This is a genomic window from Anaerofustis stercorihominis (assembly GCF_005844425.1).
GTDB lineage: Bacteria > Bacillota > Clostridia > Eubacteriales > Anaerofustaceae > Anaerofustis > Anaerofustis butyriciformans.
On the sequence record NZ_SPHL01000001.1, the window covers coordinates 1 to 114,784 of the forward strand.

The window sequence follows — 114,784 nt, forward strand, 5'->3', positions numbered from 1 at the left end:
ATTTAAGCTGGGGTGTTTTTAAAAAAGTAATAATAGATAATAATGAAGACAGTAAATTTAAAACATATTTTGAAGATATGATAAAGAATTCGGGTTATGAGTTCGATAATTATGAATTTATGTTTTATACGATATTAGAACTCGTTAATTCAACATGTCACAATGTAATTTTATATAATGAACCTGTATACCTTGATGTATTAAAGAAATATTTATATAAAGATATAAAATCTATAATAGATAATCATATAATTAAAAAAGACCTTTAGGGTCTTTTTTATATAGATAAGTTGTTGACTACTTATTTAAAAACATATATAATTTAAAATAAGTTTTTTTATTTGGAATATCAAATAAAAGTAAAGATCAAACGAGGTAATATATGAATAAAAATAAAGATGTAGTTATTAAACTCGAACACATTAATAAGAAATTTGGAGAAAAAGAAGCATTAAAAGACGTTACTTTTAATGTAAAAAAAGGAGAAATTCTCGGTTTTCTCGGACCTTCGGGAGCAGGTAAAACAACTTTAATAAAAATTCTTACAGGACAAATAACATCGGATCTTGGTATAGCCGAAGTTTTTGGAAAAGAATGTATAAAACTTCAAAACGAAGATTATGAAAAAATAGGTATGGTTCTTGATGACAGTGGTGTATACGAAAGACTTACATGTTTTGATAATATACTTCTTTTTGCTGATATTTATGGTATGTCAAGACAAGATGTTCATGATATTTTTGATAAAGTAGATCTTGCTGACGATAAATGGGAAAAAGCGGGAAATTTGTCAAAAGGTATGAGACAAAGACTTGTAATAGCAAGAGCAATTTTACATAGACCGGAATTGCTTTTTTTGGATGAACCTACAAGCGGTCTTGATCCTTTGACTTCTCAAAAAATACATAATTTATTGTTTGAGCTTAGAGAAAAAGGAACGACAATATTTTTAACTACGCATAATATGGAAGAAGCTACGAAATTATGCGATCACGTTGCTCTTCTTAACGAAGGTGTAATTGTAGAATACGGAGTTCCCGATGAACTTTGCAGAAAATATAATGATAGAAACGAAGTTACAATGTTATTAAAATCAGGCGAAGAAGTTATTTATCAAAATAATAGTGAATATGCAGATAAAATAGCTAATCACTTTAGAAATAATGAAGTTGTTTCAATTCATTCATCAGAACCAACTTTGGAAACTGTATTTATTTCACTTACGGGAAGGAAGTTAATATAATGAATAAAACTAAGAGCAAAAATAATTCGTTTAGAAAAATAAAAGCCATATTTATAAAAGAATTTAAGGATGCATTTAAAAGTAATAAAATAGTATTTATGTTTTTACTTTTCCCTGTTTTTACGTATTTTTTGGCATTTGTAATGAAAGGTAATGCAGGATCAAATCCTTTAATATTTTTAATGATGCATATATCTATGGTTCCTGTTATGGTTACGGCTGCATTAATTGCGGAAGAGAAGGATAAAAATACTTTAAAAGTTCTTATTTTATCAAACGTAAGACCTATGCAGTATTTGATTGGTGTGGGAAGCTTTGTTTTTATTATAAATATAATTACTTCTTGTTTATTTTTACCTTTATTACATTTACAACTTGTTTTTATACCTAAATTTTTGATTGTAATTTCAATAGGTATGCTTTGTTCTACCATATTGGGGGCAATTGTTGGTATGATAGTTAAAGGAGGAGCAAATATAGCCGCAGCTACTCTTCCTGTTTCAATTGTATTTGCGATTTTTCCTTTATTAGCATCAGGTTCTGGAAATCCCTTTTTGGCAATGGTGGCAGAATTGTTATACAGCGGCCAGCTTATAACTATAATATTTGACGTAGCAAACAATTTTACTTTTATAAGGTTGTTAATAATGATATTAAATGCAATATTCTTCTTAATTGTATTTACTTTGGTATATAACAATAAAAAATTATCAGATTAAAAAAAGCACTTTAAAGTGCTTTTTTTATACTATATTGTCTATTTTAAAATTAATTATTTTTTTTAAATCTTCTATATTTACTTCTACTTGATATCCAACTTTTCCTGCAGAAAATATTATTGTTTCAAAATCTTTTGCTGTTTCATTTATAACAGTTGTAAAAAACTTTTTCATACCAATAGGAGAACATCCACCGTGTATATACCATGTTAAAGGCAGAAGTTCTTTTTCTTTAATCATTGATATTGATTTTTCACTAACGCTTTTTGCGGCTTTTTTAAGATTTAATTCTTTATTTACAGGTATTACAAAAACATAATGCTCCTTGCTCTTTCCTACTGTAACAAGTGTTTTAAAGACTTGATTTTCATTTTGGTTTAAAGATTTTGCAACATCGTTTCCGCTTAAACCTTGATTAGGATCATATGAATAACTTTTATAGTTAATTTTTTTTTGAGATAAAATTCTCATTACATTTGTTTTTTCACTCATAATTTACCTCTTTTATATAAATTAATAAGTATATTATAATGAAAATTTTTATATATTAAAGATAAAATTAAATATTTATATGCTTTACAACATTTATATTTTATGTTATAGTGTATATACACGAAAGGAAATTTTTATGAAAAGTAAAGGATGTTATTGTATTAATTTTAGAAGGGCTGCAAATAGCATAACAAAATATTATGATGATTATTTAAAAGAAAGTTCTCTTACTTTAAATCAGTTTTCTTTAATAAAGAATATTTTAAAAATACAGCCGGCTTCAATAAGTGATATAGCATCTAAGGTAAGACTAGAAAGGACAACAGTTGTAAGGAATTTAAAAACTTTGTTTAAGGAGGGGCTTATAGAAGATATTTCAAAAGAAAACGAGAGAAATAAAAAAGTTATAGTTACCAAAAAAGGAAAAGAAGTTTTGGATATTGCCATACCTTTATGGCAGGAGGCTCAAGAAAATATTGAAAAAATTTTAGGAATGGATAATTATAAAAAGTCTCTTGAAATTTTTAAAGTAATCGAAAATTTATAAATATAATATAAAGGAGATAAAAAAATGTTTTACGAAGAAAAACAAATGGAAGAAAAAGCTTTAATGGAAACTGCTGCAAAAATGTGTGCTGCTGCAAGAACAGCTCCAAAAGCAAAAGGGGTTGATAATATTATCACATTGGTTCTTACAGGAAGTGAAAAAAATGCTCTTGCAGACAAAATGGATGAAGTTTATCTTAGAGAGTTTGGTGAAACTGAAGGACATTATGTAAGAGATGCGAAAAATTTAAGAGCATCAGGTGCAGTTGTTTTAATAGGAGTAAAGAAAGCCTATACAGGTCTTGACCATTGTTCATTCTGTGGTTTTAAAAACTGTGAAGAAAATAAAAATCATGGAGGAAGATGTGCTTTTAATACTATAGACCTTGGTATAGCTATTGGTTCTGCAGTTTCTGTTGCTGCTGATAACAGAGTTGACAGCAGAGTAATGTTTTCTATAGGTAAAGTATTTGAAGAAATGGATTATATAAAAGAAAAAGATATATTATGGCAAGGTATTCCAATCAGTATAAGCGGTAAGAGTCCTTACTTCGACAGAGTAAAGAAAAAATAAAAAGACAATGTATATTGTCTTTTTTTATTGTTTCGATTTTCTTAACCAATATTGATAGAGAAAATATTTTATTTTATAATATCTTATGTATTAATGGAAGGTTTATTTATGAAGAAAAAATGTGATGAAAATATAATAAAGGAGTTTAAGGATTATAAGAATGTTCTTTCTGCTTTAGGGGATCAAACAAGGCAGGCTATAATAATTTATATGATGATAAATTGTGATGGCAATGGTTTTAGAGTAGGGGAATTATCTGATAAAGTATCTGTTTCAAGAACATCTATATCACATCATTTAAAAATATTAAAAGAGAATAAAATTGTTGATATGAGAAAAGAAGGAACGAAAAATTATTATTATATAAATAAAGAAAGCAGTAGCTTAAAAACCTTAATTAACTTATTTAAAGATTTGGAAGAATATATTAAATAAAGGAGATAAATATGAAAAAAGTAAACAATATATATTTTAGTCCTACATTTTCTACAAAAAAAGTCGTAGAAACAGTTGGAAATACCATAAGTGATAATACTTTTAATTTAGATTTATCAAAAAAAGACGAAGATTATTCAAAGTATGAATTTAATGAAAATGAAATTTGTGTAGTTGGAGTTCCATCTTTTGGAGGAAGAGTTCCTTCAACTGCAAGTGAGAGAATAAGTAAATTAAAGGCAAATAATACTCCTTGCATAATAATTACTACTTATGGAAACAGAGCTTATGAAGATACTTTAATAGAACTTAAAGATATTCTAAGTAGTGAAGGATTTAAAGTTTTTGCCGCAATGTCTATTGTATGTGAACATTCAATAATGAATGAATTTGCAAAAGGCAGACCTGATGAAAATGATGTAAATGAAATAAAAGATTATGCTATAAAAATAAAAGAAAAAATTGAAAGTAACAATTTTGAAGAAATTGAAGTACCTGGTAATAATCCTTATAAAAAATATGGTGCTATTCCAATGGTTCCAAAAGCAGATAAGAACTGTATAAAATGCGGTAAGTGTGCAGATGAATGTCCTGTTGGTGCAATTGATTTTAATGAACCTGATAAAACAGATAAAGATAAATGTATTTCTTGTATGAGATGTATAAAAGTATGCGACTATAATGCAAGAAGTTTAAATAAAGTTATGTTAATGGCTGCAAGAAAAAAACTAAAAAAAGCATGTGAAGGCAGAAAGGAAAACGAACTTTTCATATAATAATGGATAATAAAAAAAGATGTAAGTGGGTAGATTTAAAAAGCGAAATTTATATAGCTTATCATGATAATGAATGGGGTGTTCCTGTTTATGATGATAGAAAACTTTTTGAAATGCTTATTTTAGAGTCTTTTCAAGCCGGTCTTTCATGGATAACAATACTTAAAAAAAGAGAAGCATTTAAAAAAGCATATGATAATTTTGATTATAATAAAGTTATAAATTATGATGAAGATAAAATAAATGAACTTTTAGAAAATAAAGATATAATAAGAAATAAAAACAAAATAAAATCATCAATATCAAATGCAAAAATATTTGTAAAAATACAGGAAGAATACGGGAGTTTTTCTAATTATATATGGTCTTTTACAAATGGAGAAATAATAAAAAATAAAGATGATAATTTTAATACAACAAGTCCTCTTTCAGATAAAGTTTCAATGGATTTAAAGAAAAGAGGAATGAAGTATGTCGGAAGTACTATTATTTATTCATATCTTCAAGCTATTGGAATAATAAACGACCATGAAATAGATTGTTTTAAATATAAAGGTTAAGAAAGTTATTCTTTCTTAACCTTTTTTTCTATACATTCTAAATCATAAATACTTGGAGAATAAATAATATTTCCCATATAATCAAATCTTGAACCGTGACATGGACAGTCCCATGTTTTTTCATCAGGATTCCACGAAAGTTCGCAGTTTAAATGAGGACATTTGCTTGGAACTATATAACAGTTTCCTTCTTCGTCTTTATATACTCCTACTTTTTCTCCTTTATATTCTACTATTCCTCCATGACCTAAAGGAAGAGCTTGTAAGGTAGTATCCGGAATATTTAAAAATTCTTTTCCTATTCCTTTTATTGAATAAGGACCTTCTTTAATTATAGATTTTTTTATTCCTTTTGTATCAAATCTTTCGGGAGAAAATATACTGTCTTTATAATCAAACCCTTTAAGTATCATATCACTTATTATATTTGCAGCAACCATTGAAGATGTCATACCCCATTTATTAAATCCGGTAATTACATAAATATCTTTAAATGCTTTTGAAAATAAACCTATATAAGGTACTTTGTCAATTGTCATACAATCTTCACTTGCATAATGCCCTATTTCTTCAAAGCCTGGATATAATTTTTTTATTTCTTCTCTTAGATTTTGATATTTTTCTCCTTTTTTGTTTTCCCCGCTTCTGTGTTTTTCTCCTCCAAACAATAATATATCGTCGTAACCTCTAAAAGAGTATCCTTTTTCATCCACATTTAAATATATATCTTTTAATTTTTTTGTATTTTTTAAAATTAAAAAGTATGAAAGTTCTTGGTGCATTCTTAAAAAATAATATCCCGGAACATTTAAAAAAGGAAAAGAACATGCAAATATTATTTTATTTGCTTTTATTTTGTATCCGCTGTCTGTAAAAAGAGTTTTTCTTTTAGCTTTTACTTCTTCTATAAAAGTATTTTCGTATATTGTAAGGTCTTTTAATATGTGTTTTATAAATTTAAATGGATTGAATTTTCCTTGATTTTTATATTTTATTGCTCCTTTGAATTTTAAAGGAAGAGAGCTTTCTTCTATATACTCGCAGTCAATATCGCATTTTAAAAGAGCATTATATTCTTTTATTAATTTGTTTTCATCTTCTTTTGTATATAAATAAGCATTGCATTTTTCAAAATCGCATTCTATATTTTCTTCTTTTATTATATTCTCATATTCTTCTATTGCTTTTTTATTTAAATATGCATATTCTCTTGCTTTTTCAGTGCCAAAGTTGCTTATTAGTTCTTCATATATAAGTGAATGCGCAAGAGTAATTTTTCCCGTTGTATAAGCCGTAGTTTTTTGGCATATTCTGTCTTTTTCAAAAATAACTGCTTTTATTCCTTGTTTTTTTAACTTATAAGCAGTAAGAATTCCTGATATTCCTCCCCCTATTATTGCAACATCTACATTTATGTTTTTATTTAATTCTTCATACATCGGTAAGTTAACGGTGTTTTCCCATAATGAATTCATAATAATACCTCTAAATCTATTTTTTATATATTATTGACAATTATAGGAAATATATAAGGTCGAAAAATAAAAAATAAGAAAAGCTGTTTTACAATTTAAGATTTATAATAAAATAATGAAAAATTTATATATAAAATTTTAATTATATATACAAAAACATATTAAAAATTAATATAATATAATAACCCAATAAATATCGAAAGGATTTAAAATGCAGGAAGAAAAACTTGTTTCATATATGTTGGATTTGGGGGAAATGCTTTTGACTTCTGGAGCTGAAGTTAGTAGGGTAGAGGATACTTTAAACAGAATAGGAAAAGCTTATTTATTACAAAAAGTAGATATTTTTACAATAACTTCTACTATTATTCTGACTGTTAAATTTTCAGATAGTAATATAATTACTCAAACAAGAAGAATAAAAAAATATGAAACAAACCTTGAGCAAGTTGAATATGTAAATCAGTTATCAAGAGATATATGTGTAAAAACATTAAGCATTAATGATTTAAAAAAAGAAATAGATAAAATAAGGAATACTAATAAATACAATAAAAAACTTATATTTCTTTCTTATGTTTTTGTCTCAGGCGCTTTTTCAGTATTTTTCGGTGGAAGTTTAATGGATAGTATTGCTTCCATGATAACCGGAGGGGTAATGTATTTTACGGTAAATGCATTAAATAAACTTAATATAAATAATTTTGTAACCAGCCTTCTTTCTTCACTAATAACCGCTCTTTGTGCTGTTGTTTTAAACAGTATAGGTATAGGTGAAAATATAGATAAGATTATTATAGGAAATATTATGCTTCTTATTCCCGGTCTTACTCTTACATCTTCATTAAGAGATATGATAAACGGGGATATTATTTCCGGTCTTCTTGGAGTTTTGGAATCAATTTTAAAGGCAATAGCTATTGCAATGGGTTTTGCTTTTATATTAATTCCTATAGGAGGTTAAAATGTTACAAGGTATTATACAGATAATTATGGCGGTTATAGGTTCTCTTGGTTTTGCGATTTTATTTAACATAAAAAGAGATAAACTTTCTATTATAGGTATTGGTTCTGCCATAGGCTGGATTTGTTATTTGTTTTTCTTTAGTTTTAACGCAAATAAAGTTATAACTCTTTTTATAACAACAACCATACTCTCTTTATTTTCGGAAATTTTAGCAAGAAAAATAAAAACTCCCGTTATTGTTCTTTTGGTTCCAATACTTATACCTTTAATTCCCGGAGGAGATTTATACTATACTATGTATAATCTGGTAACGGGCAATATGGATAAATTTATATATTATTTTTCTCTTGTAATGAAAGAAGCTGCGGCTATATCTTTTGGAATAATCATTATTACGTCAATAATGCAGATATTTACAAAATTTCAACGATATAAATTAAAATAAAAAATCATGCTTATGCATGATTTTTTTATATTTGTCTTGGTATTTTTTTTGTTTTAAATATTAAAATCAACGTTATAATAAAAGTCGTTATTTCAGCAAAAGGAACAGCCATCCACATTCCGTTTAAATCAAAGAATAAAGGAAGAATTTTTAAAAACAGTATTAAAAGTATAAAGGATCTAAGAGATGTTATAACCGCTGAGTATTGACCTTTTGCATAGGAAGTAAGTCTTACTGCCGTAAAAATACTAAGTCCCGAGAAAAAGTATCCTATGGAATATATTCTCATTCCCATTACACCTAAGTTGTATACATTTGTTCCTTTTGTTGCAAAAAATGATACTGCCAAAGGAGCAAATATAAAAGATATTATATATAAAACACTTGGTATAATGCTAAAAAATCTATATGAATATTTTTCCAGTTTAATAAGTACGTCTTTATTTTTATTTCCATAATTATAACCAAGAAGCGGAGATATACCCATTGAATATCCGGTATAAATACCAAGGAAAATAAATTGTACGTACATTATTATAGAAACAGCAGCAACACCGTCATCTCCTGCATATGTAAGAGCTGTTTTATTAAAAACAACAGTTGTAATTGCTATTGCAAGCTGATTTATAAATTCAGAAGAACCATTTATAATGCAAGGAGGTAGAAAGTTTAATTTTATTTTTTCTATTTTAAATTTTATATTATTACTATATTTTATAAAATAAATTATTCCCAAAATCATTGAAAGGATAAGTCCAAGTATTGTTGCTATTCCTGCCCCAAAAATTCCAAGTGACATTTTACCTACAAATATATAATCGAGAATAATATTTAAAACACCTCCCGATGCCGAAACTATAAAACTTATTTTTGGGTTTCCGTCAATTCTTATAAAATAAACAAAAATTTCTTTAAGCATAATGGCTATTGTTCCAAACAGCCAAATTTTTATATATATCTTACAGTAATCTAACGTTATACTTGTTGCACCGAGAAAAACTAATATATCCGATAAATAAAGAAGTATTACCCAGGAAATAATAATTCCTATTATTAAGCTTGAAACAATACAAAATTGAAACATTTGATTTGCTTTTGTTTTGTCGTTTTTTCCAAGATATATAGAAGAAAGAGAACTTCCTCCTACCGCAAACATCATTGCAATTCCGGTTAATAAATTAACTATTGGATATACTATGTTTATTGCAGCAAGTGCATTTGTTCCTACATATTGTGAAACGTATATACCGTCTACTATTGTATATAAAGTAGTAAATAAAGCAGTAAGATATGTTGGTATTATAAATTTTAAAACCTTATAGAAATTTATATTTTTTATATCCTTAAACATTAAAATATTTTTCATTTTTCCACCTCGAAGTAAATTATAAAGTTTAAACATAGTTTAAGGTCAATGGTTTTTATGATAAAATATATTAAAACTTTTAGGAGAATAAAAATGAAAGATGTTTTTTCAATAGGAGATATATCTAAATTTTTTAATATTCCAACTTCAACACTTAGATTTTGGGAAAAGAAGGGGTTATTGTCTCCAAGAAAAGAAGATAATAATTACAGGGAATATTCCCTTCCTGATTTAATGAAAATATCCGATATTGTTTTTTATAAAAATTTGGGAATTCCTTTAAAAGATATTTTAAATTTAAAAAATAAAAATATTATAGAACAAGAGTTTTTTTGCAGTGAACATTTAAAAGAACTTGAAAGTCAAAAAGCATTGATTAATAGACAAATACAAAGATTAAAACAACATCAAAAAGCTTTAAATATAATAAATGAACTTAAGGATAAGGATTATATAATTGCTGATATAGATACTGAATGTATTGTATCCTTTGAACTTACACAAAAAGAAAAAATAAAAATGTATATAAAAAATCCATATTTATATTCCAGAGTTCAACATTCAAATGCTACCGATAAAGAACAAAGGGGAATAACCGTAATAAAGCCGAAAAATAATAATGATATTATATGGCAGAAAAATAACGATAAATATGCCGTTTGTTTGATGAAAGAAGAAGTAGTAAAAGATTATCCAAATAACCTTAATAGTCTTTTATCAAAAGTACAGAAAAAATACGAAACAGGGTATATTATAAGCAGATTTTTAACTTCTGCAAGGGAAGAAAATAAAATATATGATTTTTATAAAACTTATATTGAAATAAAAAAAGAGATTGATTAATCTCTTTTTTATTTATTTAGAAGATAGTTTGCCGTATTTTCATCTGTTATTAATTTATTAACATATCCGCTTTTAACTGCAAGATAAATTGCGAACATTTTGCTTTCTCCACCTGCAACAGCTATTTTGTAAGGTACTTTTTTATAAACATCACTGCTTATTCCTATAATTCTGTCAAGTATATCTAAAGCTCCTTCGTTACCGTCTCTATCTAAGAATATTGAAGAAACAATATCGCAGCATATATCTCTTTGTTTTAATTCTTTTAAATCTTCATCTTTAAAGTATCCTGATTTATGTATTGTTGCATTGTCGTCTGCAGGATTACCAAGAGATGTTATAACGCAGTCTAATTTTTTATACATATCGAATACTTCTTTTATTGAACCTTCATTTATTATTATGTCTTTGAATTTTTTATTGTCTACTATGGAAGGCGCAAGAAGCACCATTGCTTTACTGCCGAATACTTCACCTATTTTTGCGGTAATTTGATTTGAATGACGGTCTATTGATACATTCCCATATCCTCCAAGAAGAGAAACAAAAGTTTTTTCAGGGTATTTTATGTCACTTTCAATATTAATATGACTTAAAGTGTTTCCCCAGCCTATACCTATATTATTATATTTTCTTACCATATCTTTTAACTCTTCACCGGCACCGTCTGCAAGAGAACGAGTTAATTTTTTACTGTCTTTAAAATATGGAACAACTTTAAAGTCTACATTAGGATATTTATTTTTTAATGCTTCCTCCAAATCGTTTAAAGGAGTAAATTCTTTTATTTTTATTTCGACTATTCCTTCATCTATACATCTTTTAAGTGCTCTTGATATTCCTATTCTTGAAATACCCATGCTGTCCCCTATTTGCTTTTGGGTCATGCCGTCAAGATAGTACATTTTTGCTATTTTTGAAAGGGTATTATTATCTAACATTTTTTTCTCCTAAAATTATAAAAGTGGTTGACATATAAAATCTTTTATTATATAATACGGTTGAAATTGAACATATGAGCATTTAAAGTGTTCATATGAACAAATAAATATTAACATATCAATTAAGTGATGTCAATAAAATATAAATATTTTTAAGTTTCTTAGGAGGAAAAAAAATGCAAGGTAAAATGAAAGCTGGCAGACTTCATGCTATCAACGACATAAGATGTGACGAAGTGGATATTCCACAAATAAAAGATGACGAAGTATTACTTAGAGTATACTGTGCAGGTATATGTGGTTCTGACTTAGGTAGAGTTTTCTCAACAGGTACATATCACTTCCCTACAACACTAGGTCATGAATTCGGTGGTGAAATAGTTGAAATCGGTAAAGGTGTAAAAGACCTTGACTTAAGAGAAGAATTAAAAGTAGGTCAAAGAGTTGACGTAAACCCTATGACAGGATGCGGAAAATGTAAAGACTGCTTAAATGGTAATATAAATTTATGTGATACATACGGCTACACAGGTTCAAGAAGTGACGGTGGTTTTGGTCAATACGTTGCAGTAAAAGCTACACAATGTTATGTATGTCCTGATGACTTTAGTTGGGATATGATTTGCCAAATCGACCCTGCTGTTATTTCATTACACGGTGCTTTAAGAGCCGGTATCAAAGTTAACGATGCAGTTGTAGTATTCGGTACAGGTCCTGTTGGATACTATATGGTACAATGGGCAAACATCTGCGGAGCAAGAATGGTAATCGCAGTTGACATTAAAGATGAAAAACTTGATTTAATTAAGAAAGTAGGCGCTACTTATACAATTAACTCATTAAATATGACAAATGAAGAAGTTGTTGCAAAAATTAAAGAATATACTGGTGAAGATGGTCCTGAAGTATGTATAGAAGCAGCAGGTTCTCCTATAACATTTAACCAAGCATTACAATGCTTAAAGAAACACGGTACATTTACATGTATAGGTACTCCACACGGAGATGTAAATGTTCTTGATAAATCTTATGATAAATGTATTTTAAGAAAAGAACTTACAATAAAAGGTTCTTGGTGCTATAACTTTACACCTGAATATGAAGAATTCTGTGCAACAATAGATGCTGCTAAGAAAGGTTTACTTGACTTAACATCAATTATTTCTCATAGATTTAAAGTTGATGATGTAAAAGATGCATTTGAATTAATTGAAAGAAAAGAATTCTTTAACAAAATCGTAATTACACAAGATGGTTACGAACCTGGAAAATAGTTTTTAATTAAAATAAAATATAAATAAAATTTAAGGAGAAAATTAATATGTTAACAAAATACGAATTAGCAAGAGCAAATGACCACTCTTTATTAAAACCACAATTAACTTATGATGAAGTAAGAAAAGGAATCCAATTCGCAAAAGAATGGAAATGTAGAACTGTATGTGTTACTCCATCAAGAGTAAAAATGGCTTATGATATTCTAAAAGGTTCTGAAACAGCAGTATGTGCATGTGTTGGTTTCCCAAACGGTGCAGAACTTACAGAATCAAAAGTTGCTGATACTCAAAGAGTATACAACATGGGTGCAACAGAAGTTGATATCGTACTTAACGTTTCAGCTTTAAAATCAGGTGATTATGATACAGTATTTAACGATGTTCATGCAGTAGTAAATGCTTCTCCTGCTAATATCAAAGTTATCTTAGAAAACTGCTTATTAACAAAAGATGAAATCGCAAAAGCTTCAAGAATTTGTTCTGATGCTGGTGCTGGATTTGTTAAAACATCTACAGGTTTCTCATCAGGTGGTGCTACACTTGAAGATATCGCAATCATGAAAGCAAATATCGATACAACAAGAGTTCAAATTAAAGCTGCCGGCGGTATTTCAACAGTTGCTGATGCTGAAGCATTCTTAAAAGCTGGTTGTTCAAGACTTGGTATTTCAAGAACACAAGCTATGTTTGATGAAATTGACGCAGCAAGCAAATAATAACTTACATTTTTCCTAATATATAAAAAAAGAAGAGAATATTTTCTCTTCTTTTTTTATAATATATCATTTATAGCAGTTTTTATGTCTTGTTTTAATAATATTGCTCTATTTTGTATTTGTAATGGAATATTATCATCTTGGTTATTAATTGAACAATAAAATGAATTTTTATTGTTAAAGGTCATTTGCCAAAACGGATATTTTATAATTGATGGTGTATTGTATCCAACACCGAGTTCTAAAAATAAAATTTTTTTATCTTTATTTTTATTTAGAAAATTTTCATATCTTTTATATGCTTTATTCCAACCTTCATCTTCAACAAAAGTATCATCTTGTCTTAAATTCATTGTTAAAGGTTTATTACAGTATGGACATTTGGGAATTAAATATGAAGGTATTTTCATATCTTTCTGCTCTTTAACCATTTTTATTACTTGCTCTTTATTGTCAAATGTTTCATTATGACAAGGTGTAGAGCATTGAAACAAACCATAATCACCTTGTGTATAAAATAGTCTGGTTTTATCAATTCCCGCTTTTTGAAATAAATGGTCTACATTTGTTGTAATCACAAAATAATCTTTATCTTTTAAGATTTTTAAAAGATTACTATACGTTTCATTATCATTATCTTTATATCTATTAATAAATATATATCTGCTCCAAAAAGCCCAGTATTCTTCTAGTGTATCAAATGGATAAAAGCCGCCTGAGTACATATCCTGTATGCCGTATTTTTTATGAAAATCAGAAAAATATTTAAAAAATCTTTCTTTTGAATAAGTAAAACCTGCTGATGAAGAAAGTCCTGCTCCTGCTCCTACCAGTATAATATCAAAATTATTTATTTTTTCTTTTACAATTTTAATTAAATCATAGTAGTTTTTTGTATATTTCATAGTCTTTTGATTTGAAAACATCAAATATCACCTCAATTGTTGATTTTGTTTCATCTAAATATTTAATAACTGTATCAACGGCAATCTTAGCTGCTATATCATTTGGAAAATGAAATTCTCCTGTTGATATACAACAAAATGCAATAGATTTTAATTTATATTTGTCAGCAAGTTTTAGACATGAAGTGTAACATGATTTAAGAGTTTCAATGTCACTATTTTTAAGTATATTATCTATATAAGGTCCAACCGTATGTATTATATATTTACATGGTAAATTATATGCTTTTGTTATTTTTGCTTTTCCTGTCGGTTCTTCGCTTTGTTGTATATTCATGATTTTACTGCATTCTAGTCTTAATTGAATTCCTGCTTTTGAGTGAATGGTATTATCTATGCATTTATGACATGGTATAAAACATCCAAGAAGTGAAGAATTGGCTGCATTTACTATTGCGTCAACTTCTAGTTTAGTTATATCTTCTTTTATTAAATATATATTTTTCTTTAAAGGTTTTAAATTTGTTATATTAATTATTTCTTGTTTTTTTAATTCTTCATTTAGATATTCATCTTGAATTTTTAAAAATTCTTTTGCTATATTTTTTGCAGGACGAATATTCATTAGAGAGCGAAGTAGGATTTTTTGTTCATCTTCATATCTTGGTATTTTAATATTTTTATAATCTTCTTTTTCGTTTAATAAATAGTTAATTAAATATTTTCTTCTATCATTTTGATTCATTTTTTCCTCCTTTATATATAATAAATAATTAATATAAAAAAATAAAGTAGGCACTTTTTTGTAATATGGTTACTTTTTAGAAACTAATATCATTATTTAAATAAAAAAAAAGTTTAAAAACTTGCTTGATATTGCTATTTTTTAATTTTTTGTTTTTTCTAAGATATTTTAATTTTCGATTTTATCATTAAATATAATAATTAATTTCTCTTATTCGTTTTGCTTTAATAACTTACAATGACTTCATAAAATTTTCTATATCTAATCATATTAAGTTATATATAATGTCGTTATTATACCTGTTATTATTCAGTTTTATATTAAAAAATATTTATATTAAAAAATAAATGTATAACATTGTTTTCATCAGATGTATTTGGAGTATTGATATTTTTATCTTTTTCTTCTTTAGTATTGTTGTTATCACTTGTATTTGTATATGCTGTTGTTTCAATAACAGTATCTATTGGTATTATTTCTGAGTAAAATCCGTTATATTCAAGTTGTACTGTGAGATTGAAGCTTCCTTTAGTTCCTTTAACATTATCTTTTGTTCCTTCTTTTGCAGAAGTAAAGTCTAATATTGTTACGTTTACTTTCATCCCATTAGGTAAAACAGGTTTTATTTGGTTTTCCACCCATGTTTTTGCTTGTTGTTTTGTTTTAACTTCTGATATTGATGTCGTTTTTAATTCATCCATTTCCATAATTTTCATTAATGTAGGATTTAATAAATTAAGAGCTTCGTCTTGGTCTTTAACGAATTGTAATTCATCAATTTTTCCCGCAATCATATCGGTTATTAACTCATGTCCATATGCATTTGGATGGAAATCAAGGTTTAAATTTAATGGAGCTTCGAAGCTTGCATTGCATGGATTTTCATTAGCATCATTAAATCTTTCATATACATCTGCAACCGCAAATGTTGAAGAGCTTGTATTTACTTTCTTAATAACTTGATTTAATTGTTGTACTCCTTGTTCAAAAGTTGTATTTATTAATTCCAATGTGGTTGCCATGGCAGTTCCTTGTCCTTGTTGAGGAAGGAATTTATATGGATTATACTGTGTTGTAATAATTATCCATGCATCAGGATTATTTGTTTCAATATAAGAGATTATATCATTTAAGTTATCTTTAAAATTAGAAAGGGCGGTTTTTGCTTGTGGTGAATCCATGAACGTACTAATTTTTCCTGCTGCAAATAAAATTATAGTTAAATTTCCATTATTAAGCTCTTCTTTTATATAATCTCCGTTATATGAAGTTGCATTTTCAGAGTTATATTCTTCTGCCAAAAAATCATACAAGGCATTCATTAAGTCATTTCCGCCTATTGTAAGTGTTATTACATCGGCATCTTCGATATCTGATTTTAATGAATTACTGTTTAGTTTATCAAGCAGGCTTTGGCTTGTTTCGCCATTGTCTGCCTTGTTTGTTAAGTTGTATCCGTATTTGTCTGTAATCTGATCAACGAAGCCGTTTTGTGACAAACCGTATCCTGTTGATATGCTGTCTCCAAGTGCAAGGTAGTTCTTTTCGCCTGCCGCTTTTATTTCATTAGGTATAAATGAAATTACAAGGAAGAAAGCAAGGGAAAAAGATAATATTTTTTTTATTAAGCTGTTTTTCATGTATGTTTCTCCTTTAATTGAAAATGATGATTTTATGTTGATAATATTATATCTTAAATGAAAACTTTACACATCCTCCGTTTTTAAACAAAAATGGGGGATAAAAAAGATTATTTTTTATTATTTATAAATATACTTTTTCTTTATATTTTTATGGCTTGCTTATATTATTTTATTATTAGCTATTATTTGTTTTACTTTGATTTTAATTTTATTTAATTATTAATATCATTTTCATTTACATAAATTTTTGTATGTTTAATGTAATTAATATTTTTTGTTTTTTCATCCTTTTTTATTAATTTTTTATAATGTTACTTTTATTAAAAATATGGCTATATTACCCATTTTTATGCGAAAATGTAGGATATGAAAAATCCTATTTTTTTGGTATAATTTATTAAAAGATATACATTATTTTTTAATTTAGAATAATATTTTTAATATATGTTTTATAGGTATTTTTTGAACACTGATTATAAAACATTTATCCTATTAAAAAAGTATAGGAGGATATTTATATGAATAAATTTTCTAAGAGGTTAATTGCATTATTGGTTACATTTTCTTTGGTACTATCCATGATGGCGAACTTTAATAACTCTGTTGTGTTCGCTTCTTCTATGGAAAATAATAAAATCGAAACAGACATAGATAATAATAATCAGACATCAAATAATGGTAATGTGTCTATTGTGAAGAATTCTGATAATTCTTCTAACGTAAATATTAATGCTTATTCTGATACAAAATATTCTTCTGAAATAACGAATGTAGAGGTTGATATTTCTAATAAAACCATGATCATAGAGTGGTATGGTCAGGCAAGTAAAGTTGTTATTGAGTTTTATGATGAAGAATTTGACGGTGAAAATGATGCGGCTTCTCATTTGATTTCAAGGAAGACACAAGATGTTACATCTTCTGCGACAGAGATTGTAAAGACTAATGTTTCATATGAAAATGACAGTTCTATTCCTATGTATTTTATATTAAAAATTTATATGCTTGATGAAAAAGGGAACGTTGCTTCTTATGATTTTCTTTCTAATTCATATACTAAAGATATTTATGAACTTAGGAACATGACCGCAGAGGATTATAAAGACGAGGGAGATCGTTTAATTGATGTTGATAAGGTTGCAAGCGATGATGAAGAACTAAAAGATAATGATACTTTTATGGTTCTTAAGGATGATGTTATTTTAATAAAAGAAGAAAGTGCTTCTGAAGAAGGAACTGATAGTTTACAGGTTAATATTGTTCCTACAAATGATGAAAACTCTCTTATGTTTTCCCTTGGAAATGTTGATTCTAAACTTGCTGATGAGTTAAATAATATAGAGGGAAAAACTCCTGTTTTTGTAATTGATAAATCATCTGAATCTTCTGGTGTAAAAACTAATTTTTATATGCTTAACATAAATAGTGCGCAAATGGATGATGCAAACGGTGCAATTATTTATGGGGAAAATTTGAATGCAAACACAGATGAGGGAGAAGTCGAATATTCTAATTTACAAACTATATTTGAAGCTTATAAAGGACATACTGAAAAAGAGTATTCAACTTCCTTTTCTTTACCTCTTGGTGCTTATGGAACAATAAGTGCAAAACCACAAGGGAAAATAACCTTTGAATTATGTATTGATTTTGGTAAAAGTAATATATGCGCAATTTCCTTTGAAAATGACTTGCATTGCAAAGATACTGAAGTTGACATAGATTCACCTTCTGTGTTCTTTGATATTCCTGTTCTTCAAGTTCCAATAGGCATGCCTGGAGTAATAGAATTTGATATTGGCATTAATGCCAGAATTTCAGGAAGTGCAACAGGCGGTGTAAGATTTGATTATGATTTAAATTCAGGTTTTGAACTTGGAATGACAAATAAGGGAAAAACATTTTTAAATAATAAGTCTAAGGGAAGTGATACTAAGTTCCAAGGATTTAGTCTTACAGGAAGTGTATTTACGGGGTTTGCTTTTGGTGTTTCTTTTGAAATAATAAAACTTATTTCGTTAAGCGCAGATCTTGCATCCGGCTTTGATATTTCAGGAACTTTAAATTCAGGGCACTACTTTGAAGAAGAAAAAATATATCATGCATGTAAAGATTTTGAATGTATTGACGGAGAGGTAAGTTTAAAACTTCTGGGATATAGCTTTTCAATTAATTTGCTCATGTTCAGTAGAGGAATTTCGGGAGATATTCTTCCGCCTCAATTGATATGCAATTTATATTACTCCGGCACATACAAAACATCAGGTCAAACGGAGTGTCCTCATAAAGGATATAAGCTTAATGTTCATGTAGTAGATCAAAATGGTAATAGTTTATCCGATGTAGATGTTTCATATCCTAATGATGATAAGCAGTTTGAATCTCTAAAAGAAGGAAAGACCGATGCTGATGGTAATGCAGTTATATATGTTCCTGAAGGAACTTATGATATTACTGCGGATTTATATAAAAGTAATTTAAACCATCATTTTTCTTCGGTTGCTAGTTTTGTTGAACAAGGATTTGATGAAGAAAACGGGGATTTATATAATTCAGAATTTGAAATTACAATTGACATGAGTTATAATACCGTTTCTTTCCATGATTTAAATCAAGAAGGGAAAGCAAGCAATATGCCCGGCAATGTTTATACATATCCAGAAAGTACCTCTACGGTAATTCCTGATAATACGCCTACAAAAGACGGTCATATTTTCCTTGGATGGGATACTAATGAAAGTTCAAAAAACGTAGTATATAAACCGGGAGATAAAATAGAGGCTACGAATGATATAAGGCTTTATGCTGTATGGGCATATGATTCATATAATGTTAAATTTGATTCCAACAAACCAAAAAATGCTTCAACTGAAATGTCAGGAAGTATGTCAGACATGACTTTAAAATACAATGAAAGTAAAAATTTAAGTGTAAATGCTTATTCACTTCCAGGATGGAGCTTTAAAGGCTGGAATACAAAAGCGGATGGAAGCGGAGATAGTTTTACCGATAAGCAGGAAGTAAAAAATTTATATGGAGCAAATGTTAAAAATATTACGTTATATGCACAGTGGGAGCCAAAGACTTATACGGTAACCTTTGATGATAGAGAAGGAAATACAAAAACTCAAGAAATGGTATTTGATACTGCTGAAAAATTAGATCCTTGCACCTTTACGAAAACAGATAATATATTTACATATTGGTCAACCCTTGCTCTTGGAAGTAAGTATTTAGATGAATCTTCTGTAGTAAATTTATGTAATCTTGATAGTAACGGAAATCCTACGGGTATAACGTTATATCCAAACTGGGTTATGTCAGACAGTGCAGTAATTTTAATTACGGATAATGGAAAATCGGTGGATACAAATAATCCAGAAAATGATATTACTTTAATAAATTATAATACCGGTGAAGAGTTTAACGGTGTATTTGAACGTATGGAAAGCGGAGTTTATGCAATATCTGATACTGCTGCTATACCTGAGGGAACCTACAAAGTTAGATTCAGCGGTGCATTGGAAGGATATGATACAGATGATAGAACAATAGAAGTTGATACTTTAGGTGGAGCATATAACTTTAATTATTGTACTGTAAGCATATCTTCAGACGAGCATGCAACCTCATGGATAGAATCTAAAGGAAATACAACGAAAGAAAAAATCTTAGTTGGAACGCAGATTGAAATAGGAACAGATGTAGATGAAGGATACAGCTTTGAAAGTTATACTGCTGTTGGAAGTACTCCAGGATTTGAAAAGGATGATCCTACAAAGGCTAATCAAACTATAACCGTTACAGGTGAAGTTCAAATTGATGCTCATCCTTTGGCAAATTTATATACAATCCAGTTTATTCCTAACTTTGAAAATGGCGGACCATCAATAACTCAGGATATGGTATACGATGAACCTCAAAATCTATTTGAAAATCAATTCGTAAGATATGGATATGAATTTGCAGGCTGGACTGAGGGCGAAAAATGGAGCGGTGAAGAAAAATTATATGCCGATATGGAAAGTGTTAAGAATTTAACATCTGAAAATGGCGGTAATGTTAAATTATACGCACAGTGGAATCCTGTTCAAACATTTATTAAATTTGATGCTAACGGCGGTGACGGTTCAATGCTTGATCAGACCACTTATTATGAAAATAATACTAAACTTGTTCCATGTGAATTTACAAAAGAATATTATGACTTTGTCGGTTGGAATACAAAAGCCGACGGAAGCGGAACTTCATATGCTGATGAAACAGAATTTATTTCTAATAATGGAGAAAAAAATTCTACTATTACATTATATGCACAGTGGAAATTAACGGACTATAACATAGAATATGATTTAGGCGGAGGTACCCTTTCAAAGGCAAATCCAGTTACTTATACATATGAAACAGATTCTTTCAAACTTAATAATCCTGTTAAAATAGGATATAACTTCATAGGCTGGACCGGTTCTAACGGAGATACTCCTGAAAAGGATGTTACGGTTAAGAAAGGTTCAAGCGGAGATTTGAAATACACTGCAAACTGGGAACCAATAACTCTTACTATAACCTTTGACCCTAACGGAGGAACCTGGGCTGACGGTTCAAAAGGTAAGAAAGTAATAACTGCCGAATATGGAAGTACAATTACAATACCTGATGCTCCTAAGAAAAATGGTGCAACTTTTGAATACTTTGAAGGTTCTAATAACAAATACAGTTCAGGTCAAAAAATTAAAGTAACATCTAATCTTGAATTTAAGGCGCACTGGTCTACAAACAGTAGCAGTGCAGCAACGGGGGATAATAACGATATTTCAGGTTTAATCTTCCTAATGACTATTTCTGTTATCGGTATAGGACTAAGTATAAGAAATATTAAAAGACAAAGAAAAATCTAATAAAAAACAGAACCTTTAGTGGTTCTGTTTTTTAATTCTTTATTTTTCATCAATAATTATTTTTTTACACTGTTTACATATATATACATTTATTTTATCTCCGTTTAATCTTCCAATAATTCCGCTTTCATCGTAGTCGGTTTTTTCCCCTTTTTCTAATTATATGATGTATTTTACGTTTTATACTAATATAGAGAGCTTAATTAAAATAATATAATTTTATATGTATTCTTAATGTAGTGAGAAAATAAAAAGCCATAAAGCTATATTTTATAGTCTTTATGGCTTATGTTAAAATTACTCGAACTCCTAAGTGCAAAACAGATATTAACTGATTTCGCTTAGGTGTTTTGACTTAATTTAATATACAATGATACATATTATCTTAATTCTATAAGGTACATTGACTTCTGCTATCAAATAGCTATCACTTGAGTGCTATCAGATATGATACTTATTCTTCCTTAATTCAAACGCTGACTCACCACCCTCTAAAATATCACAGATATGTTGTTGTATTCCTCGAGAATTTAAAATACCTTGTTCAATAGTTCCGTCATCAGTATACACAGGCATATTATTCTCTATAGCACCTGACCTGTATTCAAATCTAAATTTTTTATTTGGAACATTACTTCCTTGCTGATTAGCTACAATTACTTCTTCAGCATCTGCTCCAAGAACTACATTTGCATTATGTGTAACAATTATAATTTGTCTATCTTTTTTTTTCTTTTTGATGAATGGAATTAAGTCTTTGAAAACAGATCGATTGTCCAGATCATCCTCTGGTTGATCTATAAGAATAGGACATTTACTGTCTGCTAAGTCTATTAACAACTTTAACAAAACCAGAGCTTTTTTACCGGGGGACATAACATCAATGGTATCATTGTCCATTTGAACATTATACTTAATCTCAAACCAATCATCGCAAATATCTCTAATTACACTTTCCTTATTGTTGCCTTTTTTAGGTTGTAGCTGATCATTAAGAATTTTACAAATAATATCTTTTAAAAAGTCCTGCGAATACTGAGCTTCAGTAAACTCATCGATTGATATCGTTTCTTTAAAGATTATAGAGCGATTATCTAAAAGTTTTGAAATTTTATCCAAAAATGCTTCTTTTTTGAAAGGCACACATACAGAAAACTCCAAATCGCTACTTCTGAACTCAGGCTTCGAATTAACTGTTTCAGCATACTCTGTATGGAATTTTTTGAATTTTTCTATACACAAAGAAATATCATTAATATATTTATTTTCTTTTTCAACAAGACTTTTTTCTTTTTCCTCTAACATTTTCAGCTTTTTTAACTTATCATTTTCTTGTTGAATATTGTTTGATATTTCTGTAATCACTTTATTATCTTGAATTTTAGATTTCAAGCTATCTCGTATTTCAAATAGTTCGTTTTGTCGATTTTCTTTTTCATTTAATCCAGTAGATATGTTGGTTAGTATAGTGTGTTTACTGCTTTCCCAAACAGCATCTGCAGCTTCTATTGCTTTGTTCATTGTTATATCTATAAGATTTTTAGTATCACTTGAAAAAGAATAATTGAGTTTTCTTTTTTCCACCAATGAATCTATTTCTTCTAAAAAAGCAAGGTCGTTTTTCAATAATAAGATTTGTTCTTTGAGTGTACTTATTTCAAAAACAGTTTTTTCATATAAATCCAAATCATATTTAGATAAATCAAGTTCATTTGACAATATATCTTTTCTAGAAGATAGTTTTTCTATTTGAGCCTTGATAGCTTCTTGATCACCTATTTCTTTTTTGTCCTCTTTTACGCTATTTATTTCTTTGTGATTTTCAATTAATCCAAGAATACTCATATTCAATGTAGACTTATAGTCTTTTATTGACTGCAACATAGAAGTATAAGTTGACTTAGCTTTAGCATCAATCCAAACAATATCTTGAATTATTCTATCGATTTCTGTAGTGGATTCTTTTGCGTCACTTAATCTATTTAAGTAGGTTTGAGGAATATATACAATCTTGCGAGGTTCGTCTTTTTTTCCATCTTTCCAAGTTACAAAAATGTTTTGAATATTCTTATTAATAGAAGAGGACTTCTCTTCTTTTTCCTTAACCTGCAATGGGTCTATTGCGTTAGCTAAATTATGTAATAGTATGGATTTACCTGTTGATTTGCCACCAATGATACAGGTTAAATTTTCATTAAAATTGATAGGTGCGTCCTGAAAATCTTTATCTATGAATTCTACTTTATCGATAACATAATACTCAGCTTTATAGTCAGGTAATGTCTGAGAAATTTTAACTCGCTCTTCAGGTTCATAAAGGATCTGCTTTAGACCATTAAATGTTGGATCTGCTTTTATCCAGCAATATTTTTGCTGGTCTGGTTCAAATATTTCTTCATTTTTGTGAGCATCACTTCCGTGTACGCAAGGTTTTAGTGAACCACACTCTTTTACTACTGCTTCAACAGAGCAATTGGATTTCTTTCCTAAAAAGTATTTAATGTCAGAAGGAGTAGCTGAAAAAATACCATCGACAAATTTATATATTGATTGTCTAAACGCTTTTAGTTGACTATCTCCTTGAAAACCATCTAAGTAATCCGAATGGTTTACTGCACCACTTACGCCATCTGTGGAACTATTAGAAACAAAAATAATAGTGTTATCACGCAGTTCTCTGTCATTCAAAAAGATTTCCTGTATCTTGTCAAAAGATGGAACAAATTGTTCTATTCCTTTTTTATATGCTGCTGAGTCTTCTAAAGTTGAATCTATGGTTTTTCCTAATCTAATTAGTTCAGAGTGAGATGCCGAAAAAGTAGTTGAACTATATCTGAAATTTATCTTTGAGAAAAACCTGCTATCAATAGAGCTTATAATATCAGGGTTAAATATAAAATGGATATTAATAGGGGAATCATTGGCTATTGGCTGAATTCTCATTTCAACATTTGGCAATACAAGTTTAACACTTTTGGGTAATTTGTTATCTGCTATAACTTTCTTATAATTATCAATAGACAAATAATCTGTTATCGCTATAACTGCTACTGCTTTTAGTGGATCATCTCCACTACCAATATATGTACTAATATCTTGATAGTATTTTTCCCATTTTTCTTCAGATGAAGACCCAGTAAAATTATCATTTTTTTGAGTATCTGGTGTGTGAATATGTAATTCCCATCTTCGCCATTCAGATCCTTTTGTAGATTCCATTCCTTTTGTCCTCTTTAAACAATCTTAAAATATTTTCTGTTATTTGGCATTAAATCCATTATAACTTCCAAATCCAAGCATATACGTAGCCATCGCAATCGCCAAATCTTCTGATTCAACATTCTGTTCGCTCGCCAAAGCTCTCAGCTCGTCAATAACTGTATCGTGTGGCACAATTGTACCTTCTAACTCTTTAACTGCCTTTTCAATAACGGATGGCAATACCATACACATCTGATAAAAAGCATCGTCCTGTCCTGTTACTAAGGCGTAGAATTGATCAAGACTTACCCTGCGGATAAGTTTATGACCAACCTTTTTTTTATCAACTGTCGTTTCCCATTTGATATTCTGAGATCGATGTGCAATCGCTTCTACCAAAAAACAAGCACAGTCATCGTCATTTAACAACTGATTTTGCATTTTGATAAAGGTTTTACCTGCTGAAGCAGAATTCATTGTATTATGTTTATTTTTCATTTCAACATAAACGGTATGTACATTTCCTGCGTCAGGAATAGGAATACCATCAGCATTTTCGTAAATTACATCCCAACCGCCTTCTTCGCCATTTGGCGGAACGTGACAATTTTTAATGTATTGGAAAATACGCTGATGAAAATATCCAATATCGTTGTTGTTAGACTTGTCTCTTTGACGGAAAATTTCGTTACTTACAATTTCTTCCCAAGAAGATTGATATACTGTCTTGTCAAAAATTAACTTAATCGGATCAATGATATTTTTATTAAAGCGCTTTAAATCAAATGATTCAAGCTTTTCTCCGTATTTTTCAATCGTTGCTTTGACATGATTTGAAAAATCTTCTTCGTTTATAAAAGTTAAATTCCACATCATAAACTCTCCAATGCTTCTCTTATTTTTACTGCAATTTCATACGCTAAATTAACTGGTACAGCATTTCCAACTTGTTTGTATTGCTGTCCTACACTTCCACAGAATTGCCAATCATCAGGAAAACTCTGACATCTTGCATTTTCTCGTATTGTAAATGGACGAGGCTCCAATGGGTGACAACGGTCAGTCTGTTTTTGGCTTGGAGAAGTTAAAACAGTAAGTGAAGGTTCATCTAAACTTAATCTTCTTAAAATACCTGTTCTACCGCCTTCCATATACCAACAACTTTTCATATATTCTTTCGCAATATCTTCGGGAATATCTCTCCAATAACCGCCTGGGGGAACAAGCTCAAATATTTTGCGTTTATGATCGGAATATTGTGAGCCTTCACTTTGAGGACAATCTAAAAGAATATCTCTTAGTACTGGTTTATATTTATGAGGAGTAGGGAAATGAAATTTAATTTTTGGAACTAAATCATTTCTAATTCCAATCGTAATTAAGCGTTCTCTTTTTTGAGCAACTCCGTAATCCCAAGCATTTAAGACTTGTTTTTGTATGGTATAACCTTCGCTTTCAAAAATGTCTGTAATTGTTTTATATGTGCGTCCTTTATCATGTGTCAACAAACCTCGCACATTTTCGAACAAAAACATTTTTGGTTGGAGTTGTTTCAAAAATTTTGCGTAATGATAAAATAATGTACCTCGTGCATCTTCCAATCCTAATCTCTTTCCAGCATAGGAAAATGCTTGACAAGGCGCACCACCTGATAATAAATCAAGCTCTCCTTTTTTTATGTTAAAATACTCTTCCAAATCTAAACAAGAAATGTTAGCAATATCATCATTGATAACTCGCCAATTCGGACGATTGCATTTTAATGTATCTGACGCAGCTTTATCAAATTCTATTAAGCCGATTGTATCAAATCCAGCTTTCTCAATTCCTAAAGCAAGTCCACCAGCGCCTGCAAACAATTCAATAGTCATTGGCTTTTTCTCAACAACCTCTGTCGGCTCTTGAACAAACTCTACTACATCGCCAATATTACAATTTAAAGCTGCACAGATTTTCTCTATACTTTCAAATGACACTGTTTCATTTTTGCCCATTCGAGCCATTACATTAAAGCTAATACCGGCAGCTTCTTTCAATTCAGTACGATTCATATTTTTGTCTATCAGTATCTTCCAAAGATTATTATAACAAACAGCCACCGTGTTAATACCTCCGCTATAAATATTGTCTAAAATACAATAATGGTTTGTTATATTATAGCTTATTTTGTTGTAAAAACCAAGTTATCTCACGATTTCGTTAGAAATTCTTTTCTGCCAACACGAACTGTAATTTATTCTATTATTAATACTAATCATAAAAAATCGGGTGCAGCTATTTAGCTATACCTGAAACTTTTACGCATAAATTACTTTTGTATTCACAATCTGCGTTGCACGATTACGAATACTATTCATCTTCTGCACCAATAGTATTTGATTTTCAGTTTTTAGCTTTTTCTTTTTGTTTTCTTTTTTCGCCAGTTGTTCTACCAGCCAAAGAAACATATCTTCAGCCTGCTTATCAATATCGGCATGGTAGTTGTTCAACTTGCAGAAAATCAATAGATTAATATAGAAAGAGCTTTTATTTTTTTATATACCACAAAATCTCTTTGCCTCACACACTTTTACTGGTTTTGTTCTTTTTTATTGGTGATAGGCAGTGGAGATAATAATCTCCTTGCAGCCCATACTGCAAACTGTTCTTTTTCATCTTTATAATTTTAAAGCATGAAACATACTATTTAAATTTTCTTTATTGATTTAAAAATAATGAAGTTACATATTATATTTATTAAAATAAAAAAAGCATTACGGACTGAAAAAATCAGTAATGCTTTTTTATTTGAAATATTTTAAATCCGTATAAATATTAGGGATTTAAGTTCATTGTACTACTCAAACTCAATCGTTCCAGGTGGTTTGCTTGTGCAGTCATACAGTACTCTGTTGACATGATCCACTTCGTTTACGATTCTTGTTGTTACTTTTTGTAGAACTTCCCATGGAAGTTGTGCGGCACTTGCTGTCATGAAGTCAGATGTCATAACCGCTCTTAGTGCTATGGCATAGTCGTATGTTCTGAAGTCTCCCATAACACCTACTGAACGCATATTTGTCAGTGCTGCAAAATATTGTCCAAGGTCTTTGTCTACTCCTGCTTTTGCAACTTCTTCACGATATATTGCATCGGCATCTTGAACTATTTTTACTTTTTCTTCGGTAACTTCACCGATTATTCTAATTGCAAGTCCAGGACCAGGGAATGGTTGACGCATTACCAAATACTCAGGTATTCCAAGTTCCTTTCCTGCTTTTCTTACTTCATCTTTAAATAAATCTCTAAGTGGTTCGATAATTTCTTTGAAGTCTACATGATCAGGTAGTCCTCCAACGTTGTGGTGAGATTTTATAACCGCACTTTTATCAAGTCCGCTTTCTACAACGTCAGGATAGATTGTTCCTTGAACAAGGAAATCAACCGCACCGATTTTTTTGGCTTCTTCTTCAAATACTCTTATGAATTCTTCACCGATGATTTTTCTTTTTGTTTCAGGATCTGTTACTCCTGCAAGTTTGTCGTAGAATCTTTGTTGTACATTTGCTCTTACAAAGTTTAAGTCATAAGGACCGTCCGGGCCAAATACTGCTTCTACTTCATCTCCTTCGTTTTTACGAAGTAAACCGTGATCTACGAAAACGCAAGTAAGTTGTTTTCCTACTGCTTTTGCAAGAAGTACTGCTGCAACAGAAGAGTCAACTCCGCCTGATAGGGCACAAAGTACTTTTCCGTTTCCTACTTTTTTTCTGATTGCTTCAATGGTTTCTTCAACGAAAGAATCCATTTTCCAATCACCCTTGCATTTACATACATTGTATAGGAAGTTATGAATCATCTTTGTTCCGTTTTTTGTATGCATTACTTCTGGGTGGAATTGTACAGCATAAAGATTTCTTTCTTTGTTTTCCATTGCCGCAACGGGACATACAGGTGTATGACCTGTTATTTTAAAACCTTCAGGTTGTTTTTTTATATAATCTGTGTGGCTCATCCAGCAAACATTTTCTTCATCGATTCCTTCAAATAATAGGGAAGAAGTATCAAGATTAACGTTTGTGTGACCATATTCGCTTACGGGAGCTGTGGCAACTTCGCCTCCAAGTTTATGAGCCATTAATTGTGAACCATAACATATTCCAAGGATTGGAATGTTTAAATCGAAGATATCTTTTGTATATGTTGCAGAATCTTCTTTATATACACTGTTAGGTCCGCCTGTGAAAATGATACCTTTAGGATTTAAGGCTTTTAAATCATCAAGGGAAATTGTATAAGGTTTTATTTCACAGTACACATTACACTCTCTAACTCTTCTTGCGATTAGTTGGTTATATTGCCCTCCAAAGTCCAATACTACTACTAATTCATTTTTGTTACTCATATTTTATTTTCCTTAAAATTCTCTTGTATAGTTTGGTGCTTCTTTTGTTATTGAAATATCATGAGGATGTGATTCTTGAAGTGATGCTGCTGTTATTTTAACGAAGTTTGCATCATGTCTTAATTCATCAATTGTTGCACATCCGCAGTATCCCATACCGGCACGAAGACCACCGATAAGTTGAAATACATTATCTGCTATGCTTCCTTTATAAGCAACTCTTCCTTCAACTCCTTCAGGAACAAGTTTTTTAGCTCCGCTTTGGAAGTATCTGTCTGAAGAGTTATTTGCTTGTGACATTGCTGCAACAGAACCCATTCCTCTGTATGCTTTAAATTGTCTTCCTTGATATATGATAAGTTCTCCAGGTGCTTCTTCTGTTCCTGCGAACATGCTTCCAAGCATTACAGTGCTTGCACCTGCTGCGATTGCTTTTGAAATATCACCTGAGAATTTAATACCACCGTCTGCGATTACAGGAACGCCGTATTTATCTCCAACTTCTGCACAGTCCATAACAGCTGTGATTTGAGGCACCCCGATACCTGCAACGATTCTTGTTGTACAAATTGAACCAGGACCCATACCTACTTTTACTGCATCTGCCCCTGCTTTAATTAAATCTTCTGTTGCTTCTCCTGTTGCAACGTTACCTGCGATAACTTGTAAATCAGGATAAGCGTCTTTAATTTTCTTTAACCAGTTTGATACGTTTGTAGAATGTCCGTGAGCTGTATCAAGAACAAGAACATCAACTTTAGCTTTAACTAAAGCTGCAACTCTTTCCATTGTGTCAGCAGCAGTACCTACGGCTGCGCCTGCAAGAAGTCTTCCTTGTTCGTCTTTTGCCGCATTTGGATATTGGATTTTCTTTTCAATATCTTTAATTGTAATTAAACCTTTAAGTTTATAATTTTCATCTACTATAGGAAGTTTTTCTATTCTATTTTTCTTTAAGATTTTTTCTGCTTCTTCAAGAGTTGTTCCTTCAGGTGCAGTGATTAAATTATCTTTAGTCATTGCATCTTTAATTTTCTTTTTAGGATCTCTTTCAAATCTTAAATCTCTATTTGTGATTATACCAACCAATGTTCCGCTTTCGTCTGTAATTGGAACACCTGATATTTTATATCTTGCCATTATTTCATTTGCATCTTCGATTACGTGTTCAGGTGATAGGAAGAAAGGATCTATTATAACACCATGTTCACTTCTTTTTACTTTATCTACTTCGGCTGCTTGTTGCTCTATTGTCATGTTTTTATGAATTATACCGATACCGCCTTGTCTTGCCATAGCAATAGCAAGTTTTGATTCTGTAACTGTATCCATTCCGGCACTTATTAGTGGAACGTTAAGTTTAATTTTCTTTGTTAAATATGTTGATGTGTCTACTTGTGAAGGGATAACATCGCTTTTTCTTGGTATTAATAATACATCGTCAAATGTTAATCCTTCTTTTAAAATTTTTCCCATGATAGCCTCCTTTAAAATATAAAAAAATCGAAGATATGTTTTGCCTATCTTCTAAAATGTAAACTATATTTAATTTATATATATATTAATGCAAAAATTGATTTTTGTAAACAGTAATTTTAACAAAAAATAAGAAAATATTTTCAGTTTTTCCAAATGTTTCACGTGAAACATTTACTGCTTTTATTTATCTTATTATTATATAGTATATATTTTTTATTTTTGCTATTCATATATAATAAATCATGGTTATAAAATATTTATAAATTAAGTTATATTTTAATATTACTTTGTGTCTTATATAGCTTCATCGTATGATATACAGCTAATTATTAACTAAATTTTTTTAATTTTAATTATACATTTATATATTTAATCTATAATATATATACTTTCTTATTAATTATTTTATATTAGAAAAAAATATAATCATTTTTTCATTTTAATTTCATATAATATTTATGTTTATTTCTTATAATATATAAAACATTAATGTGATATTTAATATGAACAGTTTAAATTTACTCCTTTGAAATTTAGTAATATTATGTTTCACGTGAAACAATTTTTAATATTAAATTTATTGAAGGGGTAGTTTTTCTATGTTACAATGTGTTAGTAAAAAAATATAGGAAGAAGAATGTTTATGACTAAAATTATATCATTATTTAATCAAAAAGGCGGGGTAGGGAAAACTACAACTGCCGTAAATTTATCCGCTTGTCTTACAAAAATGGGTAAAAAAGTTTTGGGAATAGACCTTGACCCTCAAAGTAATTTTACAAGCGGACTTGATATCGATAGAACAACATTGGAAAACAGTACATATGATATTATAGTAAATGAAATGGATGCAGCTGATGTTGTAATAAAAACAGAAGTTGAAAATTTGGATTTAATTCCTTCAAGCATAGATCTTGCAAGTGCAGAAATAGAAATTGCGGGAAGACCTAAAAGAGAAACAATATTAAAAAGAGGGATAAAAAGCATAGTAAATAATTATGATTATGTAATAATAGACTGTGCACCTTCTCTTGGACTTTTACCTGTAAATGCACTTTGCGCTTCAAATAGTGTTCTTATCCCAATTCAATGTGAATATTATGCACTTGAAGGGGTAAGCCAACTTATGAATACAATCAACCTTGTAAAAAAAGGTATCAATCCTAAATTAAAGGTTGAAGGGGTATTACTTACTATGTTTGATAATAGAACTAATCTTTCAATGCAGGTTGTGGAAGAAGTTAAAAGATTTTTTGGAAAAAAAGTTTATGAAACTATTATTCCAAGAAATATAAGACTTGCGGAAGCACCAAGTTATGGACAAACTATTGTTGATTATGATCCATCTTCAAAAGGATATAAAGCTTATATGCAGCTTGCAGATGAGCTTATTAAGAAAGGGGAATAAATAATATGGCAAAGAAAAAGTCAGGAGGGCTTGGAAGAGGACTTTCCGCGTTGATTCCGCAGGAAGATGTGGATGGAGTTTTTTCTGAAAATGAAGAACGAGACATAAAACATATTGACATAAATTTAATAAGAGCTAATACAAATCAGCCTAGAAAACAATTTGATAAAGAAAAAATAAACGAGCTTGCAAGCTCTATTAAAGAACATGGAATTATTCAACCTTTACTGGTTGTTAAAAAAGATGATGATTATATAATCGTTGCAGGGGAAAGAAGATACAGAGCTGCCATTGTTGCAGGTCTTAAAGAAATTCCTGTTATCGTTAAAGAATACAGCGAAAAAGAAATAAGCGAAGTTGCTTTGATTGAAAATCTTCAAAGAGAGGATTTAAATGAAATTGAAAAAGCTGTGGCTTATAATGAGCTTAAAGAAAGTTTTAATATGACTCAAGAAGATATCGCAAAAAGACTTGGAACAAGCAGGGCTTCAATTGCAAATACATTAAGACTTTTATCTTTAAGCGAAATAGTAAAAGATGCAATAAGAAATAATCTTATTTCTGCGGGGCATGCAAGAGCGATTCTTTCTGTGGAAGAAGAATACAGAGAAGAGTTTTTGGAACTTATTATAAGTAAAAAGCTTTCTGTTAGGGAAAGTGAAAAATTGGCTAAAGAATTTAAAGGTAAAGAAAAAGAAAAACCTATAAAAAAAGAAAAGAAGGAAAATCCTTATATTAAAGATTTGGAAAACAGATTATCTTTTACGTTCGGAACAAAAGTAAAATTAAAAGATAATGGAAATAATAAAGGTAGTATTGTGATAGATTATTATTCAAATGATGATTTATCAAGACTTTTAGAACTTTTTAAAATAGAGGAAAAATAAACTATGAATAATAAAGAAACAAAATATTTTGCAACAGCTATGTTAGTAAACGGACTTCAGTTATTATTATGTTTTATAATTTATCTTGTAAGTCTGATAATCGGAGTAAATAATGTAATCATTGCGGGAGTTATGCTTATAGCGGAAATGATTATATGGCTTGTATGTGGATTTAAACTTGCGGTAAGCGGTAAAATGGATAAATTCTGGAAGTTGTTTGTAGGTGCTTTTATTGCAATAGTTCCTATCTTGGTTTATACTTCCATTGCTTATGGAGTAAGTAAACTTGTGCCTACACAGTCCCAAGGCTGGACAGAGTTTTTCTTCCTTGGCGGTCCATTAATATTCTATAATAAACCAGTTACTCTTTTAATGAGTATTTTTAGAGGTCATGGTTATTTATTATTTGCGGCAAATTATGTCATTATTACTGTTTGTTACTTTATCGGTGAATTTTTCGGTTTTGTAATTAATGGCGGTAAAAGAATGATGAATAATAAAAAAAGTGCTAAGGCAAGCAAAAAAGAAAAAACACCAAAAGTTAAAGAAAAAAAGTTAAGCAGAAAAGAAAAGAAACAATTAAAGAAAGAACAAAAGAAAAATAAAGAATTATCTATTGAAGAAGATGATAATGAAGAAGAAGCTAAAGACTCTTTAGATACAGAAAAAGAATATGTCAATACAGAAAACGAAAATAAAAGCGCTGAAGAATTAAAAGAAAAAAACGAAGTTGTTGAAGAAGAAACAAACGTAAATGTATTAACAGAAAAAATTACTCCTGAAATTGAAGAAAAAGAAGACAGATTGGCAGAGGAAATTGTAAATAATATTTTAAAGGAGAATTTAAAAGAGCAAAGAGCAAAACAAAATAAAGAAAATGAATAATCTTTGCTATTTAACAAAATAGATTATGCTTACATGGATAGATATTTTAATTGTCGGTATTATATTGGTATGTATGATATGGGGGACATTTAGAGGGCTTGTTAAAAGTATATTTTCCATAATAACAATTATATGCAGTTTTATTGTAGCAAAAGTTTTTGCAGGAACATTAAGCATTTGGCTTATTAATAATACAAGAATAGAAGATACAATTCATACTTTTTTAAGAGTAAATAATGTTATTCCGGAAAGTGTGTCAAATAGTGTAGAGCAGGGAAGTGCTAATGTAACAGATTGGTTTGCGGGTTTGAACATAGGAGATATTCCATCATCGATAATTCATTTTTTTGAAAATCTATGGAATAGTGGTTCAAACACTGTAAGCTCGGGAGGTAATATGGCAGTAGATGCGCTTACCGCATCAATTGTTTCATTTATATCTTTTGTAGGTATTTTAATTTTGGCTTACGTAGTGTTATCTTTGATAGTTGAAATTTTAAATCTTGCAACAAAACTTCCTGTTATAAGAACATTTAATAAACTCGGTGGAGCATTGTTTGGAATTGTTAAAGGGCTTATAATAAACTTAATACTAATAAGTATTATATTTGTCATAGCGATATTCTTAAAAGATTCATCTCTTAATGTTGCACTGAGAGATTCGATGTTTGCAAGTTATTTTTATATAGGATATATATTGTTTTAAGAGGTTATTATGGAAGAAAAATATTATGCGGATGATATTGTGGTTATGAAAAAAGGTCATCCATGCGGTGTAAATGAATGGAAAATAATAAGAATAGGGCTTGATGTCAAGCTTGAATGCATGGGATGTGGAAGAATAATTACAATTCAAAGAAATAAATTTAATAAAAGTGTAAAGAACAAAAAATAAAAGGATATCGATTGATATCCTTTTTATTTTAGTGTTGTTGTTTTTTCTTTAATGTAATTGCAGTTGTAATTCCAATAATTGAAATCATAAATGTAATTACAAATAATGTCATATTTGAATTGTCACTTGTTTGTGGTGAAAGAGTTCCTGCATTATCATTTGTATTATTATCTGTTGATGTAGAACCTGAGCTGCTTGAAGAATCATCTTTATCTGTTGGAGGTGTTGTGATATTACCACCTGTATTTAGGTTTTCATCATTTATAATAACGTTATTTCCTGAACTATTAATTACTTTAACATTTTCTGGTATAGAAAGTTTTGTGTTTTCAGGAACAGCTAGAAGTTCAATTTCATCACCTGATTTTAAATTATTAATTGCTTCATTAAAATCTTCTTCTCCAATTACTGTTTTATTGCCAATTTTTGCACTATATTCACTGTTTACCTTAACATTATCACCAAGTTTTTGAAGGAAAGTTCCACCTGTTATTTCAATTTTATTTGTTCCTGTTGAATCAACAGTACCATTTATAGTTCCTTTTTGAATGATAACTTTACCTTCTTCTGTACTAGATACGTTACCGTTAATATCAGTACCATTAATTGTAATTACAGGTGATTGAGAATCATATCCTGCACTTGTATAATTTGATGCTAAAACTTCACCGTTTATTGTTCCTCCGTTTAGAGCCATTTTACCGCCGTTTGTAGCATTAATATTACCATTTATTGTTCCGTTTTCAAGAATAACATTTCCACCGTCGTAACCGCCCCATTTGTCAGAATCAAATGCCATTCCTCCTGCAGCTGCAGTTATTTCACTGCCACCGGTTATTGTTGTTGAACCATTGTTATTTGAAACGATATATTGTGTTAAATTGTCAGTTCCTGATAATTTAACATTATCAATAGTTAAGTCGCAATAATTTTGAATTAATAGTTTTGCTGTTTCTGATGTTATAGCACCATTTTGAATTTTAACTGTTGAGCCTTTTAATAATTGAAGACCATTTGTTTCAGTACCTGTTGAACCTACAGTGTCTGTAATATCCCATGTAAAATTATTTAAATCGAATGTTATGTTTTGATTTTCATTTACTTTTACACCGGAACCCGTAAAATTGTCGTTAAATGTAATTACTGCATTAGTATTGTCCTTTGGAACAGCTGCCACCGCTTCTGCCACAGTATCATAATTTTTTTTGCTGTCTCCAATTTGGAGTGTTACTGCATCTGTTGCTGCGAATACATTTGAAAATAAAGAACATATGATAGCAATAATCGCAAAAACAGATATAATTTTTTTGCTTTGTTTTTTCATTAGTTTCTCCTTTTTATTTTATAATTATTTTTACAACAACTTATATATAGTATATATTATTAACTATATATTTTCAAGGGAAACCTTTATTTATAATATTATTAAAGAAATGTTTCACGTGAAACATTTTTATATTAAGTTTAGTGTTTTTAATATAAAAAGCCACATAGTCAAAGTGAACGAGCTTAATAGTGTTGTTATCATAACGGTTGAAGATGATAAAATGCCTTCATGCCCCATATTCTTTGCCATAATAAATGAGCTGACTGTTGTAGCACTTCCAAGCATAACAAGTATTGTAACAAGATAATCATTTCTGTATCCCATATAAACGCCGAGGGGTAAAAATAAAGCACAAAATACTATTAACTTAAGAACAGCACATATGATTGTAGGTTTTATTTCTCCAACTGCCTTTTTAAAATCAAAACTTGCACCTATGGATATAAGACCAAGCGGAGTTGCAAGATTTGCCAAGTTTTTTAATGTATTATCCATTATTACGGGTTTTGAAAGTCCGGATAAAGACCATAAGATTCCAAATAAAATACCTAAAATTATAGGATTTTTTAGTATATCTATAAAGGTAGACTTTATAACTTTTCCATCAAGTTTTTCTTTATTTGGTTTGAATATTGAAAGTATTATAACAGCGGCAACATTATAAAGAGGAACTGCGCCTATAATCATTAAAGGGGAGGCTCCTATGTTTCCGTAAATGTTTTGTACAAATGCTATTCCGATAATTGATGCAGAGCTTCTGTATGAACCTTGAATAAATTCTCCCTGTATATTTTTGTTTTTTAAGAATAAAGATATAACATAGGATATCAAAATTGAAATAAAAGTAGCTATAAAGCAGAATAAAACAAATTTTGTATCCCAAAGTTCAATAAAATCAACACTGCTTACATCTTCAAATAAAAGTATTGGAAGAGCAATAGAAAATACTATTTTATTTAAGCCCTTATTAAATTCTTCATTTATTATATTTATCTTTTTTAAAAACATACCCACAATCATAATAAGGAAAATAGGTATTGTCGCGTTTAAACTGAAAATCAAACTGTTCATAATAACACCTCAAAGAAAATTTTAACACATTATTTTTTTCTTCAAGAACATTTTTATTATGTATTTGTTTTCAAATTAAACAATGATACATATTTAGTGATTAAATAATATTTAAAGTAATTAATATATTATTTTTAAGGGGAAAAGTTATTACTTTAAATGTTATAAGTATTTTGAAATAGTAATAAAGCACTGTTATGTAATATTACAAAATATATTAAGGTATAATAAAAAAAAGAGATACAATATTGTATCTCTTTTTTATTTGATTATTATACTGTAATTTTCTTTTCTTGGTTTTGCTTCTTTTATTTCGCCCTTTGAGTAACCAAGAGATAAAGCTCCTATCCCAACTAAATCATCACTTAAATTCCATTCTTTTAAAAGAGCTTTTCCTTCATCTGTATTAAACATTTCGTATTCTCTGTTTATCCAGCAAGTTGAAAGGCCCAAAGAATGAGCAGCAAGCATCATATTTTCAAGTGCACAAGTACCGTCTTGAACATGCGTTCTTGCATTTTTGTCAGCTAAAACTATTATTACTGTTGGAGCATCATAATAAGGATTTGAATCACTTCCCATAATCTCTGCATTCATTTTTGCAAGTTTTGTTAAAGTATCTTTGTTTTGTACGGCCACGATAACAGGAGATTGTTTGCCCATTCCAGAAGGTGCATATTCACCTGATTTTAAAATAAGCTCAAGTGCTTTGTCACTTATTTGTGTATCCTTATAACTTCTTACGCTTCTTCTTGAAAGAATATTTTCAATAACCTGGTTTGACATATAAATCCCTCCTAAACGTCTGTTATTATATATATTTTAATACAAATAATTAATATATACAATATTTAAGAATAAATAAGGATATATGTAATTTGTATTAGTAACGTTTTTCAACTTCTTCAATAAACATTAGAGTAAATACTATAATAAGTCCTATTACTGAAAATAATACGGCTTTTGTGAAAAATATCTTTGTTAAAAGACTTCCAATAATAGCACCTAAAATAAAGAAACATATTATTCCATAATATTGAATGCTATTTCTTAATAACTGTTTGTTTTTGGTTTGTTTGTATTTGTATAAATTTTCTGTTGCACTTCTTAAATTTCCTGTGCACATTGTTGTTGCATATGCATTGCCGTTTACTTTTCTAAAGCCCTCTACCTGCAAAGAGCATACAAAGGATATTAATATGTTACATAAAGTGTCTAAATTTCCGGAAGGAATAAATCCTACAATTAAAAGAGTTATAATTTCAATTAAAATAATTATTTGTCTCCAATGTATGTTGTCGTTGTATTTATGTCTTTTCTTTATCATTTCTGCTGCAAGTATTCCGATAAAAAACGCGAATATAGGAAGGAAATAGAATCCAACCATTTGAAGATTTCCTTTTGATACATTTATTCCAAGCAAAACTATATTTCCTGTTTGGGCGTTTGCAAAAACACCTCCTCTTGAAATATAAGTATATGCATCTAGGAAACCTCCAACAATTGCCAAAATCATTCCCAGCCTATAGGTTTCGGACATTTGTTTCTTTTCTGTCATTTTATTGTCTTCCTTAGTTTATTTGTGATAGGTTTCATTGTTTATTATTTTAAAACTTCTATATATTTGTTCAAGTAACATTATTCTAAATAGCTGGTGGGGGAAAGTCATTTTGGAAAAGGAGATTTTTTTATCTGCCTTTTTAAGTACGCTGTCGCTTATTCCAAGGCTTCCGCCGATAATAAAGGTTATGTTGCTTTTGCCTGTTATTGATAAATTTTCTATTTGCTTTGAAAATTCTTCTGATGATAATTGTTTTCCTTTAATATCCATTGCAATAACAAAAGAGTTTTTAGGAATTTTTGAAATAATTTTTTCGCCTTCTTTTTCTTTTGCAATATTATCGAGAGAGTCATTACCGGTTAGTTTCTCATCCGGAAGTTGAATTAAATTTAACTTTACAAATCTTGAAAGTCTTTTTGAATATTCATTCTCAGCCATAACCCAATATTTTTCTTTTAATTTACCTACACATATTATATTAATATTCATCTTTTTTCTTCCAAAGTATTTTTATTAATGTATAAATTTCATTTTCTTTACTGCATATTTTAATGTTTGTATATTTTTGCCCGTCTTCTATCGTATCTTTTGAATATACAATAGGTTTATCATTTATAGTAATTTGTTTTTTATATGTAACTTGGATTTTATAAGGTAGATAATTACTTAAAACATCTTCATCTACATAGTCTAAGAAATATGAAAAATATAAAGCATTGTTTACGTGATTGTTAGTATCTAAATCGCAGTGTCTTATTTGAAGAGGTTTATATTCTACATTATTAAATAGTTCGTCATCAATTTTATCAACATCAAAGCCTCTTCCTTTTTCTATATCTTCAATGTCATAAACATTTGCTATTTCTTTTGTTACTTTTCTTATTTTAAAAGTATCTTTTTCAACGAACAGCCATCTTGTTTTTGCTTCTATTAGAATTTTTCCATTTTCATCTTTTAACAAAAATATTCTGTTACCATAGAATTTATTAAATGAATAAGGATATGTTTCAACTGTTATATTATCGCCTATTTTACCAAAGTGGTATATGTTCATATCATAATTTAAAAGTATCCAAGTAAGGTCACTTGTTCTGTCTATGCCAAGTGTTTCATCTTGTTTTAAAAATATATCTTGAAACCACCTTGCAGCTTCCATAGGTTTTAGTCTGTTAAAATTATCAACGTTTGAAAACTTTATTCTATGCTTTTCCGTTATATATGATTTTAAATTCTGCACTTTATCACCTGCTTATAATATTTTTTTATATTATACTACCAAAAATATAATTTTCAAATAATCCTTCAAATGTATCATATATATTTTTTTCTTGACAAAGGTATATGCGGTGATATAATGATTTTGTTAAAACGTCTTGCATCCTTGGTAATAACCTAAAAGAAGGAGTGAGAACGGAGGTAAATATGAATAATAAATTATTTAAAGACACAAAATCTTTTACATTTTTAAGCATAATGCTTGCTTTAACTATTTTTTTCACTTATACGGTCGGAATGATTCCTACGGGGATGGCTTCGATGGCAGTTCTTGCATTTTTCCCAACAGTTTTAACTTCACTTATATATGGTCCTAAGACGGGTGCATTTATGGGTATTTTAGCGGGAATTGTTGCTATGTCAAAAAATATCATAATGCCATCAGGATTACTTTCTCCTTATTTTATTAATCCTCTTGTATCAGTTTTCCCAAGAATGTTTATAGGAATTATACCTTATTATGTATACAGACTTTTGGATAAAATAATAAAACAAAAAGATATAGTAGCCTTTATATCAGGAATGATGGGTGCTGTTACAAATACAGCTTTTGCAATGAGTATGCTTTATCTTGTTTATGCAAAAGATATAATAGCTGTTACGGGAAAAGCTTTTAAAGTTGTTTTGCTTGGAATTATTACTTCTTCTTCTGTAATAGAAGCTATAATAATGGGTATTGCAACTTTTGCTGTTTTAAAAATTTATTTAATGAAAAAAAATACAATTGCGGCAAATATAAAAAAAGATATATAAAATTTATATATAATTATAAAAAGAAAGAAGGATAATATAATGGGTAGCTTATTTAAAGATACGAAGCAGTTTACATTTATGAGCATAATGTTTGGAATAACAATATTTTTTACTTATACTGCAGGAATGATTCCTGCAGGTATGGCTTCCGTTGCAATACTTTGTTTTATTCCAACTGTTCTTACATCTCTTATTTATGGAATAAAAGCTGGTGCATTTATGGGGGCGCTTGCTGGTCTTGTTACTCTTTCAAGAGCAATTATCGCTCCTGCGGGAATACTTGATCCATACTTTATAAATCCACTTGTATCAGTTCTTCCAAGAATTTTTATAGGTATTGTTCCGTATTTTATATATAAGATTGTAAAAATATTAACAAAATCAAAGGCTTTAAGCTTTTTCTTTTCCGGTGCCTTTGGGGCAATAATAAATACAGCACTTGTTATGCCAATGTTATATTTAATTTATGGTACAGAAATTGCCAAAGCAGTAGGAACTAGTTTCAAAGTTCTTTTGATTGGTATTATTACATCTTCCATGTTGTTGGAAGCATTTGTAATGGGAATATTTACTGTTGCAATAATGATGGTATATATAAAGAAAAATCCAAATATAAAAGTAGAAAAATAGGAGAGAAAAATGATTTTAGTTATTGATGTAGGCAATACCACTACACAACTTGGTATTTTTAAAAATGATAAGTTAATACATGAGTTTAGATATATTACAAAGCAAGATAGAACAAGTGATGAAATAGGAACTCTTATAATAACATTCTTTTCTCATTTTGGTATTAATATAAAAGATTTTCAAGGAGCAATTATTTCAAGTGTTGTTCCTGATGTAAATTATCATTTAGTTAATGCAATAAAAAAATATTTATGTGTTACTCCTATGATTGTTGGTAGCGGAATTAAAACAGGTATTAACGTAAGAACAGATAACCCAAAAGAAGTAGGTGCAGACAGAATCGTAGATGCAGCGGCAGCTTATAATATATATAAATGTCCTGTTATAGTGGTAAACTTTGGAACTGCAACAAGATATGATTATGTAAATAAAGATGGAGTATTTTCTTATGCGGTAACATCTCCCGGTATTCAAATATCAGCCGATGCACTTTGGAAACAAGCTGCAAAACTTCCTAAGATAGAAATAAAAAAACCAGATAGTATACTTGCAAGCAATACTATAACAAGTATGCAGGCAGGTCTTGTATACGGATATATCGGACAAGTTGAATATGTTATAAGAAAAATGAAAGAAGAATTAAACGAAGAGGGAATAAAAGTCGTAGCATGTGGAGGATATGGAAAAATAATTTATCCTGAAACAAATGTTATAGACGATTTTGACCCATTACTTACATTAAAAGGATTAAAGATTATATATGACAAAAACAAAAAATAATTATTTTAGCAAACTTTTTAAACAAAATAAAGGAATATTAGCTCCAATGGCAGGTGTAACAAACCTGCCTTATCGTATTTTTATGAAGGAAATGGGCTGTAGAATATTTGTAAGCGAAATGGTAAGCGCTAAAGGAATATTTTACGGAAGTAAAAACACATTTCCTTTAATGGAAACAAATGAAATCGAGCATAGGGATTGTGCCTGTGGAATTCAAATATTCGGAAGCGACCCTGAAATTATGGGTAAGATAACAAATGAACATTTGAATGATACAGAGTTTGACTTTATAGATATAAATATGGGCTGTCCTATGAAGAAAATCGTAAATAATGGGGACGGTTCTGCGCTTTTAAAAGATCTTGTAAAAGCAAGAGAGGTTACTGAGGCTGTTAAGAAAAACTCAACTAAACCCTTAAGCGTAAAAGTAAGACTTGGCTTTAATGAAAAATATATACTCGATATTATAAAAGCTGTAGAAGACGGCGGAGCAGATATGATTACCGTACACGGAAGAACAAGGGAGCAGGTATTCACCGGAGAAGTTGATTATGATGAAATTAAAAAAGCAAAAGAGAATGCAGATGTTCCTATAGTAGTAAACGGTGATTTGGATAACTACCTTAAAGCAAAGGAAAAAATGGATTATACAAAAACAGATGCCGTAATGATAGGAAGAGGGGCAAATTATGATCCGTTTATTTTTTCTCAGTTTAACGAACTTATTGAAGGTAAGGAAGTTAGCGTATATAATAATCAAGATAAAATAAATGCAGCAAGAAAACATTTTGAAATTCATATGAAATACTCAACTGCAAAGAAAAGCGTTGTGGAATTTAGAAAATATTTATATTGGTATATAAAAGGAATAAAAAACAGTGCCAAAATACGAAACAGCATAAATAACATTTTTGAACAAGAACAAGTATATGAAGTATTTGACAGAATAGACGATATATTAAAAGAAGGAGAATAAAAATATGAAAAGCATGACGGGCTTTGGAAGAGGTGAATATAGAAGTGAAAACCTTGTAATTGATGTTGAAATAAAAACAATCAATCATCGTTACAGAGATTTTAATATAAGACTTCCAAGAAGATATTCAGCCTTTGAAGAAAAAATCAGAAACCTTATAAGTGAAAAAGTAAACAGAGGAAGAATAGATGTATTTATAAAGACTGAAAAATTTGGAAGTGAAGATGTATCTCTTCATTATGATAAAGAGCTTGCAGGGGAATATTATCAAATATTAAATCAAATAAAAAATGATTTCCCTGGGGTAAATGATGATATATCAATCATAAACATTGCAAGATATCCTGATGTAATAAAAGCAGAAGAAGCAGAAATTGACCTTGAGGAACAATGGAAATACTTTGAAAGTACCATAAAAGAAGCAGTAGATACACTTGTTGAAAGCAGAAGTGCAGAAGGTGAAGCATTAAAGAAAGATTTCGTAAAAAGAATTAATATTATCGATGAACAAAAAGAAACAATATCAAAACTTGCTCACGAAATCCCAGAAAATTATGCAAAAGAATTAAATGACCATATAGAAAAATATAAAATAGGCGTTATTGATTCTGATAGGATAGCAACTGAAATTGCACTTTATGCAGAAAGAGTAAACATAACAGAAGAACTTGTAAGACTTTCAAACCATTTAAAATCTTTCCTTTCAATAATAGAAAAAAAAGAACCTATTGGAAGAAAGCTTGATTTTCTTTTACAGGAAATTAACAGAGAAGCAAACACAATTGCATCAAAATCAAACAGCTTTGAAATAAGTACTGCAGTTGTTGAAATAAAAAGCGAGCTAGAAAAAATAAGAGAACAAGTTCAAAATATAGAATAGTAGGAGAAGAAAATGAGAGGAAACTTATTTGTAATATCAGGTCCTTCAGGAAGTGGCAAAAGTACAATATGTTCACTTCTTGAAAAAGAAGATAAAATAAAGATATCAATTTCAGCAACAACAAGAGATAAAAGAACAGGTGAAGTTGACGGAGTAAATTATTTCTTTCTTACAAAAGAAGAATTTGAAAAAAAGATAAAGGAAAATGCTTTTTACGAATATGCCAATGTATTTAATAATTACTACGGTACTTTAAAAGCAAAAGTTGATGAAATGCTCGATGAAGGATATCATGTAATACTTGAAATTGATGTTCAAGGAGCAATGCAGATAAAAGAACAAAATAGTGAAGCAAAGTTAATCTTTATAATGCCTCCAAGCGAAGAAGAGCTTATAAACAGACTTACAGGAAGAAACACTGAAAGTGAAGAACAGCTTAAACTTAGAATAGGCACGGCAAAAAAAGAGATATCATATAAAGATAAATACGATTATGTTGTAGTAAATGATAATCTTGAAAAAGCCGTAGAAGAAATAAAAGAAATAATTTTAAAATAAAATCGACAAAATAGTCGGTTTTTTTGTATAATAAAATAAAAAAAGGAAGAAAGCAAATGGAATATAAAATCAGCCCATCTCTTATGTGTATGGATTTACTTAATATCGAAAAGCAAATAAAAATACTAAATAAATATGTATATTCATATCATGTTGACATAATAGACGGAGTATACTTCAAGAATTTTTCTTTTACACCCCCTTTTATGAAGGCTATACGAACTATTACAGATAAAAAGTTAGATGCACATGTAATGTTAATAGATCCATTTTATTATTTAGAAGAAATGGTTGAAAGCGGGGCAGACTGTGTAAGTATTCACAGCGAGAAACTTATAAACGAAGCATTTAGAACAGCAAAATTTCTTCATGATAGAAATAAAGATTTTGGGGTAGTGTTAAGTCCCGAAGCAAAAGCAAGTGATTTGGAAAAATATATTGAAAAGGTAGATAAAGTTACTGTAATGAGCGAAGAACCTGGGTTTGCCGGAGGAGAGTTTATTTCTGGAAGTCTTGATACAATAAAAGAACTTGTTAAAATTAGAGAAGAAAAGAAATTAAACTTTTTGATTGAAGTTGATGGAGTAGTAAATAAAGATCATTTTAGAGAATATAAAGATGCGGGAGTTGATATTTATATAGTAGGAAACAGAGGATTATTTTCTCTTGATGATGATTTGGAAAAAGCAGTAAATATAACCCTTGAACAAATAGCAAAAGCATAAAAAGAACGGTACTACCGTTCTTTTTTAATGTCCCGCAGGTTTTCTATAAAGTAGATCATGTTCTTTATATGTATCCCCGTATATAAATATAGCTAAAGTTATTAAAAGAGGAATAATAGCAAGCCATATTGATTTTTCAACAAGAAAACTACAAGCAAATGTTAATATAAATCCACCTATTACAAAGAAGAATAACATACATAAATGAGTTAAGCATTTATTTAACAATGTATAGTCTTTTTTCCTTATGATTCTTGACATCGCTATTCCTATTTGTCTTAAATGATTAGTGCAAAAAGTTGTGGACATTGGAATGCCTTCAGCTTGTCTGAATGTATTATACTGCATTGAAGCAATAAAATTAATGGATAACTGTACTATTTGATTTGGAAGTGTAAGAGGAATAAGCCCCATGATAAAAAGAACAATTATTTCAAAAGCGATAAGATACGTATCCCATCGTAAAAATCCCAGTTTTTTTATTGGAGAGGGGAGAGATTCTGATATGAAAGCTCCGAGAAAGTAAGCAGTTATTGGAATTAAAAAATAAAAACCGTGTGATATGTTTCCTTTTCCAAATGCGATTGCCATCATTACAAAGTTTGCTGTTTGTGCATTACAAAACACACCGCCTCTTAGATTAAAAGTATATGCTCCCATCATTCCTGCACTGCACATCAAAAGCAAATATACCAGTTTCGATTCACAAAAAAGGTATTTTGAATTATTTTTTTCTTTATTCATATTCTTACCTCAAAACATGTTATGTTTTATAGTATAGAACAGTAGCAATAAAACTTCAAGTGTTAAAGAAATATGATTATTTCCTGGGTAATAAAAAGAAGAGTCATATATATGACTCTTCTTTTGGGTAAAATTATATATTAAAAGTAAAAATGATAGATATCTACATAATGTTATATTTTATTAAAATATCTTTAGCTACCAAGTATCTGCTTACTCTTTCATTCATTGCTTGTTTTTCTATATATTTATGTGCCTGTTCTTCATTAAGCTTTTCATTTTCCATTAAAATAAGTTTTGCTCTATCAACAATTTTAATTTCTTCTATTTTGTTTCTTAACTTTTCATTCTCTTTTTTAAGATTTAAAAGTCTGTTTTTAAGTGCCATTTGCATTTTAAAAGCTTGATAAAACATAGGCTTTATAATTGGTTTTTGAAGTACAAAAACCCCTGCAAATTCAACATCAGCGCTTATTTGTTCAACAATTTCGCTTTTTACCATTAAAATTGTTCCTATATTGAGCCTTGCAAAATCAAGGCTAAGTTGAGTTCCTGTTTCTTCTTTTAAAGGAGTATTTATAATTGCAACAGCTACTTCGTTGTTTGTTACATATCTTCTTGCCTTTGAAGCAGAGGATGTCGTGATTATTTGAACATTATGATATTCTTTTAATAGTTGACATAAAGTATCTTTTGCTTTTTCGCTATATGAAACTATCAATACTTTATCCAAATAATCACCTCCCAATGATATATACTTTTTTTACTCAGTTAAAAAATATTTAAGTTCCTGAATGTCTTCGTCTATTTGTAAATCTTTTTTTCTTTTATTAACAAAGTTGTATACAAGATTTTCTCCAAGACATTCTTTTACGAATATACTGTTTTCAAAAACGCCAAGTGCTAAACTAAAATTATCTGCAAGATTATCAAAATTTTCTATTTTTGTATCTTGGGTAAAATATTTCAAATTAGCATTTTCGTTTAATTCTTCTTTTTTCTTAATACCCTCTAATCCTGCATTGATTACAAGAGCAAAAGCCAAGTAAGGATTAGCCGTAGGGTCAAGACTTCTTAATGTAATCTTGCTTCTTTTTTCAATATAGTCTGTTATTTTAATAAGAGTATTAGGGTTCTTCTTTGACCAAGTAATTGATTTTGGCGCATAAAATTCCCCAAATCTTTTATATGAGTTTCTTGTTGGATTTAAAATTGCGGTTATTTCTTTTATTCTGTTCATGATTCCTGCAATAAAATATTTTGCATCTTTAGAATCTTCAAGTCCTTTTGATAAAATATTTTCATTGTCTTTAAATACAAGAAGATTAAGATGAAGCCCGCTGCCTGATAATTCTTTTAGAGGTTTAGGCATGAAAGTAGCATATCCGCCGTTTTTATTTGCAATTGCTTTTACAATCCATTTGAATGTAACAAAATCATCTGCAGCAAGCAAGGCTTCGGAGTTTCTAAATATTATTCTGTTTTGTCCAGGGCCTCTTTCATGATGAGAACTTATAGGAGTTATTCCCATTTCTTCAAGAGTAAGGCAAATTTCTCTTCTGATATTTTCTCCCTTGTCAACAGGGGAGATATCAAAATATCCTGCTTCATCATAAGGCATTAAAGTAGGCTGTCCTTCGTCGTCTGTTTTGAAAATATAAAATTCGCATTCAGTACCTACTTTTATTGTATATCCCATTTCCTTTGCTTTGTTAACTGCTTTTGTAAGAATTCTTCTTGAGTCATTTTCAAAATTTTCTCCATTTGGATACTTTACATCACAAAAGAATCTTGCAACCCTTCCTTCCGATGGTCTCCAAGGAAGAATTGATAAAGTAGTCGGATCCGGAAATAAAAGTAAAGTATTGTTTTTTTCGTTTGAAAATCCGTCTATGGCAAATCCGTCAAAGGCTATTCCGTTTTCAAAAGCATTTTGCAGTTCATCTGACATTATAGCTATATTTTTTTGAATGCCGAACACATCACAAAATGCAAGTCTAATGAATTTAATGTCGTTTTCTTTAACGAAATTGATGACTTCCTTTGTAATATTATTCATATACCCTCCTAATGATTAGTATATAATTGTTTGTATGGACTTTTTGTGTTTGGAATTATAATATAAAATTTACTTTCTATAATATTATCATAATCTTTATTAAAATAATTACAATATTTTTTTATATTATCTTTTATTTCCTCTAAATCTTCTTTTTCTGCTTCTTTAACGATAAGTTTATCACCTTCAAATACAGGTGGGTTATTTGTTCTAAGATAAATTTTACCCCCATGCATTCCCGTTGCACAGAAATTACCCATTGGAATTTCTTTATCTTCATATCCCAATCCTAATATAACGATATTTCCGCCTGCTTGGTATTCACCAAGGAATGAGCCTGTTTTCCCTCCAACGATTATGGCTGGTTTTTTGTCTTTATAGGCTTTCATATGGATACCTGCTCTGTATCCTACATCACCTTCAACAAATATTGTACCACCACGCATTGCATATCCTGTCGCATCTCCGCTTGAACCGTGAATTATAATTTCACCGTCATTCATTGTATCACCTGTCGCATCTTGTGCATTTTCATTTATGGTGATTTGTGCACCGTCAAGATATGCGCCTACTGCATTTCCAGGTACTCCGTTTATTGTAAGATTAACTTTAGACATACCTGCACCTATAAATCTTTGTCCCATTACATCATCAATAGTTATGTCTAAATCTTTTAAAGCACAAGCTTTAATCTGTTCGTTTATTTGTCTGTGTTCAAGTCCTTTTGCCCCAAATCTCATAACTTTTTACCTCCAAGCTTAGAGTCTCTGTAATCTCTTGAAAATGCCATAAGTCCCGGATTATCTTTAACTAAATCAAAATCTATGTCATTTAGATTAATTTTTTCTCTTATTAAATAAGTATATATTCCGGCTTTATCTACATCTCCTATGATAATGAAACCTTTAAGAAGATTATTTTTATATACAAGTTTCTTATATTCATTTTCATTTTCTACTATATATTCTTCACCGTCGTAGTTTCCTGCTGTTACCATATGAAGACCAAATAATCCAAGAGAATTCATCGGCATTGCATTTTTATAGGATTTTTCTCCTCCTGCCATGTTTACTCCTGCTGTTTCGCCTTTAAAGTAAGCATTTGGAAGAAGTGCAAGGATGATATTTTGATCTCTTGTAATATCATAACTTTCAGTACAGTCTCCTGCAGCATAAACATCTTTAATTGTCGTCATACCATGTTCATCGGTTATAATACCTCTGTTTACTTCACATCCTATTTCCTTTGCTAAGTTTACGTTTGGTCTTACACCTACCGCAACTACGAATATATCATAATCAAGCTTTGAACCATCTTTTAGGGTAGCTTGTTTTTCATCAATTTTATCAATACTGTTACCAAGTATAAATTTAACACCTTGGTTTTCAATATGTTTTTGGACCAGTTTGCATCCTTTTTCATCAAGAATACTTGGTAAAATTCTATCGGCAAGGTCAACAACGGTAACATTTTTAACTTTATTGTTAATTGCTTCCGCACATTTAAGACCGATAAGTCCTGCACCTAAAATTAATACTTTACTGTCTTTTGTAATTGCTTTTTTAAGATTTAACGCATCATCCAAAGACATAAAAGTAAATTTGTTTTCTACCTTTTCTTCTCCTTCAATGTGAGGTGTAAAAGGGGAAGAGCCGGTTGCAATCATTAGTTTTTTGAAAGGGATGTTTCTTTTATTATTAAGGACGATACATTTATTTTCATAATCGATTTTTTCCGCCTTAACCCCTTTTATCACTTCCACATTGTTTTTTATATAAAAATCATCTTCTCTATATCTCATTTTTTCCAAAGTTGTCTTTCCTTCAACAAGATAAGATATCAAAGGTCTTGAATAGATAAAATGATTTTCATCCGTAACTAAAGTTATATCACCTGTTTTATCAACACTTCTTATTCCTTCTATTGTTCCAATGGCGGCAATAGAACCGCCGATAATTACATATTTACTCATAATTAACCCCTTTCCTCGAAAACAATGGCATTATTTGGACATCCTTTAACACAGTTAGGTTCTCCAAAAGAATTGTTTGTACAAAATTCACATTTGTTTACAACACTGTTTTCTTCATCGGGATGAATTGCACCGTAAGGACAAACTAAAACGCATGTCAAACATCCGATACATTTTTCTTTATCTACACTGATAAGTCCGTCTTTTATTGATAAAGCACCACTTATACAGCTTTTTACGCATATTGGTTCTTCGCAGTGTCTGCAAGATACAGCAAAGTGAATTTGATCTTTATCTTCAACTCTTATATTAGGATAGATTTTCTTTCCTTTAAGAGCTTTTATCATATTGTCTTCTTTACTGTTTGCAAACGCACAGTTATATTCACATAGGTGACATCCAAGGCACCACTTTTCGTTGACGTAAATTCTTTTCATATTTTATTCTCCTGCATGCTTTATTCCTAGTATTTCAAGTTCTTTTTCGTTAAGACCTACACCTCTTAACATTAATCTGTTTCCTTTTAGGGCTTCTATTGAGTTTATTCCCATACCGCCCATCATTTCTTTTATTTCATGTTCCCAAGCGGTTACAAGGTTTACTACTCTTTTATATCCAATATCAGGATTTAATCTTTTTACAAGGTCTGGTCTTTGAGTTGCAATACCCCAGTTGCATTTTCCGCTGTGGCAGTTTCTGCATAAGTGGCAGCCAAGAGCCATTAATGCTGAAGTTGCGATATAAACACAGTCGGCACCAAGGGCAATTGCTTTTACTACATCTGCACTGCTTCTTATACTTCCGCCAACTACAAGAGAAACATTATCTCTTATGCCTTCACTTCTAAGTCTTGAATCAACACTTGCAAGGGCAAGTTCAATCGGAATACCTACGTTATCCCTAATTCTTGTTGGAGCTGCTCCCGTTCCTCCTCTAAAACCGTCTATTGCAATTATATCTGCACCGCTTCTTGCGATACCGCTTGCAATTGCGGCAACGTTATGTACTGCGGCAATTTTTACGATAACTGGTTTTTTATATCCGGTTGCTTCTTTTAAAGAAAGAACAAGCTGTCTTAAATCTTCAATTGAATAAATATCATGATGAGGAGCGGGGCTTATTGCGTCGCTTCCTTCAGGAATCATTCTTGTTTTTGAAATATCAGGTCCGATTTTTTCTCCCGGTAAATGTCCTCCAATACCGGGTTTAGCACCTTGTCCCATTTTTATTTCAATAGCCGCTGATGTATCAAGATAATCTTTATGTACACCAAATCTACCTGATGCAACTTGAACTATTGTATTTTTTCCATATTTATAAAAATCTTCGTGAAGACCACCTTCACCGGTGTTATACATTATTCCAAGTTCACTTGCTGCTCTTGCTAAACTTTCATGAGCATTGTAACTTATTGATCCGTAAGACATTGCAGAGAACATTATTGGAACGTTTAATTTGATTTGAGGAGGAGTGTTTGGAACAATATTTCCTTTATCATCTCTTTCAATTTTTACATTTTTCTTTCCTAAGCTTACTTTTGTTTCCATTGGCTCTCTTAGGGGGTCAATAGATGGGTTTGTTACTTGAGATGCGTTTATAAGCATTTTATCAAAGTAAATAGGGTACTCTTTAGGATTTCCCATTGATGCAAGAAGCACTCCACCGCTGTCAGCTTGACGGTAAATGTTTTCTATATGTTCAGCTTTCCAACTTGCATGAGGTTTAAAAGTATGATCGCTTTCAACGATTTTTAAAGCTTTTGTAGGGCATAGAGATACACATCTATGACATGCAACGCAGTTTGTTTCGTCACTTAACATAAGTTTGCTGTCTTCGTCATAAAAATGTACTTCATTTGCACATTGTCTTTCGCATACTCTGCACTGTATACATCTGTCTTGATTTCTTACCACTTCAAACTGTGGATGTATAAAATTAATTCCCATCTTATTCTACCCCCTTGTTTAATGTAACTATTACAGGTTCACCACCGGCAGGTGAGTAAATTTTATCTACTTGTTTTTGTATTATTTTTATTGCACTTTCTTCACTTGCCATATATACACTTTCTCCTTTTTCGGCAACAACCATTGAACGAAGTTTTAATCTGTCGTTAAGAGCCATAAGTCCTCCGTTAAAGCCTAAGATAATAGAGAAAGGACCTGTAATAAGTAGACTTGAAAACATAGTTCTTAAATATGAAAGTCTTTCTTTTTCTTTTTCGTCTTTTGTTTTTATTGTTTCCCAGAAAGGAGCAGCAACAACTTCAGCTGCTTCTTTTAATGTAAGTTTATTTTTTCTAAGCAAATAATCCATCATATATGTAATTACTTCTGTATCTGTTAGAAGATTACATTTATATCCAAACATTTCAATATATCTTCTGTTTGCATCATAAGAAGATATTTCACCGTTATGAACTATTGAGTAGTCAAGAAGACTAAAAGGATGGGCACCACCCCACCAGCCGGGAGTGTTGGTAGGGTATCTGCCGTGTGCTGTCCATGAATACGCTTTGTATTCATCTAGTTTATAAAATTCGCCTACATCTTCCGGATAACCTACTGCTTTAAAAGAACCCATGTTTTTGCCGCATGAGAATACATAGCAGCCTTGCATATTTGTATTTATATTCATAACGCATTCAACTACAAATTCTTTTTCGTCTAATTGAGAAGATTTTAGTTTAGATTCTTTTGGTAATACAAAATATCTATATATTAAAGGTTCGTTTGTGATTTTATCGATTTTTCTGGTTGGAATGATTCCTTGTTCGATAATATCAAAATGAGTATCTAAAAAAGCTTCACATTCTTTTCTTACAATATTGTCATCATAAAAAACATGAAAAGCATAATAATTTTTATATTCCGGATATATTCCGTAAGCAGCAAAACCTCCGCCAAGCCCGTTGCTTCTTTCGTGCATTACTTCAATTGATGTTATTATGTCTCTTCCGTCGGTTCTTTTCCCGTCTTTGTGAAAAATACCGCTTATGGCACATCCTGAAGGTATTCTTACATTTCCTTCTTTGTATCTTTCGTCAAATATCATTTTTACACCCCCAAAAAATAAAGCGCCCAATAAGCACATAAAAATAAAGTACTTATTGGACGCCGTTGTCCTTAATATTTAGTTAGTGTTATAAGTATAAACATAAAATTATAAAAATGCAAGAGAAATTTGTATTTTTTTTGAATTTTCTAAAAATTTAAAAAATTAAAAAAAATAACTTGACAAAAATAAATCCTCGTAGTAAAATCCATTCATACACAGCAAAGGCGCTGTAAGCAAAATGCTTACGGTGCCTTTTTGTTTTTAATAAGGCTCTTGTTAGATGAAATAATTATTAAATTTATAGTAGAAACCTAAAAGAAAAAATTGTATAATTATTTTATATGCAAAACTTATTAAGGTAGATACAAAATTAAACATGAAAGGATGTAAAAATTATGAGCGGAATACCCGAATTATTTGGCAGCAAGGTTTTTAATGACAAAACTATGCAAGAAAAATTACCGAAGGATACATATAAAAAATTAAAAGAAACAATAGAACAGGGAAAAAGACTTGATATAAGCATTGCGAATGAGGTTGCACACGCAATGAAAGAATGGGCACTTGAAAATGGTTGTACACATTATACTCATTGGTTCCAACCAATGACAAGTTTAACAGCTGAAAAACATGATGCATTTATCGAACCTGACGGAGATAATGTTGTTTTACGTTTGTCAGGTAAAGATTTACTACAAGCAGAACCTGATGCTTCATCTTTCCCATCAGGCGGACTTAGAGCAACAAACGAAGCAAGAGGATATACTGTTTGGGATCCTACAAGTTATGCTTTTATTAAAGATAATACTTTATGCATTCCTGCAATTTTCTGTTCTTACAATGGTGAAGTTCTTGATAAAAAAGCTCCACTACTTAAATCTATTGAAGCAATCAGTAATCAAACAAAAAGATTATTAAAACTTCTTGGAAAAGAATGCAGCGGTGCTAATACATCAGTTGGGGCAGAACAAGAATACTTTATTATTTCAGAAGAAATGTATAAGAAAAGACCTGACCTTATCTATACAGGAAGAACATTATTCGGTTCACCTTCTCCAAAAGGTCAAGAACTTGATGACCATTACTTTGGTTCAATAAAAGCACAAATTTTAGAATATATGGAAGATTTGGATAAAAGCCTTTGGGAATTTGGTATTACCGCAAAGACAAGACATAACGAAGTTGCCCCTGCGCAACATGAGCTTGCACCTGTATATTCATCAACAAATACAGCAACAGACCAAAACCAAGTTATGATGGAAATGATGAAAAAAATTGCAAGAAAACACGGGCTTGTATGTCTTCTTCATGAAAAACCATTTGAAGGCATAAACGGAAGCGGTAAACATAATAACTGGTCTATCACAACAAAAGAAGGAGAAAATTTATTATCTCCGGGAAACGACCCTAAACAAAACATGCAGTTCTTATTAGTTCTTGCAGCAGTTGTAAAAGCAGTTGACGAACATCAAGATTTACTTAGAATTTCTGTAGCAAGTGCAGGTAATGACCATAGACTTGGTGCAAACGAAGCTCCCCCTGCAATTATCTCTATATTCCTTGGAGATGACTTAAAAGGTGTAGTTGATGCAATTATTTCAGATAATGATTATAAGAGCGAAGGAAAAACAAAATTCTCATTAGGTGCTACTGTAATTCCTGATTTAACAAAAGATACAACAGACAGAAACAGAACATCACCTTTCGCATTTACAGGTAACAAATTTGAATTTAGAATGGTTGGCTCAAAAGACTCTGTTGCTTGTCCTAACATGATTTTAAATACAATTGTTGCAGATGCATTTAGTGAATTTGCAGATAAATTAGAAAAAGATAATTCAGAAGAAGCAATCAAAGCTTTAATTAAAGAAACATTTACTGCTCATCAAAGAATTATTTTCAACGGAGACGGATATTCTGATGAATGGGTTGAAGAAGCTGCTAAGAGAAATCTTTTAAATTTAAAAACAAGTGCAGAAGCAATTCCTTATTACAGAAAGGAAAACAATGTAAAATTATTTGAAAAACATAAAGTTCTTTCTAAAGATGAACTTGAAAGCAGAACAGAAGTTTTACTTGAAGAATATGCAAATGTACTTTCAATTGAAGCAAAAGCTACCCTTGAAATGGCAAAAGGTTCAATCCTTCCTGCTTGTATAGCTTATGTAAAAGAAGTTGCAGAAACATTACAAGTTAAAAAGGCAGTTTGTCCTTTAGCAAACAGTGATGTTGAAGAAAAAACAGTTGTAAGAATAAGTGATTTAAATGCTAAACTATATAATTCAATTAACGTATTAGAAGAAGGTTTAAATGAAGCCGATAAAGTTGAAGATGCAGAACAAAGAGCAATGGCATTTAAGGAAAAAGTATTTGATAATATGGAAGAAGTAAGAAAATATGCAGACGAACTCGAAACAATTGTTGACAAAAAATACTGGCCATATCCTGCATATGGTGACATCTTATTTAGTGTTCAATAAGAATATAAATTAAATAAATCAAGGCACAAAGGCGTGTATGTAATCTTTATATTTACATACACGCCTTTTTATTTTATATATTTTAGGAGGAAAAGAAAAATAGGAACAACATTTTCTGCTCTTGATACTATTTGGGTATTACTTGGAGCAATATTAGTATTTTGGATGCAAGCGGGGTTTGCAATAGTAGAGGGAGGTTTTACCAGAGCAAAAAATGCAGGTAACATTATTATGAAAAACTTAATGGATTTTGTTCTTGGTACCATTATTTTCTGGGTACTTGGTTTTGGCATAATGATGGGTGATGATATTGGTGGAATTATAGGTAAAGTGGATTTCTTTATTAGAGGAAACTATGATAGTACTTTCCCTACAATGGCCTTTATTATTTTCCAAACTGTATTTTGCGCAACGGCTGCTACAATTGTATCCGGTGCAATGGCAGAAAGAACAAAGTTTATTGCATATTTAATTTACTCGGCTGTAATCAGTGCAGTTATTTATCCAATTTCAGGTCACTGGATTTGGGGTGGTGGTTGGTTAAGCCAACTAGGATTCCATGATTTTGCCGGTTCAACTGCGGTGCATATGGTAGGAGGAATATCTGCTTTGGTAGGTGCAAAGATTTTAGGAGCAAGACTTGGTAAGTATGATAAAAATGGAAAGAGTAAAGCTATTCCCGGACATAACATTGCTTTAGGCGCTCTTGGTGTATTCATCTTATGGATGGGTTGGTTTGGATTTAACGGTTGTTCAACAGTTGCAATGTCAACAGATGCAGATATGGTTTCTGCGTCAACAATTTTCGTAACAACAAACATGGCAGCAGCAGCTGCTGCATTAATGAGTTTAATTGTTACTTGGGTTAGATACGGTAAACCTGATGTTTCAATGACTCTAAACGGAGCTTTAGCAGGACTTGTTGCTATTACGGCAGGTTGTGATATGGTTTCTACTACAGGTGCTTTCTTTATTGGTGCAATCGCAGGTGTGCTTGTTTTATTTGCAGTTGAATTTATTGATCATAAATTAAAAATTGATGACCCTGTTGGTGCAATCGCAGTTCATGGATGCTGTGGTGCGACAGGAACACTTTTAACAGGTTTATTTGCAGTTGACGGCGGTTTGTTCTATGGTGGTGGAATTCATATGTTCCTAACTCAACTTTTAGGTGTTGCGAGTGTAGCCGTTTATGTATTTATCGCAATGTTTATTGTATTTAAAATAATTGATAAAACAGTTGGTTTAAGAGCTAGTGAAGAGGAAGAAATCTTAGGTCTTGACATAACGGAACACGGACTTGTAAGTGCATATGCAGACTTTGCTCCTGCAGGAGATTTCTATTATTCATTGGATGATGAAAGTGAAGTCCTTGGAATTGAAACACAACCTACAACAGCTAAAGAAGAAATAAAAGAAGTTGTACCTACTACTCAAACAACTCCGGTTGAAGATGATATTAAAGTTACAAGACTTGACAGCGGTATAAGTAAAGTTACTATAGTGATTAATAAAGATAAATTTGGAGCTTTAAAAGCCTCAATGCAAAAAATCGGAGTTACGGGTATGACAGTAACAAACGTTCTTGGATGTGGTGTTCAAAAAGGAAGAAAACATTTCTATCGTGGTAGTGAAGTAGAATCTATTTTACTTCCTAAATTAAAGGTAGAAATCGTAGTTGCGGCAGTTCCTGTAAGAACAGTAATTGAAGAAGCGAAAAAAGCTTTATATACAGGTAATATCGGAGATGGTAAAATCTTTGTTTACGGACTTGACAATGTTGTTAAAATCAGAACAGGTGAAGAAGGCTTTGATGCTCTACAAGAACCAGAAGAAGAATAATAAAAAGACTTGTACATTATGTACAAGTCTTTTTAATTACTTATTAAACATTTATAAATTTTAATAAAATAAAAATTCCCTTTGCAAATTTTTTCAGTATTGTAATATATTTCATTCTCCATTAAACTGTAATTAAGAAAAGATTAAGGAGAATAGAATATGAAAGCATTAATTTTTAACGGACCGAATGATTTTTATTATGGGGATATTGAAACACCCGAGTGTCCTGAAAATGGTGTACTTATAAAAGTTATATCAGTTGGACTTTGCGGTTCTGATATAAGAACTTTTACTTCGGGACATAAAAAGGTAAAACCTCCTTTTGTAATAGGGCATGAGGTTGCAGGTATTATTGAAAAAAGTGACAGTGAATATTACAAAGAAGGTCAAAAAGTTATGTTAAATCCGGGTATAACTTGTGGAAAGTGCAGTTATTGTACATCGGATAAAAATATTAAGAATCAATGTAAAAATTTAATAGTGCCTGGAATGAATTTTTATGGCGGTTATGCTCAGTATATGGCAGTACCTGCAGTTGGTTCAACTCCTGAATTTTTACATATTTTACCTGATGACTTTAATTTAGACCTTGCTCCGTTATCGGAAACATTGGCAAGCGTATATTCTACACATGATTTTATCAATGTAACAAAAGGGGATACGGTTCTTGTAATAGGGGCAGGACCTCTTGGAAATTTACATAGTGCAATGGCAAAATTAAGAGGAGCTAAAAAAGTTATATTATCAGAAGTAAACCAGCCTAGACTTGATAAAGCAAAGAGATTTGATTATATAGATGTGTTCGTAAACCCAACAAAAGAAAGCTTGGAAGAAGTCGTTATGAGAGAAACAAACGGAGATGGGGTAGATGTTGCAATTACAGCCTGTCCTGTAGGTTCTGCGCAGGAAGAGGCCACTCATTATCTCCGTCCAAGAGGAAAACTTTTATTATTTGGCGGACTTCCACATGATAACTGCCGTGTAAATTTTGACAGCAATTTAATTCATTATAAAGAACTTCAACTTTGTGGAGGTTATAGCTTTGATCCTGCTTCTTTTAAATCTGCACTTGATTTAATAGTAGAAGGAAAAATTGATGCAAGCAAATTTGTTACTCATACAATTCCTTTAAAAGAAATAAAACACGGCATTGAAATGACAAAAACAGGGGAAGCTATAAAAGTAATTTTAAAGCCATGGGAAGAATAAAAAAAAGAGCAGGACAACCTGCTCTTTTTTTTGGTAAACATGAAAATTATTGATAATAGTTTTGTTATTTTATTAATATAATTATAATCTATTGACAAATGGGGTATAATATATTAAAATATTATAGCATATTCACGGGGGAGTGCCCGAGTGGCTAAAGGGGGCGGACTGTAAATCCGTTGGCTCAGCCTACAATGGTTCGAATCCATTCTCCCCCACCATTTTTATTAATACCGATTAAACGGTATTTTTTTTATGTATTTTTTCCCATTGTAATTGCTTTATTTATTATATTTTCATTACTTTCAATATCTTTTACGTTTGTTATGTTTGTTGCACATAAATGTCCCATAAGTTTTACACCTTCAAAACATGATATCCAGCCTTCAATTTCTTTTAATATTATATTTATTGCACTTTCTTCTTCATCGGCACATGAGGCAAGTAGATATATTTCTTTGAAATTATATTTCATTGCAAATACTGGGTTCATTCTATCTAGGAAATTTTTTAACTGTCCACACATTGTGTAATAATAAACAGGTGTTGCAAACACAATTGCATCGGCATTTTTAAATTTATCTAAAAGTAATTTAGCATCGTCATTTATAACGCATTTATGTTCCTTTTGACAGTATAGACATCCTCTGCAAAAGTTTATATTGTAATTTCTTAAATATACAATTTCGACAATATGTCCTTTTTCTTCTGCTCCCTTTTTAAAATTTTCAGCTAATATTTCTGAATTTCCCCCTTTTCTCATTGTGGAAGAAATAATTAAAATATTCTTTTTTTTCATACTTTTACTCCTTTACTTTAATATGTACTTGAACTTCATTTTTATTTGTAAAATTGTCTTCATCCAGATTTTCTATTACTCCGATTTTGGTATATTGATATGAAGTGTCAAAATCCTTATAGAATATAACCAGAGTATCTGCTCCGTAAAGCATAACATCACCTTTTTTTATTTTTCCTACATTATATTCATCCGTAGGAAGAGAGGATGATAAATTATAATACTTTTCATTTTGGTTAAAATCCTGCATTGTAATATTTAATGGAAGAATTTTTATAAGTTCCTTTGTCGTTTGATTGTTTTCTAAATTTAAAACATAATCTTTACCGTCGATATTTATGCTTAATGACTGAATATTTTCGGTATTTGATGTGTTTTTTGCTATATCTGTTGTTCCACTCATTATCTTGTTTTCTTTTTTGTCAGAAGATTTATCATTTTTATAATTTATAAAAATTAAACATATAAATATAAGTAAAATAATAAATATAAAGATGAATTTCTTCATGATTACCTCCTTTTTATTTTACTTTACTATATGGACTTAACTCCAAGTCAAGAGAAAATAAAAAAACACTTCATTTAAGAAGTGTTTTTTTATATTAATACATTCCGATACTAAATAAGTAAGCAATTACTACGGCTATTGGACCTGTTACAAGTCTGGAGAAAAGCATAGCCGGTACGCCTGCTTTAACTGTTTCATCTTCTGCTTCTGCCATTGTTAAAGCAACCGGAACGAAGTCGCAACCAACTTGAGAATTTATTGCAAAAAGTGCAGGTAATGAATAAGAAATAGGTATTGTTCCTTTTCCGATTTCAACCCCAAGAAGTACACCGACAACTTGAGCGATTACGGCTCCAGGACCAAGAATAGGAGATAAGAATGGTAGGGCACATATTACTGATAAGATAAGTAATCCCGGTAAAGTTCCTGCCAAAGGTTTTATTGCATTTGCTATAATATCACCAAGACCTGAGAATAGGATTATACCAACAAGTACACTTACAAATGCCATGAAAGGTAGAATATTTTTTATTATGATATCTATTGAATCTCTACCTGCTTGATAGAATACATTAACGAATTTACCTATTACTTTACCTACAGATGCTATTATATTTAAGAATTTATTTCCTTCATCAGCATTTTCAGCTTCTATTGTTTCATTTACAGCTGTTGTTTCGCTTTCTTCGCTTTTTTCAAATTCAATTTCTTTATCATCTTCCATAAGAGATAGGTTGTCTTCTTTTACGCCTGATACAAAATTGTTTTCATTCATATAACTTGCTAAAGGCCCTGATGGTGAAATTGGATGAATATCTATTGTAGGTACACCCATTTTGGGATAAACACCACATCTTAAAGTACCGCCACAGTCAACAACTGCTATAATGATTGTTTCAGGTTCTACTTTATTGTTGAATCCGTCTACTGCTGGAACATCTAAAAGTTCGGCTATTTTTGCTGCTAGAGGATGAATTCCTCCCCCTGTTATTGATGCAACAACTTTTTTTGTATCTGTTTCATATACTGTTAGAGGACCGCCCCAACCGCCTTTTCCTTTTGTAACCGTTAATTTTTTCATCTTATTGTGCCTTTCCTTTCTTAAGTAGTTTTACTGTGATAAATTCTGTTAAGTTCCCTCTGATAAAAGCAACGATAAAAGCAACGAGGATTGCTCTAACTGCTAAAGGTGTGATTGATGCACCAAGGGTAGTTATGCCGGCTGCTATACCTGACCATACGAACAATTCTCCTGGGTTTGCATGTGGGAAAAGTCCAAGCATAGGATGTGCAAATGTAAACATACCGTCTATACAAGCTGCTTTGTCTTTTTCTTCAACGAAACGAGCCATTGTATAACACATAGGATTTGTTAAAAAGAATAAAGCCATAAAAGGTAATAAAGTATATCTTAATATTCTGTATTTGGTTATTTTCTTTGCAAAGTTCATAACCCTTTCTTCACCTATTAATGCGATAATGGCATTAATTAATGTTAATAAAATGATTAAGTTGGGAAGTATGCTTGTTATTAATCCAACTAAATTTTCTCCCCCTTTACTTATCATGCCGTTAAAACCTTCTGCAATTTTTACTACTAGTTCCATGTTTTTACCTCCGTTTTATTATTGTTCTAAGCATTCCAGTTTTTTGTTTTGTAATAATTCTTTTGCATTTTCCAAAGCTAATTTCAATTTTTTGTTAGATACTTTTTCATGTAGAGAGTCAATAGAAAGATTTGTATAGTCTTCTTTGTTTTTTAGTCTTGAAAAAACCGTATAGCCACTCATTTCTAAAAATTCGATAATATTATCATTATTATCAATAACGGTAACTATCAAAAATCCTTTTCCAAATGACAGTTTTCTTTTGCTTGTACCTGTAACCAAATAATATTCATCTTTATACTTACTCTTTAGCTGTGCTATTTTTGTATAAATATTTTTAAGCTGCAAGTAAGAAAATATGGTTTGGACAAATATAACAAGAAGAAACAGTACCATAACCATAACCCACATTTTTTATACCGCCTTTCCTTTATTCTTGATTTGATATTAATTTTGGGGAGAAAAAATGTCAATGCGATATGCATAAGTGGAACATATTCCACAAAATTGACGAGATATATATTTGTTCAAGGAACATATGTGTAACATTTGTTCTTTATGGGAACAAATAATTGACTTGTGTTACTTGTAACATTATTATGTTTACAAGATTTAGCTTTAATGATAAGCAGAAAGAAGGTATATAATGAAAACAAAGGCAATAAGGCTATATGGAGAAAATGATTTAAGACTTGAAGAGTATGAACTACCAAAAATGAAAGATGATGAAATATTAGCAAAGATTATTACAGATAGCGTATGTATGTCTACTTATAAATTATCAAAACAAGGAGAAAAACATAAAAGAACTCCTGATAATTTAAAAGAAAATCCTGCAGTAATAGGTCATGAGTTATCCGGTATAATAATAGAAGTAGGAGATAAGTGGAAAGATAAATATAAAAAAGGTCAAAAGTTTACAGTACAACCTGCAGTTAGTGTAGATGGAAAAGTAAAAACAGTAGGGTATTATTATCAGTATTACGGCGGAGATAGTACATATAGTATTATTCCAAATGAAGTAATGGAAAATGATTGTTTAATTCCTTTTAACGGAGATTCTTTCTTTGAAGCTTCTTTATCAGAACCTGTTTCTTGTATAATTGCCGGATATAACAGAATATATCATACAAATGATGAAAATCATATTCACTCAATGGGCGTTAAGAAAAATGGAAAGATAGCAATTTTAGGTGCTTGCGGCCCTATGGGACTAGAATGTATAGATTATGCACTTCAGCTTGAGGATGCACCAAGTCTTGTTGTTGCAGTTGATGTATCAGAAGACAGACTAAAAAGAGCAGAAAAACTTTTATCTAAAAAAGCTCAAAAAGATACAAAAATAGTATTTGTAAATTCAAATGCATATGAAGATTCTACAAGTAAATTGATGGAACTAAGTGATAATGAAGGTTATGACGACGTATTTGTATATGCACCTATTACTCCGTTAATAGAACAAGCTGATAGTATACTTGGTAAAGATGGGTGTTTAAATTTCTTTGCAGGTCCTATTGATAAAACATTAAGTGCAAATATAAATATGTATAATGTTCATTATAACTACACACATATTACCGGTTTTACAGGAAGCACAAACCAAGATGTTCTTGATGCTTTATCTTTAATGGAAGAAGGAAGATTAAGCCCTACTATCATGGTAACTCATATTGGTGGACTTGACAGTGCAATTTATGCAACTCAAAATGTTCCTGATATTCCAGGGGGTAAAAAGATGATATATACTCAAATTGATATGCCACTTACAGCAATAGATGATTTTGAAAAACTTGGCGAAGATAATGAATTATTTAAAAGGTTATATGAAGAGTGTAAAAAATATGATGGATGCTGGAATAAAGATGCAGAAAAAGTATTATTAGACTATTATAATATTTCACTTAATGAATAGGAGATAAAATATGTTAGTAAACACAAAAGAATTATTAGTAAATGCACAAAAAAACAAAAAAGCTGTAGGCGCATTTAACTGCCCTTCTCTTGAAGCAATAAGAGCTACAATAAAAGCAGGGGAAAGCTTAAACTGTCCGATTATTTTACAGCATGCTCAGTCGCATGATCCGATAATGGAAATGGAAGAGATGTTACCTATATATATGTACTATGCAAAAAGAGCAAGTGTTCCTGTTAGTGTTCACTTAGACCATGGCAGTACTTTTGAAAAATGTATTATGGCAATAAGAATGGGTGTAAGCTCTATTATGTACGATGCATCAGCAAAGGATTTTGAAACAAATATAGAAGAAACAAAATATATTACTGAAATTGCTCATGCAGCAGGGGTATCTGTAGAAGCAGAGCTTGGTCATGTTGGAAGTTTTGCTTCATCTGATGAAGGCGGCGGTAAAGATGATGAAGGTATATATACAAATCCGGAAAGCGCATATGAATTTGTTCAAAGAACAGGAGTAGACTTTCTTGCAATATCTTTTGGAACTACTCATGGCGTATATTTAACAGAACCTAAACTTGATATTGAAAGAGTAAAAACAATAAAAGAAAAAATAGGAATTCCTCTTGTTATGCATGGAGGTTCAGGAGTAAGTGAAGAAGATTATATAAAATCAATCAAAAATGGTATAAGCAAAATTAATTATTATACATATATGAACTGTGCCGGTGGAGAGGGGATACATGAGTATATAAAGAAAAATCCGAATAATATGGCATTTGATAAAATGAGTCTTTATGCAACGGATAAAATGGAAGAAGACGTAAAACGAGCAATGTCTATATTTGACTGTTAGTCTATATTTATAATTTATTTTAATTTATGTTATTATAATATAGCAAATATTTATTATGCAAAGACAACAAAGAAAGTAGGTATTAAAATGGTAAAGACAAAAGTAGTAAGCATAGGAAAAGAGGCATATTTTGAAGGATATCCTTTACTTGTAATATTCGGTAAAGACTGTCCTGATGAGTTAAAAGATATTTGTATAGTACATGAGTATATTGACAATCCCAATGCTGAAATGATTAAAGTAGGCGGTAAAATACTTATTGGTGGAAATGAATATACCGTTGAAAAAATCGGCGGTGATGCAGCAAATGAAAATTTATATAATTTAGGGCATATGACTATTAATTTTAGTCCCGATTTAGATTTAATGCCGGGAAGCATACTTGTTTCTCCTTGCGTAGTTCCCGATATAAAACAAGGGGATATCATAGAATTTTAATGAGGATAAAATATGGAAAATTATGATGAAAATCGTTTACTAATCGAAATTGCTCATCTATATTACGATAAAAATCTAACTCAGGCACAAATCGCAAGAAAGTATAACATAAGCCGTTCTTCCATATCGAAAATGATAACAAAAGCAAGGCTTCTTGGAATAGTAGAGGTTGTTATTCATGATGAAGGCGTTCATCCTTACAGAGAACTTGAAAGTGAGCTTAAAGAAGCATTGTTTTTAAAAGACGTAATTTGTGTAAATGTTGAATATAAAGACTTGCTTATTGATAGATTAAGTTCTGCCGCAAGCAAATATCTGGCAAGAAAAATGAGTAACAATAAAGTTATAGCAATGGCAGGGGGCAGAACCTGTTATCAGATAGCATCAGGTTTTGTGTGTTCTCTTCCTTTTGATGATGTAACTTTTGTTCCAATATCCGGTGGACTTGGAGATAAGTACAGATATATGCAGGCAAGTGCAATATGCGAAATGCTTGCCCATAGAAGCGGCGGTAATTATATGGAGCTACATGCTCCTCTTGTTGTAGATTCTCATGAAGCTAAGAAAATGTTAATAAGTCAAAACTTTATAAAAGAAGTTTTTGATAAAGCAAAAAATGCAGATTTGGCAGTTGTGGGAATAGGGGGGCAAGATAGATATCGTACTTGGGTTGAAAATTATATGTATAAACAATATAAAAGTCTTCAAGAATTAGACGAAGCAATTGTAGGGGATATATCCTATAACATATACAATAAAAGAGGAGAAAAAATAGATTGCAAATGGCATGATCATTTAATGTCATTAGACTTGAATGAAATAAAAAAGATAAAAGAAGTTGTTGCCGTTGCCGGAGGAGTTGAAAAAGCCGACAGTATATATACAGCAATAAGGTGTAATTATATTGATTCCCTTATTACAGATGTAAATACGGCAAAAAAACTTATTTCACTTGCAAGATAAAACACCGCTTAAGTGGTGTTTTTTTAATGCACTATTATAAAATAAATTACATATATCCATCCTAAAAGTCCATGTATTATCGCCCAGAATATAGAATGCCAAGTTGTATAACTTATAACCATTGCAAGGGCACTTCCGAATGAAATACCTGACTTTACGGTTTTTTTAACAATAGTCGTTGTGTTTCCTGTTTCCATAATTATTCCTCTTTTTATTTATTCTGTCACTGTTTCATATGTCCAGTTCATAATTCCGCCCATATCATATACGTTTTTGTATCCTATGTTTATAAGTTTCATTGCGGCTTTTTTACTTCTTGCACCACTTCTACAGTATACGATTATTTTTTGATTTAAGTTACTAACCTCTTTTAATTTTTCATTTCCTATGGTTTCGTTTGGAATTAATACAGCGTTTTTAATATGAGATGTATTATATTCATCTTCTGTTCTTACGTCAATTATGATTACATCTTCTTTTTCCATCATTTCTTTTGCTTCATCTACAGTAATTTTATTATAGTTTGATGTAGGTTCTTCTTTTGTAGTAAGAAATTTAAAACTTATAAATAATAAAAGAGCAATAAGTAATATAACGATGATAGTTTTCATTGTTTTCTCCTTATATATTTTGTATAGCAAATATTATCACAAATTAAATTCTTTTTAAATAAAAAAATATAATTAATGGAAAAATTTTCGTATTGAATAAAATATAAAAAAGTAATATAATTTATTAGAACATATGTTTCAAATAAACGTTTGATAGGTGATGTTATGAAAAGTAACAGAATATATATGTGCATAGATTTAAAATCCTTCTATGCATCGGTGGAATGCAGACAGCGGGGACTTGATCCAATGACTACAAATTTAGTGGTTGCAGATCCTAAGAGGAGTCAAAAAACAATTTGTCTTGCGGTATCTCCGGCAATGAAAAAGCTGGGCGTTCCCGGAAGATGCAGATTATTTGAAATACCAAGACACATAAATTATATAATAGCTCCTCCCCAAATGAAATTGTATATAGATGTTTCTGCGGATATTTACGGAATATATTTAAAGTATATTTCAAAGGATGATATACATGTTTATAGTATTGATGAAGTTTTTATGGATGTAAGTGACTATTTATATATGTATAAAATGAATGCAAAAGAGCTTGCAAAAGAAATTATGAAAGATATTTATGATACTACCGGTATAAGTTCTGCTTGTGGGATTGGAAGTAATTTATATTTAGCTAAAGTAGCTCTTGATATTATGGCTAAAAGAACAGATGATAACATAGGCGTTTTAAACGAAAAAATGTATAGAAGAATGTTATGGGAGCATAGGCCAATAACGGATTTTTGGAGAGTTGGAAGAGGTATTGCAAACAGACTTGAAAAAATAGGGGTTAAAACCATGAAAGATTTGGCTAAGACAGATGAAAATATGCTTTATAAAATATTTGGCATAGATGCGGAGCTTTTGATTGATCATGCATGGGGAAGAGAAAGCGTTACAATGCAAGATATAAAGAAATATAAACCTAAAGCTACATCAGTAGGAAACGGACAAGTCCTTGGAAAAGACTGCGATGTTAAAACAGGAAAAATTATAGTAATGGAAATGGTGGATTCTTTATGTCTTGACCTTACAAGAAAAAATCTTGTTTGCAGCTGTATTACTCTTCATGTTAGATATAACAAAAAATACTTTAAAAAATATTCACATGGAACAATAACCATACCCACTTTAACCAACTCTTCAAAAACAATAAGCTCTTATGTATCAAAGTTATATGATGAAATTGTCTTAAAAGATGCGTTAATTCATAGGTTTTATATAACATTTAACAATGTTACCAATAATGATATTTATCAGTATAATTTGTTTAGTAATATAGAAGAAAATAAAAAGGAAGAAGTTCTTCAAAAAACAATTATAAATATAAAAGATAAATATGGAAAAAACTCTCTTTTAAAAGGAATGAGCTTAAAAGAAGGTGCTACGGCAAGGGAGAGAAATATGCAAATCGGAGGGCATAGAAGTGGAGAGTCAAAATAGAATAAAGATGAAAAGGGAAGATAGGGCAAAACAGTTTATGCCTTTTAAAGCATTAAAAGGATATGATGAGGCACTTAGGATAAAAGAAAAAGTTAAAGTGGAAAAAAAGGAATTTTCAAGAGAATATGAAGAAGTGCTTGATTACAAATTAAGACAGTTAAAAAGAAATGATATTGTTAAGATTATATATTATTTTAAAGGAGAATATATCGAAAAAACGGGAAAGGTAAGTAAAATAGATACTGTTTCAAGATGTTTATATATAACAAATGATAGAATTTTATTTGATAATATATATGACATAGACATAATAAAAGAGAAATAAAAAAAGTGCATTTTAATGCACTTAAATTTTAAAGGTGGAGCTACTAACGGGACTTGAACCCGTGACCTCTTCCTTACCAAGGAAGTGCTCTACCTCCTGAGCCATAGTAGCACTAACAGTTCATATAATATCATGATTTAATATATTTGTAAATTTATTTTACCATATTTTTTTCAATAAATTCTAAAATATCTTTGTACACTTCCTGTTTGTTTTTTTCGTTTAAAATTTCATGACGCATACCAAAATATAAAATATGTTTTATATCTTTATATCCTGCTTCCTTTAAAAAATCCATGCTGTTATGGAAATCATCTTCCTCACCTATAACTGGGTCGTCTTCGCCTGCAATAAATAAAATTGGCAGATTTTTGTTTTTTACTTCATATTTTTCTTTTTTAAAGGCATTTTCGATTAATTTAAACAAATTTCTAAATCCGTTTAATGTAAAAACATATCCGCAAAGAGGGTCCTTATTGTATTTTTGAACTTCTTTAACATCGCTGTTTAACCATTTGTTTTTTATATTTTCTTCAAATTTATCGTTAAATGAGCCAAAAACAACCATATTTAGTAAGTTGCTTCTATGATGTTTTCCTTTTAATTTTTCAAGATAATCAACTATCTTTATTCCAAGACCTGCGGCTTTATTTTCAAAAGGAGCTCCGCATAAAATAAGCCCGTCAATTTCATCATCGTATTTTTGTATATAATTTCTTGTAGCCAAAGTACCCATACTGTGAGCAAAAATAAAGTATGGGATGTTCGGATATTCTTCTTTCATTTTTTTTGTTACGGCATACATATCTTCGACTATCATTTCACCTGTTTCATCATAAAAATACCCCAGATCCTCTTTTGTTTCAACACTTTCACCGTGTCCTCTGTGGTCATTTATTATGCATGCAATACCGTTATTTGCAAGATATTCCATAAAAGGATAATATCTTTCTTTATGTTCTGCCATACCATGAGCAATTTGAATAACTGCTTTTGCATTTTCTTCTGGTGCTTTTATATAACATGAAAGTTGAAGTTTCTCATCAGATGAATTAATTGAAAATAATTGTTCTTTCATTTTTAAATTACCTCTGTGTAAATTTTAAAATTGAATTAAGCCGATTTATATAAACATTATATCACAAAAGATAGGATTAAATATAATCATGTCATTTTATTTATATAAATTTAATAATTTATAAAAAAAGTAAAAGAAGATATATTCCTCTTTTACTTTTTGTTATACATATTCATTGCTTTGTCAAGATCTTTGTCAAGGGCAGTATAGATTGCTTTTGACGTAGTTTTTACAAGTTCTCTTATTATAGGAAGTTCTTCTTCGCTAAATCTTCCAAGAACATAATTTACAAGATCACCATGTTCAGGGCTTCCAACTCCAAGGCGAAATCTTGGGAAGTTTTTTGTAGCGATTTCTTTTATTATTGATTTCATTCCATTATGGGTTCCTGCTCCGCCGTTTTTTCTTATTCTAAGTTTTCCTTTTGGAAGTTCTATATCATCATAAATTATAAATATATTTTCTTCAGGAATTTTAAAATAATCTTTAAACAGTTTTACGCTTTCACCGCTTAAATTCATGTAAGTTCTCGGTTTTACCAAAAATACATCTTCTCCGGCAATTTTACCTTTGCCAAAATCTGCCTTGAATTTTGTTTTGTTTATTTTTATATCGTATTCTTCACTTAAATAATCTATTGTTTCAAATCCTATATTATGTCTTGTAAGATTATATTCGTTTCCTATATTGCCAAGTCCCACTATTAAGTACATTTCTTTCTCCTTAAGTATAAAATAGCTTATTTATTATATCATTTATTTTTAAATTTCAATAAGATTTTATTCATTTATTTTATCAATAATCGCTTTTGATACCATTTGCACCATATTTGTCATTGATGTTATAGCCATTATTGCAACCATGCTCACATCTTCTATGGTTTTTTCATTAGGCTTAAGGGATATATTTTCTTTCTCTTTTTCATTTTTGTTAAGTATATCTTTACTGTAAGGGACATATTCGTTAAAAAATTCCATTTATCCTCCTTAATTAATTTATATATTTTATTTGAAAATTATGGTATATTAAAATAAATATTAAATTAAAGAGGCAATTATGAACAGTTTAATAAAAACTATACTGGATAAATATCAAGTAAGAAAATCATATAAAGATAAAAGCAGATTTATAGAATTGTTAACTGAATATTTTAATAATAACAATATTAAATATGATATTGAAGAATATAATGATTTCTTTAAGACAAGAAATATTGTAGTGGGTGATATAAATGAAGCGGATACAGTATTTACCGCTCATTATGATACGTGTGCAAGAATGATTTTCCCTAATTTTATTACTCCGAAGAATCTATTTATATATGCTATTTATTCAATCCTTTTAGGATTTTTTCTTGTATTGCCTGCTTTAGCGGTAAAATTTACTTTAATATTATTTACTAAAAGTGAGATTATCGGGAATATAGGTTATATTTTAATTATTATATTAGATTTATATTTAATGATGTTTGGTTTTAAAAACAAACATACTGTAAATGACAATACTTCAGGAGTTGTAACTTTACTTAATATAATGGATAAACTTAGCAGTGAAGAAATAAATAAGTCTGCTTTTGTGTTTTTCGATAACGAAGAAATAGGACTCGTAGGTGCATTCAAATTTAAGAAAAAACATAAAGATATTATAGATAATAAAGTTATTATAAATTTTGATTGTGTAAGTGACGGAGATAATATACTTTTTGTTACAAAGGAATTGACTATGCATAGTGATATTTATAAAAAAATGCAGAATATCATAGAAAGAGTAAAGCATAAATATAATAAAGAAATACTTTTAGAAAACAGCAAAAAGACGTTTTATCCTTCAGACCAAATGGTGTTTAAAAATGCTATTGGTGTTGCGGGGCTTAAGAAGAATAAAATACTTGGATATTATCTTGATAAAATACACACAAATAAAGATATAGTATTTAAAAAAGAAAACATAGATCTATTGACTGACATTATGGTTGAGTTAAAAAAATAAAGCCTTTTACGGCTTTATTTTTTTATTATATTTGAATTTAGAATTTCAATGCATTCATCTGCACTTCCCTTTATAAAGCTATCCTTTTTTAAAGGTATTGTCATTTTACCTTGTAAAAATACAACAATAAAGTTATCTGTTTCATCAAAGCCTTTAACGCTTTCAAATGGAACAGATCTTTCTGTTTTGTCAGATTTCATAGTTATTTTATCGTTTATGGTGATGTTAAATATAGGGTACTCTTCTTTATTTAAAAGTAAAGCCCTTTCTTTTTCTGCTTTAATATTTTTTCTCATGGCAAATTTACCTGAAAGAAAACTTACTATAGACAGTAGTACTGCAACAACGCCAAGTGAATTTTTAAAGGCAATAAAATATGCTGTGCCTATAATAAGTAAAATAAAAGATGAAATATAAAGTTTCTTAAATTCTTTTTTACACCAAAAAGCCATTACTTCGTTTATTGCATTTTCATCATACACAAATTCATTTATTACTTCTTTGTTCATTTTTTTTACCCTCTGTTTTTATTTATGTATATTATACACTATACTTTATGTAGAAATAAAAAAATTACCTTTAAAAAAGGTAATTTTATTTATTTTTTATTTCTTTTTCCATTACAAGATAATTTCTTGCATTTACTGTATTTGGATGAAGTAATTTCCCGCTTTTTAGAATTGAAAGAATTGTTCTGTTAAGGCTCATTACAATGGCTTTGTCAATATTTTGATATGCCATTTCTCTTACTTCTTCAACGCCTTCATATGTTCTTGTTTCTTCTATAACATCGGCAAGAAAAACTATTTTTTGAAGCATAGTCATGTTTTCTTTTCCCGTTGTATGATATTCTATGGCACTTAATACATCTTCATCCGTTATGTTAAACTTGAATTTTGCAACTATTCTTCCTGCTTTTCCATGTAACAATGCGGTATTTACTCTTTCGATTTCATCTATTTTAAAATATTGTTTTTTTAAGATATCAATCATTGCATCAGGATCCATATTTTTCGCACAGTCATGAAGAAGAGCCGCAAGGGAAGCCTTTTCTGTATCATATCCATAGTTTTTAGCAAGTTTTACTGCTTCTCTTTGTGTTGCAAGGGTGTGAATATATCTGTCTTCTTTTAGCATTTTCTTTAATTCGTGTTTGATGTTTGTGTATTCTTTCATGTTACTCTTCCTCTAATCGTTATAATATAAATTATTCTCTATTATATATTGTGCCACTTTTTCAGGAATTTTTAAAGAGTTATTTTTTAAAATATTCTTTCTTATTTCACTGGAAGATAAATCTATAAGGTTAAAATTTTCTAAAAGGGTTATTTTTGCATTGTATTCTTTATTTAAAAGATCTGTTTTTTCTTTAAGCTCTTCTTTTTTATAAGGTGGTCTGTTGGCTATTATGAAATTTACTTCTTTTAAAAGAGTTTCATAATCTTTCCATTTGTGTATTTCAAACACTAAATCAGCTCCTCCTATAAAAAATAAGTCATTGTATTTATCTTTTAAATAAGATACCGTATCAATTGTGTAACTTACCCCTTTTTTGTCTATTTCATAAGTATCTATTTCAAAAAAAGGGTATTCTTCTATTGCAAGTTCAACCATTTTAAGTCTTTGCATTGTTGAAACTTTGCTTTTATTTTCTTTTATTGGATTGATGTTTGTTGGTATAAATAATACTTTATCAAGAGAAAACTCTTTCTTTGCCGATAAAGCGAGCTTTATATGCCCGTTATGTATCGGGTTAAAGCTTCCTCCTAAAAACCCGACTTTCATTAATTATAATACCTCATATTTATTTTTGTCAGGATTTCTTTTATAAAGTATAAAAGTATTTCCTATTGTTGTAACAACTTGACTGTTTGTTTTATCTGCTAAATAATTAGCTACTTCTCTTACATCTTCAAGTGAATTTTGTTGGATTTTTCCCTTTATAAGTTCTCTGGCTTTTAATGCGTCTTTTACTTGAGTTACTATATTGTCGCTCATTCCGTCTTTGCCTATGTGAATTATAGGCTGCATTTTACTGGCTTCTTTTCTTAAATAACTTCTTTCTTTGCTGTTCATTTTTTACTTCCTATTTATAATATTCAAATTCAAAACCTTCTATGTTTACTATATCGCCGTCTTTAATACCCATTTTTTCCATTTCTTCAAAGATTCCTTTGTTTTTAAGAACTCTTTGGAAATACATACTTGATTCATAATCTTCAAGGTTTACGGATTTTATAAGACGTCTCATCATTTTTCCTTCAACATAATATACGTTATCTTCAACTTCAATTTCGTATTCTTTTTCTGCTTTTGGTGCGTAGATTACTTTTTCTTCGGTTGTAAAGAATAAAGGTGTTTTTGGTGTTTCAGGCAGTAATTCAACTATACAGTCCATTATTTTATCAAGACCGTCATTCATTGCCGCACTGGAATTAAATACCTTATATCCTTTGTCTTCAAAGTATTTTGTAAGTTCGTTTATTTTTTCTTCTTTTTCGTCAGGATTAATTAAATCTGTTTTATTAAGAACTACAATTTGAGGTCTTTCCTTTAATTTCTCAGAGTATAGGGAAAGTTCGTTGTTAATTATATCAAAATCTTTTTTAGGGTCTCTTCCTTCTATTGATGATGCGTCAAGAACATGAACAAGAAGTCTTGTTCTTTCAACGTGTCTTAAGAATTGATGACCAAGTCCTTGTCCATCACTTGCTCCTTCGATAAGTCCCGGAATATCAGCAAGAACGAATTCTTCGCTGTTTTTATATTTTACTATTCCAAGATTTGGTGAAAGAGTTGTAAAGTGATAATTTGCAATTTTGGGAGTTGCATTTGTTACCATTGAAAGTATTGTAGATTTTCCTACATTAGGGAAACCTATTAAACCAACATCGGCAATTGTTTTAAGCTCTAATATAAGCTCTTTTTCTTCTGCTTCGTCTCCCGGTTTTGCAAATTTAGGAGATTGTCTGGTTGAAGTTGCAAAATGTTGATTACCTCTTCCTCCTCTGCCTCCTTTTAAAACCGTAACTTCTTGGTGGTTTTCTACCATATCACAAATAAGCTGACCGGTTTCACTGTCAAAAATAACTGTACCTACGGGAACTTCAATTCTAATGTCGCTACCGTCTTTACCGCTCATGTTGCTTCTGCTTCCGTTTTCACCTGCTTGAGCTGCGAACTTTCTTTTGTATCTAAATGCTTCAAGTGTATTTAAGGCATTATTAGCAACAAAAATAACGTCTCCGCCTTTTCCTCCGTCTCCGCCTGAAGGACCGCCGTTTGGAACGTATTTTTCTCTTCTGAAAGCTACAGCACCGTCTCCGCCTTTTCCGCTTTTAACATTAATTTTTACTTTATCTACAAACATAATTTATTCCTCTATAAAAAATTAAACTCCACACCTTTTAGTATGGAGTTTATTAATTAAATTATTCTATTGAGCTTTTGGATAAACACTAACTTGTTTTCTTGTTTTGCCTTTTCTTTCGAATTTAACAACTCCGTCAGCTTTAGCAAATAATGTATCGTCTCCGCCGATTCCAACGTTTACTCCAGGATAAATTCTAGTTCCTCTTTGTCTTACTAAAATGTTACCTGCTAATACATATTGGCCGTCGCCTTTTTTTGTTCCAAGTCTTTTTGATTCACTATCTCTACCATTCTTTGTACTACCCATCCCTTTTTTGTGAGCGAATAGTTGTAAGTTATCTAAATTAAATTTAATCATTTTATTCCTCCATGATATTTACTTTTACAAACTCAGGGTTTTCTTCGCTAAGACTTTCTACAGATAGTAAGAATGTCTTTGTCAAAACATCAGTTTTTATTTTCTTTTCTTGATTTGCTTCATTTATTTTAACAAGAGAATAACCTTCTTTAACTTTAACATCAATATCAGCTTTTATATATTCGCTTAATCCGTTTATTAAAGCTATTAACAAGGTTGATACACTGCAACAAATCAAGTCATAACCTTTTTCACCGCTTCCGGCATGTCCCTTAAGTTCAATTTGTTTTATAAAATTCGATTTAATATTAATGTCGATATTAATCATTATTCAGCTTTTTCTTCAGCTTTTACTAAACCTGTAATTTCAACTTTTGTGTATGGTTGACGATGTCCTTGTTTTCTTCTGTAGTCTTTTTTAGCTTTGTATTTATATACAATAACTTTTTCGCTTTTTCCTTGTTCAAGGATTTTTCCTTCTACTTTGTAGCCTTCTACTACAGGAGTTCCAACAAGAATATTTGAATCTTCATTTACCATTAATACTTCATCAAAAGTAACTTTCTTTTGATTTTTTCTTTTTGGAACAATTTTTTCAACGTTTATAACGTCACCTTTTTGAACACGGTATTGTTTACCGCCAGTTTTAATAATTGCATACATATCTTTCTACCTCCACTATCCTGTCTCGCCGTCTAAGGTGTGAAAATCAACTTCTTTTTACCTTTTTCAGTGCGGATACATGCTTATTTAGTATATCATAGCCTTTTTTTGCTGTCAACAAAATAAAATATTTTTATTATAAAATTAAAAGAATTTTTTTATTAAACTTAAAAATTATTTTGAACAAAAATTATTTATGTATTCATATTAAAAATAAAGAATAAATATATATGACTAAGGAGGAAGTTTATGAAAAAATATGTATATATTGCTCTTTTTGCTGTTATATTAATAGCTTTTATGTTTGGAATATGCTGCTACCTTCTTGTTACGGCTTCTTATGTTGATAATTCACTTTATATATTGGAAGGTAAAACCATTTGTATAGATGCAGGGCATGGGGGAAAAGACCCGGGGAAAGTGGGAAATATAAAAAATGAAGATGACCTTAATCTTGACGTAACTTTAAAATTAAAAGATATTCTTATGAGTATGGGAGCAAATGTTGTTTTAACCAGAGATAGTGAAAACGGGCTTTATGAAGACGGAAGTCTTGTTTGGAGAAAAAAAGATGATATGAAAATAAGAAGAGAAATAATAAAAGAATCAAACTGCGATATATTAATAAGCATACATATGAACTCTCATACTGATAACAGCAGAGGTGCAGAAGTTTTATACTTAAAAGACCATGAAAAAAGTGAACTTCTTGCAAAAAGAATAAAAGAACAATTGGATAATACATCAAAATATTCAAAAGAAAGAAATATAGAGCCTCATGATGATTTATATATATTAAAAAATGATAATATACCAAGTGTACTTATAGAATGTGGGTTTATGAGTGAAGTAAACGAAGAAAAGCTTCTTAATGATGAAGAATATCAAAAGCAGCTTTCTAATTATATAGCTCTTGGAGTAGTAAAATATTTTTATAACAATGATTTTACTCATAATAAATAAAACAGTTGTAAAAACAACTGTTTTATTGTGATTTTATTATACCCTTTAAATATGCACTTAGAAGCATTTCAAGATAATATATTTCTTTATTTATTTCCTTTGCTTTATCCGTATCTTTTACAAGAATTCTTTTATTGTTGTCATATAAAAACCTTTGTTCACTTTTTATATCTATTTCATTTTTTACCGCATAATCAATATTTTCAAAAGGGTGATGGGCTATTAAATTCATTCCGTAAGAATTGTAAGTTAATGTAAAACCTGCAATACCCGTTACGCTTCTATATGCTTTTGAGTATCCTCCGTCAATTAAAAGAAGTTTCCCGTCTGCTTTTATAGGGCTTTGACCTTCTTTTAATTTAATGGGAACATGACCGTTTATTATTTTTGCATTTTCATCATTAAGAGAAAACTCTGCAAGTATTTCTCTTGCAACTTCTTTATTTGCCGCTTTTGTAAAATATGCAAGATATTTTTCTTTGTGAGTTTCCTTGTCATCTATAAAATACCTTTCAAAGGTTGCCATTTTGCTTTTTCCAAAAAGAGGAGAGTTTGGAGAGCACCATAAATACCAGAAGTATGATTTGTCGCTTTGCTCGCTGTTTGCAATACTCCTTAAATGAAGTTCCATTTTATCTAACAGTTCTTTTCCTTTATAATATTCTTCACAAACTTTTACTTCTTTAAATGTTCCGTCTTCGTTTAGGGGTATACATCCGTGGAAAAGAAGATTTCCGTTGTAAACTAGGTACATGCTTCCTTTTGTAAATAACGTATCTACATGTTCACTTAGTTTTTCACTTGATATAAAACTTTGTTTTAAAGATTTTATTATTTTTTCTTCTTCTTCTGTAAGTTTTGCAGGGTTATTTTTATCTATTGTAGGAAAATCTTTTGTGTTAAGTTCATATTCCTTTTCATCTATTAGGATTGTTCCTTTTTCAAAATCACATTTTGAAAGTAAATCTCTGTTATCCATATTATATTCAGGGTGATTTTTTATTACCTGGCTTTCGAGTTTAAATTGAATAACGGCTATTGCCTTTTGCATTTTAGCAAGAATTATTTCATCTATATCGGGATTTTCATCGCTTAGCCTTGGAAGAAAGTTTTTTAAATCTTCTTTTGTTGAGTTTTTATAAGTTTCTTGAGCGAATAGAGATAACATTAAAATGCCTATTCCATAACCATCCCTTAAGGTTTCGATGTTTCCGTATCTTAAACATATTCTTATTACGTTTGCTATGCAGGCTTCATCTCCGTAATTTGCACCCATCCATACTATATCATGGTTGCCCCACTGAATATCAACGCTGTGGTGATTTGTTATAATATCCATCGCCTTATGTGCACCTTTACCTCTGTCATATATATCTCCTATAATATGAAGATGGTCAAGGTTTATTTTTCTTATGGCTCTGCATATTTTTATTATGAAGTCATCGCTTGCTTTTGTATCTATTATTGTGTCTAAAATATTTTCAAAGTATAATGTTCTCTTTTCGTCTTTATTGTTTACATACAAAAGTTCTTCTATGATATTTACATAATTTTTATCTAAAACATTTCTTATTTGTTCTTTTGTTGCTTTTGCCGATACGGTAGAAAGAATTTCAATAAGATATTTTAAAGTTTGTTTATACCAGATTTTATGGGTCTTGTTTTCTTCGTGAAGAAGTTTTAATTTTTTATGCGGGTAATAAATAAGAGTTGTAATTGTTCTTATTTCATCTTCGCTGGCTATACTTCCTATGGTTTCTTTAACTTTTCTTTTTATACTTCCTGAACAGTTCCTAAGTACATGTTCAAATGCTTCGTTTTCTCCGTGTATATCGGTAATGAAGTGTTCCGTTCCCTTTGGAAGATTAAGAGAAGAGTTTAGCTCTATTATTCTTGCTCTTACATGAGAAGGGTTTTGATACTGTTTAGAAAACAAATTTAGGTAGTCAATATTATCATATATTTCTTTTGTGTTAAATTTTCTCATTTTTTTACCATCCTTTGTATTATAATACTATAATGCTTTGGTTTTATAAATAATAATGATATAAAGTTTTTTTTAATATGTATGAGAAGTAAGTTAAAAAAGAATAAAAATATTTAAAAAATACAATTAATTTGATATGTTTATTATTTGGAAATATGATATATTTTAAAATGCAATTTTTTAATTATGTTATAATAATATATAATTTATGCGTTTAATAAAACATTAAGAGGGTATTTATGTTTGGTAGGATATTTAACGAAACAAAATTAGGTGAAAGAATAAAATTTGATGATAAAAAAGGAAGCATATTTGTTCATGGCGTAAGTGCGAATTTAAAAAATATGCTTAGTTTGTATACTTATGAAAAAGAAAACAATCCTATAATATATATTTTAAAAGATGATTTGGCGGCAAAGGAAGTATATAAAGAACTTATAGATATTAAAGGTGAAGACGATATTTTATATTATCCACAAAAGCCTATAACTCATGAGTTTATAGATGCACATTCAATGGAGCTTACAAATAAAAGAGTAAGTGTAATAAAAAATGCATTAATGGATGAGAAAAAGATTATTGTAACATCTATAAATGCAATATGTGAAAAGGGTGTATTTTTTACTAAAGAAGATATTATTACAAAAAAAGTAGAAGATATATGGGATATAGATGATTTTATAAAAACTCTTGAGTACTTCGGCTATGAAAGAGAATATGAAGTAAGTGGGCAAGGTGTATACAGCGTAAAAGGCGGGATTGTCGATGTATTCGTTATGGGGGAAGAAAAACCTGTAAGAATAGAGTTTTTTGATGATGAAATAGATTCAATAAGAACATTTGATACTGTAACAGGTAAAAGTATTGATATGCTTGAAAGTTTTACTTTAGTTCCCGCAAAAACAAGTATTTTAAATTTTGAGAAATTAAAGGAACTTAATAAAAAAGCAAGAGGAAAATTAGAAAAAGATATCGCAAAGAATACGGACGAAGAAATAGACAAAAATTACAGAGAACTTTATGAAAAAATAAAAGATAATACAAATTTTACAACCAAGTATGTTTTCTATGCCTTAAAAGAATTAAAGTCTGTTTTAGATTTATTTACAGATCCTATAATTATTTTTGATGATTATAGTCTACTAAAGAAAAGCTACAATTCTTTTTACAAAAAAAACAAAGAAGAATTAAAAGACCTTTATGAACATGGAAAAATTCTTAATAATCAGGTAAACAATCATTTTACTTTTTCACATGTAGAGGAAATATTTATAAGGAATAATTCCATGATTTATTTTGATTTGTCTATGACATCAAATAATCTTTTCTGCAAAGATATAATAGAAATAAAATCTGCAGACAATATCAATTATGTAAAAAACATTCATTTTTTAATAGACAGTATAGTTTCTTTTCTAAAAGATGATTACAAAGTTTTAATGACATATAGAAATGAAAAAGAGAAAAAGAACTTAAGCGAGTTTTTGGATAATTACAAATTAACTTACAGCGAAAATATTGCAAAAGGAAGAATTGCTTTTGTAAAGGAAAATATAAAGTACGGTGTAAATATATTAAGTGAAAAAATGTTTATTCTTTCTTATAATGATATTTTAAAGAAGAAAGAAACAAAAAAAACAGTAAAAAAATCTGATAAAAAGAAAGAGAAAGCATTTTTCAGCGAGATATCAAAAGGGGACTATGTAGTTCATGAAACATATGGTATAGGTAGATATCTTGGTATGGTAAACATGGAAGCCGGAGGATTATATAACGACTATTTGGAGATAGAGTTTGCGGGAAGTGACAAACTTTATGTAATTGCAAATAAGATGCATCTTGTAAGTAAATATATAGGAAGTGACGATGCACCTCCAAAGCTTAACAAGTTAGGTTCTCAGGTTTGGGAAAATACAAAAGCCAGAACAAAAAAGGCTGTAAAAGAGCTTGCCAAAGAATATATAACCCTTTATGCAAAAAGAAGAGAAATAAAAGGATATGCTTTCTCTTCCGATACTCCTTGGCAAAAAGAATTTGAAGATAGTTTTGGATATGAGCTTACTGAGGATCAGGAAAGATGTGTAAGGGAAGTAAAGGAAGACATGGAAAAACCTTATCCTATGGACAGGCTTGTATGTGGGGATGTAGGTTTTGGGAAAACAGAAGTTGCCATGCGAGCTGTATTTAAAGCCTGTATGGATTCAAAACAATGTGCAGTTTTGGTACCAACGACAATTCTTGCTATGCAGCATTACGATACTTTCGTTGAAAGGTTTAAAGATTTTCCCGTAAGTATAGAAATGCTATCCAGATTCAAGACGAAAAAAGAGCAAGATAAGATAATAGATAAATTAAAAAGAGGAAAAGTGGATATTGTAATAGGAACGCATAAACTGCTTTCCGATAGTATTCAGTTTAAAGATTTAGGACTTCTTGTTGTAGACGAAGAACAGAGGTTTGGAGTTGCGCATAAGGATAAGCTTAAACTTTTAAAAGAAAATGTAGATACTCTTACTTTATCGGCAACACCTATTCCAAGGACTTTAAATATGTCTTTAATAGGTATAAGGGATTTATCCACAATAGAAAAACCTCCAAAAGAAAGAGAAGAAACAGAAACATATGTACTTGAGTATGATGATTATATAATCAAGGAAGCTATAAACAGAGAACTTAGAAGAGATGGGCAAGTATTCTTTGTTTATAATTCAGTAAAGAATGCTGAAAGTACTTGTTCTTATTTAAGGAAATTAATTCCAGGGTTAAAAGTTGAATTTGCAAATGGGCAGATGCCTGAAAGAGAGCTTGAAAAAACAATGTTTAGCTTTTTAAATAAGGAATTTGATGTGCTTGTATGTACGGCGATAGTTGAAAATGGGCTTAACATATTAAATGCAAATACCATGATAATAAAAGACGGTAATAATCTTGGACTTTCTCAGTTATACCAGCTTAGAGGAAGAGTTGGAAGAAGCAATAAAAATGCTTATTGCTATATAACCTATGAAAAAAACAGAGCTTTAAACGAAACTGCCGTAAAAAGACTTAAAGCAATAAATGAATTTACAAAATTTGGTTCGGGATTTCAAATTGCCATAAGAGATTTGCAGATAAGAGGTGCAGGTAATCTTTTAGGAGCAAATCAAAGCGGACATTTTTCTTCGGTTGGATATGAGCTTTATACAAAAATGCTTTCAGAGGCTTTAAAAGAAAGCAAAGGAGAAAAGCTAAAAAAAGAAGTGGAAACAAGTATAAATATGAAAGTAGATGCTTATATAGGAAAGAATTATATTGAAGATGAAATGCAAAGAATCCTTACTTATAAAGAAATAGCGGGTGTTGAAACAGAATCTGACAAAGAAGACCTTATAGATCATTTAATAGATGTATATGGAGATATTCCGTCTGCAACAATGAACCTAATTAATATATCCCTTCTTAGAAATAAGGCATCTATGAAAGATGTATTAAGCATTAACGTAAATGAACAAAATAGAGAAATATATTTTGATTTTGATAAAGACATTGAAATTAATATAGATGTAATAAATAACCTATATGAAATGTTTAAGGGTAAATTTATAAAAAATGCAAAATTCATTAGAATATGTTTCCCTTATAAAAAGACCAGAAATGTTCATGTAAATATCATGAAGCTTATAGATAAAATAATTGATAATCTATGATGGATTGTGTATAATTTATAAGATTAATCATTATTAATATAAAAGTTTATGTAACAGAAAGGAAATGTTATGAAAATTATTATAAATAAAGTTGTTGGTATTGTTGTATCGCTGCTTTTTGTATTATCTGTATGCGGATGTACAGTAAATGAAGAAAAACTTGCTTCAAGTGCTGTTGCAAAAGTTAATGATACAGAAATTTTAAAATCACAAATGGATGAAATTGTTAATTTTACAGCTGTATATTATTATGCTACAACAGGACAAGATATAACTGAAGATGAAGACTCTTTTAAAACTATGAAAGAAGATATTGTTAATGATATGGTTGAAAGAGAACTTCTTAAAACAGTAGCTGATAAATACGATTATAAAGTTAATGAAAAAGAAGTTGAAGAAGGCGTAAATAATTTACTTGCCGGAATTGAAGAAAGTCAATATATGACAAATGATGATTATTTGGAAATTTTACAAAAATATGGTTTTAAAGATGAAAAAAGTTTTAAAGAAGCCGCAAAAACATATTCAGAAGCAATGACTTATACTAATGGTTTCATGGATAAATTCAGAAATGAAGTTCAAGGTAAAGGCTATGCAACTTCAACATATATGACTGTTGATGATATAGAAGTTCCAGCATATGTTTATTATTATATATATATTCAAAAAACAATAGAAGAAGAATATAACAGCTATATGAATTCTTATTATTCAAGCGGGGATTCTTCAACTACGGAATCGAAAACTCCTGAAGAAATAAAAGAAGACACAGAAGAAACAATAAAAGAAAAAGCTGCTTTTTATGCCGAAGGAACAGCAAAGAAACTTGAAGTTACAGAAGAAACAATTAATAATATAAAAGAACAAAATTCAACATATGATTCAATGTATGGTTCAGAAACAATGGAATCTGTATATAATGCATATGGAATAACTAAAAAACAATATGATGAAGCTGCTACATGGGTAGCAACTGCCGATGCATATAAAGATAAACTTCATGATGAAGTTTCATATGAAAAACCTACAGAAGATGATGCAAAGAAAGAATTTGAAAAAAATACAAAACAATATGATACTTCAACAGTAAGCGCAAAACATATTTTGACACAAGATAAAGATTTGGCAAAAGAAATTTATGAACAAGCAAAAAAAGAAGGGGCAAATTTTGATGATTTAATGAGCAAATATCAAAATGATGAAAGTGTTGAACAGGCATCTGATCTTGGCGCTTTTAAGTATTCAGATATGGTTGAAGAGTTTTCTGAAGCTGTATTTGATGCTGAAAAAGGTGAAGTTATAGGACCTGTTAAAACAGAATATGGTTATCATGTAGTTTATGTTTATGATAAAAATATCGTAGAACCTAAGTTTGAAGATTCTATGGATCAAATTTTAGTTGCACTTGATGCCGACAGAAAGGCAGAAGCTGCTTCTAAGTTAGATGAAGAAATTAAAAAAGAACATAAATATGATATTTTAAGAACAGAAATAGATGAGCCATTTAATATGTTTATGGCTGATTTAAAAGAAAACAATAAGATTAAAACTTATAAATCTATAATTAAAAAATAAAAAGAACTGCTTTGTCAGTTCTTTTTTTATAAAAGTATTGACTTAGAGTTAACTCCAAGGTGTAAATTATATATAGAAAATAAAAATAGCTATAAATTATATATTTAAAATATAGAGGTAAGAAAAATGAAAATAGCCGAAGTTAGTAAAAAAATGAATTTATCTCAAGATACACTTAGATATTATGAGCGTATTGGACTTATTCCGCCGGTAAAAAGAAATTCTTCAGGGATAAGAGATTATACTGAAAAAGATATTGGATGGGTAGAATTTATTAAATGTATGAGAGGAGCAGGGCTTTCAATTGAAAGTTTAATAGAGTATGTAAAATTATTTGAAGAAGGTGACAAAACTGCGAGAGCAAGAAAAGATATATTATTTGAAGAAAGAGAAAAGTTAATTGAAAGAATTAATTCAATGCAGGAAACTCTTGAAAGATTAAATAAAAAAATTGAAAGATATGAAAAATGTCTTAAAAAAGAAAAGGAACTCAGAGGTGAATAAAAATGAAAGATGACAGAATAGGTTTAGCAAAAGAAAATTTGAAAAAACTTGTTAAAAATGAAAATATTGAAGATTTGTTAGATTCAGAATTTGAACAAATAATGAATTATTTTATTTATGGAGAGGTATTTGAAAACAGTGATTTAATAGATAAAAAATTTAGGGAGCTTATTACAATAAGCGTTTTAACCGCAAGCGGTTTATTTTCATCTCTTAAAGAACATATTGAATATGCATTAAATTTAAATATAAGCAGTGTAGAAATAAACGAAACAATATTACAGTGTTCTCCTTATATTGGTTTTGCCAAAGTTAAGGAAGCTATAAAGGTAATGAAAGAAGTTTTTAAAGAAAACAATATTGAGTATTCTGTAAAAAGCCAAAGTACAACAAGTGAAGATAATAGATTTGAAAAAGGGTTGGAAGTTCAAAAAGAAATTTTTGGAGAAGTTATTGATAAATTACACGAAAATGCACCAAAAAACCAAAAGCATATACAAAATTATCTATCTGCAATGTGCTTTGGAGACTTTTATACAAGAAAATGTCTTGATTTGAAACAAAGAGAAATAATTACTTTAAGTTGTTTAATATCTCTTGGAGGGTGTGAAAGTCAAGTTAAATCTCATATTCAAGGAAATATTAATGTAGGAAATACAAAAGAAATACTTATTGCGGTTATAACCCAGTGTCTGCCATATATAGGCTTTCCAAGAACGTTAAATGCCTTTAATTGTTTAAATGAAGTCATACCTGATTAGTAAAAAACACTTAAACTTTATATAGAGTTTAAGTGTTTTTTTATATATAAAAAATTTACAGCTTTACTTTTATTTTACATTCCTTTTACTTAAGTATGATTTCCAAAGTTTAAATATTGGTATATCATAGCACCATATTAAATAAAGAGAGGAAATGAAGAATATGAAAAAGAAATTATTAGCTGTAGGTTTAGCAGCATTATGCTTAATGGGATTTGCCGGATGCGGTTCAAGCTCTGAAGGAACTGGATCAATAACAATGGCAGGTTCTACATCAATGGAAAGCGTAGCAAAAGCATGGGGTGAAGATTACCTTGCTAAAAACGGAGTAACAATCTCAGTTCAAGGCGGAGGTTCATCAGCAGGTGTAACAAGTGTTGTTGATGGAAGCGCTCAAGTTGGTATGTTAAGTAGAGATGTTAAAGATGAAGAAAAATCAGATGATTTACAAATTACTCAAGTAGCAATCGATGGTATTGCAATCGTAGTAAATCCTGAAAATGGTGTTGAAGATTTAACATCTGCTCAAATTGCTGATATTTACACAGGAAAAATCACAAACTGGAAAGAAGTTGGCGGAGCTGACGAAGAAATCGTAGTTGTTGGCAGAGAAGCTGGTAGTGGTACAAGAGATGGTTTTGAAAGCATTCTTGGTGTTGAAGAAAAATGTAAATACAAAGCTGAACTTAACGAAACAGGTCAAGTTAAATCAACAGTTGCTTCAACAAAAGGCGCTATCGGATATATGTCTTTAGGATATGTTGATGATGAAGTTAAAGCTGTAAAAGTTGACGGTGTTGCTCCAACAGAAGCAACAGTATCAGACGGAAGCTACAAGGTTCAAAGACCATTCATCGTAGTAACAAAAACAGATGCTTCTGAAGAAGTAAAAGCATATGTTGAATATATGTTAAGTGAAGAAGGTCAAGCTATCGTTGAAAGCAGCCACTTTGTAAAAGTAAAATAATAAATTACATAAATTAAATAATTAAAACATTAATGCACCATATGGTGCATTAATGTTTATTGAAGAGGAAAATAAATGAAACTAAAAAATACATATAAACAAGATAAAATATCAAGTATATTTGAAAAAATATTTTTTGTTTGCGCAGTAGTTTCTATTATTAGTGTAGTTGTGATAAGTTTATACATGATTATTTCAGGATTCCCTGCAATAAAAGATGTAGGGCTTTTTCATTTCTTGTTTGGGACAGAATGGAATCCAACAGGAAGTAACCCAAGCTTTGGTATTTTACCGATGATACTTTCAAGTATATGTGCTACTCTTGGTGCAATAATAATAGGAGTTCCCGTGGGAGTATTAACAGCAGTATTCTTAAGTGAAGTAGCAAACAAAAAAGTTGCTAATATTATAAGACCATTTATTGAAATTCTTGCTGGTATACCTTCTGTAATTTACGGGTTTGTAGGATTAATATTGGTTGTACCTTTTATTGCTAATGTATTTAATTTATCATACGGAGCATGTTTGTTTACAGGTATGCTTGTACTTGCGATAATGATACTTCCTACAATCGTAACAATAAGTGAAGATAGTTTAAGAGCTCTTCCAAATGAATATAAAGAAGCTTCTTTAGGTCTTGGCGCAACAAAAATGCAAACAATTTTTAAAATATTAATTCCTGCTGCAAGAAGCGGTATTACAACAGGGGTTGTTCTAGGTATTGGCAGAGCGATCGGGGAAACAATGGCAGTTATTATGGTAACGGGAAACAGCGTTAACTTACCAAAATTATTCGGTTCAGTTAGACTGATGACAAGCGGTATCGTATCTGAAATGTCATATGCCGTTGGAACTCATAGAGATGCATTATTTGCAATAGGTCTTGTATTGTTCATTTTCATTATGATAATAAACTTTGTTTTAAATATGATTTTAAATAAAGCAGATAAAAAATACGATTAAGGACAGGAGGGTAATATGAAAAATAAAAAGTTAAGAATTAGTGATACTATACTAAGACTCTTAGTTATTTTATGTGCGGGATTTACAGCATTACTTGCCTTGTCTTTAGTTCTATATGTTTTATTTAAAGGCGTAGGCAGCATAAACTGGGAAATGCTTACAACATCTCCGAGCGAACTTAAAGGAACAGTTGGGGTTCTTCCAATGATTGTAAATACTCTTTATATGATAGTACTTACACTTATCGTATCTGTTCCAATAGGAATCGGAAGTGCAATATACCTTAATGAATATGCAAAGAAAGACAGCAAAATCGTAAGACTTGTTGAATTCACAACACAAACTCTTGCGGGTATACCTTCAATTATTTACGGTTTGTTTGGATATATGTTCTTTTCTATATTCTGTGGTTTTGGTGTTTCAATTTTATCAGGAGCTTTAACTCTTGCGATTATGGTTCTTCCTACTTTAATAAGAACTACACAAGAAGCTTTAAGCAGTGTGCCTGATATGTACAGAGAAGGTGCTCTTGGTATGGGAGCAAGAAAAATTCATTTAATAAGAACTATTTTACTTCCATGTTCAATGCCTGGTATCGTAACAGCTGTAATTTTAAGTATAGGTAAAGTCGTAGGAGAAAGTGCAGCTTTGATATTTACATCAGGTATGGGATATATGTTAACAGACGGAGTAATAAGTCATATATTTAAAAGCGGTGCAACACTTACCGTTCAACTTTATTTATATGCATCACGTGGAGAAAACTTATCAGTATGTTTTGCCCTTGCAAGTATACTTATAGTTATTGTTTTAATAATAAATGTATCAGCGAGATTGCTTTCAAAGAAATTGGAGGCTAAGTAGGAGGAAAAATGGAAAAGAGAAAAAAGATTATTACTAAAGATATGAATCTTTATTATTCAGAAAACCATGCTTTAAAAAATATAAACATGGATATTTTAGAAAATGAAGTAGTATCATTAATAGGTCCAAGTGGATGCGGTAAGTCTACATATTTAAAAAGTTTAAATAGAATGAATGATTTGGTAGATGGAGTAAAAATTACCGGGGAAATATTAATTGATAATGAAAATATATATGATAATGATATTGATGTAACATTGCTTAGAAAAAAAGTAGGTATGGTATTCCAAAAACCAAACCCATTCCCAATGAGCATATATGATAACATTGCTTATGGTCCGAGAGTTCACGGAATAAAAAATAAAAGCGAACTTGATGAAATTGTAGAAAGAAGTTTAAGAGGTGCTGCTTTATTTGATGAAGTAAAAGACAGACTTAAAAAATCTGCTTTTGGTTTATCAGGTGGTCAACAACAAAGACTTTGTATTGCCAGAGCATTGGCAGTTGAACCTGAAATTCTTCTTATGGATGAACCGACTTCAGCTTTAGACCCTATTTCTACAATGAAGATAGAGGAATTGGTATTTGACCTTAAAAAGAAATATACTGTTGTAATTGTAACTCATAATATGCAACAGGCTGCAAGAATTTCTGATAAAACAGCATTTTTCTTGCTTGGAGAATTAATTGAATACAATAAAACTTCTTCTTTGTTTGCTAATCCAAAGCATCCAAAAACAGAAGAATACATAACAGGAAGATTTGGTTGATACTTAACTATAACTTATCAAACAGGAAGGAGAAATATATAAATGAGTGCAAGAAGAAGATTTGATGAAGAACTTGGTTTATTACATAATGAGCTTATTGAAATGGGTTCTATGATTGAAAAGGCAATAAAGTCTTCATTTGAAGCAATTGAAAGTGATGATGAAGATATTGCAAGAGATATTATTGAAAATGATAAAGCAATAAATGAAATGGAAAGAAAAATCGAAGCAAGATGCCTTAAATTAATTTTAAGACAACAGCCCGTTGCTTCCGATTTAAGACTTATATCAACGGCTATGAAGATGATTACCGATATGGAAAGAATAGGTGACCATGCTGCTGATATAGCATCAATCTGCATACCTGACGAAAGAGAAAAAAATCAAGAAAAATTTAAAATTGTAGATGAAAAGATTATACAAATGTCAAACATAGATTTGGAAATGGTTGCTTCGAGCATTTCTGCTTTTGTCAACGACAATTTGGAACTTGCAAAAACTACCATTAAAACGGATGCCGAAGTTGACGAGTTGTTTTATGAAGTCAGAGATGATATAATAAAAGGGCTTAAAAATGATGAAATCTCTCCGGGACTTGCAATGGATACGTTAATGCTTATTAAGTATCTTGAAAGAATAGGAGACCATGCGACAAATATTTGTGAATGGGTAATCTTCTATTTGACGGGAGAACATAAAAACAAAAAATTATTGTAATAAAGGATAGTGAAAATTATGGGAAATTATATTTATGTAGTTGAGGATGATAACAATATAAGCGAATTATTGAAATGTTCATTGGAAGCATTTAATTTTTACGTAAAAGTATACGAAAATTGTGAAGACATGATGGTTGCATTAAAAGAGGAAAAACCTAAATTAATGCTTCTTGATATTATGCTTCCAGGAATGAGCGGCATAGATGCATTAAAACTACTTAAAAACAGTAAAAAATATAAAGAAATTCCCATAATTATTCTAAGTGCAAAAAGCAGTGAAATAGACAAAGTAAATGCTTTAGAGCTTGGTGCCGACGATTATGTTACTAAACCTTTCTCTGTTTTAGAGCTTTCTTCAAGAATTAAAAGCGTGCTTAGAAGAAGTTATAAAGAGGAAAATAATATATTGAGTTATAAAGACATAACCATAGATAAAGAAAATTATTTGGTTACACATTCCGGAGAAGAAGTGGTTCTTACGAAGAAAGAATATAAAATACTTCTTTATATGTTTGAAAACGAAGGAAGGGTAGTAACCAGAGAAGAACTTTTGAACGAAGTATGGGGATATGATTTTGAAGGTGAAAGTCGTACTCTTGATATGCATATGAAAACTTTAAGAAATAAAATCGGAAGCGAAGACGATAAGTATAAGTATATAAAAACCGTTAGAGGAATAGGTTATAAATTAGGATAATGAGAAAATTCGTATTTGTAAGAAGTTTTCTTGTAGGTCTTATTTGTACTTTAATACTTAGTTTGTCCTTCTTTTTCGTATTATCCAAAAATCAAGATAATGGCTATCATACTACAATAGAATCTTTCCTTCATACCGTTAAAGAAACCTACGAATTTAGTACTGATTATGAAAAAGACGCAGAATATTTAGAAGCAATTTCAACCGATAATTACAGAGTAACAATTATTTCTCCTAATGGAACTGTTTTGGCTGATTCAACACACAAAGAACTTACCGAAAATCATAAAAATAGAGAAGAAGTTAAACAGGCACTTAAAGAAGGAGAAGGTTATTCCATAAGAAGTTCTTCAACTCTTGATAAAAAAGTTATGTATGGGGCTATTGTGTTAAAGAATGGTAACATTTTGAGAGTCATGGTTTCTATGGGTACAATTTACAGTAATTTGGCTACAAAAATTATTATATTTATTTTAGCTATAGTAATTTCTTTTATTATATCTTGGGTTGCAGCGAGGAAGTTTGCGAACGACTCCATAAAACCTTTTGGAAGTGCCGTTGATATATATAAAAAAGAATTTTTTGCAAATGCCTCTCATGAGCTTAAAACTCCCATTACTTCAATAAGAGGATTTGCAGAGCTTATTTCTTCCGGGCTTATAAATGATAAAGATAAGATAATTGAATACAGCACGACAATAAAAAGAGAAGCCATAAGGATGGATACAATGGTAGAAGAAATACTTAAGTTATCCAGCCTTGAAGATATAGATGAAAATGAAATGCCTCTTGAAAAATTAAATGTTGCAGAAATTATAAAAGAAGCAGTTGAAGTTCTTGATTATAAGTTATACGAAAAGAAAATCATAACAAATGTAGATGTGCATGATGTATATATCGAAAGTGTGCATGAAGATATATTAAGAGTTTTTACAAATCTTATTGAAAACGGCATTAAGTATAATAAAGATAACGGAAAGATATATATTTCTTTACGTAAAGTAAAAAATAAAGCTGTTATTACTATTAAAGATACCGGAATAGGAATAAAAGAAGAAGATCTTCCTCACATTTTTGAAAGATTTTATCGTGTTGATAAAAGCAGAAATAGAAAGGTTGAAGGGACGGGTCTTGGGCTTTCTATAGTTAAAAGAATAGTTATGAAATACAAAGGTGAAATAAGTGTTAAATCTACCTATAACGTTGGTACGGAATTTATTATAAAATTTGATGCAGTAACAAAATAGACAAAGCAAAATGCTTTGTCTATTTTTTAATTTTTTGAGTTTTTTTATAAAAATCACATAAGTCTTTTAACATACATTCACTACATTTTGGATTTCTTGCACTACATACTTTTCTTCCGTGCCATATAATCCAGTGATGTGCATCAGACCAATATTCTTTAGGGATTTTCTTCATTAAAGATTGTTCAGTCTTTAATACATCGTCGCTTTTTGCAAGACCTAATCTATTAGATACCCTTTGAACGTGAGTATCAACAGCTATTGCAGGAATTCCAAAAGCATTAGACATTACAACATTTGCTGTTTTTCTGCCTACACCGTTTAATTTTATAAGTTCTTCCATTGTGCTTGGAACTTCTTCATTGTATTTATCGCAAAGAGTAAAGCAAGTTTTCATTATGTTTTTTGCTTTTGTGTTTGAAAGACCACAACTTTTTATGTATTCATGAAGTTTCTCTTCGCCAAGCTCTAAAATTTCTCCCGGAGTGTTTGCGGCTTTAAATAATTCTTTTGTAACTATATTAACTCTTTCATCTGTGCACTGAGCAGAGAGAATTGTTGCGATTAAAAGTTCAAAAGGAGAATTAAAATTAAGCCCGCATTTATATTCTCCGTATTCTTTACTTAATATATCTATTATTTCTAATGTTTCTTTTTTTGTTTTCATAAAAATTACCTTAACTTTTATTACCTTTTTTAATTTTTTATTTATTGTATCATAGAGTAAAAAAATTGGAACAATAAATATGAAATAAATAAGAAAGGAAAATAAAAATGAGAAGAAATACAATGACAATGCTTACGAGCTTAACTACCGGTATGATAGCGGGGATAGGGCTTGCTTCTTATGTTTCATCTAACAAAGAACTTAAAAAGCCCGTAAGGAAAATGAAAAATGCAGTTGAAAAGGCTGCAAAAGAGGCAGTAAACGAAATACAGGATATGACAATGAAAAACTAATGATAAAAGAGTTTTAATATTTATATTAAAACTCTTTTAAATATTATATAAGTTAATTAAAGATTTTGTGTATTCCATTAAATCAATTGTATATTTTTCAAATTGTAATTCATCTATGTTATTATTTATTTTTAAATTAAAAAATGAATTAAGAATATTTTTATCTTCATTTTCTATTTTTTCCATTAAATCAATATTTTTATGTATGTATTTATTGGTTTTTAAATAATATTTAGCTTTTATGCAAAAAGACATTGATTTATAAAGTGAAAGTAAAATGTCACTGCTTTTTTCATATAAAAAATTATGAACTGTCATGTGATAGGTATTACAAGCATTTAGTAACACTGCACGTTTTATATCTTCATTTTTTATAAGAGGTTTTAAAAATTCTAAACTTTTGTATATTGGAAGTGTATCAAAATAAAACTGAAAAAGGTCTGATTTTTCCCAGTTTTTTATTTCTTCAATTCCTGAGATAAAACCGCAAAATAAATTATTATGTTCTAATGAAGATATTATTTCTTTATAAGTTTTTAAATCATTTATTGATAATTTATCTAAAATCACAACAATGTCAATATCACTGTTTTCATTTGCTTCTTTTCTTGCTCTGCTTCCTTGAAGTCCCAAAAATATAAGTCTATTTTTAAATTCTTCTATAAGTTTATTTTTTAATGTTTTTAAAACTACATTTACATCAATCATTCTTAACCTCCTTATATCAGTGTTATATTATTATATTATAAAATAATTATAATAAATAAAAAAATGTTTACTTTTTATAGTCATAGTGCTATTATTTATGCGGATGGTATTCTTTTGAAACTATACCGAGAAAAATATTAATAGTCTTCAATCTACCTAATTGCTATAAAGCTTTTATCGAAAGAAAGAGACTTTTGACTATCAAAAGGAAGAAAAGAAGAATGAAAATCGGATTTATTGGTGCCGGCAAAGTAGGCGTAAGTCTTGGAAAATATTTTGCTATGCACGAAAAAAAAGTAATGGGGTATTATAGTAATACTCCCTCTTCTGCAGTTGATGCTGCAAATTTTACAAATACTAATTATTTTAATTCTTTGGAAGATATTATATCTTTCTGTGATATTTTATTTTTGACTGTTCCTGATTCAAAGATAAAAGAAGTATGGGAACAAATATGTAAATTTGATATAGAAAATAAAATATTTTCTCATTGTAGCGGAGCTATGTCTTCTGCTGTCTTTCAAAAGTGTGACCAAGACATTCTTGGTTTTTCCATTCATCCAATGTATGCTTTCAGCGATAAGTATACTTCTTACAAAGATCTTTCAAAGGCTTACTTTACAATTGAAGGAAACGAAAAGAGAATTAATGTTATTAAGGATTTTTTTGAAAGCCTTGGAAATCATGTAAAAATCATTCCAAAAGACAATAAAACCAAATATCATTTATCTTGCGTTTTTGCGAGTAATTTAGTTGTAGCTTTGTTTTATAAGAGTATAAAAATTCTTATGGAAACAGGGTTTACTTTTGATGAAGCTAAAAATGCACTACTTCCTCTTTTTATGAATAATGCAGAGAATATTGCTTCAAAAGGTGTAATAAATGCATTAAGCGGTCCAATTGAAAGGAACGATGTAAAAACAGTAAAAGAGCATTTATCTGTTATAAACGGAAGTGAAAAGGATATTTATAAATTGTTGTCCAAGGAGCTTATTGATGTTGCAATGAAAAAAGATAATACAAAAGATTATTGCAATATGAAAAAAATTATTAAAGAGGAATAAGAGGATGAAAAACACAGTAACAACATTCAAAAAACAAAAAGAAGAAAATAGTAAGATTTCCATGCTTACGGCTTATGATTATTCAATGGCAAAATTAATCGATCAGGCAGGTATTAACGGGATTTTAGTAGGGGATTCACTTGGTAATGTAATCCTTGGTTATGAAGATACAATACCTGTCACTATGGAAGATATGATCCACCACGGAAGAGCCGTTGCAAGAGGGGCAAAAGATGCATTGGTTGTTATAGATATGCCTTTCATGTCATATCAAACAAGTGTATATGATGCAGTTAAAAATGCAGGAAGACTTATGAAAGAAGGGCTTGGAGATGCCGTTAAACTTGAAGGCGGCAGGGAAGTATGTGAACAGATAAAAGCAATAACTTCTGCCGGTATACCTGTAATGGCACATCTTGGATTAACACCACAAAGCATTAATGCATTCGGTGGATTTAAGATACAAGGAAGAGATGAACAAAGAGCAAAACAAATTCTTGAAGATGCTTTATTGGTTGAAGAAGCTGGAGCATTTGCAATTGTTCTTGAATGTGTTCCGGAAAAATTAGCAAAACTTATTACAGAAAAAGTAAATATTCCAACAATTGGAATAGGTGCAGGAAAATACTGCGACGGACAAATTTTGGTTTATCAAGATATGCTTGGAATGTTTTCTGACTTTACACCAAAGTTTGTAAAAAAATACGCAAACATAGGCGAAATAATGCAGGATGCATTTAGAACTTATCATAAAGAAATAAATGAGGGTAAATTCCCTATGGAAGAAAATACATATAAAATTGATGATGAAGTTATAGAAAAATTATATTAATTATGGAGAGAAATATGAAAGTAGTACATAAAATCAGTGAAGTAAGAGAAATTGTAAATAAATGGAAAAGAGAAGGGCTTAGCGTTGGGCTTGTTCCTACAATGGGTTATCTTCATGAAGGACATCAAAGCTTAATTAAAAAAGCCGTAGAACAAAATGACAGAGTAGTTGTAAGCGTATTTGTAAATCCTATGCAATTTGGTGAAAACGAAGATTTAGCAAGCTACCCAAGAGATCTTGAAAAAGATACAAATTTATGTGAAGAAACAGGAGCAGATTTAATTTTTAATCCAACACCTGAAGAAATGTATCCTGAAGGTTTTTGTTCGTATGTTGATATGAACGGACTTACAAAAGAACTTTGCGGAAAAAGTAGACCTATTCATTTTAGAGGTGTTATGACTGTTGTAAGTAAGCTGTTTAATATCGTTACACCTAATAAAGCATACTTTGGAATGAAAGATGCACAACAGCTTCTTATAATAAAAAGAATGGTAAAAGATTTAAGTTTTGGTATAGAAATAGTAGGATGTCCAATAGTAAGAGAAGAAGATGGTCTTGCTAAGAGTTCAAGAAACACTTATTTAAGTGAAGAAGAAAGAAAAGCAGCTTTGATATTATATAAAACAATTAATTTAGGTAAGAAACTTCTTGAAGAAGGTGAAAGAGACAGCGCTGTTTTACTTTCAAAGATGAAAGAAAACATAAATAAAGAACCACTTGCAAAAATTGATTATGTTGAAGCAGTCGATATTGAAAAGGTAGAAAAAGTGGATAAAATCGAAGGTACGGTTCTTGTTGCAATGGCTGTATATATTGGCAAAACAAGATTAATTGACAACTTTGTGTTTGAGTGTTAGGAGGAATATAAAAATATGTTACTGAATATGTTAAAAGGAAAAATTCACAGAGCAACAGTTGTTCAAGCAGAGCTTGATTATGTAGGAAGTATTACTGTTGATGAAGAACTTCTTGAAAAAGCCGGAATATATGAATATGAAAAGGTTCAAATTGTAGATGTAAATAACGGAAGTAGATTTGAAACTTACACAATTGCTGGAAAAAGAGGCAGTGGTATGATATGCTTAAATGGAGCCGCAGCAAGAGAAGTTCAAGTAGGGGATAAAATTATAATAATGGCTTATGCAAACATGAGTCCTGAAGAGGTAAAAGATAATCCTCCGAAAGTGCTTTTTGTTGATGAAGATAATAAAATAAAAAGAATAACAAGATATGAAAAACACGGGCTCTTAACGGAGGATATGATTAATGAATAAAATTTTAGAGGGTAAAGTAGTAACCCTTGGTATAACGGGCAGTATTGCTGCTTATAAAATGGCAAATGTTGCCAGTATGCTTATAAAATTAGGTGCTGAAGTTCATGTAATAATGACTAAAAATGCAACTAATTTTATAAATCCAATAACATTTGAAACTTTAACAAATACAAAATGCCTTGTTGATACATTCGATAGAAATTTTGAATTTCATGTGTCTCATGTAAATCTTGGTCAAAAATCAGATGTAATGCTTATTGCACCTGCAAGTGCAAATATTATTGCAAAAATGGCTTATGGAATAGCAGATGATATGTTATCAACTACTGTTTTGGCAGCTACTTGCAAAAAGATAGTATCTCCTGCAATGAATACACATATGTACCATAATCAAATAGTTCAAGATAACATAGAAAAATTAAAAGAATATGGTTTTGAAATAATAGAGCCTGCAAAAGGCATGCTAGCGTGTAGAGACATTGGAGACGGTAAACTTCCTGATGAACAGACTCTTGTAAATTATGTATTAAAAGAAATAGCTCATGAAAAAGATTTACAAGGTATGAATGTTATGGTTACGGCAGGAGCTACAATGGAAGCTATAGACCCTGTAAGATACATAACAAATCATTCAAGCGGTAAAATGGGATATGCAATTGCAAGAAATGCAATGTTAAGAGGTGCAAAGGTAACTTTAGTAAGTGCCAATAGCAGTGAAGAAGTTCCTCCTTTTGTTGAATTAATTAAAGTCAAAAGCGCAAAAGATATGTTTGAAGCTGTAAAAGAAAAGAGCAGTGATATGGATTTTATCATTAAGGCTGCTGCAGTTTCTGATTATACGCCTATTGATGTAAGTGATGAAAAAATAAAGAAAAAAGATGGAGATCTTTCCATAAAACTAAAAAGAACAGATGATATTTTGATGTATCTTGGAGAAAATAAAAAACAAAATCAAGTTTTATGTGGTTTTGCAATGGAAACTCAAAACTTAATAGATAATGCAAAAGCTAAATTAAAAAAGAAAAATGCTGATATTATAGTGGCTAACTGCTTAAAAGAAGAGGGAGCAGGTTTTAAGGGTGATACAAATAAAGTGACATTCCTTACAAAAGACAATATTGAGAAAAAAGAGCTTATGAGTAAATATGAAGTAAGCGAGATTTTACTTGATAAATTAATTGAAATAAAAAATAAAAAGACCGATTAATCGGTCTTTTTTAAATATGCATCAATAAATAAATCAATATCTCCGTCCATTACTGATTGAACGTTTGATGTTTCGGCTTTAGTCCTATGGTCTTTTACCATGCTGTATGGGTGGAAAACATATGAGCGAATTTGATTTCCCCATGCGATTTGTCCATAGTCGCCTTTTATTTCATCAAGTTTTTCTTTATGTTCTTCCATTAATATTTTGTATAGTTTACCCTTTAAAATCTTCATCGCTGTTTCTTTGTTTTGGAACTGGCTTCTTTCGTTTTGGCATGATACTACGATTTTTGTAGGAAGATGAGTTATTCTAACAGCTGAGTCGGTTTTGTTTACATGTTGTCCTCCTGCTCCTCCTGAGCGGTAAGTATCTATTTTTAAATCACTTGGATTGATTTCAAGGTTTATATCTTCTTTTATTTCCGGTTCTACATCTACTGATGCAAAAGAAGTATGTCTTCTGTTGTTGCTGTCAAAAGGTGAGATTCTTACAAGTCGATGTACCCCTTTTTCGCTTTTTAAATATCCGTAAGCATTTTCTCCCTTAATAAGAATCGTAACACTTTTTATTCCTGCAACATCCCCCGATAACTCTTCGAGAATTTTTATTTTAAAATTTCTCTTTTCTGCAAATCTTACAAACATTCTATATAGCATTTCTGCCCAGTCTTGGCTTTCTGTTCCTCCTGCTCCTGGGTGAATTGAAAGAATGGCATTGTTTGAATCGTATTCTCCTGATAAAAGAGTTGTTAGTGCAAAATTATTTACATCTTTTTTTAGCATGTTTAATTCTTTTAAGGTATTATCTGCTTCTGTTTCTATGAATTCTTCACTTAACATTTCCATTATAATGCTGATATCTTCTTTTTTGTTTTCAAGAGATGTAAATGATGTTATTTGTGATTTTAAAGTTTTAACGTCCTTTAAAATTTGATTTGCATTTTCGCTGTCATTCCAAAAATTTTCATCATTCATTAAGCTTTCTTTTTCTTTTAGATTTTGTTGTAAACTTTCAATGTTAACGGAGTTTGATAAATCATCAAGTTCCTTTGATATATCATTAAGTAAATTTTTTAATTCAATTAATTCAGTCATTTTATTACTTCCTTTTAAATATTAAATTTATTATATATTATATGACGATATTAAACAATACTATCGTTAAAATGCTTTAATGCAATTAAAGTTTGATTATTGTTTCCTTTTATAAAAAACAGCTGTTAATAAATAATTTGTAACATGATTACAATTGTTTATTAGTTGAATATGTAAAGGTTACACATTTAAAAAGATAATCATGTTTGTTTAAAAGATGTAAATTTTTATGACCTTTTTTTTTCTTTTTTTATGAAAGTACTTGTAATTATATTTTTTATCATATATAATTTTTTTAGTAAAAATCAAGTGTTATATAAAACAAGGAGAGATTACAAATGTTATATTTAATCGATGATGCTAATATCGAAAGCATTAAAACAATTACTCAATATTTCCCAATTACAGGGGTAACAACAAATCCAAGCATTATTGCTGCAAACGGAGAAAATGTTTATAAAAAAATTAAAGAAATAAGAGACGTTATTGGTCCTGACTGTGAACTTCATGCTCAAGTTTTAGCTTCAACTTGTGATGAAATCGTACAAGAAGCAATTAGACTTAGAGATGCTGTAGGCGGAAAATTCTTTGTAAAAGTTCCTGTAACAGGTGAAGGTTTAAAATCAATCAGCGTTCTTAAAGAACTTGGCTTTGGTGTAACAGCTACAGCTATCTTTACAGCTCAACAAGCTTTACTTGCTGCTACAGCAGGTGCTGACTATGTAGCTCCATATGTAAACAGAATAGATAATTTCTCTTCTGACGGTATCGGAGTTGTTGCTGACATCGTTGAATTATTCGATATGTACGGAAAAGATACAAAAGTATTAGCTGCAAGCTTCAAAAATACACAACAAGTTCACAATGTAGCTATGGCTGGTTCTCATGCTGCAACAATCAGCTGTGATTTATTTGAAAAATTAATCTATCATCCACTTACAACAGCTGCAATTATGGAATTTGAAGAAAAAGGTGCAGAATTCTATACATACGAAGAAAAATAGTATGTTAAATAAAAAAATCAGGCGGATTTTTATCCGCCTTTTTTATTTGCAAAATTATAAAAAATAATGTATATTTAAGATTTCTTACTTTAGGGTAGAAAAGTGAGAAAAATATTGTATAATGGTTTAAATGGAAAGTGGAGGAGAAAAATGAAGAGTAATTTAAAAGTAAGTTTAGTTAGATACACTCCTGAACCTGTAAAGACTGTGGCAATGGCTGCTAAGCTTTGTTATTCAAAGGTTGGGGTTGAAGATATAAGTGAAAAAATGAGTAATGAAGATGCTGAAAAATTTGTAAAGATGCTTATGGGATTTTCTCATATGTCACCCCTTGAACATATAAGCTTTTCTTTTGCAATAGAAGGAGTAAGCAGAACTTTAACTCATCAACTTGTTAGACATAGAATTGCAAGTTATTCTCAACAATCACAAAGATATGTTGACGAAAACGAGTTTGATTATATAATACCTCCTCAAATCGAAAAAGACGAAGAAGCCTTAAAAGTATTTGAGGAAAGTATGAGTATGATTCAATCTTCATACGAAAAGCTAAGAGATGTTCTAACAAAAAATGTTACAAAACAAATTATGGACGAAGACGGACTTGAAGAAAGCGAAGCTAGAAAAAAAGCCGTTAAACTTGCAAATGAAGATGCAAGATTTGTTTTGCCTGGAGCTTGTGAAACAAAGATTATAACTACAATGAACGCAAGACAACTTCTTCATTTCTTTGAAGAGAGAACATGTGTAAGAGCTCAATGGGAAATAAGAGAACTTGCGACACAGATGTTAAAACTTGTTAAAGAAGTTTGTCCTGTTATTTTTGAAAGTGCAGGTCCTGGATGTGTAAAAGGCGGCTGTCCGGAAGGAAAGATGACTTGCGGAAAAGCAAAAGAAATAAGAGAAAAATTTAAAAATTTATAGAGGTAAGATATGAGTAATTATGAAAGAGTAAGCGGACGTAATGCCGTAAGAGAAACTTTAAAATCAGGAAGAAACATAAATAAATTATATATTAGCGAAAACCATGATTCTGGACTTGTTAACATAATTAAAATGGCAAAAAGCAAAGGTATTTCAATACAAAAAACAAACAGACATAAACTTGACAGCATTGCAGGGAATCCTCATCATCAAGGAGTTATTGCTCTTTGCTCTCCTGTTGAAACAGTATCTTTAAGAGAGCTTACAGATAAGCTTAATAAAAAAGAGGGAAAACCTCTTGTTGTAATTCTTGATAATATAACAGACCCTCATAATGCAGGGGCAATAATCAGAAGTGCGTACTGCGCAGGTGCTGACGGTGTAATTATGCAAAACAGAAGAAGTGCATCAATAGGGGAAGGTATGTATAAATCTTCTGCAGGTGCTTTAGAATATATCGATATATGCGAAGTGTCAAATATATCGCAGACAATAGATGCATTAAAAAAGGAAGGACTTTTTGTTGTAGGTCTTGATATGGACGGAGAAAATTATTACGATATCGATTATGATATGCCTCTTGCCATAGTTGTAGGTGCAGAGGGTAAGGGACTTGGAAGACTTGTTAAAGAAAAATGCGACTTTATAAGTTCTATTCCACTAAAAAATAATTTTGACTCGTTAAATGCTTCTGTTGCAGCGGGAATTGTTTTATTTGAAGCGGTAAAATGCAGATAGAAAACAGCACTTTTAAGGTGCTGTTTTTTTATAATATATTGCTAACTTATGGACTTAAACAATATAAAATGATAGAATAGTCTAAATATAATTATGAAAGGAGAATAGAATCAAAAATGAACGATGACGATAGTGACGCGGCGAACAAACCGATACCTCTGATAGTGCGTTTTATATATTTTAGATATAAAAAAGAATGATAGAAATAAATATCGAATAAAAAAAACGTATTTAGGAGGTAAGATTATGAAAAGTTCGATAATATTAATGATTTTATTACAAATTGTTTTAATTGCGTTAAATGCTGTATTTGCCTGTGCTGAAATTGCCGTTATATCCATGAACGATAACAAGCTTGAAAAAATGGCGGCAAAAGGAGATAAAAGGGCAATAAGACTTTCAAAATTAACCGAGCAGCCTGCAAGATTTTTAGCAACAATTCAAGTTGCAATTACTCTTTCCGGATTTTTGGGCAGTGCTTTTGCTGCGGAAAACTTTTCTGATGGGTTGGTTAATTTAGCTGTGAAATTAGGGGTGCCAGTTTCCCCAAGCGTTTTAGATTCTATCTCTGTAATTTTGATTACAATTATATTGTCTTACGTAACTCTTATTTTTGGTGAGCTTGTTCCAAAAAGAGTTGCTATGAAAAAAGCAGAATCTTTGGCTCTTGGTATGTCAGGGCTTACATATTCTATTTCAAAGATATTTGCGCCTTTGGTAAGTATGCTTACTGCGTCAACAAACTTTGTTTTAAGGCTTATAGGTATTGATCCTGAGGAAGAAGACGAAGATGTCAGCGAAGAAGAAATAAGAATGATGGTTGATGTGGGAAGCGAAAAGGGGACTATTGACCATGAAGAAAGAGAATTCATTCAAAATGTTTTTGAATTTGATGATTTATCTGCTGATGAAATATTAACACATAGAACTGATGTTATTACTCTTGATATGGAAGAAAGTCTTGAAAAGTGGAAAGAGATTATATTTAATACAAAGCATACTCTTTATCCTGTTTGTGACGGTTCAATAGATAAAATTATTGGAGTTCTTGATTCAAAGAAATATTTTCGTTTGGAAGATAAAAATATTGAAACTATAATAGAAAATACCATGTCAAAAGCATATTATGTTCCTGATACAATAAAAGCAGATGATTTATTCAGAAATATGAGAAAAACAGGCAATACAATGGCTGTTGTTTTAGATGAGTACGGTGGAACTGCCGGGATAATTACAATAAATGACTTGGTAGAACAGCTTGTTGGAGACCTTGAAGAAGATAATGAGATTGTAAAAATAGATGATGTAACATGTAAAGTAAAGGGAATTGCCTCTTTAGACGAGCTTTCAAAACAAATGGGTGTATCATTATCTACCGAAGAATACGACACAATCGGAGGGCTAATATTCCATGTTCTTCAAAGTATTCCGGAAAAAGGAGAAAATATTGAATTTGATTTTGAAGGAATAAAAGTAATGGATGTTAAAATATATGACCATAAAGTAGTAAGTGCGGTTGTAAAGAAAAATTCACCGAATGAAGAAGATAAAGATAATGAATAAATTAAAGACTCTAAAAAATTTAGAGTCTTTTTAAATTATATAATTTGTCATTCCTTCATAGTTAAAGGAAGCATTAATCACTTTTTTATATATTGCATTATTATTTATTTCACTGGTTAGTGCATTTTTAATTAAATTCATTATTTCTTTTTCGTTAATAGGTGAGATAATCATTGCATTAAGATATTCATTTTTAGGAATTTTATCCCATCTTACAATAACATTTAATTTTTCTTTAAGCATAAAATCAAGCCATATTCTCATTGCTCTGCCGTTTCCTTCTTTAAAAGGATGTGTGATATTCATTTCTATATATTTTTTATTATTTTTTCATAAGAATCAATAGGCATATTATCAATAATTCTTAAACTTTCATTTAAAAATTTTACAGGTGCAAATTTAAAATTTCCTTTAGATAAATCTACACTGCGTATTTTTCCCGCAAAAGAAAATACATCCATAAACAGATATCTATGGATTTGAATTAATTCGATGGTTTTACCGTTTATTTGATTTATTTTTAATGTGTTTTCATAAAGTTGTAATGCTCTTTGTTTTGAAAAAATTTCTTCTTTTTCTATGTTCATTTTTACCTCTGTTTTATTATATCATTAAAATTTATGTTAGAAATAAATATCAAAAAAATACATTTAATTTTGTAAGAAAAAAATTTTTTTAAGATAAAAAAAGAAATAAAAATTAATATAATTAAAACGTTATTATATGTTAAATTAAACGCATATTTCGTTGACTTTATTAGTGTAATTTTATATAATAAACAAAAATACTTTTAACTTAGCACGAGAGGCTAAAAAGGTTATATCCGATTTATGAGTAGCTTGATGGACAAGCTATGCATTTTTTGCGAATACCTGGCCTAAGTGCAGGTATTTTTTTATAAATATCGGAGGTATAAAACAATGTTAAAAGGTCGCAATTTGATTGAGCCAACGAATTTTACTGTAGAAGAATTAGATGAAATATTTGAGCTTGCTAATGATATTCTTAAAGACGAAAAGAAGTATGTTAACGTATGTCATGGGAAATTATTGGCAAGCCTTTTTTATGAGCCGTCAACAAGAACAAAATTTTCTTTTGACGCAGCCATGTATAGATTAGGTGGAAATGTACTTGGTTTTTCAGACCCAAATACATCAAGTACATCAAAAGGTGAATCTCTTGCAGATACAACAGTTGTAATTTCAAATTATGTTGATATTATCGTTGCAAGACACCCAAGAGAAGGTACTGCAAAGCTTATGAGCGAACATTCAAGTGTTCCGGTAATTAACGCAGGAGACGGTGGACACCAACATCCGACACAAACATTAACAGACCTTCTTACAATTCAGTACTATAAACATAGATTTAATAATTTAAAAATCGGTGTTTGTGGGGACTTGATGTTTGGAAGAACAATTCACTCTTTGGTAAAAGCAATGTCAAGATATGAAAATATAGAGTTTGTATTTATTTCTCCAAAAGAACTTGCTATGCCTGAATATATTAAAGAGGAAATCGAAGGAAAAGTTAAATACTCTGAAACAAATTCTCTTGATGAAGTAATAGGTGATTTAGACGTACTTTATATGTCAAGAGTACAAAGAGAAAGATTTGTAAACGAAGAAGAATATTTAAGACTTAAAGATTATTTCATACTTACAAAAGAAAAACTTGAAAATGCAAAAGAAGATATGATAGTTATGCATCCACTTCCAAGAGTAAACGAAATTTCAACAGATGTTGACAGTGATAAAAGGGCTGTATACTTTATGCAAGGAAGACTTGGAATGTATGTAAGAATGGCTCTTATAATGAAATTATTGGGGGTAAGTTTAGATGATTAATGTTTCAATGTTAAAACAAGGTATTGTTATTGACCATATAAAAGTAAATCATGGTTATGAAGTTTTTAAACAACTTAAACTTGATGAAATAGATGATGTTATTGTTCTTATGAGAAATATTCCAAGTCATAAAATGGGAAGAAAAGACATTATTAAAATAGAAACAGACTTAAAACTTGACCTTACAATACTTGGATTAATTGACCCAAACATTACAGTAAGCTACATTAAAGACGGAAAAAGAATAAAAAAAGTTCAACCTAAATTACCTGAAGTTGTAGAAGGTATTTTAAAATGCAAAAACCCAAGATGTATTACTCAATATGAAAAGGTAGAAAATATTAAATTCTATCTTGCAAATGCAGAAAAAAGAGAATATAGATGTTCATACTGTGATTCAAAAACAACATTGGTTGAACATAAATAAGGAGAGATATGAAAACATTATTTACTGACGGTGTACTAATTGATGCAACCAAAACAGTAAAAGAAGATGTTTTGGTTGAAGATGGAAAAATAATAAAAGTTGGAAAAGATATTGATAAAACGAACTGCGAAGTAATTGACTTAAAAGGTAAAACATTACTTCCTGCCTTTATAGATATGCATTCTCATTTTAGAGACCCTGGATATACCTATAAAGAAGATATTGAAACCGGTATGAAAGCAAGCGTTAAAGGCGGATATAGCGTTGTTTGCACTATGGCAAACACAAAGCCTGTTTGTGATAATACGGAAGTTTTACAATATGTTAAAGAAAAATCAGAAAAAGTAGGTTTAAATAAAGTAATCCAAATTAGTGCAATCGGAAAAGACCTTGAAGATAAAGAGTTTGTAGATATAAAAGAAAATATGAAATACACAAACCTTTTCTCAAATGACGGAAAAACAATTTTCAGCGATGAATTTATGGAAGAGGCTTTGAAAAAATCCACAGAATATGGTTTCCATTTACTAACTCATTGCCAGCCTGAAGAAGAAATAATCGAAAGAGATATGAAACTTCTTGAAAAGGTTGGAGGAAATCTTCATGTATGCCATATCAGTACAAAGAAATCTTTAGAGCTTATAAAAGCAGCAAAGGAAAAAGGATTAACGGTAACTTGTGAGGTTGCACCACATCATTTATTTGCCGACAGCCTTTCTTATAGAGTAAATCCTTCTTTTGCAACACCTAAAGACAGAATGGCACTTATAGAAGGAGTAAGGAATAACGATATAGATATTCTTGCAATAGACCATGCTCCTCATTCAAAAGAAGATAAAGAAAAAGGAGCTCCGGGAATTGACAATATCGAAGTTGCTTTTTCTATGTACTATAAAGTATTCTTTGATAATGATATCAGCATAAATAGATTAAGCGAAATGATAAGTTTAAATCCGGCAAAGAAAATAGGTTTAAACAAAGGTTTAATTAAAGAAGGTTACGATGCAGATTTGGTTGTTGTTGATACTGACTATGAAGGCGTTATAAACAAAGACGAATTTATTTCAAAATCAAACAACACACCTTTTAATAAAGAAAAAATTAAGGGCAAAGTTTTAATGACATTTGTCGGGGGAGAAAAGAAATATGAAGCTGATAGATAAATTATATGAAAGAAGCAAGAAAAACATGGCTGTATGTTTGGGGCTTGATACAAAAGAAGCATTTTTACCTGAATATATAAGCAAAATGGATATATCTTTAGGAGAAAAGTATTTTTTGTTTAATAAAGCTATAATAGATGCCACAAAAGATATTGTAGCTTGTTATAAAGTTCAAATTGCTTGTTATGAAGCTCTTGGAATGGACGGGCTTAACGCATATCAAAAAACACTTAAATATATAAGAGAAAATGACGGCATTGTAATTGCAGACATAAAAAGAGGAGATATTTCTTCAACTGCTGCAATGTATGCAGACGGTCATTTCAAAGGAGACTTTGAGGCTGACTTTATTACTATAAACACATATATGGGACTTGATGCAATCAGCCCATATTTTGACTATATGAAAGACGGAAATAAAGGGCTTTTCGTTTTAGTAAAAACATCTAATCCAAACGGACATCAAATTCAAGACTTGGAAGTAAAAGATGGCGAAAAAGTTTATGAAAAGATGGCTAAATACGTTGATGAGTGGGGAAGCGACTTTGTAGGAGAATGTGGATATAGCAGTGTCGGAGCTGTTGTTGGACTAACTTATCCTAAAGAATTTATAGAAGTAAAGAAATTTATGCCAAAAGCATTCTTCTTAATTCCTGGATATGGCGCTCAAGGTGGAACAGGAAAAGATATTGCGGAAATCTTCAAAGATGATATTTGCGGAGTTGTTAATTCTTCAAGAGGAATTATATCTGCACACAAAGGTAAAATCGAAGATGAAAACTTTACCGAACTTACTGTAAAAGCAGTAAAAGATATGCAAGAGGATATAGGACAATGGCTATAGTATTATTTAATGAAAAAATAAAAGATGATATCTACATGATGAAACTTGAGGGAAAGTTTGAAGGAAAAGAAGGACAGTTTTATATGCTTCGCTCTTTAAATACATTTCTTGCAAAACCTATAAGTATTCATGATATAGATGAAGAAGGTATAACTTTCTTATATCAAATAAAGGGAGAGGGTACAAAGTACTTTAAGACTCTTCAAAAAGGAATGGAACTTGATTTATTTGGTCCAAGAGGTAACGGGTTTGATATAGAAAATATCGAAAAAGACGTTACATTAATAGGCGGAGGTATAGGAACTGCTCCGCTATATTATCTATGTAAACAAATAAGAAAAAAATATCCTGATAAAAAAATAAGAGTATATCTTGGTTTTACTAAACAAGATTATCTTGTAGATGATTTTAAGAAAATTGCAGATGAAGTTATAGTTGATGTAGGCGGAATAATAACTCATAAAGTTGATTTTACAAAGGATGATATTTACTTTACTTGTGGTCCTGATATTATGATGAGAAGTGCATATGATCTTGCTAACAAAGCAGGAAGAGAAATATATGTGTCCCTTGAAAACAGAATGGCATGTGGTGTAGGAGCTTGTCTTGGATGTAATGTTGAGACTCCAAATGGAAATAAAAAAGTATGTAAAGACGGTCCTGTATTTGAAGGAAGCGAGGTATACTAAAATGGATAGATTAAAAGTAAATTTCTTAGGTAAAGAATTTAGTAATCCATTGGTTGCCGCAAGCGGAACTTTTGGTTTTGGAAGAGAATACAGCGAGTTTTTTGATGTAAAAGAAATTGGCGGTATATGTTCAAAAGGACTTACATTAAATCCTCAACCCGGTAATACCGGAGTTAGAATTTGGGAAACTCCAAGCGGGGTAATAAATAGTATTGGACTTGAAAATCCCGGTGTTAAAAGTTTTATAGAAAACGAACTTGGATATATGAATTCTACCGGCAGCAGGGTTATAGTAAACTTTGGGGCTCACAGCAAGGAAGATTTTCTTGATGGAATAGAGCTTTTAAATGAACAAGAACTTGATTTTATAGAGCTTAACATTTCATGCCCAAATGTTAAGGAAGGCGGAATGGCTTTTTGTATGCATTCAGCAAGTGCTTATGATATTACAAAGTCCGTAAAGGAAAAATCAAAACATCCTATTATTGTTAAATTATCGCCAAATGCACCAAGTGTTACAGATGTTGCAAAAGCAGTAGAAGATGGAGGAGCTGATGCTGTAAGCTTAACAAATACATTTCTTGCAATGGCTATTGATATAAATAAAAAGAAACCTGTGTTTGATAATGTATATGCAGGTTTGTCAGGAAGTGCAATAAAACCTATTGCTCTTAGAATGGTACATCAAGTTGCTAAGGAAATAAAAATTCCTATATTGGCTTACGGAGGAGTAAGCAATTATAAAGATGCTCTTGAATTTGTAATGGCAGGAGCAACTTTGGTAGGAGTTGGAAGTGCAATTTTTGCAAATCCTATGGTAATGCTTGAAATAAGAGATGATTTAGATAAATATTTAAAAAATAATAATATAAACAATATAAGTGAACTTATAGGTATAGTATAAAGGAGAGTATGTAATGAGTGAACAAAGAGTAAAAGAAATTTTAAAAGAAACTGAAGCATTTTTAGAAGGTCATTTTCTACTTTCATCAGGAAGACATTCAAATCAATATGTACAATGTGCAAAACTTTTAAGATTTCCTGATAAAGCAGCAGAAGTATTAAAAGATGTTGCTGAACAAGTAAAAGATTTAGGTATTACAAAAATATGCGGACCTGCAATGGGCGGTGTTATAGTTTCTTACGAACTTGGAAGACAACTTGGAATAGAAAGTATCTTTACAGAAAGAAAAGACGGTAACATGGAACTTAGAAGAGGGTTCACTGTAGGAAAAGGCGATAAAGTCTTAATAAGTGAAGATGTTATTACAACAGGTAAAAGTACACTTGAAACAGTAAAAGTTTTAGAAGATATGGGAGCTGAAGTTGTTGGGGTATGTTCAATAGTAAATAGAACAAGTGATGATCTTAATTTCCCACTTCCTATTTATTCTGCAATAAGACTTAACATTGTTTCTTATGATAGTGAAGAATGTCCACTTTGCAAAGAAGGAAAAATTGAACTTGTAAAACCGGGCAGCAGAGATTTTAAAAAAACTAAATAAAGAGGTTAGAAGATGAAAGGATACTTACAACTTGAAAATGGAATGACTTTTGAAGGTGAACTTTTCGGTAAGATAGAAGAAAAAGTAATAGGTGAAGTTGTATTTAACACATCTATGACAGGTTATCAAGAAATCCTTACAGATCCTTCATATTATGGTCAAATAGTAACAATGACATATCCTTTAATCGGTAATTATGGGGTTAATTTTGATTATGAACAATCTGCTTGTTGTAAGGCAAGAGGATTTATTGTAAAGGAAGTAAGCAATAAACCAAACAATTTCAATAATGAAATGACTCTTCCCGATTATTTGGAAAGTGAAGATATTACAGCAATAAGTGGTGTAGATACAAGAATGCTTACAAAAGTACTTAGAAATGAAGGTGTTATGAGAGGTATGATTACAACTCATATGATGCCAAAAACAAAACTTATTGAAATACTTGACGAATTTGATAATTCAAAAAGTGTATTCAGCGTTTCAACTTCTGCTCCTTTTGAAGTTGAAGGTGATAAGGATGGAAAACATATTGTTGCAATAGATTATGGTATAAAAGCAAATATTATCAATATGTTTAAACAAAGAGGTGTAAATTTAACTGTAGTTCCTTTTGATACAAAGGCGGAAGATATATTAAAAATGAATCCTGATGCCGTATTTTTATCAAACGGACCTGGAGACCCTGCTGATTTACCTGAATGTGTTGAAGAAATTAAAAAATTAATAGGAAAACTTCCTATAATAGGAATTTGTCTTGGACATCAGTTAGCATCTCTTGCTCTTGGAGGAAAGACTTCAAAACTTAAATTTGGTCACAGAGGTGGAAACCATCCTGTAAAAAATTTAGATAATGAAAAAGTATTTATGACAAGTCAAAACCATGGTTATGTAGTAGATGAATTACCTGAAGGTGTAGAAGTTACTTATAGAAATATAAATGACGGAAGTATAGAAGGAATGAGATGTAAGGATAAGAAGATATATACAATTCAATTCCATCCTGAAGCTTGTCCTGGACCTTACGAAGGCGTTCATATTTTTGACGAATTTTTAAAGGTGATAGAATAGGAGGAATGTACAAATGCCAAAAAGAGATGATATAAAGAAAGTATTGGTTATAGGTTCTGGTCCTATTATTATCGGTCAAGCTGCAGAATTTGACTATTCAGGAACACAGGCCTGTGAAGCATTAAAAGAAGAAGGTGTTGAAGTTGTACTTGTAAACTCTAACCCTGCAACAATAATGACAGATAAACAAACTGCTGATAAAGTATATATTGAACCTTTGAATGTAGAATCTTTGGAAAAAATTATTGCGAAAGAAAGACCGGATTCAATCATTGGCGGTATGGGTGGTCAAACTGCTCTTAATATGACAATGGAGCTTCACAATAAAGGTATTCTTGATAAATACGGAGTAAAAGTAATAGGTACAAGTATTGAAGGAATCATTAAAGGTGAAGACAGAGATGAGTTCAGAAAGTTAATGAAAGAAATAGGACAACCTATTATTGAAAGTAGAATTGTAAATACTTTGGAAGATGCGAAAAAAGCAGCTTTAGAAATAGGTTATCCGGTTGTTGTAAGACCTGCTTATACACTTGGCGGTACAGGCGGCGGTATCGTTAATAATGAAGAAGAGCTTTTAAAAATTGCAGAAAGCGGTCTTGCTTTATCAATGACTACTCAGGTTTTAATTGAAAAGAGTATTAAAAACTGGAAAGAAATTGAATACGAAGTAATGAGAGACGCAAAAGGTACTTGTATTACAATTTGTAATATGGAAAATATCGACCCTGTAGGTATCCATACAGGAGACAGTATTGTTGTTGCTCCAAGTCAAACCCTTTCAGATAAAGAATATCAAATGCTAAGAACAGCATCTATAGATATAATTAATGCAGTAGGTATTGAAGGTGGATGTAACGTACAAATTGCCCTTCATCCAGACAGTATGGAATATGCAATTATTGAAATTAACCCAAGAGTTTCTCGTTCTTCAGCTCTTGCATCAAAAGCTGCAGGTTATCCTATTGCTAAAGTTTCAGCTAAAATTGCTCTAGGATATTATCTTGATGAAATTAAAAATGCAGTTACAAAAGAAACTTATGCATGTTTTGAACCTGCTCTTGACTATGTTGTAGTAAAAATTCCTAAATGGCCTTTTGATAAGTTTTTAAATGCAAAAAGAGATTTAGGTACAAAAATGATGGCTACAGGAGAAGTAATGGCTATAGGTAGAACTTTTGAAGAAGCATTCTTAAAAGCTATACGTTCTCTTGAAATTAAAAAACATACTTTAGTACATGATAAAGTAAATGATATTCCAATCAAAGAACTTAGACATAAAGTATTTAAAGCAGATGATGAAAGGATTTTTGTTCTTGCTCAAATGCTTAGAATGAAATATTCTGTAACACAAGTAAGTAAAATAACAGGTATTGATTTATTCTTTGTAAATAAGATAAACGAAATTGTAAAAAGAGAAGAACATTTAAAAACTCTAACTTTAGAAACTTTAACAAAAGATGAACTTCTTGATTTAAAGAAAAAAGGTTTCTCTGATAAAGGTATTAGTTTCTTAATGGGCGTTAGAGAAAAAGATATATATGAAATGAGACAAATGTGGAATATTAATCCTGTATATAAAATGGTTGATACATGTGCAGGGGAATTTGAAGCAAATACTCCATATTATTACTCAACATATGACACTGAAGATGAAGTAGTAGTAACAGATAAAAAGAAAGTTATGGTTATCGGTTCAGGTCCTATTAGAATCGGTCAAGGTATAGAATTTGATTACAGTTCAGTACATTGTGTATATGCTCTAAAACAACTTGGAATAGAAACAATAGTTGTAAACAACAACCCTGAAACTGTAAGTACAGACTTCGATATTTCAGATAAACTTTATTTTGAACCATTAACAGATGAAGATGTTCTTAATATTTATAATAAAGAAAAACCTGATGGAGTTATTTTACAATTTGGTGGACAAACAGCTATCAAGCTTGCAGAAATGTGTGTAAGAGAAAATATTCCAATTCTTGGAACTTCTCCTGACAGTATCGATAAAGCTGAAGATAGAGAAAGATTTGAAGAAATGCTTACAAAGCTTGGTGTAAAACAACCAACAGGAAAAGGTGTATTTACAGTTGAAGAAGGTATTGAAACAGCTAATAGAATCGAATATCCTGTACTTGTAAGACCTTCATATGTTCTTGGTGGTAGAGGTATGATGATTTGCCATGATGAAGAAAGTCTTGTAAAATATCTAACAAATGCAATTAAAGAAGACCCTAAAAATCCAGTTCTAATTGATAAATATTTATATGGTCTTGAACTTGAAGTTGATGCTGTGTGCGATGGTGAAGAAGTTTTTGTTCCTGGTATCATGGAACATCTTGACAGAGCAGGGGTTCACTCAGGAGATAGTGTAACAATTTATCCAACAATTCATGTAAGTGATAAAATTAAAGAAACATTATATGACTATACAAGAAAAATTGCTCTTGAGCTTGATGTTAGAGGTATGATAAATATTCAATTTATCGTATTTAGAGATGAGTTATATGTTATCGAAGTTAATCCTCGTTCAAGTAGAACAGTTCCATATATTACAAAGATTACAAATGTTCCAATTCTTGAAATGGCAGTTAGATCTATGTTTGGACCTTGCATTAAAGAAATGGGATATGGAAGTTATATAAATGAAGACAGCGAATATTATGGAATTAAAGTTCCGGTATTCTCAACAGAAAAACTTCCTAATGTAGAAGTAAGTCTTGGACCTGAAATGCGTTCAACTGGTGAAGTACTTGGTGTAAGCAAAAATTATCTTGAAGCACTTTATAAAGGATTCCTTGCTGCAGGATTTGATTTAAGCAGAAGAAAGAGAAAACTTCTTATTTCTCTAAATGACGAAAGTAAAGATGAACTTATAGACTCACTAAAAAATATGTCAGATATTGGATATGAATTCTTTGCAACAGGAAATACAAAGAAATTTATGGAAGAACATGGTGTAGAAAATGTTACTGAAGTGTATAAGATTGGTTACGAAGGAGAACATAAAGAACTTGGTATTCTTGATGTAATTAAAAATCATAAAATTGATTTAATAATCAATACTCCTCAAAGCTCTTCTGATTCTGAAACAGACGGATTCAAAATAAGAAGATGTGCTGTTGAATGTGGAGTAAGCATAGTTACTTCAATAGATAGTGCAATGGCTCTTGCTAAATTATTCTGTGAAGATTTAGACTATGATAAATTTGATATTACAGATGTAGCAAATTATTAATAAAAGTAAAAAGACGGCTTGTTGCCGTCTTTTTTATTTGCTTTCATGGGATTCTTTTTGTAAAAGTTCTCTTCTTCTCTTTTTAGAAAATCGTTCTTCTTCGCTAAAAATACATCCGCAGTAGTTTTGTCTGTATAAACCGAGTTCTATGGCTTTTTCCTGTCCTTCGTTAAAATAAGGTCTAAAATCTCTATATAGAAATTTAACATCATATTTTTTTGCTGCAGCTTTTGCAATGGAGCAAATCAAATTATGGTCTTGAAAAGGACTAATTAACAAAGTTGTAGAAAAGGCATCAAATCCATTTTCTTTTGCGTATCTTGCTGTTTCAAAAAGACGCATATTATAGCATACACCACATCTGTTATCAAAATTAGGGTAAATATTATCAATGAACTCTCTAAGTCCATATTCATTTTCTATAATAAGTTTTATATTAATGCTTTCAGTATAATCAATAAGTGTTTTTTTTCTTTTTTTATATTCATTAAAAGGATGAATATTTGGATTATACCAAAAACAAGTTGGTTCTATATTTTCTTTTCTAAGTGTATCAATGCACATTATTGAACATGGAGCGCAACACGAATGTAATAATACTTTCAAAATAAATCTCCTTTATGTATAATAATATATTATAAAATAAAATTGGTTAATTGCAACAAGATAAGGAAATAATAATATGGTAAATATAATAGCTTTGGGGATTGTTTTAATTTTAGTTTTAATATTTATTATAATTGGCATTTCAATGATTAATACAAAAGATAAACCTATACAGTATTTATCAAATACAAAAAAACTACCAAATGTAAAAGACATAAGAGGATATAATAAGGCTATTGGTAAAATATTTACTATTTTTGCTTTGCTTCTTTTACCTATTTTATCACCTGTAGTTTTATTTGTTCAAAATTCAAAGTATTCGTTTTTATCAATTTTATTAATGCCCTTTTGGGTGATAGGACTTATTATTTCTTGTGTATTTACGGAAGGGAAATATAAAAAATAAATTAGATATTATAATATATTTTATGTCTATTAATGTTATAAAAAAAGAAACATCTAATATTTAGATGTTTCTTTTTATTTTAAATATTATTTTTTAGCTTCTTTTCTTGCATTTGCTTCTTCGATTATTTTAGCGCTTGCCATTTGAGGAACTTCATCATATCTTTCAAATTCCATTGTGAAAGATCCTCTTGCTTGAGTCATTGAACGAAGTTCTGTAGCATATTTGAACATTTCTCCTAAAGGAACTTCAGCAGTAATCATTGTTTTACCGTTTCCTACAGGATCCATTCCAAGAACTCTGCCTCTCTTCTTGTTTAAGTCTCCCATTACATCTCCTGTGTTATCATCAGGAATTGTAATTTCAACTTTATAAATAGGTTCAAGAA

General features: G+C 30.2%; 120 protein-coding genes, 2 tRNA genes and 2 pseudogenes (1 of these 124 cut by a window edge). 69 read left to right on the forward strand and 55 right to left on the reverse strand.

Annotated elements, in window-relative coordinates; genetic code table 11:
* The 3 genes and pseudogenes from FGQ49_RS10260 to FGQ49_RS00010 all read left to right on the forward strand — a co-directional run.
* Positions 1 to 269, forward strand: a pseudogene (locus tag FGQ49_RS10260) (TetR/AcrR family transcriptional regulator); the annotation flags it as partial.
* A 113-nt stretch (positions 270 to 382) separates the two neighbouring features.
* On the forward strand, positions 383 to 1,243 hold the full coding sequence (locus FGQ49_RS00005; protein ID WP_138267863.1) for an ABC transporter ATP-binding protein: 861 nt from the start codon (positions 383 to 385) through the stop codon (positions 1,241 to 1,243).
* The gene (locus FGQ49_RS00010; RefSeq protein ID WP_138267864.1) at positions 1,243 to 1,962 is read left to right on the forward strand and encodes an ABC transporter permease; all 720 of its coding nucleotides are present in this window, start codon (positions 1,243 to 1,245) and stop codon (positions 1,960 to 1,962) included. Before FGQ49_RS00005 ends, FGQ49_RS00010 begins: the two co-directional genes overlap by 1 nt.
* Before the next feature lie 24 nt (positions 1,963 to 1,986).
* Here the strand turns inward: FGQ49_RS00010 and ybaK are convergent, their stop codons facing one another.
* Positions 1,987 to 2,454 (reverse strand): Cys-tRNA(Pro) deacylase, encoded by a 468-nt coding sequence (gene ybaK / locus FGQ49_RS00015; RefSeq protein WP_138267865.1) that lies wholly within the window; start codon positions 2,452 to 2,454, stop codon positions 1,987 to 1,989.
* Positions 2,455 to 2,590: 136 nt separating this feature from the next.
* On the opposite strand from ybaK, the gene FGQ49_RS00020 reads away from it, so the two are divergent.
* The 5 genes from FGQ49_RS00020 to FGQ49_RS00040 all read left to right on the forward strand — a co-directional run bounded on the left by FGQ49_RS00020 (position 2,591) and on the right by FGQ49_RS00040 (position 5,345).
* On the forward strand, positions 2,591 to 3,001 hold the full coding sequence (locus FGQ49_RS00020) for a MarR family winged helix-turn-helix transcriptional regulator (RefSeq protein ID WP_138267866.1): 411 nt from the start codon (positions 2,591 to 2,593) through the stop codon (positions 2,999 to 3,001).
* Between the two features lie 24 nt (positions 3,002 to 3,025).
* Positions 3,026 to 3,574 carry a ferredoxin domain-containing protein gene (locus FGQ49_RS00025; RefSeq protein ID WP_138267867.1) on the forward strand — a complete coding sequence of 183 codons (549 nt, stop codon included), beginning with the start codon at positions 3,026 to 3,028 and terminating at the stop codon, positions 3,572 to 3,574.
* A 108-nt stretch (positions 3,575 to 3,682) separates the two neighbouring features.
* Complete coding sequence (locus tag FGQ49_RS00030; protein WP_138267868.1) at positions 3,683 to 4,009, forward strand: ArsR/SmtB family transcription factor; 327 nt, start codon at positions 3,683 to 3,685, stop codon at positions 4,007 to 4,009.
* An 11-nt stretch (positions 4,010 to 4,020) separates the two neighbouring features.
* A complete protein-coding gene (locus tag FGQ49_RS00035; RefSeq protein WP_138267869.1) occupies positions 4,021 to 4,785 on the forward strand; it encodes an EFR1 family ferrodoxin in 765 nt (254 codons plus the stop codon).
* Positions 4,786 to 4,787: 2 nt separating this feature from the next.
* Positions 4,788 to 5,345 (forward strand): DNA-3-methyladenine glycosylase I, encoded by a 558-nt coding sequence (locus tag FGQ49_RS00040; RefSeq protein WP_138267870.1) that lies wholly within the window; start codon positions 4,788 to 4,790, stop codon positions 5,343 to 5,345.
* Between the two features lie 5 nt (positions 5,346 to 5,350).
* Here FGQ49_RS00040 and FGQ49_RS00045 read toward each other — a convergent pair whose 3' ends face one another.
* Positions 5,351 to 6,820 (reverse strand): FAD-dependent oxidoreductase, encoded by a 1,470-nt coding sequence (locus FGQ49_RS00045; protein WP_138267871.1) that lies wholly within the window; start codon positions 6,818 to 6,820, stop codon positions 5,351 to 5,353.
* 211 nt (positions 6,821 to 7,031) lie between these two features.
* Between FGQ49_RS00045 and FGQ49_RS00050 the strand changes: the two genes are divergently transcribed.
* Both FGQ49_RS00050 and FGQ49_RS00055 read left to right on the forward strand, forming a co-directional pair.
* Positions 7,032 to 7,784, forward strand: a complete 753-nt coding sequence (locus tag FGQ49_RS00050; protein ID WP_138267872.1) for a threonine/serine ThrE exporter family protein — start codon at positions 7,032 to 7,034, stop codon at positions 7,782 to 7,784.
* A 1-nt stretch (position 7,785) separates the two neighbouring features.
* The gene (locus FGQ49_RS00055) at positions 7,786 to 8,232 is read left to right on the forward strand and encodes a threonine/serine exporter family protein (RefSeq protein ID WP_138267873.1); all 447 of its coding nucleotides are present in this window, start codon (positions 7,786 to 7,788) and stop codon (positions 8,230 to 8,232) included.
* Positions 8,233 to 8,257: 25 nt separating this feature from the next.
* Here the strand turns inward: FGQ49_RS00055 and FGQ49_RS00060 are convergent, their stop codons facing one another.
* Positions 8,258 to 9,598, reverse strand: coding sequence for an MATE family efflux transporter (locus FGQ49_RS00060; RefSeq protein ID WP_138267874.1), 1,341 nt, complete (start codon positions 9,596 to 9,598; stop codon positions 8,258 to 8,260).
* A 93-nt stretch (positions 9,599 to 9,691) separates the two neighbouring features.
* Between FGQ49_RS00060 and FGQ49_RS00065 the strand changes: the two genes are divergently transcribed.
* Positions 9,692 to 10,441: a MerR family transcriptional regulator gene (locus FGQ49_RS00065; protein ID WP_138267875.1), complete on the forward strand. Its 750-nt coding sequence runs from the start codon at positions 9,692 to 9,694 to the stop codon at positions 10,439 to 10,441.
* 8 nt (positions 10,442 to 10,449) lie between these two features.
* Here FGQ49_RS00065 and FGQ49_RS00070 read toward each other — a convergent pair whose 3' ends face one another.
* Positions 10,450 to 11,382 (reverse strand): sugar-binding transcriptional regulator, encoded by a 933-nt coding sequence (locus FGQ49_RS00070; protein ID WP_138267876.1) that lies wholly within the window; start codon positions 11,380 to 11,382, stop codon positions 10,450 to 10,452.
* Positions 11,383 to 11,558: 176 nt separating this feature from the next.
* Here FGQ49_RS00070 and FGQ49_RS00075 point away from each other — a divergent pair, with 176 nt between their 5' ends.
* Together FGQ49_RS00075 and deoC are read left to right on the forward strand one after the other, a co-directional pair.
* Positions 11,559 to 12,656: a galactitol-1-phosphate 5-dehydrogenase gene (locus FGQ49_RS00075; protein ID WP_138267877.1), complete on the forward strand. Its 1,098-nt coding sequence runs from the start codon at positions 11,559 to 11,561 to the stop codon at positions 12,654 to 12,656.
* Positions 12,657 to 12,703: 47 nt separating this feature from the next.
* Complete coding sequence (gene deoC, locus FGQ49_RS00080; protein ID WP_138267878.1) at positions 12,704 to 13,375, forward strand: deoxyribose-phosphate aldolase; 672 nt, start codon at positions 12,704 to 12,706, stop codon at positions 13,373 to 13,375.
* A 56-nt stretch (positions 13,376 to 13,431) separates the two neighbouring features.
* Here the strand turns inward: deoC and FGQ49_RS00085 are convergent, their stop codons facing one another.
* From FGQ49_RS00085 to FGQ49_RS00095, 3 genes are all read right to left on the reverse strand, one after another.
* The gene (locus FGQ49_RS00085; RefSeq protein WP_243112181.1) at positions 13,432 to 14,301 is read right to left on the reverse strand and encodes an SIR2 family NAD-dependent protein deacylase; all 870 of its coding nucleotides are present in this window, start codon (positions 14,299 to 14,301) and stop codon (positions 13,432 to 13,434) included.
* Positions 14,255 to 15,025, reverse strand: coding sequence for a protein-ADP-ribose hydrolase (locus tag FGQ49_RS00090; protein WP_138267880.1), 771 nt, complete (start codon positions 15,023 to 15,025; stop codon positions 14,255 to 14,257). The genes FGQ49_RS00085 and FGQ49_RS00090 overlap by 47 nt, the downstream gene beginning before the upstream one ends.
* Positions 15,026 to 15,345: 320 nt before the next feature.
* On the reverse strand, positions 15,346 to 16,665 hold the full coding sequence (locus FGQ49_RS00095; RefSeq protein WP_138267881.1) for a GDSL-type esterase/lipase family protein: 1,320 nt from the start codon (positions 16,663 to 16,665) through the stop codon (positions 15,346 to 15,348).
* Between the two features lie 521 nt (positions 16,666 to 17,186).
* Here FGQ49_RS00095 and FGQ49_RS00100 point away from each other — a divergent pair.
* A complete protein-coding gene (locus FGQ49_RS00100; protein WP_138267882.1) occupies positions 17,187 to 21,566 on the forward strand; it encodes an InlB B-repeat-containing protein in 4,380 nt (1,459 codons plus the stop codon).
* A 39-nt stretch (positions 21,567 to 21,605) separates the two neighbouring features.
* Here FGQ49_RS00100 and FGQ49_RS10760 read toward each other — a convergent pair whose 3' ends face one another.
* The 7 genes and pseudogenes from FGQ49_RS10760 to guaB form a co-directional block, all read right to left on the reverse strand.
* The gene (locus FGQ49_RS10760; RefSeq protein WP_431731921.1) at positions 21,606 to 21,686 is read right to left on the reverse strand and encodes a PF20097 family protein; all 81 of its coding nucleotides are present in this window, start codon (positions 21,684 to 21,686) and stop codon (positions 21,606 to 21,608) included.
* Positions 21,687 to 22,007: 321 nt separating this feature from the next.
* Positions 22,008 to 24,785 (reverse strand): TrlF family AAA-like ATPase, encoded by a 2,778-nt coding sequence (locus FGQ49_RS00105; RefSeq protein WP_138267883.1) that lies wholly within the window; start codon positions 24,783 to 24,785, stop codon positions 22,008 to 22,010.
* Between the two features lie 39 nt (positions 24,786 to 24,824).
* Positions 24,825 to 25,640, reverse strand: a complete 816-nt coding sequence (locus FGQ49_RS00110; protein ID WP_138268036.1) for an Eco47II family restriction endonuclease — start codon at positions 25,638 to 25,640, stop codon at positions 24,825 to 24,827.
* Positions 25,640 to 26,866, reverse strand: a complete 1,227-nt coding sequence (gene dcm, locus FGQ49_RS00115) for a DNA (cytosine-5-)-methyltransferase (protein ID WP_138267884.1) — start codon at positions 26,864 to 26,866, stop codon at positions 25,640 to 25,642. Before dcm ends, FGQ49_RS00110 begins: the two co-directional genes overlap by 1 nt.
* 198 nt (positions 26,867 to 27,064) lie before the next feature.
* Positions 27,065 to 27,286 (reverse strand): annotated as a pseudogene (locus tag FGQ49_RS10765) (TnpV protein); the annotation flags it as partial.
* Positions 27,287 to 27,603: 317 nt separating this feature from the next.
* On the reverse strand, positions 27,604 to 29,151 hold the full coding sequence (gene guaA / locus FGQ49_RS00125; protein WP_138267885.1) for a glutamine-hydrolyzing GMP synthase: 1,548 nt from the start codon (positions 29,149 to 29,151) through the stop codon (positions 27,604 to 27,606).
* A 12-nt stretch (positions 29,152 to 29,163) separates the two neighbouring features.
* Positions 29,164 to 30,627 (reverse strand): IMP dehydrogenase, encoded by a 1,464-nt coding sequence (guaB, locus tag FGQ49_RS00130; protein ID WP_138267886.1) that lies wholly within the window; start codon positions 30,625 to 30,627, stop codon positions 29,164 to 29,166.
* A gap of 646 nt (positions 30,628 to 31,273) precedes the next feature.
* On the opposite strand from guaB, the gene FGQ49_RS00135 reads away from it, so the two are divergent.
* Genes FGQ49_RS00135 through FGQ49_RS00155 form a run of 5 tightly spaced genes read left to right on the forward strand, consistent with a single transcriptional unit; the run spans position 31,274 to position 34,705 of the window.
* Positions 31,274 to 32,038, forward strand: coding sequence for a ParA family protein (locus tag FGQ49_RS00135; RefSeq protein ID WP_138267887.1), 765 nt, complete (start codon positions 31,274 to 31,276; stop codon positions 32,036 to 32,038).
* A 5-nt stretch (positions 32,039 to 32,043) separates the two neighbouring features.
* On the forward strand, positions 32,044 to 32,925 hold the full coding sequence (locus FGQ49_RS00140) for a ParB/RepB/Spo0J family partition protein (RefSeq protein WP_138267888.1): 882 nt from the start codon (positions 32,044 to 32,046) through the stop codon (positions 32,923 to 32,925).
* Positions 32,926 to 32,928: 3 nt separating this feature from the next.
* Positions 32,929 to 33,810: a hypothetical protein gene (locus FGQ49_RS00145; RefSeq protein ID WP_138267889.1), complete on the forward strand. Its 882-nt coding sequence runs from the start codon at positions 32,929 to 32,931 to the stop codon at positions 33,808 to 33,810.
* Positions 33,811 to 33,835: 25 nt separating this feature from the next.
* A complete protein-coding gene (locus FGQ49_RS00150; RefSeq protein ID WP_138267890.1) occupies positions 33,836 to 34,516 on the forward strand; it encodes a CvpA family protein in 681 nt (226 codons plus the stop codon).
* Between the two features lie 9 nt (positions 34,517 to 34,525).
* Complete coding sequence (locus FGQ49_RS00155) at positions 34,526 to 34,705, forward strand: DUF951 domain-containing protein (RefSeq protein ID WP_138267891.1); 180 nt, start codon at positions 34,526 to 34,528, stop codon at positions 34,703 to 34,705.
* 28 nt (positions 34,706 to 34,733) lie between these two features.
* Here the strand turns inward: FGQ49_RS00155 and FGQ49_RS00160 are convergent, their stop codons facing one another.
* The 6 genes from FGQ49_RS00160 to FGQ49_RS00185 all read right to left on the reverse strand — a co-directional run bounded on the left by FGQ49_RS00160 (position 34,734) and on the right by FGQ49_RS00185 (position 39,901).
* Positions 34,734 to 36,029, reverse strand: a complete 1,296-nt coding sequence (locus FGQ49_RS00160; protein ID WP_138267892.1) for a hypothetical protein — start codon at positions 36,027 to 36,029, stop codon at positions 34,734 to 34,736.
* Between the two features lie 129 nt (positions 36,030 to 36,158).
* Positions 36,159 to 37,103 carry an AEC family transporter gene (locus FGQ49_RS00165; protein WP_138267893.1) on the reverse strand — a complete coding sequence of 315 codons (945 nt, stop codon included), beginning with the start codon at positions 37,101 to 37,103 and terminating at the stop codon, positions 36,159 to 36,161.
* 261 nt (positions 37,104 to 37,364) lie between these two features.
* Complete coding sequence (locus tag FGQ49_RS00170; RefSeq protein WP_138267894.1) at positions 37,365 to 37,889, reverse strand: nitroreductase family protein; 525 nt, start codon at positions 37,887 to 37,889, stop codon at positions 37,365 to 37,367.
* A 97-nt stretch (positions 37,890 to 37,986) separates the two neighbouring features.
* Positions 37,987 to 38,661 (reverse strand): YoaK family protein, encoded by a 675-nt coding sequence (locus FGQ49_RS00175; protein ID WP_138267895.1) that lies wholly within the window; start codon positions 38,659 to 38,661, stop codon positions 37,987 to 37,989.
* 18 nt (positions 38,662 to 38,679) lie between these two features.
* A complete protein-coding gene (gene rlmH / locus FGQ49_RS00180) occupies positions 38,680 to 39,153 on the reverse strand; it encodes a 23S rRNA (pseudouridine(1915)-N(3))-methyltransferase RlmH (RefSeq protein ID WP_138267896.1) in 474 nt (157 codons plus the stop codon).
* Entirely contained in the window at positions 39,143 to 39,901 is a 759-nt protein-coding gene (locus tag FGQ49_RS00185) for an acyl-[acyl-carrier-protein] thioesterase (RefSeq protein WP_138267897.1), read from the reverse strand. Before FGQ49_RS00185 ends, rlmH begins: the two co-directional genes overlap by 11 nt.
* Positions 39,902 to 40,086: 185 nt before the next feature.
* On the opposite strand from FGQ49_RS00185, the gene FGQ49_RS00190 reads away from it, so the two are divergent.
* Genes FGQ49_RS00190 through FGQ49_RS00220 form a run of 7 tightly spaced genes read left to right on the forward strand, consistent with a single transcriptional unit; the run spans position 40,087 to position 45,241 of the window.
* On the forward strand, positions 40,087 to 40,692 hold the full coding sequence (locus tag FGQ49_RS00190) for an ECF transporter S component (protein ID WP_138267898.1): 606 nt from the start codon (positions 40,087 to 40,089) through the stop codon (positions 40,690 to 40,692).
* Positions 40,693 to 40,731: 39 nt separating this feature from the next.
* Entirely contained in the window at positions 40,732 to 41,322 is a 591-nt protein-coding gene (locus FGQ49_RS00195) for an ECF transporter S component (protein WP_138267899.1), read from the forward strand.
* Positions 41,323 to 41,331: 9 nt separating this feature from the next.
* Positions 41,332 to 42,102 carry a type III pantothenate kinase gene (locus FGQ49_RS00200; protein ID WP_138267900.1) on the forward strand — a complete coding sequence of 257 codons (771 nt, stop codon included), beginning with the start codon at positions 41,332 to 41,334 and terminating at the stop codon, positions 42,100 to 42,102.
* The gene (locus FGQ49_RS00205; RefSeq protein WP_138267901.1) at positions 42,083 to 43,078 is read left to right on the forward strand and encodes a tRNA dihydrouridine synthase; all 996 of its coding nucleotides are present in this window, start codon (positions 42,083 to 42,085) and stop codon (positions 43,076 to 43,078) included. Before FGQ49_RS00200 ends, FGQ49_RS00205 begins: the two co-directional genes overlap by 20 nt.
* 4 nt (positions 43,079 to 43,082) lie before the next feature.
* The gene (locus tag FGQ49_RS00210; RefSeq protein WP_138267902.1) at positions 43,083 to 43,958 is read left to right on the forward strand and encodes a YicC/YloC family endoribonuclease; all 876 of its coding nucleotides are present in this window, start codon (positions 43,083 to 43,085) and stop codon (positions 43,956 to 43,958) included.
* A gap of 12 nt (positions 43,959 to 43,970) precedes the next feature.
* The gene (gene gmk / locus FGQ49_RS00215) at positions 43,971 to 44,516 is read left to right on the forward strand and encodes a guanylate kinase (protein WP_138267903.1); all 546 of its coding nucleotides are present in this window, start codon (positions 43,971 to 43,973) and stop codon (positions 44,514 to 44,516) included.
* 56 nt (positions 44,517 to 44,572) lie between these two features.
* Entirely contained in the window at positions 44,573 to 45,241 is a 669-nt protein-coding gene (locus FGQ49_RS00220) for an allulose-6-phosphate 3-epimerase (protein ID WP_138267904.1), read from the forward strand.
* A gap of 24 nt (positions 45,242 to 45,265) precedes the next feature.
* On the opposite strand, the gene FGQ49_RS00225 is transcribed toward FGQ49_RS00220, so the two are convergent.
* From FGQ49_RS00225 to FGQ49_RS00260, 8 genes are all read right to left on the reverse strand, one after another.
* Positions 45,266 to 45,985 carry a YoaK family protein gene (locus FGQ49_RS00225; RefSeq protein WP_138267905.1) on the reverse strand — a complete coding sequence of 240 codons (720 nt, stop codon included), beginning with the start codon at positions 45,983 to 45,985 and terminating at the stop codon, positions 45,266 to 45,268.
* Between the two features lie 163 nt (positions 45,986 to 46,148).
* Positions 46,149 to 46,718, reverse strand: a complete 570-nt coding sequence (locus tag FGQ49_RS00230; protein ID WP_138267906.1) for an ANTAR domain-containing response regulator — start codon at positions 46,716 to 46,718, stop codon at positions 46,149 to 46,151.
* Between the two features lie 30 nt (positions 46,719 to 46,748).
* A complete protein-coding gene (locus tag FGQ49_RS00235; protein WP_138267907.1) occupies positions 46,749 to 48,044 on the reverse strand; it encodes a glutamine synthetase family protein in 1,296 nt (431 codons plus the stop codon).
* Between the two features lie 8 nt (positions 48,045 to 48,052).
* Complete coding sequence (locus FGQ49_RS00240) at positions 48,053 to 48,784, reverse strand: glutamate synthase (RefSeq protein WP_138267908.1); 732 nt, start codon at positions 48,782 to 48,784, stop codon at positions 48,053 to 48,055.
* A complete protein-coding gene (locus tag FGQ49_RS00245; protein WP_138267909.1) occupies positions 48,781 to 50,016 on the reverse strand; it encodes an NAD(P)/FAD-dependent oxidoreductase in 1,236 nt (411 codons plus the stop codon). The genes FGQ49_RS00240 and FGQ49_RS00245 overlap by 4 nt, the downstream gene beginning before the upstream one ends.
* Positions 50,017 to 50,018: 2 nt before the next feature.
* The gene (locus FGQ49_RS00250; protein WP_138267910.1) at positions 50,019 to 50,453 is read right to left on the reverse strand and encodes a 4Fe-4S dicluster domain-containing protein; all 435 of its coding nucleotides are present in this window, start codon (positions 50,451 to 50,453) and stop codon (positions 50,019 to 50,021) included.
* Positions 50,454 to 50,456: 3 nt separating this feature from the next.
* Positions 50,457 to 51,962, reverse strand: a complete 1,506-nt coding sequence (locus FGQ49_RS00255; protein ID WP_138267911.1) for a glutamate synthase-related protein — start codon at positions 51,960 to 51,962, stop codon at positions 50,457 to 50,459.
* A 1-nt stretch (position 51,963) separates the two neighbouring features.
* On the reverse strand, positions 51,964 to 53,070 hold the full coding sequence (locus tag FGQ49_RS00260) for a class II glutamine amidotransferase (protein WP_138267912.1): 1,107 nt from the start codon (positions 53,068 to 53,070) through the stop codon (positions 51,964 to 51,966).
* A gap of 398 nt (positions 53,071 to 53,468) precedes the next feature.
* On the opposite strand from FGQ49_RS00260, the gene FGQ49_RS00265 reads away from it, so the two are divergent.
* The 4 genes from FGQ49_RS00265 to FGQ49_RS00280 all read left to right on the forward strand — a co-directional run bounded on the left by FGQ49_RS00265 (position 53,469) and on the right by FGQ49_RS00280 (position 58,825).
* Positions 53,469 to 55,553: a glutamine synthetase III gene (locus FGQ49_RS00265; RefSeq protein WP_138267913.1), complete on the forward strand. Its 2,085-nt coding sequence runs from the start codon at positions 53,469 to 53,471 to the stop codon at positions 55,551 to 55,553.
* 99 nt (positions 55,554 to 55,652) lie between these two features.
* Positions 55,653 to 57,395 (forward strand): ammonium transporter, encoded by a 1,743-nt coding sequence (locus FGQ49_RS00270; protein WP_138268038.1) that lies wholly within the window; start codon positions 55,653 to 55,655, stop codon positions 57,393 to 57,395.
* A gap of 159 nt (positions 57,396 to 57,554) precedes the next feature.
* Positions 57,555 to 58,604: an alcohol dehydrogenase catalytic domain-containing protein gene (locus FGQ49_RS00275; RefSeq protein WP_138267914.1), complete on the forward strand. Its 1,050-nt coding sequence runs from the start codon at positions 57,555 to 57,557 to the stop codon at positions 58,602 to 58,604.
* Between the two features lie 136 nt (positions 58,605 to 58,740).
* Positions 58,741 to 58,825, forward strand: a tRNA-Tyr gene (locus tag FGQ49_RS00280).
* A 32-nt stretch (positions 58,826 to 58,857) separates the two neighbouring features.
* Here the strand turns inward: FGQ49_RS00280 and FGQ49_RS00285 are convergent.
* The 5 genes from FGQ49_RS00285 to FGQ49_RS00305 form a co-directional block, all read right to left on the reverse strand.
* Positions 58,858 to 59,403 carry a flavodoxin family protein gene (locus FGQ49_RS00285; RefSeq protein WP_138267915.1) on the reverse strand — a complete coding sequence of 182 codons (546 nt, stop codon included), beginning with the start codon at positions 59,401 to 59,403 and terminating at the stop codon, positions 58,858 to 58,860.
* A 4-nt stretch (positions 59,404 to 59,407) separates the two neighbouring features.
* On the reverse strand, positions 59,408 to 59,911 hold the full coding sequence (locus FGQ49_RS00290) for a cyclophilin-like fold protein (RefSeq protein WP_138267916.1): 504 nt from the start codon (positions 59,909 to 59,911) through the stop codon (positions 59,408 to 59,410).
* Between the two features lie 94 nt (positions 59,912 to 60,005).
* Entirely contained in the window at positions 60,006 to 60,992 is a 987-nt protein-coding gene (gene srlE / locus FGQ49_RS00295) for a PTS glucitol/sorbitol transporter subunit IIB (RefSeq protein ID WP_138267917.1), read from the reverse strand.
* Between the two features lies 1 nt (position 60,993).
* Entirely contained in the window at positions 60,994 to 61,518 is a 525-nt protein-coding gene (srlA, locus tag FGQ49_RS00300) for a PTS glucitol/sorbitol transporter subunit IIC (RefSeq protein ID WP_138267918.1), read from the reverse strand.
* Between the two features lie 18 nt (positions 61,519 to 61,536).
* A complete protein-coding gene (locus tag FGQ49_RS00305; protein ID WP_138267919.1) occupies positions 61,537 to 61,929 on the reverse strand; it encodes a transcriptional regulator GutM in 393 nt (130 codons plus the stop codon).
* Positions 61,930 to 62,164: 235 nt separating this feature from the next.
* Between FGQ49_RS00305 and FGQ49_RS00310 the strand changes: the two genes are divergently transcribed.
* The 4 genes from FGQ49_RS00310 (at position 62,165) to FGQ49_RS00325 (ending at position 65,687) form a co-directional block, all read left to right on the forward strand.
* Positions 62,165 to 63,430: a zinc-binding dehydrogenase gene (locus FGQ49_RS00310; RefSeq protein WP_138267920.1), complete on the forward strand. Its 1,266-nt coding sequence runs from the start codon at positions 62,165 to 62,167 to the stop codon at positions 63,428 to 63,430.
* A gap of 10 nt (positions 63,431 to 63,440) precedes the next feature.
* Positions 63,441 to 64,286 (forward strand): class II fructose-bisphosphate aldolase, encoded by an 846-nt coding sequence (locus tag FGQ49_RS00315; protein WP_138267921.1) that lies wholly within the window; start codon positions 63,441 to 63,443, stop codon positions 64,284 to 64,286.
* 87 nt (positions 64,287 to 64,373) lie between these two features.
* Entirely contained in the window at positions 64,374 to 64,724 is a 351-nt protein-coding gene (locus FGQ49_RS00320; RefSeq protein ID WP_138267922.1) for a PTS glucitol/sorbitol transporter subunit IIA, read from the forward strand.
* Positions 64,725 to 64,736: 12 nt separating this feature from the next.
* Entirely contained in the window at positions 64,737 to 65,687 is a 951-nt protein-coding gene (locus FGQ49_RS00325) for a sugar-binding transcriptional regulator (RefSeq protein WP_138267923.1), read from the forward strand.
* Between the two features lie 23 nt (positions 65,688 to 65,710).
* Here FGQ49_RS00325 and FGQ49_RS10265 read toward each other — a convergent pair whose 3' ends face one another.
* Together FGQ49_RS10265 and FGQ49_RS00330 are read right to left on the reverse strand one after the other, a co-directional pair.
* On the reverse strand, positions 65,711 to 65,884 hold the full coding sequence (locus FGQ49_RS10265; RefSeq protein WP_171020540.1) for a hypothetical protein: 174 nt from the start codon (positions 65,882 to 65,884) through the stop codon (positions 65,711 to 65,713).
* Positions 65,885 to 65,902: 18 nt separating this feature from the next.
* Positions 65,903 to 66,298: a rhodanese-like domain-containing protein gene (locus FGQ49_RS00330; RefSeq protein WP_138267924.1), complete on the reverse strand. Its 396-nt coding sequence runs from the start codon at positions 66,296 to 66,298 to the stop codon at positions 65,903 to 65,905.
* A gap of 165 nt (positions 66,299 to 66,463) precedes the next feature.
* On the opposite strand from FGQ49_RS00330, the gene FGQ49_RS00335 reads away from it, so the two are divergent.
* Positions 66,464 to 67,738 carry a DNA repair protein gene (locus FGQ49_RS00335; protein WP_138267925.1) on the forward strand — a complete coding sequence of 425 codons (1,275 nt, stop codon included), beginning with the start codon at positions 66,464 to 66,466 and terminating at the stop codon, positions 67,736 to 67,738.
* Positions 67,722 to 68,063, forward strand: a complete 342-nt coding sequence (locus FGQ49_RS00340) for a YolD-like family protein (protein ID WP_243112186.1) — start codon at positions 67,722 to 67,724, stop codon at positions 68,061 to 68,063. The genes FGQ49_RS00335 and FGQ49_RS00340 overlap by 17 nt, the downstream gene beginning before the upstream one ends.
* A 35-nt stretch (positions 68,064 to 68,098) precedes the next feature.
* Here the strand turns inward: FGQ49_RS00340 and FGQ49_RS00345 are convergent.
* The 4 genes from FGQ49_RS00345 to FGQ49_RS00360 form a co-directional block, all read right to left on the reverse strand.
* Positions 68,099 to 68,174: transfer RNA gene (locus tag FGQ49_RS00345), tRNA-Thr, on the reverse strand.
* A gap of 43 nt (positions 68,175 to 68,217) precedes the next feature.
* A complete protein-coding gene (locus tag FGQ49_RS00350; protein ID WP_138267926.1) occupies positions 68,218 to 69,141 on the reverse strand; it encodes an alpha/beta fold hydrolase in 924 nt (307 codons plus the stop codon).
* Positions 69,142 to 69,293: 152 nt separating this feature from the next.
* On the reverse strand, positions 69,294 to 69,854 hold the full coding sequence (gene pth / locus FGQ49_RS00355; protein ID WP_138267927.1) for an aminoacyl-tRNA hydrolase: 561 nt from the start codon (positions 69,852 to 69,854) through the stop codon (positions 69,294 to 69,296).
* A gap of 66 nt (positions 69,855 to 69,920) precedes the next feature.
* A complete protein-coding gene (locus tag FGQ49_RS00360) occupies positions 69,921 to 70,118 on the reverse strand; it encodes a hypothetical protein (RefSeq protein WP_138267928.1) in 198 nt (65 codons plus the stop codon).
* Positions 70,119 to 70,197: 79 nt separating this feature from the next.
* Here FGQ49_RS00360 and FGQ49_RS00365 point away from each other — a divergent pair, with 79 nt between their 5' ends.
* The gene (locus tag FGQ49_RS00365; protein ID WP_138267929.1) at positions 70,198 to 71,130 is read left to right on the forward strand and encodes a M28 family peptidase; all 933 of its coding nucleotides are present in this window, start codon (positions 70,198 to 70,200) and stop codon (positions 71,128 to 71,130) included.
* A 14-nt stretch (positions 71,131 to 71,144) separates the two neighbouring features.
* Here FGQ49_RS00365 and FGQ49_RS00370 read toward each other — a convergent pair whose 3' ends face one another.
* The 8 genes from FGQ49_RS00370 to rplU all read right to left on the reverse strand — a co-directional run bounded on the left by FGQ49_RS00370 (position 71,145) and on the right by rplU (position 75,523).
* Complete coding sequence (locus FGQ49_RS00370) at positions 71,145 to 71,639, reverse strand: YcxB family protein (protein ID WP_138267930.1); 495 nt, start codon at positions 71,637 to 71,639, stop codon at positions 71,145 to 71,147.
* Positions 71,640 to 71,724: 85 nt separating this feature from the next.
* Positions 71,725 to 72,306 carry a bis(5'-nucleosyl)-tetraphosphatase (symmetrical) YqeK gene (gene yqeK, locus FGQ49_RS00375; protein ID WP_138267931.1) on the reverse strand — a complete coding sequence of 194 codons (582 nt, stop codon included), beginning with the start codon at positions 72,304 to 72,306 and terminating at the stop codon, positions 71,725 to 71,727.
* Between the two features lie 12 nt (positions 72,307 to 72,318).
* Entirely contained in the window at positions 72,319 to 72,915 is a 597-nt protein-coding gene (gene nadD / locus FGQ49_RS00380; protein WP_138267932.1) for a nicotinate (nicotinamide) nucleotide adenylyltransferase, read from the reverse strand.
* Positions 72,916 to 72,918: 3 nt separating this feature from the next.
* Positions 72,919 to 73,206: a ribosome assembly RNA-binding protein YhbY gene (gene yhbY, locus FGQ49_RS00385; RefSeq protein WP_138267933.1), complete on the reverse strand. Its 288-nt coding sequence runs from the start codon at positions 73,204 to 73,206 to the stop codon at positions 72,919 to 72,921.
* A gap of 10 nt (positions 73,207 to 73,216) precedes the next feature.
* The gene (gene obgE / locus FGQ49_RS00390; protein ID WP_138267934.1) at positions 73,217 to 74,500 is read right to left on the reverse strand and encodes a GTPase ObgE; all 1,284 of its coding nucleotides are present in this window, start codon (positions 74,498 to 74,500) and stop codon (positions 73,217 to 73,219) included.
* 66 nt (positions 74,501 to 74,566) lie between these two features.
* Positions 74,567 to 74,860: a 50S ribosomal protein L27 gene (rpmA, locus tag FGQ49_RS00395; RefSeq protein ID WP_138267935.1), complete on the reverse strand. Its 294-nt coding sequence runs from the start codon at positions 74,858 to 74,860 to the stop codon at positions 74,567 to 74,569.
* A 1-nt stretch (position 74,861) separates the two neighbouring features.
* Positions 74,862 to 75,188 (reverse strand): ribosomal-processing cysteine protease Prp, encoded by a 327-nt coding sequence (locus tag FGQ49_RS00400; protein ID WP_138267936.1) that lies wholly within the window; start codon positions 75,186 to 75,188, stop codon positions 74,862 to 74,864.
* Entirely contained in the window at positions 75,188 to 75,523 is a 336-nt protein-coding gene (gene rplU, locus FGQ49_RS00405) for a 50S ribosomal protein L21 (RefSeq protein WP_138267937.1), read from the reverse strand. The genes FGQ49_RS00400 and rplU overlap by 1 nt, the downstream gene beginning before the upstream one ends.
* Positions 75,524 to 75,772: 249 nt before the next feature.
* On the opposite strand from rplU, the gene FGQ49_RS00410 reads away from it, so the two are divergent.
* A complete protein-coding gene (locus FGQ49_RS00410) occupies positions 75,773 to 76,486 on the forward strand; it encodes an N-acetylmuramoyl-L-alanine amidase family protein (RefSeq protein WP_138267938.1) in 714 nt (237 codons plus the stop codon).
* Between the two features lie 22 nt (positions 76,487 to 76,508).
* On the opposite strand, the gene FGQ49_RS00415 is transcribed toward FGQ49_RS00410, so the two are convergent.
* Complete coding sequence (locus FGQ49_RS00415) at positions 76,509 to 78,473, reverse strand: fructose-1,6-bisphosphatase (protein ID WP_138267939.1); 1,965 nt, start codon at positions 78,471 to 78,473, stop codon at positions 76,509 to 76,511.
* 239 nt (positions 78,474 to 78,712) lie between these two features.
* Between FGQ49_RS00415 and mfd the strand changes: the two genes are divergently transcribed.
* The 11 genes from mfd (at position 78,713) to FGQ49_RS00470 (ending at position 91,226) form a co-directional block, all read left to right on the forward strand.
* Complete coding sequence (mfd, locus tag FGQ49_RS00420; protein ID WP_138267940.1) at positions 78,713 to 82,159, forward strand: transcription-repair coupling factor; 3,447 nt, start codon at positions 78,713 to 78,715, stop codon at positions 82,157 to 82,159.
* Positions 82,160 to 82,228: 69 nt separating this feature from the next.
* Positions 82,229 to 83,734 (forward strand): peptidylprolyl isomerase, encoded by a 1,506-nt coding sequence (locus tag FGQ49_RS00425; RefSeq protein ID WP_138267941.1) that lies wholly within the window; start codon positions 82,229 to 82,231, stop codon positions 83,732 to 83,734.
* Positions 83,735 to 83,860: 126 nt separating this feature from the next.
* A complete protein-coding gene (locus FGQ49_RS00430; RefSeq protein WP_138267942.1) occupies positions 83,861 to 84,238 on the forward strand; it encodes a MerR family transcriptional regulator in 378 nt (125 codons plus the stop codon).
* Positions 84,239 to 84,240: 2 nt separating this feature from the next.
* Complete coding sequence (locus tag FGQ49_RS00435) at positions 84,241 to 84,999, forward strand: carboxymuconolactone decarboxylase family protein (RefSeq protein ID WP_138267943.1); 759 nt, start codon at positions 84,241 to 84,243, stop codon at positions 84,997 to 84,999.
* A 163-nt stretch (positions 85,000 to 85,162) separates the two neighbouring features.
* The gene (locus FGQ49_RS00440; protein ID WP_138267944.1) at positions 85,163 to 85,966 is read left to right on the forward strand and encodes a phosphate ABC transporter substrate-binding protein; all 804 of its coding nucleotides are present in this window, start codon (positions 85,163 to 85,165) and stop codon (positions 85,964 to 85,966) included.
* A 75-nt stretch (positions 85,967 to 86,041) separates the two neighbouring features.
* Entirely contained in the window at positions 86,042 to 86,929 is an 888-nt protein-coding gene (pstC, locus tag FGQ49_RS00445; protein ID WP_138267945.1) for a phosphate ABC transporter permease subunit PstC, read from the forward strand.
* A gap of 15 nt (positions 86,930 to 86,944) precedes the next feature.
* Complete coding sequence (pstA, locus tag FGQ49_RS00450; protein WP_138267946.1) at positions 86,945 to 87,793, forward strand: phosphate ABC transporter permease PstA; 849 nt, start codon at positions 86,945 to 86,947, stop codon at positions 87,791 to 87,793.
* 8 nt (positions 87,794 to 87,801) lie between these two features.
* Positions 87,802 to 88,563 carry a phosphate ABC transporter ATP-binding protein PstB gene (gene pstB, locus FGQ49_RS00455; RefSeq protein WP_138267947.1) on the forward strand — a complete coding sequence of 254 codons (762 nt, stop codon included), beginning with the start codon at positions 87,802 to 87,804 and terminating at the stop codon, positions 88,561 to 88,563.
* Between the two features lie 42 nt (positions 88,564 to 88,605).
* Positions 88,606 to 89,280 carry a phosphate signaling complex protein PhoU gene (gene phoU / locus FGQ49_RS00460; protein ID WP_138267948.1) on the forward strand — a complete coding sequence of 225 codons (675 nt, stop codon included), beginning with the start codon at positions 88,606 to 88,608 and terminating at the stop codon, positions 89,278 to 89,280.
* Between the two features lie 18 nt (positions 89,281 to 89,298).
* Positions 89,299 to 89,979 (forward strand): winged helix-turn-helix domain-containing protein, encoded by a 681-nt coding sequence (locus FGQ49_RS00465; RefSeq protein ID WP_138267949.1) that lies wholly within the window; start codon positions 89,299 to 89,301, stop codon positions 89,977 to 89,979.
* Positions 89,979 to 91,226: a sensor histidine kinase gene (locus FGQ49_RS00470; protein WP_138267950.1), complete on the forward strand. Its 1,248-nt coding sequence runs from the start codon at positions 89,979 to 89,981 to the stop codon at positions 91,224 to 91,226. The genes FGQ49_RS00465 and FGQ49_RS00470 overlap by 1 nt, the downstream gene beginning before the upstream one ends.
* Before the next feature lie 19 nt (positions 91,227 to 91,245).
* On the opposite strand, the gene nth is transcribed toward FGQ49_RS00470, so the two are convergent.
* Positions 91,246 to 91,893, reverse strand: a complete 648-nt coding sequence (nth, locus tag FGQ49_RS00475; RefSeq protein ID WP_138267951.1) for an endonuclease III — start codon at positions 91,891 to 91,893, stop codon at positions 91,246 to 91,248.
* A gap of 107 nt (positions 91,894 to 92,000) precedes the next feature.
* Between nth and FGQ49_RS00480 the strand changes: the two genes are divergently transcribed.
* Complete coding sequence (locus FGQ49_RS00480) at positions 92,001 to 92,186, forward strand: hypothetical protein (protein ID WP_138267952.1); 186 nt, start codon at positions 92,001 to 92,003, stop codon at positions 92,184 to 92,186.
* Between the two features lie 36 nt (positions 92,187 to 92,222).
* On the opposite strand, the gene FGQ49_RS00485 is transcribed toward FGQ49_RS00480, so the two are convergent.
* Positions 92,223 to 92,894, reverse strand: coding sequence for a nucleotidyltransferase family protein (locus tag FGQ49_RS00485; RefSeq protein WP_138267953.1), 672 nt, complete (start codon positions 92,892 to 92,894; stop codon positions 92,223 to 92,225).
* Between the two features lie 221 nt (positions 92,895 to 93,115).
* Between FGQ49_RS00485 and FGQ49_RS00490 the strand changes: the two genes are divergently transcribed.
* The 5 genes from FGQ49_RS00490 to coaBC are packed head-to-tail and all read left to right on the forward strand — an operon-like array spanning position 93,116 to position 97,274.
* A complete protein-coding gene (locus tag FGQ49_RS00490; protein ID WP_243112188.1) occupies positions 93,116 to 93,958 on the forward strand; it encodes a Rossmann-like and DUF2520 domain-containing protein in 843 nt (280 codons plus the stop codon).
* Between the two features lie 4 nt (positions 93,959 to 93,962).
* Positions 93,963 to 94,790 carry a 3-methyl-2-oxobutanoate hydroxymethyltransferase gene (gene panB / locus FGQ49_RS00495; protein WP_138267955.1) on the forward strand — a complete coding sequence of 276 codons (828 nt, stop codon included), beginning with the start codon at positions 93,963 to 93,965 and terminating at the stop codon, positions 94,788 to 94,790.
* A gap of 14 nt (positions 94,791 to 94,804) precedes the next feature.
* Positions 94,805 to 95,650, forward strand: coding sequence for a pantoate--beta-alanine ligase (gene panC / locus FGQ49_RS00500; RefSeq protein ID WP_138267956.1), 846 nt, complete (start codon positions 94,805 to 94,807; stop codon positions 95,648 to 95,650).
* A 15-nt stretch (positions 95,651 to 95,665) separates the two neighbouring features.
* Positions 95,666 to 96,067, forward strand: coding sequence for an aspartate 1-decarboxylase (panD, locus tag FGQ49_RS00505; RefSeq protein WP_138267957.1), 402 nt, complete (start codon positions 95,666 to 95,668; stop codon positions 96,065 to 96,067).
* Entirely contained in the window at positions 96,060 to 97,274 is a 1,215-nt protein-coding gene (coaBC, locus tag FGQ49_RS00510; RefSeq protein ID WP_207734389.1) for a bifunctional phosphopantothenoylcysteine decarboxylase/phosphopantothenate--cysteine ligase CoaBC, read from the forward strand. Before panD ends, coaBC begins: the two co-directional genes overlap by 8 nt.
* Here coaBC and prfB read toward each other — a convergent pair.
* A complete protein-coding gene (prfB, locus tag FGQ49_RS00515; RefSeq protein WP_138267958.1) occupies positions 97,271 to 98,371 on the reverse strand; it encodes a peptide chain release factor 2 in 1,101 nt (366 codons plus the stop codon). The two genes, coaBC and prfB, sit on opposite strands and share 4 nt — an antisense overlap.
* Positions 98,372 to 98,709: 338 nt before the next feature.
* Between prfB and FGQ49_RS00520 the strand changes: the two genes are divergently transcribed.
* The 4 genes from FGQ49_RS00520 (at position 98,710) to FGQ49_RS00535 (ending at position 102,600) form a co-directional block, all read left to right on the forward strand.
* The gene (locus tag FGQ49_RS00520; RefSeq protein WP_138267959.1) at positions 98,710 to 99,375 is read left to right on the forward strand and encodes a transaldolase family protein; all 666 of its coding nucleotides are present in this window, start codon (positions 98,710 to 98,712) and stop codon (positions 99,373 to 99,375) included.
* A 150-nt stretch (positions 99,376 to 99,525) separates the two neighbouring features.
* Complete coding sequence (thyX, locus tag FGQ49_RS00525) at positions 99,526 to 100,299, forward strand: FAD-dependent thymidylate synthase (RefSeq protein WP_138267960.1); 774 nt, start codon at positions 99,526 to 99,528, stop codon at positions 100,297 to 100,299.
* Positions 100,300 to 100,308: 9 nt separating this feature from the next.
* Entirely contained in the window at positions 100,309 to 101,037 is a 729-nt protein-coding gene (gene rlmB / locus FGQ49_RS00530) for a 23S rRNA (guanosine(2251)-2'-O)-methyltransferase RlmB (protein ID WP_138267961.1), read from the forward strand.
* Between the two features lie 246 nt (positions 101,038 to 101,283).
* Positions 101,284 to 102,600: a hemolysin family protein gene (locus FGQ49_RS00535; RefSeq protein ID WP_171020541.1), complete on the forward strand. Its 1,317-nt coding sequence runs from the start codon at positions 101,284 to 101,286 to the stop codon at positions 102,598 to 102,600.
* Between the two features lie 30 nt (positions 102,601 to 102,630).
* Here FGQ49_RS00535 and FGQ49_RS10770 read toward each other — a convergent pair whose 3' ends face one another.
* The gene (locus FGQ49_RS10770) at positions 102,631 to 102,906 is read right to left on the reverse strand and encodes a hypothetical protein (protein ID WP_243112191.1); all 276 of its coding nucleotides are present in this window, start codon (positions 102,904 to 102,906) and stop codon (positions 102,631 to 102,633) included.
* A 2-nt stretch (positions 102,907 to 102,908) separates the two neighbouring features.
* Positions 102,909 to 103,187, reverse strand: coding sequence for a hypothetical protein (locus FGQ49_RS10775; RefSeq protein WP_243112193.1), 279 nt, complete (start codon positions 103,185 to 103,187; stop codon positions 102,909 to 102,911).
* Positions 103,188 to 103,520: 333 nt separating this feature from the next.
* Between FGQ49_RS10775 and pyrB the strand changes: the two genes are divergently transcribed.
* The 9 genes from pyrB to carB are packed head-to-tail and all read left to right on the forward strand — an operon-like array spanning position 103,521 to position 113,384.
* Entirely contained in the window at positions 103,521 to 104,447 is a 927-nt protein-coding gene (gene pyrB, locus FGQ49_RS00545; protein WP_138267963.1) for an aspartate carbamoyltransferase, read from the forward strand.
* On the forward strand, positions 104,440 to 104,874 hold the full coding sequence (locus FGQ49_RS00550) for an aspartate carbamoyltransferase regulatory subunit (RefSeq protein ID WP_138267964.1): 435 nt from the start codon (positions 104,440 to 104,442) through the stop codon (positions 104,872 to 104,874). The genes pyrB and FGQ49_RS00550 overlap by 8 nt, the downstream gene beginning before the upstream one ends.
* Positions 104,875 to 104,882: 8 nt before the next feature.
* On the forward strand, positions 104,883 to 106,037 hold the full coding sequence (locus tag FGQ49_RS00555; RefSeq protein ID WP_138267965.1) for a dihydroorotase: 1,155 nt from the start codon (positions 104,883 to 104,885) through the stop codon (positions 106,035 to 106,037).
* Positions 106,021 to 106,881 (forward strand): orotidine-5'-phosphate decarboxylase, encoded by an 861-nt coding sequence (gene pyrF, locus FGQ49_RS00560; protein ID WP_138267966.1) that lies wholly within the window; start codon positions 106,021 to 106,023, stop codon positions 106,879 to 106,881. The genes FGQ49_RS00555 and pyrF overlap by 17 nt, the downstream gene beginning before the upstream one ends.
* Positions 106,872 to 107,570 carry a dihydroorotate dehydrogenase electron transfer subunit gene (locus FGQ49_RS00565; protein WP_138267967.1) on the forward strand — a complete coding sequence of 233 codons (699 nt, stop codon included), beginning with the start codon at positions 106,872 to 106,874 and terminating at the stop codon, positions 107,568 to 107,570. Before pyrF ends, FGQ49_RS00565 begins: the two co-directional genes overlap by 10 nt.
* Before the next feature lies 1 nt (position 107,571).
* The gene (locus FGQ49_RS00570; protein ID WP_138267968.1) at positions 107,572 to 108,474 is read left to right on the forward strand and encodes a dihydroorotate dehydrogenase; all 903 of its coding nucleotides are present in this window, start codon (positions 107,572 to 107,574) and stop codon (positions 108,472 to 108,474) included.
* Between the two features lie 13 nt (positions 108,475 to 108,487).
* Positions 108,488 to 109,075, forward strand: coding sequence for an orotate phosphoribosyltransferase (gene pyrE / locus FGQ49_RS00575; protein WP_138267969.1), 588 nt, complete (start codon positions 108,488 to 108,490; stop codon positions 109,073 to 109,075).
* A 12-nt stretch (positions 109,076 to 109,087) separates the two neighbouring features.
* Positions 109,088 to 110,146 (forward strand): carbamoyl phosphate synthase small subunit, encoded by a 1,059-nt coding sequence (locus tag FGQ49_RS00580; RefSeq protein ID WP_138267970.1) that lies wholly within the window; start codon positions 109,088 to 109,090, stop codon positions 110,144 to 110,146.
* Between the two features lie 13 nt (positions 110,147 to 110,159).
* Positions 110,160 to 113,384 carry a carbamoyl-phosphate synthase large subunit gene (gene carB / locus FGQ49_RS00585; protein ID WP_138267971.1) on the forward strand — a complete coding sequence of 1,075 codons (3,225 nt, stop codon included), beginning with the start codon at positions 110,160 to 110,162 and terminating at the stop codon, positions 113,382 to 113,384.
* A gap of 33 nt (positions 113,385 to 113,417) precedes the next feature.
* On the opposite strand, the gene FGQ49_RS00590 is transcribed toward carB, so the two are convergent.
* Positions 113,418 to 113,990, reverse strand: a complete 573-nt coding sequence (locus FGQ49_RS00590; protein WP_138267972.1) for an epoxyqueuosine reductase QueH — start codon at positions 113,988 to 113,990, stop codon at positions 113,418 to 113,420.
* Positions 113,991 to 114,066: 76 nt separating this feature from the next.
* Between FGQ49_RS00590 and FGQ49_RS00595 the strand changes: the two genes are divergently transcribed.
* Positions 114,067 to 114,396, forward strand: coding sequence for a hypothetical protein (locus tag FGQ49_RS00595; RefSeq protein WP_138267973.1), 330 nt, complete (start codon positions 114,067 to 114,069; stop codon positions 114,394 to 114,396).
* 86 nt (positions 114,397 to 114,482) lie between these two features.
* Here FGQ49_RS00595 and fusA read toward each other — a convergent pair whose 3' ends face one another.
* On the reverse strand, positions 114,483 to 114,784 hold the 3' portion of the coding sequence (gene fusA / locus FGQ49_RS00600) for an elongation factor G (RefSeq protein ID WP_138267974.1). Its footprint extends 1,786 nt past the window's final position; the window shows 302 of its 2,088 coding nt (coding positions 1,787-2,088); its start codon lies beyond the right edge, outside the window — the gene reads right to left on this strand; the stop codon is at positions 114,483 to 114,485.

What these genes read in the sequence shown, in the direction of transcription:
- FGQ49_RS00005 (WP_138267863.1), top strand. Translation starts at nt 383, where the DNA reads ATGAATAAAAATAAAGATGTAGTTATTAAACTCGAACACATTAATAAG.
- FGQ49_RS00010 (WP_138267864.1), top strand. Translation starts at nt 1,243, where the DNA reads ATGAATAAAACTAAGAGCAAAAATAATTCGTTTAGAAAAATAAAAGCC.
- ybaK (WP_138267865.1), bottom strand. Translation starts at nt 2,454, where the DNA reads ATGAGTGAAAAAACAAATGTAATGAGAATTTTATCTCAAAAAAAAATT.
- FGQ49_RS00020 (WP_138267866.1), top strand. Translation starts at nt 2,591, where the DNA reads ATGAAAAGTAAAGGATGTTATTGTATTAATTTTAGAAGGGCTGCAAAT.
- FGQ49_RS00025 (WP_138267867.1), top strand. Translation starts at nt 3,026, where the DNA reads ATGTTTTACGAAGAAAAACAAATGGAAGAAAAAGCTTTAATGGAAACT.
- FGQ49_RS00030 (WP_138267868.1), top strand. Translation starts at nt 3,683, where the DNA reads ATGAAGAAAAAATGTGATGAAAATATAATAAAGGAGTTTAAGGATTAT.
- FGQ49_RS00035 (WP_138267869.1), top strand. Translation starts at nt 4,021, where the DNA reads ATGAAAAAAGTAAACAATATATATTTTAGTCCTACATTTTCTACAAAA.
- FGQ49_RS00040 (WP_138267870.1), top strand. Translation starts at nt 4,788, where the DNA reads ATGGATAATAAAAAAAGATGTAAGTGGGTAGATTTAAAAAGCGAAATT.
- FGQ49_RS00045 (WP_138267871.1), bottom strand. Translation starts at nt 6,820, where the DNA reads ATGAATTCATTATGGGAAAACACCGTTAACTTACCGATGTATGAAGAA.
- FGQ49_RS00050 (WP_138267872.1), top strand. Translation starts at nt 7,032, where the DNA reads ATGCAGGAAGAAAAACTTGTTTCATATATGTTGGATTTGGGGGAAATG.
- FGQ49_RS00055 (WP_138267873.1), top strand. Translation starts at nt 7,786, where the DNA reads ATGTTACAAGGTATTATACAGATAATTATGGCGGTTATAGGTTCTCTT.
- FGQ49_RS00060 (WP_138267874.1), bottom strand. Translation starts at nt 9,598, where the DNA reads ATGAAAAATATTTTAATGTTTAAGGATATAAAAAATATAAATTTCTAT.
- FGQ49_RS00065 (WP_138267875.1), top strand. Translation starts at nt 9,692, where the DNA reads ATGAAAGATGTTTTTTCAATAGGAGATATATCTAAATTTTTTAATATT.
- FGQ49_RS00070 (WP_138267876.1), bottom strand. Translation starts at nt 11,382, where the DNA reads ATGTTAGATAATAATACCCTTTCAAAAATAGCAAAAATGTACTATCTT.
- FGQ49_RS00075 (WP_138267877.1), top strand. Translation starts at nt 11,559, where the DNA reads ATGCAAGGTAAAATGAAAGCTGGCAGACTTCATGCTATCAACGACATA.
- deoC (WP_138267878.1), top strand. Translation starts at nt 12,704, where the DNA reads ATGTTAACAAAATACGAATTAGCAAGAGCAAATGACCACTCTTTATTA.
- FGQ49_RS00085 (WP_243112181.1), bottom strand. Translation starts at nt 14,301, where the DNA reads ATGTTTTCAAATCAAAAGACTATGAAATATACAAAAAACTACTATGAT.
- FGQ49_RS00090 (WP_138267880.1), bottom strand. Translation starts at nt 15,025, where the DNA reads ATGAATCAAAATGATAGAAGAAAATATTTAATTAACTATTTATTAAAC.
- FGQ49_RS00095 (WP_138267881.1), bottom strand. Translation starts at nt 16,665, where the DNA reads ATGAAAAACAGCTTAATAAAAAAAATATTATCTTTTTCCCTTGCTTTC.
- FGQ49_RS00100 (WP_138267882.1), top strand. Translation starts at nt 17,187, where the DNA reads ATGAATAAATTTTCTAAGAGGTTAATTGCATTATTGGTTACATTTTCT.
- FGQ49_RS00105 (WP_138267883.1), bottom strand. Translation starts at nt 24,785, where the DNA reads ATGGAATCTACAAAAGGATCTGAATGGCGAAGATGGGAATTACATATT.
- FGQ49_RS00110 (WP_138268036.1), bottom strand. Translation starts at nt 25,640, where the DNA reads ATGTGGAATTTAACTTTTATAAACGAAGAAGATTTTTCAAATCATGTC.
- guaA (WP_138267885.1), bottom strand. Translation starts at nt 29,151, where the DNA reads ATGAGTAACAAAAATGAATTAGTAGTAGTATTGGACTTTGGAGGGCAA.
- guaB (WP_138267886.1), bottom strand. Translation starts at nt 30,627, where the DNA reads ATGGGAAAAATTTTAAAAGAAGGATTAACATTTGACGATGTATTATTA.
- FGQ49_RS00135 (WP_138267887.1), top strand. Translation starts at nt 31,274, where the DNA reads ATGACTAAAATTATATCATTATTTAATCAAAAAGGCGGGGTAGGGAAA.
- FGQ49_RS00140 (WP_138267888.1), top strand. Translation starts at nt 32,044, where the DNA reads ATGGCAAAGAAAAAGTCAGGAGGGCTTGGAAGAGGACTTTCCGCGTTG.
- FGQ49_RS00145 (WP_138267889.1), top strand. Translation starts at nt 32,929, where the DNA reads ATGAATAATAAAGAAACAAAATATTTTGCAACAGCTATGTTAGTAAAC.
- FGQ49_RS00150 (WP_138267890.1), top strand. Translation starts at nt 33,836, where the DNA reads ATGCTTACATGGATAGATATTTTAATTGTCGGTATTATATTGGTATGT.
- FGQ49_RS00155 (WP_138267891.1), top strand. Translation starts at nt 34,526, where the DNA reads ATGGAAGAAAAATATTATGCGGATGATATTGTGGTTATGAAAAAAGGT.
- FGQ49_RS00160 (WP_138267892.1), bottom strand. Translation starts at nt 36,029, where the DNA reads ATGAAAAAACAAAGCAAAAAAATTATATCTGTTTTTGCGATTATTGCT.
- FGQ49_RS00165 (WP_138267893.1), bottom strand. Translation starts at nt 37,103, where the DNA reads ATGAACAGTTTGATTTTCAGTTTAAACGCGACAATACCTATTTTCCTT.
- FGQ49_RS00170 (WP_138267894.1), bottom strand. Translation starts at nt 37,889, where the DNA reads ATGTCAAACCAGGTTATTGAAAATATTCTTTCAAGAAGAAGCGTAAGA.
- FGQ49_RS00175 (WP_138267895.1), bottom strand. Translation starts at nt 38,661, where the DNA reads ATGACAGAAAAGAAACAAATGTCCGAAACCTATAGGCTGGGAATGATT.
- rlmH (WP_138267896.1), bottom strand. Translation starts at nt 39,153, where the DNA reads ATGAATATTAATATAATATGTGTAGGTAAATTAAAAGAAAAATATTGG.
- FGQ49_RS00190 (WP_138267898.1), top strand. Translation starts at nt 40,087, where the DNA reads ATGAATAATAAATTATTTAAAGACACAAAATCTTTTACATTTTTAAGC.
- FGQ49_RS00195 (WP_138267899.1), top strand. Translation starts at nt 40,732, where the DNA reads ATGGGTAGCTTATTTAAAGATACGAAGCAGTTTACATTTATGAGCATA.
- FGQ49_RS00200 (WP_138267900.1), top strand. Translation starts at nt 41,332, where the DNA reads ATGATTTTAGTTATTGATGTAGGCAATACCACTACACAACTTGGTATT.
- FGQ49_RS00205 (WP_138267901.1), top strand. Translation starts at nt 42,083, where the DNA reads ATGACAAAAACAAAAAATAATTATTTTAGCAAACTTTTTAAACAAAAT.
- FGQ49_RS00210 (WP_138267902.1), top strand. Translation starts at nt 43,083, where the DNA reads ATGAAAAGCATGACGGGCTTTGGAAGAGGTGAATATAGAAGTGAAAAC.
- gmk (WP_138267903.1), top strand. Translation starts at nt 43,971, where the DNA reads ATGAGAGGAAACTTATTTGTAATATCAGGTCCTTCAGGAAGTGGCAAA.
- FGQ49_RS00220 (WP_138267904.1), top strand. Translation starts at nt 44,573, where the DNA reads ATGGAATATAAAATCAGCCCATCTCTTATGTGTATGGATTTACTTAAT.
- FGQ49_RS00225 (WP_138267905.1), bottom strand. Translation starts at nt 45,985, where the DNA reads ATGAATAAAGAAAAAAATAATTCAAAATACCTTTTTTGTGAATCGAAA.
- FGQ49_RS00235 (WP_138267907.1), bottom strand. Translation starts at nt 48,044, where the DNA reads ATGAATAATATTACAAAGGAAGTCATCAATTTCGTTAAAGAAAACGAC.
- FGQ49_RS00240 (WP_138267908.1), bottom strand. Translation starts at nt 48,784, where the DNA reads ATGAGATTTGGGGCAAAAGGACTTGAACACAGACAAATAAACGAACAG.
- FGQ49_RS00245 (WP_138267909.1), bottom strand. Translation starts at nt 50,016, where the DNA reads ATGAGTAAATATGTAATTATCGGCGGTTCTATTGCCGCCATTGGAACA.
- FGQ49_RS00250 (WP_138267910.1), bottom strand. Translation starts at nt 50,453, where the DNA reads ATGAAAAGAATTTACGTCAACGAAAAGTGGTGCCTTGGATGTCACCTA.
- FGQ49_RS00255 (WP_138267911.1), bottom strand. Translation starts at nt 51,962, where the DNA reads ATGGGAATTAATTTTATACATCCACAGTTTGAAGTGGTAAGAAATCAA.
- FGQ49_RS00260 (WP_138267912.1), bottom strand. Translation starts at nt 53,070, where the DNA reads ATGATATTTGACGAAAGATACAAAGAAGGAAATGTAAGAATACCTTCA.
- FGQ49_RS00265 (WP_138267913.1), top strand. Translation starts at nt 53,469, where the DNA reads ATGAGCGGAATACCCGAATTATTTGGCAGCAAGGTTTTTAATGACAAA.
- FGQ49_RS00275 (WP_138267914.1), top strand. Translation starts at nt 57,555, where the DNA reads ATGAAAGCATTAATTTTTAACGGACCGAATGATTTTTATTATGGGGAT.
- FGQ49_RS00285 (WP_138267915.1), bottom strand. Translation starts at nt 59,403, where the DNA reads ATGAAAAAAAAGAATATTTTAATTATTTCTTCCACAATGAGAAAAGGG.
- FGQ49_RS00290 (WP_138267916.1), bottom strand. Translation starts at nt 59,911, where the DNA reads ATGAAGAAATTCATCTTTATATTTATTATTTTACTTATATTTATATGT.
- srlE (WP_138267917.1), bottom strand. Translation starts at nt 60,992, where the DNA reads ATGAAAAAATTAACGGTTACAAAAGGAAAAGGCGGTTGGGGCGGTCCT.
- srlA (WP_138267918.1), bottom strand. Translation starts at nt 61,518, where the DNA reads ATGGAACTAGTAGTAAAAATTGCAGAAGGTTTTAACGGCATGATAAGT.
- FGQ49_RS00305 (WP_138267919.1), bottom strand. Translation starts at nt 61,929, where the DNA reads ATGTGGGTTATGGTTATGGTACTGTTTCTTCTTGTTATATTTGTCCAA.
- FGQ49_RS00310 (WP_138267920.1), top strand. Translation starts at nt 62,165, where the DNA reads ATGAAAACAAAGGCAATAAGGCTATATGGAGAAAATGATTTAAGACTT.
- FGQ49_RS00315 (WP_138267921.1), top strand. Translation starts at nt 63,441, where the DNA reads ATGTTAGTAAACACAAAAGAATTATTAGTAAATGCACAAAAAAACAAA.
- FGQ49_RS00320 (WP_138267922.1), top strand. Translation starts at nt 64,374, where the DNA reads ATGGTAAAGACAAAAGTAGTAAGCATAGGAAAAGAGGCATATTTTGAA.
- FGQ49_RS00325 (WP_138267923.1), top strand. Translation starts at nt 64,737, where the DNA reads ATGGAAAATTATGATGAAAATCGTTTACTAATCGAAATTGCTCATCTA.
- FGQ49_RS10265 (WP_171020540.1), bottom strand. Translation starts at nt 65,884, where the DNA reads ATGGAAACAGGAAACACAACGACTATTGTTAAAAAAACCGTAAAGTCA.
- FGQ49_RS00330 (WP_138267924.1), bottom strand. Translation starts at nt 66,298, where the DNA reads ATGAAAACTATCATCGTTATATTACTTATTGCTCTTTTATTATTTATA.
- FGQ49_RS00335 (WP_138267925.1), top strand. Translation starts at nt 66,464, where the DNA reads ATGAAAAGTAACAGAATATATATGTGCATAGATTTAAAATCCTTCTAT.
- FGQ49_RS00350 (WP_138267926.1), bottom strand. Translation starts at nt 69,141, where the DNA reads ATGAAAGAACAATTATTTTCAATTAATTCATCTGATGAGAAACTTCAA.
- pth (WP_138267927.1), bottom strand. Translation starts at nt 69,854, where the DNA reads ATGTACTTAATAGTGGGACTTGGCAATATAGGAAACGAATATAATCTT.
- FGQ49_RS00360 (WP_138267928.1), bottom strand. Translation starts at nt 70,118, where the DNA reads ATGGAATTTTTTAACGAATATGTCCCTTACAGTAAAGATATACTTAAC.
- FGQ49_RS00365 (WP_138267929.1), top strand. Translation starts at nt 70,198, where the DNA reads ATGAACAGTTTAATAAAAACTATACTGGATAAATATCAAGTAAGAAAA.
- FGQ49_RS00370 (WP_138267930.1), bottom strand. Translation starts at nt 71,639, where the DNA reads ATGAACAAAGAAGTAATAAATGAATTTGTGTATGATGAAAATGCAATA.
- yqeK (WP_138267931.1), bottom strand. Translation starts at nt 72,306, where the DNA reads ATGAAAGAATACACAAACATCAAACACGAATTAAAGAAAATGCTAAAA.
- nadD (WP_138267932.1), bottom strand. Translation starts at nt 72,915, where the DNA reads ATGAAAGTCGGGTTTTTAGGAGGAAGCTTTAACCCGATACATAACGGG.
- yhbY (WP_138267933.1), bottom strand. Translation starts at nt 73,206, where the DNA reads ATGAACAGCAAAGAAAGAAGTTATTTAAGAAAAGAAGCCAGTAAAATG.
- obgE (WP_138267934.1), bottom strand. Translation starts at nt 74,500, where the DNA reads ATGTTTGTAGATAAAGTAAAAATTAATGTTAAAAGCGGAAAAGGCGGA.
- rpmA (WP_138267935.1), bottom strand. Translation starts at nt 74,860, where the DNA reads ATGATTAAATTTAATTTAGATAACTTACAACTATTCGCTCACAAAAAA.
- FGQ49_RS00400 (WP_138267936.1), bottom strand. Translation starts at nt 75,188, where the DNA reads ATGATTAATATCGACATTAATATTAAATCGAATTTTATAAAACAAATT.
- rplU (WP_138267937.1), bottom strand. Translation starts at nt 75,523, where the DNA reads ATGTATGCAATTATTAAAACTGGCGGTAAACAATACCGTGTTCAAAAA.
- FGQ49_RS00410 (WP_138267938.1), top strand. Translation starts at nt 75,773, where the DNA reads ATGAAAAAATATGTATATATTGCTCTTTTTGCTGTTATATTAATAGCT.
- FGQ49_RS00415 (WP_138267939.1), bottom strand. Translation starts at nt 78,473, where the DNA reads ATGAGAAAATTTAACACAAAAGAAATATATGATAATATTGACTACCTA.
- mfd (WP_138267940.1), top strand. Translation starts at nt 78,713, where the DNA reads ATGTTTGGTAGGATATTTAACGAAACAAAATTAGGTGAAAGAATAAAA.
- FGQ49_RS00425 (WP_138267941.1), top strand. Translation starts at nt 82,229, where the DNA reads ATGAAAATTATTATAAATAAAGTTGTTGGTATTGTTGTATCGCTGCTT.
- FGQ49_RS00430 (WP_138267942.1), top strand. Translation starts at nt 83,861, where the DNA reads ATGAAAATAGCCGAAGTTAGTAAAAAAATGAATTTATCTCAAGATACA.
- FGQ49_RS00435 (WP_138267943.1), top strand. Translation starts at nt 84,241, where the DNA reads ATGAAAGATGACAGAATAGGTTTAGCAAAAGAAAATTTGAAAAAACTT.
- FGQ49_RS00440 (WP_138267944.1), top strand. Translation starts at nt 85,163, where the DNA reads ATGAAAAAGAAATTATTAGCTGTAGGTTTAGCAGCATTATGCTTAATG.
- pstC (WP_138267945.1), top strand. Translation starts at nt 86,042, where the DNA reads ATGAAACTAAAAAATACATATAAACAAGATAAAATATCAAGTATATTT.
- pstA (WP_138267946.1), top strand. Translation starts at nt 86,945, where the DNA reads ATGAAAAATAAAAAGTTAAGAATTAGTGATACTATACTAAGACTCTTA.
- pstB (WP_138267947.1), top strand. Translation starts at nt 87,802, where the DNA reads ATGGAAAAGAGAAAAAAGATTATTACTAAAGATATGAATCTTTATTAT.
- phoU (WP_138267948.1), top strand. Translation starts at nt 88,606, where the DNA reads ATGAGTGCAAGAAGAAGATTTGATGAAGAACTTGGTTTATTACATAAT.
- FGQ49_RS00465 (WP_138267949.1), top strand. Translation starts at nt 89,299, where the DNA reads ATGGGAAATTATATTTATGTAGTTGAGGATGATAACAATATAAGCGAA.
- FGQ49_RS00470 (WP_138267950.1), top strand. Translation starts at nt 89,979, where the DNA reads ATGAGAAAATTCGTATTTGTAAGAAGTTTTCTTGTAGGTCTTATTTGT.
- nth (WP_138267951.1), bottom strand. Translation starts at nt 91,893, where the DNA reads ATGAAAACAAAAAAAGAAACATTAGAAATAATAGATATATTAAGTAAA.
- FGQ49_RS00480 (WP_138267952.1), top strand. Translation starts at nt 92,001, where the DNA reads ATGAGAAGAAATACAATGACAATGCTTACGAGCTTAACTACCGGTATG.
- FGQ49_RS00485 (WP_138267953.1), bottom strand. Translation starts at nt 92,894, where the DNA reads ATGATTGATGTAAATGTAGTTTTAAAAACATTAAAAAATAAACTTATA.
- FGQ49_RS00490 (WP_243112188.1), top strand. Translation starts at nt 93,116, where the DNA reads ATGAAAATCGGATTTATTGGTGCCGGCAAAGTAGGCGTAAGTCTTGGA.
- panB (WP_138267955.1), top strand. Translation starts at nt 93,963, where the DNA reads ATGAAAAACACAGTAACAACATTCAAAAAACAAAAAGAAGAAAATAGT.
- panC (WP_138267956.1), top strand. Translation starts at nt 94,805, where the DNA reads ATGAAAGTAGTACATAAAATCAGTGAAGTAAGAGAAATTGTAAATAAA.
- panD (WP_138267957.1), top strand. Translation starts at nt 95,666, where the DNA reads ATGTTACTGAATATGTTAAAAGGAAAAATTCACAGAGCAACAGTTGTT.
- coaBC (WP_207734389.1), top strand. Translation starts at nt 96,060, where the DNA reads ATGAATAAAATTTTAGAGGGTAAAGTAGTAACCCTTGGTATAACGGGC.
- prfB (WP_138267958.1), bottom strand. Translation starts at nt 98,371, where the DNA reads ATGACTGAATTAATTGAATTAAAAAATTTACTTAATGATATATCAAAG.
- FGQ49_RS00520 (WP_138267959.1), top strand. Translation starts at nt 98,710, where the DNA reads ATGTTATATTTAATCGATGATGCTAATATCGAAAGCATTAAAACAATT.
- thyX (WP_138267960.1), top strand. Translation starts at nt 99,526, where the DNA reads ATGAAGAGTAATTTAAAAGTAAGTTTAGTTAGATACACTCCTGAACCT.
- rlmB (WP_138267961.1), top strand. Translation starts at nt 100,309, where the DNA reads ATGAGTAATTATGAAAGAGTAAGCGGACGTAATGCCGTAAGAGAAACT.
- FGQ49_RS00535 (WP_171020541.1), top strand. Translation starts at nt 101,284, where the DNA reads ATGAAAAGTTCGATAATATTAATGATTTTATTACAAATTGTTTTAATT.
- FGQ49_RS10770 (WP_243112191.1), bottom strand. Translation starts at nt 102,906, where the DNA reads ATGAATATCACACATCCTTTTAAAGAAGGAAACGGCAGAGCAATGAGA.
- FGQ49_RS10775 (WP_243112193.1), bottom strand. Translation starts at nt 103,187, where the DNA reads ATGAACATAGAAAAAGAAGAAATTTTTTCAAAACAAAGAGCATTACAA.
- pyrB (WP_138267963.1), top strand. Translation starts at nt 103,521, where the DNA reads ATGTTAAAAGGTCGCAATTTGATTGAGCCAACGAATTTTACTGTAGAA.
- FGQ49_RS00550 (WP_138267964.1), top strand. Translation starts at nt 104,440, where the DNA reads ATGATTAATGTTTCAATGTTAAAACAAGGTATTGTTATTGACCATATA.
- FGQ49_RS00555 (WP_138267965.1), top strand. Translation starts at nt 104,883, where the DNA reads ATGAAAACATTATTTACTGACGGTGTACTAATTGATGCAACCAAAACA.
- pyrF (WP_138267966.1), top strand. Translation starts at nt 106,021, where the DNA reads ATGAAGCTGATAGATAAATTATATGAAAGAAGCAAGAAAAACATGGCT.
- FGQ49_RS00565 (WP_138267967.1), top strand. Translation starts at nt 106,872, where the DNA reads ATGGCTATAGTATTATTTAATGAAAAAATAAAAGATGATATCTACATG.
- FGQ49_RS00570 (WP_138267968.1), top strand. Translation starts at nt 107,572, where the DNA reads ATGGATAGATTAAAAGTAAATTTCTTAGGTAAAGAATTTAGTAATCCA.
- pyrE (WP_138267969.1), top strand. Translation starts at nt 108,488, where the DNA reads ATGAGTGAACAAAGAGTAAAAGAAATTTTAAAAGAAACTGAAGCATTT.
- FGQ49_RS00580 (WP_138267970.1), top strand. Translation starts at nt 109,088, where the DNA reads ATGAAAGGATACTTACAACTTGAAAATGGAATGACTTTTGAAGGTGAA.
- carB (WP_138267971.1), top strand. Translation starts at nt 110,160, where the DNA reads ATGCCAAAAAGAGATGATATAAAGAAAGTATTGGTTATAGGTTCTGGT.
- FGQ49_RS00595 (WP_138267973.1), top strand. Translation starts at nt 114,067, where the DNA reads ATGGTAAATATAATAGCTTTGGGGATTGTTTTAATTTTAGTTTTAATA.